The organism is Arthrobacter alpinus, from assembly GCF_900105965.1.
GTDB lineage: Bacteria > Actinomycetota > Actinomycetes > Actinomycetales > Micrococcaceae > Specibacter > Specibacter alpinus.
In genome coordinates, this window is sequence record NZ_FNTV01000001.1 from 1608469 (window position 1) to 1722280 (window position 113812).

The window sequence follows — 113812 nt, forward strand, 5'->3', positions numbered from 1 at the left end:
AGGTTCAAGATTGCAGCAAGGGCGACGGCCGTCTTGGGCTTGATCGCCCCCGTGGCGATGGGCGTTGCCATCGCATTGGCTGTGTCGTGAAAGCCATTCGTAAAGTCAAAGAAGAGGGCCAGCGCTATAACAAGCACGACCATAAAGGTGAGATCCACCCGCGATCCATTTCTATTGGGGGGCAAAAGCAAGACTGCGACAAGGTCCAGTTGGATCCGAGGACCTGCTGATGGCTGCGCACGTTAAACGTGGCACGCCGACGAAAACCAACCGCTACGATCCTACGACGATTTCGCGCCTGCTGTTTGCCTAAAATTTCCTTTCTCGTAACCAATTCTCAACAGAAGGTGAATCTCAGGGTGAAAGGATGTGCACCTTCAGGGTGAGTGCCGCCCCAACACCGTCCAGCTAGCATGAAACAAGCAGCATATTTATCTCCGCCGAGCCTCACAGGTGACGCCCAGAAGAGGAATGAACTCCATGAGCAACGTTGAAGACAGCCCGCAGGAACTCTTCTGCCCCAGCAACCCGGCCGCCTCAGAAGATGGAGCAGAAGTCCTTGAACCCCGCCTCGTGCCCCTCGGCGGCCCGCGGGCCATGACAGTGCGGCGAACTTTACCTCAGCGCAGCCGCTCCTTGATCGGCGCCTGGTGCTTCATTGACCACTACGGACCCGAAGACGTGAGCACCGCGGCGGGCATGGCCGTACCTCCGCATCCACACACCGGGCTGCAGACCATTAGCTGGCTCTTCACCGGCGAAATTAAGCACGCGGACAGTGCCGGAAATCACGCCATGGTTCTCCCCGGCCAGCTCAATCTCATGACAGCCGGGCGCGGCATCAGCCACTCCGAGTACTCCACGGCCGCCACGAGCATCCTTCACGGTGTCCAGCTATGGGCCGCACTGCCGGACCACGTCCGCTTCACGGACCCCGGTTTTGAGCATTACACTCCTACGCCCGTCCAACTCGCGGGCGCCACGGCGAGTGTGTTTATGGGGACTGTTGCCGGCGAAAGCTCCCCCGTCACGACATTTACATCCATGGTGGGCGCCGAGATCACGCTCGACGCCGAAACAAGGCTGACCTTGGACCTCTCCCCCGGTTTTGAACATGGATTCCTCGTGGATTCTGGCTCCCTGAAGGTGGCCGGCACGCCCGTGGCTGCTACGGAACTTGCGTACCTTGGCACGGGCCGCGCCCAGGTTGAGTTGCAAGCCGGAGCGGAACCCGTGCGCCTGCTGTTGATTGGCGGAGAGCCGCTCAACGAGTCCATAGTCATGTGGTGGAATTTTGTGGGGCGCAGCCACGAGGAGATTGTCTCCTTCCGCGCCGCATGGCAAAGCGCCATTGGCCTTGAAGGAGCAACACTCCAGGAAGACAATCCGTTCAGCCTCCCAAAGGATCAAGTGGACGCGCCCCTGCCCGCGCCAGCATTGCCCACTGTCACCTTGCGGCCGCGGACTAGTCCTTCGCGAGGTTAGCCCGTACCCGTGGCGCCACCTCCGTGGCATAAAGCTCAATGCTCTTCATCATGGCTTCATGCGGCAGCGTGCCATGGCTGAACTTCAGATCAAAGCGGGAAAGGCCCAACGCCTTCGCCACGGTGGTGATCTTGTTGGCGACGGTCTCCGGAGAGCCAACCATCAGCGCACCGCGGGGACCTGCAGTCACGTCGTACTCGGCACGCGTCAACGGCGGCCAACCGCGGTCTCGGCCAATGCGGCCGTGCATGGCTGCATAGTGGGGCCACAGCTCATCCTGGGCCTGTTGGTCCGTCTCGGCAATGTGCCCTGGCGAGTGGACGCCGATGGGCTGTTCAGATTGTCCGAATTCCTTCAACGCGCGATGGTACAGCTCGGCAAAGGGAGCAAATTGCAATGGCTCGCCGCCAATGATGGCAAGCATCAGCGGCAGCCCGTAGTGGGCCGCCCGTACTACGGATTGGGGACTGCCGCCCACAGCCACCCAGGACTTCAAGGTTCCGGATTCCGTGTGCGGGTACACCATTTGTTGTGTGAGTGCCGGGCGAGTGTTCCCGCTCCAGTTGACGGGCTGCTGCTTGAGAAGTTCAGCGAAAAGCTCCAGCTTTTCCTCAAAGAGCTCTTCGTAGTCGGCCATGTCGAAGCCAAAGAGTGGGAACGACTCCGTGAAGGAGCCACGTCCCAGGGTGACCTCCGCGCGTCCGGAAGAGACGGCGTCGAGCGTTGAAAAGCGCTGGAAGACACGGATGGGGTCATCCGAGCTCAGGACAGTGACGGCCGAACCCAGACGAATGCGCTCAGTCTTGGCCGCGATCGCGGAAAGCACCATGTCCGGCGCAGATACGGCAAAATCGTCGCGGTGATGTTCACCGACGCCGAAGTAGTCGAGTCCCAGCTTGTCTGCCAGCACTGCCTGTTCCACGACGTCGCGAATCACCTGAGCTGCGGATTTAGGTTCTCCGTTTGCGTCAAGGGTGACGTCGCCGAAGGTGTCCAGGCCAAGTTCAAAGTTGCCAATTGCCACAGGGTTCCATCCTTTTCAAAAGAATATGCGTTTGCATCTACCTGGTGAACCGTGGGGCCACGGAAACTATTCCCGCCCGGCTATTGCCGCGTACGGGCCGCCGATGACCACTTGCTTCGGTAGACCGCCAAGAAGGAGGAAATACGCCTGACGGCCTCCTCAATGTCGCCAATGGACGGCAAGATCACAAACCGAAAGTGATCAGGAGTGGGCCAGTGGAAGGCTGTTCCGTGGGAGACCAAAATCTTCTGATCCTGCAACAGGTCAATGACAAACTTCTCATCGGACACAATGGGGTAGATGGCAGGGTCAAGCCTGACGAACAGGTACATGGCACCCGCCGCCGGAACGCAGGACACCCCAGGCAGGGCGTTGAGCAGTTCCGAGGCCCGGTCGCGTTGTTCGCGCAACCGCCCACCTGGCTTGGTCAAATCGTTAATGCTCTGGTATCCCCCCAGGGATGTCTGAATCGCATGCTGCGCAGGCACGTTCGAACACAGCCGCAAGGAGGCCAGCAGTTCCAAGGATTCTTTGAACTCGGCCATGGCCGCACGCGGACCGGACAGGGCAACCCAGCCAGCCCGGTAACCAGGCATCCGGTACGCCTTGGACAGACCGCTGAAGGTCAGAACGCAGACATCCTCGGCCAAGGAAGCCATGTGAATGTGGGTGTTTCCGTCGTAAAGAATCTTCTCGTAGATCTCATCGGCAAAAAGCACCAGATCGTGCTTGCGCGCCAACTCCACGAACTGTTCGAGAATTTCGCGCGGGTACACGGCACCGGTGGGATTGTTCGGATTGATGATGACTATGGCACGCGTTTGAGGCGTGATCTTTGCCTCGACGTCGGCCATGTCTGGCCACCACTGCTTGTCCTCGTCGCAGAGGTAGTGAACGGGAACGCCGCCTGTCAGGGTCACCGAAGCCGTCCAGAGGGGGTAGTCCGGGGCCGGGATCAAGACCTCGTCACCATTTTCCAAAAATGCCTGCAGAGTCATGGAAATGAGCTCACTGACACCGTTGCCAACAAAGATGTCGTCAACACCGATCTTCATCAGACCCTTGGTCTGGTAGTACTGGGAGATGGCGGTCCGGGCCGAAAAAATGCCCTTGGAATCGCTGTACCCTTGTGCGCCGCGAAGGTGGTGGATCATGTCCACCACGATCGACTCCGGCGCTTCAAGACCAAAGGGCGCCGTGTCGCCAAGATTCATGCGCAAGATCCGGTGCCCTTCGGCCTCCATTTTTTGCGCTGCGTGGAGGATTGGTCCGCGAAGTTCGTACCGTACATTGGCTAATTTGCTTGAGTGTTGCATGGGGCGCATAACGTCCATTTTCACACAGACACCACTACAAACGGCCGCACGGTCCATATTCCGGCCGGAGGCGTGGCTTGCTACTCCTGAATCACGCTGAGTACATTTCCTGACGGGTCCTTGAACCAGGCGATCAATGGGCCCCCTTGGCGGAAAATACCCTTAGTGTCCGTCTCCATGGGTGTCCCCGCATAGTGTTCAAGTTCGACGCCGGACGCCACCAACGCCTCAACCGCAACTTCAATGTCCGGTACAGGAAAGTTCAGGACGGTGAAAGTGGCTGGTTCGTGGCTGGCGTCCTTGGGGTAAACAAGCACGGTTCCGCCACCACCTAAGTGCAGCGTCAACATACCGTCCTGTTCGGTCACCGCCAACCCCAGCGTGTCTTGATAGAAGTCGCGGGCTGCTGCTACATCCGATACTGAGAAACTGCTAAATGCCAAACTATTGGCCAACATGGTCGGTGCTTCCCTTCTTGACTGCCGCATCTCTAGCCCAGCATAGGCCTTGACGGAAGTGGCGAACAGGGCCCGATGGGCGTGAAGGTTCCCAACGGCGTTCTTAGAGCAGGGGCAGCAACTGATCCTTGACTTGCTTGCGTAGGATCTTGCCCAACATGGATCGTGGCATATCCTCAATCTCGATAATTCGCACGGGCACCTTGTACCGGGCCATGAGTTCCTTGCAGTGTGCCCGCAAGTCCGCCTCGTTGAGCACGGTGCCGGGCTCCATCTGGACGGCGGCCACCACCATCTCTCCCCCGCGTTCCAGCGGCTTGCCGAACACTGCCGCGTCAATCACGTTGACATGCTGACGGAGAACTCCCTCGACTTCCGAGGGCGAAACATTAAAGCCTCCCGTGATAACTAGTTCCTTGGCCCGGTCCACGATCTTCGTGAAGCCTTCCGGGCTGAGCGTGACAATGTCGCCAGTGCGCAACCAGCCATCCTCGGTCAGTGACTTGGCTGTTTCTCCTGGGTTGTTCCAGTACCCCTTGAACACCTGGGGGCCTTTGATGAGCAGTTCTCCTGGCTCGCCTTGCGCCACCTCCTGGGTGGGATCATCGACGTCGACCACTTTCATGAGCGTGGACGGGAACGGCACGCCGATGGTGCCGGGCTGCCGGCTGGGGTGGAACGGGTTACCCAAGGCCACGGGTGACGATTCGGTCATACCGTACCCCTCAACCAGAAGTCCCCCGGCAACAGACTCCCAGAGCTCAACTACGTGATCGGGAAGGTTCATGGCTCCGGAAATACAGAATTTGCACGAACGCAGGGAGATGCCCTTGTCCATGGCAGCGAGGGCCGTTCGCTCGTAAATAGGCGGCACGGCACAGTAAACAGTGGCTGGTGTCTTCTTCATGGCAGCGAGGACCAGGTCCGTGTCGAACTTCGGAAAGAGCACCAGCAAGCCCTGCTTCCGGACGCCGAAGGTGAGATAGAGCGTCATGCCGAAGGCGTGGAACATCGGCAAGACGGCGTAGAGAACCTCCTTGCGGGTCTGTGCCCCATGCATCCATGCCTCACCCTGCAGCGCGTTGGAGTACAGATTGAAATGAGTCAACATGGCACCCTTGGGGCGGCCCGTGGTGCCGGAGGTGTAGCCGATAACGGCCAGGTCTTGAACGTTTGGGCGCGGGTGGGCCGGATCGAGGGTGCCGCTTTTCAGCAGGTCCTTCCAAGCCAGGGTTCCAGGTGCCGGGGCACTCAGTGCAGCACGAGTCTCGCGCAACTTTTTCACGGGGAGTTTCAGGGCCAGACGTTTGAGCGCCGGGAACTCCGCCAAGAGGTTCACGGAAACGATCCGGTCGATGGCAATATCGGCCGGAAATTCCTTGATGTTCTCCACGACCTTGTCCCAGGCAATCACCACGCGGGCCTGATGGTCCTCAAATTGGTGCCGCAACTCCCGCGAGGTGTAAAGCGGGTTGTGTTCCACCACCACTGCTCCGAGGCGAAGCACGGCATAGAAAGCCACAACATGTTGGGGACAATTGGGCAGGATGAGCGCAACACGATCCCCCGCCCTCACGCCAAGAAGGCGGAGGCCCTCGGCAGCGCTGCTGACTTGCTCCCCGAGCTCGCGGTAGGTGGTGCGGCGTCCAAAGAATTCCATCGCCGGAGCATCACCAGCTTCGTGAACCGAGCGTTCGAACATGGCAACGAGCGATTCGGTGGGCAGCTCTATCTCGGCGGGAACACCCGGCTGATAGTTTTTCACCCACGGCTGCTGGACGCCGTCGTGCTTGGTTTCCGCAGGCGAGAGGCGTGACGGCGTGGTGATGGAGGGCTCAATGTTCGGCATGCGTTCCATCTTGCCGCCAAGGTACGGGCGGTGTCGAATGATCCCCACGCAGCCAACCCCAACGCCATCTCAACGATTAGAACAAGAATTCCATGAGGGGTAGACCTTCGGACCATGCAGCGCTAGCGTGGAGGCACTGGCTGCTCAAACAACTTTCTAGAGAGCCGGCTGCCAGAGGAAACAGCACTTTCAGTCATTAGGAGGAGCAATGGGTTTCATCGGATGGATTATCCTGGGCCTCGTCGTGGGGGTCATCGTCAAGGCGATCATGCCCGGCCGCGTCGGCGGCGGTTGGGTCACGAGCCTGGTCCTTGGAGTCGTCGGAGCCATCGTTGGCGGCTGGATCGGAGATCTCTTGTTCAACAAGGGTGACATGCGGTTCTTCAGTATCGGCTCGTGGCTGCTCGCCATTGTTGGCGGGCTGGTCGTTGCCGGGGTTTACGGCGCCATCACGGGCAGAAACAAGAGCTCGGCCTAGTCACCGCACCTTTAGGGACCGCAGCTTAGGGGCAGGAAGCGCAGCCGAGACGGCCGGCGCTTCCTGCCCCCTTTTTTTGACCTCATTCCTTGCCGCCATGATGTTCCCCCACCCGGTTCTGAACCCACTGCGGCCCTGTTGCACTAGGGTTATGTTCGGCCAGCGGCATCCTCAATTCGATCCGCTGGGCGTCCCTGCATGACAAAGGAATCAGCTTTGGTAACAGCAACCACCGGATCCCGTCCGACCCCTCTCGAACTGCAATCTGTACGGGGCGCACTGCGATCCCCTCGGCGACTCAAAACAGAGGTGCTGGGTGGGCTTGTTGTTGCCTTGGCCCTGATCCCCGAGGCCCTGGCGTTTTCCATCATTGCCGGCGTCGATCCGAGGGTTGGCCTCTTCGCAGCGTTCACGATGGCCGTCACAATCTCCTTTGTGGGCGGGCGGCCAGCCATGATCTCTGCCGCCACAGGCGCCGTCGCCTTGGTCATTGCACCCTTGGTGAAAAGTCACGGCTTGGACTATCTCATCGCGGCCGTTATCTTGGCTGGCGTTTTCCAGATGCTGCTGGGACTTGGCGGAGTGGCGAAATTGATGCGCTTCATACCGCGATCGGTCATGGTGGGATTCGTCAATGCTCTTTCCATTCTCATAGTCATCGCACAGGTTCCTGAGCTGCTCGGCGTGCCATGGATGGTGTACCCCCTCGCTGCCTGCGCGTTGCTAATAATGGTTGTCTTGCCGAAGGTAACCAAAGCAGTGCCCGCACCTTTGGTGGCGATAGTGGTCCTGACGCTGTTCACGGTGCTCGCCTCCGTGGTGGTTCCCACCGTGGGAGACAAGGGCGAATTGCCGCACAGTTTGCCCTCGCTCTTGATGCCCGCCGTGCCCTTCACGTTGGAAACTTTTAAGATCATCGCCCCATTTTCGCTAGCCATGGCGTTCGTTGGCCTGCTGGAATCACTCATGACAGCGAAGTTGGTCGATGACATTACCGACACCCGCTCGTCCAAAACCCGTGAGGCCTTGGGCCAGGGTGTCGCCAACATTGTCACGGGCTTCTTCGGTGGCATGGGTGGTTGCGCCATGATTGGCCAGACCATGATCAATGTGAGGTCCTCGGGCGCCCGCACGCGGATTTCCACTTTCCTTGCGGGTGTTTTTCTTGTGGTCTTTGTTGTTGCGCTCGGCGATGTGGTGGCCTTGATCCCCATGGCAGCGCTCGTGGCTGTCATGCTGTTTGTTTCTGCCACCACCTTTGACTGGCACAGCATTCGTCCCGCCACACTGAAGATGATGCCCAAGAGTGAAACCTTCGTCATGGTGGCGACCGTGGCGGTGGTGGTTGCCACCCACAACCTGGCCATCGGAGTTGGCGTGGGTGTCCTTGTGGCCATGGCGTTGTTTGCCCGCAGGGTGGCGCATCTGGTCACTGTGAAACGCACCGTGAGCGAGGTGGCCGGAACGAAAACGGCCACCTACGTTGTGGACGGCGAATTGTTCTTCGCCTCATCGAATGATCTCTACACGCAATTTGAGTACGCGATTGATCCGGAGAACATTGTGATCGACATGCGCAATTCCCACCTGTGGGATGCCTCAACCATTGCCGCCCTCGATGCTGTCCAGGAAAAGTACCGGCGCCACGGAAAAACCGTCACAATTACAGGTCTGAACGAAGCCAGCGAGGCCATGCATCTTCGTCTCGCAGGAAAGCTCGGCGGATAGTTCAACGCCCCGTTTTGCCCTGTTGCATTTCTCACAATCAAATCTTTCAGCATCCCCTTAGCACACGCGCAGCAGACCCCAAGACCGGGGAAAATTGCTAAGCTAGAAAGCTGGGCATTCCCCTTCGCCGGGAACCTGCCAAACCCACACTTATCCCCTCTAAGGAGCATTAACCCTCAATGACATCCGTGGCCACTGAATCACTGCGTGACCAGCTTTGGAATCGCCGTTACGACGAGAACATTGCTCCTATCACCGAGTTGTGCGACACCCTGGCGGAAGCCCGGCCCGAGCAGCAGGTGGCCTACGTGGACCCGGTTCACGATGTTGATGAGTGCAAGATCATCAGCTTGTTTTCAAACGTTGGCGAAATTGATCCTTCGGGCTTCATCACCGCCGGTGACGACCAAGCCGCAACCCGCCTGCTGGGCATCCATTGGCAGATCGGGCTGCGCCCGAGTCTTGTCATGCCGTGGAACGTGCACCCGTGGTTCACTCCGGGCCAGCCCAACGGCCGCCTCACAGCACCGCAGATCGAGCAGGGCCTGCGCCCGCTCGTGAAGTTCGTGAACGCTGTACCCCGCGCCTCGGCCCTGGTTGCCCACGGCACCGAGGCCCACCGCCTGGCCGACCAGCTCCTGAAGGCTCAGGGCCCCATGCTCTATAAGCGCGGTTTCGGTATCTACAAGGTCCGCTCGCTTTCCGGCCGCAGCTTTGCCGGCTCCCCCGAGCGCCAGGAACAGTGGCTGCTGGAATCGGCCAAGGCCTACGCCGAGTCGATGACCCGCAACGGCATCCCCGTTAAGGGCCGCTAACTCTTTTTGCAACTGACCCGCAGTAGCGGTCGAAAAGGCGTGTTCTTCGCCATTTTTCAGCCACTGCTGCGGGTCAGTTTGGGTTAAGGCTCGACGGCGGGACCCGCCTTGGATTGCACGTTTGCCTTCCGCGCGGCCGCCCCTGCGCGTAGCATTTAATGCGTCGCCAACCTGTGACAGTATTGCCATGGCCCAGGGTGGAGCTTGTCCAAAGGAGTGCACCATGAGTGCAACAAGCGAGCAACGCAGCGTTCCCGCACCACGCCAGGCTGGGCCCGGGGATGGCAACCGTGCAGCACTGCGGGCAGGCGGCATTGCGGTCATGATCGCCGGGCTCGCGGGCGTCACGTGGTTTGCCTTGGAACTCATGCCCCCGGTCCTCGGCTTCGACGACACCGACAACCCCGCAGTGAGCCTCGATTATCTGCGCCAATATCCGCGGATTTACGCGTTCGCCGGGATCACACTAGTGATCATGGCAATGGCTCTTGTTGTAGCGAGTTTCGCAGTCTCCGACGTGCTTGCACCGCGGACAAACAGCATCACGCGCCGGAGCCTGAGCGCGCTGGGGCTTTTCTCGGCAGCGTTTATCTTCATGCACGGGGTATTGCGCGAGTCGGTGGGGCCGTTGCTCCATATTGACGGATCCAATGGCGGATGGGGCGAGTCCGCCTATCTCACCCTTCAGATGGTGGGGATCCACGGTTTCGCCCAGGCAGGCATAATAACGCTCTCCCTCTGGGCTGTGGGCATTTGTGCCGCCGGGGCCATCTCCCGCACACTTCCTCTGTGGTTGTGCGTCTTGGGTGTGTTCCCCGGTCTCCGCGTCATGATGCTCCTGGCAGGTCCCTTCATGGTGGGCACAACAAGCGATGCGAACCCGGGCGCCCCAGCCAACGGCATGGGCGAGATTCTATGGCTCGGATCCATTGCACTGATCCCTTTGGGAATGCTTTGGTGGCTTGGCCTCGGTGTGGTGCTGTTGCTCAAGTCCCACCACAACCGCCAGCGTGGACCCGTCGATCAGGCCCAGTGAGAACCGCCGGGCGTTCTGTGCGCCCAACACATACTGGAACGAGAACTTGCCCCTGGGGTAGGCTCGGCGCATGAGTCACTGCGCAACGCAGATCGGCGCACGGAGCCGTCCAACGAGAACTTGGTTCATACTGGCTGCCGCTTGTTTCACGACGGCGTTGTCAATGGCCGCCTGCACGCCAGTCCCCCCTGCCCCTGGACAAAGTGGACCGGCGCAGGGTACGTCAGCAGCTACAGCAGGCATCACAAGCGACGTTGCGACAGGACTCGACGCTCCGTGGTCCATGGTTGCGCTCGGCGACGGGCACCTGCTCGTCAGTGAACGCGACTCGGGGCAGATCCTGGACGTCGCCCCCGACGGCGCCAAGCTAGTTGTTGGCACCGTTCCCGGCGTGGTGCATCAGGGCGAGGGCGGCCTGCTGGGCTTGGCTGTGCGGCTGGGTGGCTGTGACGGAAATCCGGAGCCGAACCCGGACACGGGATGCCTGGATGTGTATGCCTACTTCACTTCGGGCAGCGACAACAGGATTGTACGCATGCCACTGCTGGGCGGGGCCGGCCGCCGGAGCCTGGGTGCGCCTACGGTCATTCTTTCCGGCATTGCCAAGGCGGGCAATCACAATGGCGGCCGGCTTGCTTTCGGACCGGACGGCATGCTTTACATATCGTCGGGCGATGCTGGGAACTCCGCCGCAGCCCAGGATCGATCGTCCATGTCGGGAAAGATTCTTCGGCTAACGCCCGACGGCTCAATCCCCGCCGATAATCCGTTCCCCAACAGCCCGGTATGGAGCCTTGGCCACCGGAACGTCCAAGGCATTGCGTGGGACGGTCAGGGCCGCATGTGGGCTTCCGAGTTCGGCCAGAACACCTGGGATGAGCTCAACGAGGTCAAGGCCGGTGCAAACTACGGCTGGCCCGTCGTCGAGGGTATCGGCCCAGATCCCAGCTTCACAAACCCCGTGCTCCAGTGGACCACCGACGAGGCAAGCCCCAGCGGCATCGCGATCTCCGGCACCACGCTCTACATGGCAGCCTTGCGCGGAGAAAGGCTCTGGGTCATCGATCTGGCGGGAACTCCCAGAGCAACCTCAACCCTGGTGGGTGCACTCGGCAGGCTCCGCGACGTGGCTTTAACCGGCGACGGCCGCCTGTACGTTCTCACGAACAATACAGACGGCCGCGGCAACCCGAACGACGGCGACGACAGGATCGTGGCAGTGCCGAAGTAGCCCTGCCGGCGGTGGACCGCCATTTTCCGGCGACTATCCGACGCGCCGGCCGCGGGCGGCCTTTGGCGTCTCCTCTACGTCGCCTACCAAAAATGTCGGACCCGCCGCCGATGTTGCAGCTACACGTTGACGGCTGCCGGCTAGGCGCTGGCCAGTGCCAGGTGCGGAGCCACCAATTCGGCGTAGCGGGCCTTGACGGTGTCGATGACCTCGGTGGACGGCAGTCCCCAGATGTCCTCGTTGAAGATCTCCACCTCAACTACGCCGTTGTAGCCGGCCTCGGCAACCCAGGTGCCGATCGAGGCGAAGTCGATTACGCCGTCGCCCATGAAGCCGCGGGACAGCAGGGCGTCTGCGGCAATGGGCAGGTTGAAGTCGCACACCTGGTAGGAGGCGATGCGGCCCTCGGCACCGGCGCGGGCGATCTGCTCGCGCAAGGAGGGATCCCACCACACATGGAAGGTGTCCACCACAACGCCCACGGCCTCAACGGGGTGAGGCGCGGCGAGGTCCAGGGCCTGGCCCAGGGTGGAGAGCACGGCGCGGTCGGCCGCGTACATGGGGTGCAGAGGTTCCAGTACCAGGCGGACGCCGTGTTCCAGGGCGAAGGGCACCAGCTCGGCGAGGCGGTCGGCCACGCGCTGGCGGGCCAGCACAATGTCCTTGCCACCCACGACGGCGGTTGCGGAGCCGCCGCCGTCAACGGCTCCTGGTGCAACGCTGAAGTCGGGGAGCCCGCCCACCACCATGATGATCTCGGTGGTGCCCAGGGCCTTGGCCTCCAGGATGGCTGCCTTGTTGTCCTCAAGCGCGGCTGCCTGGCCGGCAGGGTCGGCGGCGGTCAGAAAACCGCCGCGGCAAAGGCTGGAAACCTGCAAGCCGGATGCCTTGACCATCCCAACCGCAGTTTCCAGCCCCACTTCGGCAACCTTGTCGCGCCACAGGCCAATGTGCGAAAGCCCCGCGGCAACACTGAGATTCAGGGCTTCGGCAAGCGAGGCCTTCTTGATGGTTGCGGTGTTGATGGACAGCTTGTCGAAGTTGCTCATGCGTCGGCCCCTTCCAGTATTTCCGAGGCGACGCCGGAGGTGTTCAGGAAGCCTGACATGCGTGTCGCGGCAAGCTCCGGGGCAAGCAGGAGACCAGCTGTGTTGGCCAGGCGGAACAGCTTGACCAGGTGGTTGAGGTCGCGTCCGGCGTGCAGCCCGCCGATCATCTGGAAGCCAGGCTGGAAACCGTTGAGCCACGCCAGGAAAGCAATCCCCGTCTTGTAGTAGTACGTGGGCGCCTCGAAGATGTGCAACCCCAAATCCCGGGTGGCATCCAGGATGGCGCGAGCTTCAGCGGGGCGGCCGGCGTCGTACTTCTGCAACGCCGTGGAGGCCGCGGGTGCGATGGCGGCGAAGATGCCCAGCAGTGCGTCGGAGTAGTGCGAACCGTCGCCGTCGATGAGCTCGGGGTAGTTGAAGTCATCCCCCGTGTACAGGCGCACGCCCTCGGGAAGGGACGCGCGCAGCGCAACTTCGTGTCCGGCGTCGAGCAGGGAAACCTTCACACCGTCAACCTTCGTGGCATGCGTCTGAATGAGCTGCTGGAACGTGGCGGTCGCGGCGGCAATGTCGTTGCTGCCCCAGTAGCCTGCCAGGGTGGGATCAAACATGGTGCCCAGCCAGTGCAGGACTACCGGTTCCTTTGCCTCGGAGAGCAGGGTGCCGTAGAGGGCGAGGTAGTCGGCCGGGCCGGATGCAACCTTGGCCAGTGCGCGCGAGGCCATGATGATGACCTTGGCGCCGGAGGCCTCCACGACGGCGATCTGCTCGCGGTAGGCGGCCAGCACGGCCGCAAGGCCTGCTTCTCCGGGCTCCACAGCGGCCGGGTCGAGCTGGTCAGTGCCGGCACCGCAGGCGAGCAGGTCCCGCACCGTGCGTTCCGGCGTCGCGATGAGCGCTGCCTCGGCGGCACTGCGGTTGATGAGCTGCCGGGTGGCGGCCCAATCCAGGCCCATGCCACGCTGCGCCGTGTCCATGGCGTCGGCAATACCCACGCCCCAGCTCCACAGTTCGCGGCGGAACGCCAACGTGGCGTCCCAGTCAATGTCCGCCGGGGCGCCTGGCACGTTGGTGCCCAAGACCTTTGGAGTGACGTGAGCTGCCGCGTAGACCTTGCGGGAGGTGATTAGGGCCGTGGGCTTGCGCCAGGGGCCGGTTTCATTCAAGGTGAGTGCTTCCAACTCGCCGTTCGGGAGTGGAAGGGTCAGCGAGATGCTCATGCTTACAACTCAATTTCGGGGATGTCGAGGGTGCGGCGCTCGGCCGAGGACTGCAGGCCCAGCTCAGCCAGCTGAACGCCGCGTGCTGCGGAGGTCAGGCCAAAGCGGTGTTCGCGGCCGGCAACGGCGTCGCGCAGGAATTCTTCCCACTGCAGCTTGAAGCCGTTGTCCAGGTCGGCGTTGGCGGGAACTTCGGCCCACTGCGCGCGGAAGGATTCGGTGACGGGCAGGTCCGGGTTCCAGACGGGCTTGGGCGTGTGGGCACGCTGCTGGGCCACGCACTTGTTCAAACCGGCGACAGCGGAGCCGTGGGTGCCGTCGATCTGGAATTCCACCAGCTCGTCACGGTACACGCGCACCGCCCAGGAAGAGTTGATCTGTCCAATGACCTGATCTCCGGAGGGGGTTTCGAGCTCGAAGATGCCGTAGGCGGCGTCGTCGGCAGTGGCCGCATATTCCTTGCCCTGCTCGTCCCAACGCGCCGGAATGTGAGTGGCGGTCTTGGCGTTGACGCTCTTGACCTTGCCGATGATGCCTTCAAGCACGTAGTTCCAGTGGCAGAACATGTCGGTGGTCATGCCGCCGCCATCTTCCTTGCGGTAGTTCCAGGAGGGGCGCTGGGCGGCCTGGTGCTCACCTTCGAAGACCCAGTAGCCAAACTCGCCGCGGATGGAGAGGATGCGGCCGAAGAAGCCTTCGTCAACCAGCCGGCGCAGCTTGACCAGGCCGGGCAGGTACAGCTTGTCATGCACAACACCCGCGGTGATGCCGGCTTCCTGGCCGATGCGGGCCAGCTCGATGGCCTCTTCCAGGGTCTCGGCCGTGGGCTTCTCGGTGAAGATGTGCTTGCCGTTGGCCATGGCCTTCTTCAAGGTGGCGGCGCGCAGGCTCGTCATGGAGGCGTCGAACACCACGTCAACTGTGGGGTCGGCTATGACGGCGTCAAGGTCGGTGGACCAGTGCTCAACATTGTGCAGTTCGGCCAGCTCGCGCACCTTGGCCTCGTTGCGACCAATAAGAATCGGCTCAATGGCAACCTTGGTGCCATCTTCCAGGATCAACCCGGAATCTCGCAGCGGCAGGATGGAGCGCAACAGATGCTGGCGGTAGCCCATACGCCCCGTGATGCCATTCATGGCGATTCGAACAACGCGCTTGCCGCTCGCCTGGTTGACGGCTGCGTTGACGGCTGGAGCGGCTTCTGCGGTGGTTGCAGCGGCCTGCTCATTGGTGGCTGTAAGAGTCACTGATATCTCCCGAAAGTTGTAGTAAGCGCTTACCGGACGTACCGGCGTGGCCTGGAATTGGAAAGCGCTTTCCAATATATGCTGAAGTTATCACCGGGTCAAGAGCAAAATGTCACCCCGGACACATTTCGAAAGAGGAACCCTCCGTGCCAGTCAAACTCACCGAAGTTGCCAGGCAAGCCGGCGTGTCGCTGGCGACAGCATCCCGCGTGCTGAACGGTTCAAGCCGTACGCCGGCTGCAGCCATCGCAGACCGCGTCAGGGCAGCGGCGGAGGAACTTGGTTACGTGGCCAACGCTCAGGCGCAAGCCTTGGCAAGGTCTACAACGGGGCTCGTGGGACTCGTTGTTCACGATATTGGTGATCCATATTTTTCGGCCATTGCCCACGGCGTCCAACAGGCAGCCTTGGAATCAAGACATCAGGTTCTTCTGGCCGGAACCGACATCGACGACGGCTCGAACTCCCCGGCGACGCTGAATTGGCTGCCGTCAACGCTTTCATTTCCTACCGCACCGACGCCATCATTCTGGCTGCCTCCCGCCTCATAACTGAAGATCCCCGCCTCACCAAGGCACTGACCCAATACATCAACAACGGTGGCCGAGTCGTGACGCTGGGCCCTTCCGCCATTCCAGAGGCACGGGTGGTCACTATCGCCAACCATGACGGCGCCGCCGAACTTGTTGGCACGCTCTTGGGGCAGGGTGTTCGACGTTTTGTCGTCCTCGCCGGCCCGCATGAGCGCAATACGGCACGGGTCCGCGTTGAAGGTTTCCTGGAGCGTCTGCACCAAGAGGGGCTGGAGCCGGTGGCCGTGGTGCATGGTTCCTTCAACAGCCAGGGCGGCTTCGACTCCACCATGGAATTCTTGAACTCACTGAACTCCCCCGATGCTCAGACCGCAGCATCGCTGACGTCCGACGGCGATTCGCCCCTGTGCTTCCTTGCCGCCAACGACGTCATGGCACTGGGGGCCATGACGGCATTGCGTTCCCGTGGGCTGCGCATCCCCGAGGATGCCCAGGTTGCCGGCTTTGACGATATCCCGACCCTGCGGGACCATTTCCCCGGCCTCACCACCTACCGGCTTCCACTGGAGGAGATCGGTCTGATGGCCGCTCAATTGGCCTTGGCTCCATCGGCTAAACAAGCCTCGGGCGTCACTGGATCGGTGGTTCTGAGGGAAAGCGCCGGCAACCCGGGCACCCTCCCTCGCTAGGGCGTTCAGGCCGCTTCCCCTTCGGGATGGGTGCGGCAGTATTCCTCAATTTCTCGGTTCCGCCGCTCAACAAACTCTTTGTCGTTCATGAGTTCACGCTCTTCTTCAGCGAGGTAGGCCGGTTCGATGGTTTCTGCCGTTCGTTCACTCAAGTCCTCGAGGGATTCGACGATGCTGTCCTTGAGCCATTCGGGATAAACGGGAGGCTGAGTATCTCGAGGCCCGGGCGGGTAGTAGATGCCGGTGGGCGAGGTCCACGCTATGCCAGACTCTGTGGAAAAGGGCGTCCAGCCCCGCAACCGCACCTGCTGCCGGTCAGGGCTTTGGTCCGTTCGATACTCACCATTTCTGGTTCTATCGTCCTTGAGGTGTTTGAGCTGATGGTGACGTTTACAAAGATGCTCAAGATTGTCGTAGACACTTTGGCCGCCTGAGCCAAAGGCCCGAATGTGGTACACCTCGGAGCTTGCGGCCTTGTCCATGCAGCCCGGAAATTCACAGTTTTCATCTCGGATGCGCAGCATGAGCCGCATGGCTGAGGTGATTCGATACGTTTCCGGAGTCAGGTCCAGCGGCACATTGGAGATGGGGTCCGTCAAAACTCGGTAAAAGCTCGACACTCCCGCCGTGAGCCGTTTGGCAACTTCCATGCTGATGGGCCCGGTACCTTCCAGCCAGGCCGGTTCATCTGTTGCTCCGAGAAACGACAGGGCCGGGATCAACAAGACTGGGGTCACCTTTGGCAAAGGGGGCCACACCGGTGCCATGTACGCCGGTGGCTCTCCGCCAACTGCGGAACTCCCCGCCGTGGCAGGGAGGAGGGCCGGAGGCATGGCCTCTGGCCGCCAGCCTGGTTCACCCCAGGGGTCCGGTGCCCTGAACGATGGATCGAAATAATCCGCTTCCTCGCGGCGCGACTGTAGCCAAGAAGGGTAGGTATTCCCAGGGGATTCAGGCTCAGGCTCAGACCAGAACGCTGGCTCACGTTCGCCGAATTCGACGGCTCCATCACCAACCGCAGCAGCTTCAGCATCCATTTCATGGGCGGGAGCAGCACCATCCTCGGGCGGAAGGCCATGAAGCTCCTCCGCCATGACGGCGGGTGCGAAGATCTGGTTCCCTGCCATGCCTTGGTTCAGCAAGAGCGCCGCGGCAACGTCGGCACGCAGTTGCGTCAGCGTGCGTTCCTCGTGAGGGCCTTGGGCTGCCTGGGCGGTTGAGGTGCGTTGATCCCAGATGCTTTCAAGCGTGGGTGCCGGGGCGTACAGGCTCAGCCACGACATACCGTCCTGCCTGCGATTCACCCGCAGGCATCGATCCTCATTGGCTTTTCGGGTCCGGGCCGGAATGGTCTCCGGATGTTGCCGCTCCCGCAGGCGGCGAGCCTTCTCCCTGAAGCTTGGCAACGAGGAACCTTCGGCCTTGGCTGGAAGAGCCGGCTCAAAGGCGTCGATGGTTTCATCTGCAAAGCCCGCTTCACGGAGTAGCTTGGTCTCCTAGGCAATGATGACCGCGCATTCCCAGCCCAGCTCGCCGCTGCTCATATGGCCCAGGGTATTGGGCAGGAGTCGCACGATACTCGTGGCATGCTCAATTAATCGGCTGGCGGCAGACTCGGGGATCAAGAGAATGTTGGCGATTTCTGCGCGGATCGATCTCAACGTCAGCTCGCGCTGCCACCGATCAAAAGCAAGAATGTTGCCTTCGAGCTGCGCAGCCGATTCAAATCGTTCAATCACGACGGCGGCCAGTGCGGCACAGCTGTTTTGGTGTTTCGAGAGCAGGGCTGGCGACTCACCACAGTCGTTTAGGTTCTGCCTTGCAGCATCCAACTGGCTCTCCGGGGCGTGTGGTTCCGAGCTAGTGACGGGAACGCCCGGCAGAGGCAGTGCGGGCAAATGCGACATCGCCACAATGTCAGTGGCGAGTGGTTCGATGGCGGGAAGAGCCAGTTCGGCCAGCAGTTCCGCCTCGGTTGGTGTGGTGGATGAATGGCCCCGTTGCGACAGGAAATTCGCTGAACTGCCCGCATATATTTTCTAGTCAAGCGGGGCAAAGCACAGCCAGGTGCCGCCGTCGACTTTCCAAAAAAGGGAAGGCGACGGCGGCACCTGGCGGGCCAACAGCAACGAGCTGACAGGTGCTCGGAAAATTACCAGCGGTGAGCCACATCGATGACAAAGCGTGTGGTGGTCCCCGGCCCAGCTAAGGTCAAGACGCGGAACGGCAGGCGTGCCCTAACGCCGAGGCCAATCGTGGTGCTGCCTTCAAAACTGCCAGCCATCGCCACCTGTCTGAAGGTTGCATAGCCAGCCGTGTTGACGAGCTCGTTCCGGTTGGCGGGATTGTATGTGGAACTGCCCGTGTAGGAGTTGTAAGCCGGATCATGCACTACCACCACGATGACCGCACCTCCCCGCAGCGGGACAATGTCACCCTTGCCAGGGCTATGGACGGCGTTGACGTATTCCACGTTGTATCCGCTGGCACCTCCGTTGACGTCTACCACCATGCGGTCGAAGCAGTCGTGCCGGCCGGCCCGAACATTGGTGATAGGGGCAATTGAGCCTGTGCCCGCGGACTTGGCCATCGATCCCCAGGTGATGCCGCAGAACGGGGCGGCCTGGGCAGGCGCCGGAGCAACCATGATAAATGCGGCCAGCAACCCCACAATGGCGAGCCACGTCTTAACGATTTTCACGAGAAAGCACCTTCTTTTGGAGATGAAAGAATGCATGGATTTATGGGTATCTCAACCGTAGGACTCGCGGGTTCTGAACGAAATGCTCTGAACAAAACGTGAGCTGAACTGTTACACCTGTTCGCATGGTGTTGTCAACCGTTATGCAGATCTCATTAATTGGCTCGCAGCTACTGTTCGTGACCTTGAATTGGCCGGAGACATGCTCTTGACCCGAACCACTTTTGGGCCTGCAATGGAGATAGGCCCACATTCGCGGGCCCGCACACGCGTCCGGACCGTGCCGCCCGAACGCCGAGCCGGGAGGTGCCGCCATGGTTTTCCTTGTTCTTGCAGTACTTGTTGTACTGACAACGGCGACAACGATGTGGCTCCTCCACGTCCGCGCGCCCCGTGAGAACGATCCCGATTCCATCTTCTGGTATGCCTTCGCGGGATTATGCGTGCTCGCACCCCTGATCCTGATCCCGGTTCAGCACAACAAGCCATCCTCGCTGGCGTTGCTCGGCATTTCGGCCGTAACCGCCACGGCGAGCCACACCCTGCTGCGTCGATACCGGGCTGCGGGCATAGCAAGCATGGTCCGGCAACGCGCCCGCGCAGCCCATGCCACTGTTGCGGCCCAGCACGATTACCTGATCGAACGATGGTGCCGGTATGAGCTTGATCCGGCTCTGGCTATCGATTTCCCGGCCATGTCGGATGTCCGTATTCCCGAAACCGCACGGCTCATCCGCTCGGTTACCGCGGCGGCCCGGCTTCGAACTGCTTTGCCTGATACGTTCGACGCCGTTGACAGCTATCAGCAGGCCGTCGCCGGGCTGCGGCTGGCCTTGGAGACGGCCGAAGAAAATGCTCGCGCCGGAACCCGTGCCGCCTAGCCACCGAAGATCCTCTTAAGGCTTGTTGCTTGGCTCAGGCTTAGTGTTGGGCAGCGTTGCTTCAGGGGTGGGTTGCGGCGCTTCGGTGGTGGCCGGAGCCGTGGGCTCAGCAGTTGCACCTTGCGTGGGTTGTTGCGGCGTTGTCTCCTGCGGCTCAGTTGGGGTAGTTTTCTGCGGTTCAGCCACCACGGGGGCGTCGCCGGGCTTGGGATCGTTGAATCCTGCAACAAGTGCTGCCGTGGGTTGAAGCATGGACGCCGGGGGCTGTGTGAAGGGCGTTGCCACGTAGTTGGGGTTGCTCGCCGCGGCATTCATGACGGCGGCCCACTGGCCGCCTGCCAGATCGGCACCGTCAACGCCGGCGTAATACTTGCCGTTAACGGTGATGTCCTGGTTCACCCACTCGGGTCCGTTGCCCTTGTAGCTACCAAACCATGAGGCGGTGGCAATGCCGCTGGTTGCTCCGACGGTCCAGGTGTCAATGTTCCCGTCGGTTGTACCGGTTTTCGCAAACGCATTGGTTTTGTCGGTCAGGCCAATGTTCCAGCCGGAGCCACGGGTCAGCACGCTCTGGAGGGCGTGGGTGACGCCGGCGGCCACGTCTTCGCTGATGGTGCGTTGGCAGTCTGCCCCGGGAACGGGGTACTTGGTGCCTGCAGCATCGACGACTGAAGAGATGGCGATCGGGTTGCAGCGAATGCCGCCGCTCGCGAAGGTCGCAAAAGCTGTTGCCATATCGATGGGGGCAACGTTTTGGGTACCGATCAAGTTTGCAATATTGGAAAGGTCATAGGGTTTGTTCGTCAGGCCGTCCTTGACGCCGGCTGCGGTAGCCATCTTTTGAATGTTGCAGAAATCCAACGTGGTGGCGGTTTGGAACGTCACGGTGTTAATGGAGTTGTACAGGCCCTCATAGGCGCTCATGGGGTAGTAGTGGTCCGGATCATCGTTGGGCAACAGGAATGAGCCGGCAACAGCCGGATCGTATTCACCCGTGATGTTGCCGCAGCTGTTTTGCCAGTCATAGCCGCTGGGATAGCGGCGGACCGAACCGTCAATGGTTGTCATCATTGAGTGCCCGCTGTTGAGCCATTCGGCAAATATGAATGGCTTGAAGGTTGAACCCGCTTGGAAGCCCCCTGCGCCATGGAGGGTTTCTCCGTTGGCGTCATTGACCGGAAGGGCAAAGTTGCCCATGTAGTTTCCAGGCGCGGCGGCCGGGTCATACACGGTGTTTTGGGCCATTGTCAGAACCTTGCCGGTCCCTGGCTCAACACTCACGATCGAGGCACCTCGCTGGAGTGGATCAGTGGCGCTCATGGTGGCGGCAGCTTGTTCCTGGGCAACCTTTTGCAGGGCCGGGTCAAGCGTTGTTTGGATGGTCAGCCCACCCTGGTAAAGGATTTTTGTCCGCTCCTCGACCGTAGCCCCGAAGGCGGAGTCATTGAGAATAAGTTGCTGGACGTAATCGCAAAAGTACGGTGCATTGGCGGCCGCCGCACAGCCTTGGGCGGACTCGGTGATGTGGAGGTCTAGCGGTGTCTTGATAGCGGCGTCGTACTCGGCTTGACTGATTTTTGTTTGCGAGACCATCTTGGACAGAACGTCGTTGCGGCGGTTAACCACATTCTCAGGCTGGGTGATTGGATCGTAGTACGCGGGCCTGTTCACCACACCGGCAAGGGCCGCCGCCTGCGGCAGGGTGAGGTCCTTGGCGCTCGTGTTGAAGTAGAGCTTTGCTGCGGCTTCAATACCGTATGCACCGTTTCCAAAGTAGATCAGGTTGAGGTATCCGGAGAGGATGTCATCCTTGCTCATTTGTTTCTCGAGCCCAATGGCCAGCTGGATTTCCTTGACCTTGTCGGCCATGGTTTTCTCGACACCGAGCTTGGCTTCATCGCTCTTGCCGTCGGCTACAAGTTCTTCAATGAGAACGTTGTTGACGTATTGCTGGGTGATGGTTGAGGCTCCTTGACGGCTCCCATTCAAGGTCGCCACCAGGGCGCGCATGATGCCGGTCAGGTCAACGCCGCCGTGTTCGTAGAATCTGGAGTCTTCAATGGCCACCACGCCGTCGCGAATGAACGGCGACATATTGTCCAGATCAACAACTTTTCGATCCTGCGCGTAAAGCGTGGCCAGCGTTGTGCCGTCGGATGCCAGGAGCGTAGTTGCCTGCGCCGGCGGTTGTACATCCAGCCCCTTCGGGACCTCTGAAAGAAAGTCGTCCGCGCTCCCCACGGCACCGGTGGCCAGAACTCCGGCAGGAATGAGCAAGGCGGCAACAATGACTCCCACAACACCGCAGACAAGGAACAGGCGGCCCAGTTGTGAAAGGGTGGAGCCGTTTGCTGCGGCACCACCCCGAGCCGAGCGCCCGGCTAAACCGGACCTTTTTGCAGATCGTGTGGCCATGTTACGAATACTCCTCAATACCTTTTCCCGCTGATTTTGTACGTTGTGCGGCAGCTCCTGCCTGATGGCACAAAAATTCCTTTCCAGAATCCTCCTCCAAGATGGGAGTTCTCTGACAGAGCGCCGGAAGATACCTAGGCGCCGAGCAATTCACACGGTCTGGGGCCACGCCCTGGACCCTCAGCTCGCGGCGCACCATGGGCGCAACTGAGGAGCGTAAATGGAACAAATACATGCCGGGTAAATAGCTGCCGCAAACGCGTCGGGGTCGTATGCTCGGGACATGGCTAAATTCTTTGACATCCACCCCGACGATCCGCAGCCCCGCATGGTTAGCCAGGTCGTTGAAACCCTGAAATCTGGCGGACTGATCGCCTACCCTACGGATTCTTGCTACGCACTCGGTGCGCAATTGGGCAACCGCGAGGCCCTGGACCGGATCCGCACCATCCGTCGGCTCGACAAGAAGCACCATTTCACCTTGGTCTGTAAGGATTTTGCCCAGCTGGGCCAATTTGTGATGGTCGACAACGATATTTTTCGAAGCATCAAATCGGTTACACCCGGCCCGTACACCTTCATTCTTCCGGCCACGCAGGAGGTGCCCAAGCGTCTGGCACACCCCAAGAAGAAGACCGTGGGCGTGCGCATCCCCGACAGTAAATTGATTCATGCCATCCTCGAAGAATTGGGCGAGCCCATGCTCTCGAGCACACTCCTGCTGCCCGACGAAGAAGAGCCGCTGACTCAAGGTTGGGAGATCAAGGAAGCACTGGACCACGTAGTTGAAGCGGTCATCGATTCCGGAGATGTGGGCGCCGAGCCCACCACCGTGGTGGATTTCTCCAGCGGATACGCCGAAGTGGTTCGCCGTGGCATGGGTGACACGAGCCGCTTCGAGTAAAAACAGTCCACGTAACCCCAAGAACCAATCGTGGTGACCTCTGGCACTTCGGAGTTCTTGTCGCTACCGTGGGAGCAGGCCGGGACTTTGGGGTCCTGAGTGAAAACCATCGTTGTGTCAGTCGTGAAGGAGTTTCCATGGTCGTCAAGAGAACAGCCCGTGCAGGTTTCACCGTTCCCGGAATGTCCCTGCAGGATGGACATAAGCTTGCGGGGCTGCTGCAGGCCCGACTTCACGCACTCAATGACCTAGCCCTGACTCTCAAGCACGCCCATTGGAATGTTGTGGGCCGTGATTTCATCAGTGTCCACGAGATGCTGGACCCACAGATTGACCTTGTCCGGGCCATGGTCGATGAGACTGCCGAACGCATTGCCACCTTGGGAATCTCCCCGAACGGCCTGCCTGGTGCGCTCGTGGCGGCCCGGCCTTGGGACGACTACTCCATTGGCCGCGCTCACACGTCCGCCCACTTGGCAGCCCTCGATCTGGTCTACAGCGGCTTCCTTAAGAGCCACCGCAAGACCCTGGCCGAAGTTGGTGAACTCGATCCCATTACAGAGGACATGATCATCAATCAGTGCGCCCAGTTGGAGTTGTTCCAATGGTTTATGCGGGCTCACCTAGAGGACGACGCCGGAGACCTCGCCAATGCCGGGAGCAAGACGGAACGGGCCGCTGCCAGCAAGACCAAGCCCTAGCCCTAGCCCGGAGACTGGGACGTCCACGCGCTACATCCGTTTCTTGACCTTGGCTGTGGCGGGCGCTGTCCACGGATCCTCGGGCCAGGGGTGCCTGGGATACCTTCCACGCATCTCTGAACGAACCTGAGCATACGGACCGCTCCAGAACGACGCGAGATCGTCGGTCACCGCAAGTGGCTGGCGCGCGGGTGACAGCAGGTGAAACAATACCTTCACGCGCCCCTTGACCAGCGTGGGTGTTTCGGCCAGGCCAAAACATTCTTGCAGCTTGACCGCAACAATGGGAGGCCCGTCGTCGGACACTGCGGGATAGCCAATGCGGATGTGCGAACCGCTGGGAACTGCCAGCGTTTCCGGAGCGAGCTCCCCCAACTTCGAAGCCTCGGGCCAGGGCAGCAGGCGGCGCAGGGGTTCGATGAGCGCAAGTCCTGACATTGGGCGCCCGGAGGCAACCGCCTCGAGCTCCGGGCCGAGCCAATCGGGCAGGTGTTCCAGAAGTGCCGCATCGCTGACGTCAGGCCATGGCGCACCAAGTTCACGGTGAAGCAGGGCCAGCCGAAGCCGCAGCTCATGGGCCGCGCCGCTCCACGAGAGCACGCCAAGCCCGTCCTTGGCCAGCACCGCCGCCACCGCCTCGCGGCCTTGTGCGGCCGTGGCTTTGACAGGTGTTGAGGCCAAAACAATGGCTCCCAAGCTGCGAACTCTGCGTGCGGACAGCTTTCCATTCTTAAACGTCGCTTCCACCGAGTCGTGGAGCATATGGGCGCCAACATGCTCGGCCAGGTCCAGACTCAGCGGAGCTGCCGCCCGGATAATGGCACCGGTCCCGGCAGCATCGCGCCCCTGCGCCCTGGATGCATCCGCTACGGCGAGCCATTCGTGCCCAGAGAGCGAGCTTCCTGCCGGCAGACCGGCACGGGTTCCCGAGGAGAGCAGATACTGCTGTCCAACAGCGCCCTGGACCCGCCGGGCAATTCGGTCGGGGAACGCGAGTCCGACGACGAATCCCACCACCTCGCCCGCCGAAACCTCGGGAGTGGCTGTCGGGGCAAGAGTGGAACGTTGCGGACGCGAAGCGCGGTTGTCCTTGCCAACAAGCCCCGCAAGACGGCGCACCTCTTGTTGCCAACGCCGGGCACCGGGATCGCGTCCGGAACGCAGTGCTGAAAGCAGTGCCGTCAGATCCGCTCCCTGAGCCCGCCCGTCACCGGCGACCACGGCCACAATCTCTGCTGCTGTTTTTCTATCAAGCACCGCCGCACCGTCAAGAAGCGCGCGGGCCAGCCGGGGATCTGCCGGAATCTCCGCCAAGGTACGACCCAGGGCTGTCGCGTGTCCCCGGTCGTCGATGGCACCCAATTCGGACAGGACGGTGACGGCGGCGGCCATGGCCGGCGCAGGTGGCGGTTCCGGCAATCGCAGGCCCTCCCCGCCCGGAGCTCCCCAGCAGGCGAGCATGAGGGCACCGGCGCTGAGATCGGCAACTGCAATTTCTGGCATGGGGTGGGCGGGGGCAGCGGCAAAGGTCTTTTGCTCGTAGCACCGCACAACTGTCCCCGGGCCGAGGCGCGCGGCACGGCCGGCGCGCTGATCGGACGAGGCCCGGGATGTGGAAACCGTCACCAGGCCGGTCATGCCGCGGGCGCCGTCGCGGCGAGGTTCGCGGGAAAGTCCGGAATCAATCACCAGCCGGACGCCTGGCACCGTGAGCGAGGATTCGGCAAGGGAGGTGGAGACGATGATGCGCGGGAGGCCGCCGGGTTCACGGGCGGACACGGCGCGGTCTTGTTCCAGTGCGGAGACTTGGCCGTGCAGCTCAAGAATTTCCGTGCCCGATCCCCCGAACGCAAGCGCGAGGCAATGTGCCCCACTTCCCACGCACCCGGGGCAAACACGAGGGCGTCGACGTCGGGGTTATCCATAAGTGCCGCCGCGTGGGCTGCGGCTGCGGTATCTGCCACGTGGTTTAGGAAGGCCCGGGAGATGCCGCGTTCATCCATGCGCGGCTGGGCCGACGGCGCCCATCTCACCTCAAGGGGGAAGAGCGCGGACGGGCAGTCGATCACGGGAGCGTCATTCTCACCGTCGTCCATGGACAGCAGGTGTGCAAAGCGGGCGGCGTCCAGAGTTGCGGACATGGCCAGCAGCGTCAGGTCGCCACGCAGTTGCTGGACCTCGGCAAGCATGCCGAGCAGGAGATCGGTGTCGAGGCCACGTTCGTGCACCTCGTCCAACACGACGGCGGACACGCCTTCCAGTCCGGGGTCTCGCAAGAGGCGGCGCAGCAGGATTCCTGGCGTGAGGAACTCGACGATGGTTTCTGGACTGCTGTGGCTTTCACCTCGAACGATGTAGCCAACTTTGGTGCCCAAGGCCGAGCCATCGAGCATGGCCAGACGGCGCGCAGCGGAGCGGACGGCAACCCGCCGGGGTTGGGTCACAAGGACTTTGCGGCTGGCGCTGCCAGTGGGATTGAGGATATTCGCCACGAGGGGCGGCACGAGCGTTGTTTTGCCTGTGCCGGGGGGAGCCTGGACAACGGCCGCCGAGCCTGCAGTGGAGCTGAGCAACCCTGCCAGCTCGGGCAGGGACTGAGCAAAAACCAGTCCCTGCCCGAGAACGGCAAGGTCAAAGGGACCGCGCGGATGTTTCACCACGGCGGTTGCTTGCACGGAAATTAGCCGATCTGCAATTCGCCCATGCTGTCCCAGTCGCTGCCGTCAACCTTGCGGGAGACAATCTTCGGCGTTGAAACGAGAGCCGGGCGCATGGAATCCATCCCCGCCGCAAAGTGTGCGCTTGAGACGTGGGTGCCTGCCGCGTCATCGTCCAGGAATGCCTCTACAAGGACGAACTCGTTGAGGTTTTCCACGCTGCGTGACCAGTCGAACCAGAGGTTGCCGGGTTCGGCGCGGGTTGCCTCGGTGAAGGGCTTAACCAGCTCCATGAAAGTTTCGGAGGCATCGGGCTTGACTTGAAATTTAACAACAATGAAATACATGTTCCCAGTTTACCGTCCATCTTGTTCCGATTTGCTTGGTCCTTACCAGCCGCGTTCGCGCCACTCGGGAAGGGACGGGCGTTCCGCGCCAAGGGTTGTTGCATCACCGTGACCGGGCAGGACGATTGCCTCATCCCCATATGCTGCGAACAGGCGCTCCTGGACGTCGTCGAGCAGTTGGGTAAAACGTTTCGGGTCCTTGTCCGTGTTGCCTACACCGCCGGGGAAGAGGGAGTCTCCGCTGAAGATCAGAGTCTTGCCGTTCCCGGCCTCCTGAACCGTGTCTTCACGCAAGACATAGGCCATGGAACCAGGGGTGTGCCCACGCAGGTGAGTGGTTGCCAGTTTAATGCCCGGGACCTCCAAGGTGCCAGCATTGTGCAAAGCATGGCCGATCAGCACACCGGCTTCGGCATCGATCCCGGCAATGTCATCGGCTCCGGCGGCCGTGGGTGCTCCGGACTGGCCTGCGAGGGCGGCCAAGGCACGTACGTGGTCCCAATGCTGGTGGGTTGTGGCGATCATGGCCAATTTGGTGGGAACGATCGCGTCGCCGGCCGCATCCGCCAGCAAGACATTGATGGCAGGAAGGTCATCCGCTGCGTCAATGAGGATCTGGGCACCTGTGGTCTTTGAAGTGATCAAATACACGTTGTTGTACATGGCGGAGACAACCAAACGGCGGACCGTGTGCGCGGACAGGTCATGGATCAGCGAGGATTGAACAGTCATTGGTACAGCCTAGCGCTGTGCCCACCTTCCGAGTTCAAGGACAATGCCTCATGATCACCCTCGCTGATGTAGAGCTGGCCGCGGCCCGTATTGCCGGGCAAGTGCGCCGCACCCCGGTGATGAAACTAGATTCGGCCCACTCCCCCGGCCAGGTATGGCTTAAGTGCGAATTTTTACAAAAGACGGGCACGTTTAAGGTTCGCGGCGCCTTCAACCGAGTGCTGAGCGCCCAGGAACGTGGCGAGATTGACCCCAGCGTTGGTATTGCCGTGGCCTCGGGAGGCAACGCTGGCTTGGCCAACGCGTATGCGGCCGCTGAGCTGGGAGTTCCCGCAACCGTCTTTGTGCCGTTGTCCTCCCCCGCTGTGAAGGTGGCCAAGCTCCGTGCTGCCGGAGCCACCGTGGTGCAGGACGGCGCCCAATATGCCGATGCGTTTGAGTTGGCCATGGCGTTCGTGGCCGAGACCGGTGCGCTCTACTGTCACGCCTACGATCAGATCGAGATCGCGTCCGGGGCAGGCACCATTGGAATTGAACTCTTGGAACAGCTGGGCGCGGTGGACACTGTGCTGGTTGCCGTGGGCGGCGGTGGCCTCATGGCCGGTGTTGCCGCCGCATTGGAGGGACGCGCCCAGACTGTTGCCGTGGAACCCAGCAATGCGCCGAGCCTGCACGCCGCCATTGCCGCGGGTAAGCCCGTGGACGTGGAGGTATCAGGCATCGCCGCCGATTCCCTGGGCGCGCGCAAGATCGGTGCCATTGGTTTTGATGTTGCCGTGCGCACGGGCGTTCGTAGCCTGCTGGTGAATGACGAGCAGATTATCGCGGCCAGGACGTTCCTTTGGGAGAACTACCGGATCGCGTTGGAACATGGCGCGGCGGCGGCCTTTGCTGCCCTCCATGCCGGGGTGTACGTGCCTGCCGTGGATGAGCGTGTTGCCGTGATCCTGTGCGGGGCCAATACCGATCCTGCAGGGCTGTAAGCCCACAACAAAGGCCGACGGCGGCGCACCCCTGGAGAACGAGGGGTGCGCCGCCGTCGGCCTTTCAAATACCAGGGCTACTCGGCTGGCTCGAGTTCCTCGGGAGCCACGGCGGGCGCCGGATCCGCCGCCTTGGAACCGCCCACAACGCCCTGCAACAGGGCAATGATGTCCAGACCGGTCTGGTCCTTGATCAGCTGGGTGGTTTGCTGAACGCCATTGGAGACGTTCTTGCTCAACTGGCTTGCGCCGTCGTTGGAGATGACTGTCATGTCCTTGATGGCGGCCATGGGGGCGGCCACCTCGCGAGCCATGGCCGGGAGCACTTCCAGGACCTTGCTCAGGATGGCCGCCTCGTTGAACTTCTCGTAGGCTTCGGCCTGGGCCGCGATACCGGCAGCCTCCGCCAATCCCTTGGCCTGTGTGGAGTCGGCCTCGGCTTGTCCACGAGTCTTGATGACGGACGCGTCAGCGTTGCCTCGGGCAGTGTTGGCCGCGGCGTCGGCCTCAGCAGCAACCCTGTCGCCCTCGGCCGTGAGCTTGCGCTTGGCGAGTTCCACGGTGGCTTCGATCTCCGCGGCCTCGGAGGCTCGGCGTCGTTCCTCAAGCTTTGCATCAGCCTGCTGAATCAAGCGGTACTTCTCGGCGTCCGCGGGCTTGCGAACCTCGGTGTCGAGCTCGCGTTCACGCAGCTCGGCGCGGCGCAGGGCCACCTGCTGGTCGCGGATGATGACCTGCTCGTTTTGTTCCGCTGCGGCCAGCGGGCCGGCAGCATCTGCGCGGGCCTGGCGGGCGTCCGCTTCTTCCTTGAGTTCGGCGCGCTTGATGATCAGCTGCTGCTGGGCCAGCGCCACCTGCTCGTCGGCGAGGGCCTTGGCCTGCTCCGCCTCCTGGAGGAACTGGGCCTCGGCAATCTTCGCGTTCTTCTCCGCCAAGGCAGCCTCAGGGCGGCCCAAGTTGATGAGGTAGCCGGAGTCATCATCCACGGACTGAATCTGGAAGGTGTCGATCTCCAGACCCTGGTTGTGCATGGAGTGCTCGGCTTCTTCCTTGACGCTCTTGGCGAAGGTGGCACGGTCCTTGATGATGGATTCCACGGTCAGTGTTCCCACGATGGACCGCAGCGAACCGGACAGGGTCTCCTGCGTGTAGTGATCGATCGCGTCTTGCTGGTTGAGGAAACGCTGGGCGGCCTTGCGAACCGAATCGGCGTCGCCACCAACCTTGACCTGCGCCACGCCCGTGAGGTGCAGCTTGATGCCGTTTTGCGAGATGGCCTCAATCTTCAAGGCCACCTGGCGCGAAGCGAGCGAGAGCGGGTACGCCCGCTGCGTGAAGGGATTGATAAAAATTCGGCCAAATACAACCCGCTGGCTGTTCGGATCCGGCTGGGACTTGTTGTCCTTGGAGGAGATCACCAGGGCCTGGTCGGGGCTGGCAATATGCAGGGCCATGCGGGAGATGACGGCGCCGATGACGACGATCACCAACAGCACCGCTGCACCAATGATCACGGGAATCAGTGACAGTAACATGAGACCTTTCGGGTTTCACGGCGGCCTCTTCGGGATTGCAAGCCCGCCTGGTTACCTTAGAGCCTACGGAATCTGAGCGAAATATCCATATGATGGCGTAATAGTTGGTACAAAGTCGGCACAAACGCCGGGGTTTTCACCCCGGACTGCGTTGCGCTGCTAGGGTGCCATGCCGGCGTGAACGGGGACCACGTCTACGCCATTTCGCCGGTGAATTCTTGGGTCGTTGCGCTTGAATCCCTTGGCATCCAAATTGTTCCCGAGGCGGAATGCGGCCAGGGACTCGTCGTAGATCTCATTCATGCGCCGGCCCGTGTATTCGCCCACGGTTCCGTCGGTGAAGGTGATGGAGATGAGGGTCTTGGCCGGGAAGTGCCGGCTCATGCGCACGAACCCATCGTTGTCTTGCTTCAGTTCAATCATGGAGCTTCCGCCTCGCTTGGCGCACGTCTCATGGCAATGGACATGCTGTTGTGTGGCCCCGAATCGTCAGCGGGGTGAAACCCAAGGTTCTCACAAAGAGTGCCAGCAAGCGCATTCTCCAACGCGATGCCTGATCCACCATGACCAACCCAGTACAAATTTCGGATGCTCGGCTTTTCGCAAGCCGCGTTTTGGTCGAACCCCAAACAACCGGACCGACACAAAGACCCGCCTTCAGGCACCGTTGAGGGGTCCTTGAATGCGGGTCCCTGCGCGGCCCAGATTTCACAAAGGTCTCCGCCAGGCATCCTGCAATCTACTGCAGGCGCTTGCGCACCATTTCCGAAACTGCCTTGCCATCAAAGCGGCCGGCGATTTCAGCCGTAATGGGCTTCATGGCCAAGCCCATTTGCTTCATGGACAACTTCCCCTGGTCCGCCTCAAGCGCGGTGATGATGGAATCCACAATGCCTTCAGCTTCTTCTGCGTTCAAGGGCTTGGGCAGGTAGGCCTCGATGACCTCGGCTTCGGCGATTTCAGCGACGGCTCGCTCTGCCTCCCCGGCCTCGGTGTAGATGCCGGCCGTGTCACGGCGCTTGGCGGCCTCTTTTTGCAGGAGCGTGATGACCTGCGCGTCATCGAAGTCAACAGGAGTCTTGCCGCCCTTTTCACGCGTCTCGATTTCACCCAAGACATTTCGGACAGTTGTCAGGGCAATCTTGTTGCCTGCCTTCATGTGCGCGACGACGTCCGTCTTGAGCTGCTGCTTTAGCGTGGACATGTATTCCCCTAAATCTGGTAAATGCTTCAGCCTTGTGGCCATTGCCGCCAATTATCCTCCTATTCGCCGCTCCCCCGGTCCGGACGACGTCGACAGCAGACCCGCCCCTTGCCGGCGAGCGCATGTTCTCGTGTCTTCAGGACGGTGCGCTGTTGTGGTGAACACTCCGCGCAAAGTTAGAACATATATTCGAACTGGCTGCCTGCGAGCGCGGATCAAGCCGTGTCTGCCCTACTCCATAGGCCGTTGTCCAGCGCATATAGCGTGGCAGCGACGCGATTGGTGGCCCCGATCTTGAGATAGATGTGTTCTATGTGGTTCCTTGCCGTCTTAGGGGCAATGAGCAGCTCTTCGCCTATCTGCTTGTTGTTCATACCCCTGCAGATCAGTGTGAGTACCTCCATCTCCCGCTCGGTGAGCGGGGAAGGTGAGGTGCGTCGTCGCCCTTCCCTGTGCCCCGCAGCAACCAAGACGGCCTCGGCAGCGGCGCCGTCTATGCGCCCTGCCGCCACTTCGGCGTTTAGCCGTCTCCCGGCTGCTTGAGGTGTCAGGGCCTTCCTGTGCGGACGCGGCTCGAGTGAGGTCTGAAAGGAGCAGGCCGCGGCGAGCATGCGTTGGCAGACATCGAGATCTCCCCCCGCCAGGCCTCGCGGATAGCCGGAACCGTCCAGCCGTTCACGGTGTGCCCCAGCAATGGCTGCCACGCGCCTCATGCCCGGTATCCTGCCGAGGATCCGTTCAGTGAGGTATGGGTACATCTCCAGGCGTTCGCGCTCCAAGGTGGCTAGAGGCTGGCGTTTGTCCCAGATCCCGTTGCTCACACCCATGCGCCCAAGGTCGTGGACCCAGGAGGCGCGGCGGAGAAGTTCGACGTCGGCCGGCTTGAGTCCGCGCTCCCGGGCAGCCGCGGCGGCCAACGCCTCAAGGGATCTCGAGTGCCCTGCCGTCCATGGTGACTTCAGATCGGCGAAGTCGCCCATGGCCCCTAGTACCCGGTTCAGCTCTTCACCACTTAGCTCGGCCGCTTCAGGTGCTGCGGCAATCGCGGCCGGCCATGGGTCTGCGGTAAACAGTCCTGCGGTCAGGTCTGCGGCATGGGCACAGAACAAGTCCACCAGCCCGGGATCGAACTGCGTGCCGCGTCTCGCTCTCATCGTGGCGAGCGCAGCGTCAACACCTCCTGTGCGGATGAACACCTCAGCCATGTCCGCTACCTGGGCAATGCGCATCTCCAGAGGGATTTCAAAACCAGCCTTCCCTTCCGGAAGGCCGAGACCATCCCATCGTTCAAAGGTATGACGCAAAACCTCTGGAATCCCTGTTTCCAAGCCGACCCTGCTTGCCAGTTGACCGGCCGAGGTGCAGTGCGAGCTGATGAGTTCGCGCATTACGGTGTTTGCTGTCGCCGTGAACAGGGTTTGTTGAGCTGTTCGCCGCAAGCGTGGCATGCCGGTCCCCGTGTGATGCAGCATCATCGAGAGCATGGGGAGTCCGTGGGTATCGATCTGGTAATAGTCGGAACGGAAAGATATGTCGTCCCCAAAAAGCGCCGCCAGCTCAAAGGAGTCGGCATGGCAGCCAATCCAGGCCAACAGATTCACGTAGTAGAGGCGCTCGCGGGAAGCCAGGCCAATATCCAGGAGATTGGCAATGCGCATACCTAGCAAGGTGGCTCGGAGCATATGGTCCATGGGTTGACCCAAGCCCAGATCGATGGCTAGTGACAAGGCTGCGAGAAGTTCTGGCCGGGTGGGTCCAGGCACACGATCCCGCGCCTTTGCTCCCCCGGGCCCAAGACTCGGAGAAGGCGGCTTGGCGATGAACGAACCATGGTCATTCACCTTCTCATTCTACGTCTGTGGGCGTTCCCGTAGCGGGTTCTTGCGCAGCGAGGGTCTCATTCACCGCCAACAACATTGCCGGGCTCAACCCGGGCGGCACATCCACCTCGACCGCAAGTGCCTGCAGCGCCTTGCTGAAGTAATTGCGGGCAGCCGCCGCCAGCGTTACGTCCACTATCTCCGTGTCGCTGAAGCCCGCGCGTCGCAGGGACACGGAATCGGCGTCGTCCATGGCAGCAGCGTTCCTGCTCAGCTTGGCGGCAAAGTCCATCATGGCCACCTCGGAAGCGCTCAAGCCGGCGTCGCGATAGTTGCGCATAAGCCTGACAAGCTGCTCCTCACCCATGAATCCCAGCGACTTGTTGACATGGGCCAGCAGGCAAGCTCGGGAGCCCAGTGCCTGTGCCGCCGCCAATGTGACCAGTTCATACCGGCGCTGGCCTAGCGACCCAGCAATGGCCTGTTGCAGGGCCCTCCATGCGGCGTAGGCTTCCGGACGCAGCCCCATGACCAGCGAGTGGCTGGGGACATAACCCAGTGCGTGTGCATCGCTCCCGTAGATGTCCGCGAGCAAACCAGTGGCAAGCTCTGGCGGGACGGTGTCTACGATGCTCATGACTGCCGCCCATGGGCCTGCACGGCTCCCGGCATCGGGGATACCGCCGTTGAGGGGAAGCGCAGGCTCAGCTCGGACACAAACAATCCACGTTGCGGAAGCCAGAAATCGGCGAGCTGTTCCTGCTCGGGCAGCGGCCTCGGCGTGCCGGCGTCGAATCCATCAATGCTGGCGCGACTTCCCGTCACCGCCCAGATGCGCTGAGGCTTGGCCTGGAACGACTGGCCGTTGGGGACCACACCGGCCATGCTCATCCTGCCCGCGCTCAACATCGGACCCATCAAGGTTCCCATGGCGCCCAAGAGCCGATCGTTGCGCCACCAGGCCGCGGGCATGCGCTGGGCCATGCCGGTGGCCAGGCTCGTGACCCACGACGTGCCGAGATCAATCTCCCACCGGACGACGCCGGGCACACTCACCATGAGCTGCCACGGGCTGCTCCAGTCACCGGAAACACCAGCCACGTGAGTGTGCGCCACGGCCGCACCAAAGTACCGGGCGCAGCTAACCTCCCATGGGGCATCCGCGTAGATGCTCCACCTGCCCTGCGGAGTGCGCAGCCACACGGCGTGATATCCGGGACCAATGGAACTGGCCGGGAACCGGCGAAAAGCGAGGTAGTGGCCTGAGCTGAATGGCATGCCCATGAGTGCGTAGCCGGCAAAATGCTCAGCCGGATCCTTTTCCAAGGCGGTGCGGCGTTCGGCCTGGGCTGCGGATTCTTGAGGGGTTGGGGTAAACATGGCGGGCTCCTTCACATCATGTGAAGAGCCTAGAACCGTCTCCCAGGTTAGGCATGGGGCAGATGACCCATGGAGCGCCTATTTGTGCAGGGATTTTGCACGGCACGACTCACGTGGCTTAGCCGTCGTAGGCTGATTGCAACGCAGCGATGTCAAGTTTTTGCATACCCATCATGGCCTGCATGGCACGCGCCGCACCTTCCGGATCCGGGCCGCCCAAGACACTCGTGAGCATTGCCGGAATGAGCTGCCATGACACTCCGAATTTGTCCTTGAGCCAGCCGCACTGACTCTCCTGGCCGCCGTCGGCCGTCAGCGCTTCCCACTTCTCATCCAGCTCGGCTTGCGTGTCAAAGAACAGCTCAAAGGAAACTGCCTCGTTAAATTTGAACTGTGGCCCGCCGTTGAGACCGCGGAAGCCACGCCCACCCAGTTCAAAGGAAATAGTCAGGACCGTTCCCGGAACCCCCGGGCCGTCATCGCCCCATCGCGAGGCGTCCAGAATGCGCGAGTTGGGGAAGAGCCCCACATAGAAATTCGCTGCTTCTTCTGCCTGTCCGTCAAACCACAGGCACGTGCCAATTCCAGCCATGTCCACCACATCCTTGAGCCCAGAGGGCGATTGTTTACGGTATGAGCCAAAGCCTATGGCTCAAGGCAGGGGGCAACAATAGTTACTGGCCAGTAGATTGATTCGCGGGAGCCGGACATTGGCGGCCAATGGATTGGGACTAAACTCCCATACGTGACGCAATCAAAAACAACGCCCAGACCACCACATGTCTTATACGCAGCCGCAGCGGATCTAGTCCTCGTGCTTATTTTCGCCGCATCTGGCCGCAGCTCTCACAGTGAAGCCCTGACGGCCGGTGGCGTCTTCCTCACCGCTTGGCCCTTCCTCGTTGCCCTTGCCCTGGGTTGGCTCGTGTGCCGCACATGGAAAGCACCACTGACCATCTGGCCGCAGGGAGTTTGCCTGTGGCTCATCACGGTCGCTGGCGGGATGGCCCTGCGCATCGTGTCCGGCCGAACAGCCGAACTGCCCTTTGTCATCGTCGCAACCGTTGTTGTTGGTCTGTTCCTGCTGGGCCACCGAGCCGTTGGACAACTCATCGTCAAGCGCTCGTCCCGCGCCTAAACCCGCCATGGCGTGGGATACGATCGAGTCCAGCATTACCGAGCACCACACCACAAGATGCTTCACCAGAAGATAAGGACCCCTGCCGTGATCACCGCTTTTGTCTTAATCAAAACTGATGCAACCCGGATTCCCGAGTCCGCCCAAGAGATTTCCGAACTTGCCGGCATCAGCGAGGTTTACTCCGTGACGGGCGAATGGGACCTGATCGCCATTGCGCGCGTTCCAAAGCACGAGGATCTGGCCGACGTCATCGCCGACAAGCTCTCCAAGGTCAAGTCAGTGGTTTCCACCACGACGCAGATTTCTTTCCGCGCCTACTCTCAGCACGACCTCGACGCCGCGTTTTCCCTCGGCATCGACAGCTAGCTCCCCCTACAGCGGCAGTTGCCGCAGCGGTGGCCGCCCCGACTAAACTGGGCGGCTGCTAAGTTCCACCCAGGACTTGAGCACATTGGCAGCCGCGCCACCATCGATGGACGCCTCGGCGCGGGCCAAGGCAAACTTCATGCGTTCGAGCAGGGGCCCTGATGCTGTTCTGTCATAAGCCACGAGTCCGGCTGCAGCGTTCAAAAGGACAGCGTCTCGGATCGGGGACCGTTCACCGTCGAGGATCCTGCGAACCACCTCAGCGTTGTACTGCGCGTTTTTTCCGCGGAGGTCTTCGATCGTTGCGCGCGCAATTCCCAAATCCAGGGGGTCGAAATGACTCTCGGCAACCTGACCATCACGCACTTCCCACACAGTGGAGGGGCCCGTGGTGGTCAGCTCATCGAGGCCATCGCTCCCACGGAAGACCAGTGCGCGAATGTTTCTGGCGGCCAAGACACCGGCGATCAGCGGAGCCATGCGGGGATCGGCCACACCAATCGCCGAGGCCACAACATGAGCCGGATTGGTAAGAGGACCCAGAAAGTTAAAGGCAGTTGGAACGCCGATTTCCTTCCGAGCCACTGCCGCGTAACGCATGGACGGGTGGAAGAAGTTTGCAAAGCAAAAAGTGATTCCAACATCGGTAGCGGATTGAGCCACCAGCTCCAAAGACATGTCCAGGCGGACTCCGAGGCTTTCGAGGACATCGGCAGAACCTGCGGCCGAGGACGATGCCCGGTTGCCGTGCTTGACAATGGTGGCGCCGGCACCGGCACAGACCAAAGCCGCCATGGTGGAAATGTTGACAGTGTTGAGCCTGTCGCCACCGGTGCCAACAATGTCCAAGGCCTCGGAGTTCACGTTCAGTGGGCGGGCATTGGACAACATGGCCTCAACCAGGCCCGTCACCTCCGCAACCGTTTCACCCTTGGCGCGCAATGCCACCAAGAAGCCGGCAATCTGCACATCGGTGGCATTCCCGGCCATGATCGTATTCATGGCCCACGCCGTATCCTCTTGGCTGAGGTTCTCCCTAGCGATCAAGGCAGCGATCAAATTCGGCCATGTGGGTGTCTCGGATGGGGCGTTGGGAAGTTGATTCACTTTCCAAATGTTAGTCCAAAGTACAACCCCCTCAGCATTTGTGACCATTGACACAAGACGCGCCCTTGTGCATAGCCAGCTGGATCCAAGCTGTGAATACACCGGAATTTCGCAAGTTTGTAGAAAAAGATCCGTGAATCGGAGTTTTGCATTGGGAACTCTGGCGTTTTATAGACATAATGTCTATGTGACAACTGCGACCCATGCCCCCAGTACCCCGGCGCATCCGACGCTGAATCGACCGAACTTGGTTTCTGTAGGAACCGTAGTTTGGCTGTCCAGTGAGCTGATGTTCTTCGCCGGCCTTTTTGCCATGTACTTCACGCTGCGTTCCACCACGGGTGGAATGTGGGCTGAAGAAACGGCCAAGCTGAACTTCCCGTTCGCTTTGGTCAACACTCTTATTCTGGTTTCCAGCTCATTCAGCTGCCAGATGGGCGTGTTTGCCGCTGAGAACCTTCGGCCTCGCCGCACCGGAAGTCGCTTCGCGTTCTCCAAGTGGGGAATGACGGAGTGGTTCCTGTTGACCTTCGTCCTCGGTGCCATTTTCGTAGCCGGTCAGGCGACCGAATACGCGATGCTGACCTCCGAGCACGTAACCCTGAATTCCAACCCGTATGGCTCTGCCTTCTACATGACCACAGGCTTCCACGGCCTGCACGTCCTCGGCGGACTCATCGCATTCCTCCTCATCATCGGACGCGCCTACGCTGCCAAGAAGTTTGGACACTTCGAAGCCACCAGCGCGATCGTGACTTCTTACTACTGGCACTTTGTGGATGTCGTGTGGATTGGCCTGTTCTTGGTCATCTACGTCTTGAAGTAAGCCGCACCACTAGCTTTCTTCTCTCACGGTAAGAATTAGCATTTGCGGCCCTCTCCCGGGGCTGCTGGATATAGATCAAAGGAACCACCAAGTGAAGGCACTTTCGCAGAAGCGACGTCATCCGCTGGCCGCACTAGCGCTGCTAGTTTTGGGGCTCATGTTGACAGGTGGGCTATACGCCGTTGTCACAACAGTGAATGAAGCCAAGGCCGATACCACCACCTACTCGGCGCAGCAGGTAGAAGAGGGCGAGAAGCTCTTCGTTGCCAACTGCGCCACCTGTCACGGCATTGGCGCCAGCGGCACGGACGCAGGACCGTCCTTGGCTGGCGTAGGCGCTGCGGCTGTTGACTTCCAGGTCGGCACGGGCCGTATGCCCATGCAGATGCAGGGACCCCAGGCATTGAAGAAGCCCGCCCAGTTCACCACTGAGCAGACTCGTGAGCTGTCGGCTTACGTCGCCACATTGGGCGATGGACCGGCACTGCCGGCCGAGGAATACCTCGACGGTGAAGGCGACGCTGCCCTTGGTGGCGAGCTGTTCCGCGTGAACTGTGCCATGTGCCACAACGCTGCCGCAGCCGGTGGCGCCCTGACCCGCGGCAAGTTTGCACCGTCGCTCGAAGGCGTCTCAAACAGCCACATCTACAGCGCCATGGTCACCGGCCCGCAGAACATGCCGGTCTTCAACGATGCCAACATCAGCCCTGATGGCAAGCGCGACATCATCACCTTCTTGAACACCATCGAGAACCAGGGCAACCCCGGCGGCGCCAAGCTTGGCTCACTGGGCCCGGTCTCTGAAGGCCTGTTCATCTGGACTGCTGTTCTGGGTGTCATCATCGGCTTCACCATCTGGCTGACGTCACGGACCTCCTAGCAACAACTAGCTAGATAATTTTTTGGCTGCAGTAGCAGCCGCCAGAAACATACATTACGACCCCGGTATCACCGGGATAAGAGAAGGATGAGGGGATTATGGGCAACCATAGTGACGGCACGCCGACAAGCTCGGACGCCGTAGCTAAGGCTGGTCACAAAGAGGTGGATAGGTTCCAAGATCCGGGACTGCCTCCACATCGTTTGCGACTAGCTGATACGAACCCCAAGGCAGCAAAGCGCGCCGAGCGCCAGGTGGCATGGCTGTTCATTATTTCCATCGTGGGCACGCTGCTGTTCTTCGTTGGCTACTTTGGCGTTCGCCTCGATGACACCATCGCGACCTTGCGCATCCAGAACACGTTCCTGGGCTTGGGCGTGGCTTTTGCCATGCTGGGCATTGGAACGGGCATTGTTCACTGGGCACGCGCCCTCATGCCTGACCACGAAGTGGCCGAGGAACGTCATGAGATTCGCAGCGAAGAGGACCGTTTGGCCGCTGTCAAGATTGTCGATGACATCATCGACGAGACCGGCATCAAGCGCCGCCCGTTGATCCGCAACACCCTCATCGGCGCCGTCGCACTGGCTCCGTTGCCGGCAATTGCAATCTTCCGCGACCTTGGTCCGCTGCCCGGAGATACCTTGCGACACACCCTCTGGAAGGAAGGCGAGCGTCTTGCTCGCGATCCCGACGGTACCCCCATCAAGGCCTCCGATGTCACCATCGGCTCCGCGTTCCACGTGATTCCCGAATCCTTGAACGAAATGCATGAAGGCAAGCTCAACGCCAAGGCCAAGGCTGTGGTGTTGTTGATGCGTCTCAAGCCCGAGGACCTTAACCCGTCCGAAGGTCGCGAAGACTGGGGCTACAACGGAATCGTTGCCTACTCCAAAATTTGCACCCACGTTGGTTGCCCTGTTGCCCTGTACGAGCAGCAGACGCACCACCTGTTGTGCCCCTGCCACCAGTCGACCTTCGACCTGACGCAGGAATGCAAGGTCATCTTTGGCCCTGCCGTCCGCCCGTTGCCCCAGCTGCCGATCACGGTCGATGCTGACGGCTACCTGGTCGCTCAGAGCGACTTCCACGAACCTGTTGGACCGAGCTTTTGGGAGCGTGGCTAAACATGTCTGCAGCAACTCAAACTCCGTTCGAACCCAAGACCTCCACAGGCCGCATCACCAACTTTGTTGATGAGCGCGTTGGCGGTTCAGGGATTCTGCGCGAATTCGGCCGCAAGGTCTTCCCGGACCACTGGTCCTTCATGTTTGGTGAAGTGGCACTCTACGCCTTCGTCATCTTGCTTCTCTCAGGTACCTTCCTGACGTTCTTCTTTGATCCGTCCATGGCTGAAACCCACTACGACGGCGTCTACGTGCCCCTCAAGGGCGTTGAAATGTCTGTGGCGTACAGCTCCTCTTTGGACATCTCTTTTGAAATTCGTGGCGGCTTGTTCATGCGCCAGGTTCACCACTGGTCAGCACTTCTTTTCGTCGCTGCCGTCTCCGTGCACATGCTGCGCGTCTTCTTCACGGGCGCCTTCCGCAAGCCGCGCGAACTGAACTGGGTTGTGGGCGGTGTCCTGCTGATCCTGTCACTGGCTGCTGGTTTCACCGGCTACTCACTCCCCGATGACCTGCTTTCCGGCAACGGTTTGCGCATTATTGATGGTGTGGTCAAGTCGATCCCGATCGTCGGAACGTACATCTCGTTCTTCCTCTTCGGTGGAGAATTCCCGGGAACGGCTATCATCAGCCGTCTGTACATGATGCATATCATGCTGGTTCCGGCCATGATCCTGTTGATGATTGCCATCCACTTGTTCATGGTTGTTGTCCACAAGCACACGCAGTACCCCGGCCCGGGACGCAACGACCGCAACGTCGTCGGCTACCCCCTTGGCCCGGTATACGCTGCAAAGGCTGGCGGTTTCTTCTTTATCGTCTTCGGCATCATTGCCTTGATCGCAGGCTTCTTCCAGATCAACCCGATCTGGAACTACGGCCCGTATGACCCCTCCCCCGTTTCCGCAGGCACCCAGCCTGACTGGTACATCGGCTGGGTTGATGGTGCCCTTCGTCTGATGCCCGGTTGGTTGTTCAACATTCCAATGGAATGGAACATCCCGTTGCCGTGGGGCACCAACACGCTGACCTTCAACGTTCTTGGCCCGGCCTTGATCCCTGCAGGCATCGTCTTCACCTTGCTGTTCATGTACCCGTGGATTGAGCGTTGGGTAACCCGCGACAACCGTGAACACCACGTTCTGGACCGCCCGCGCAACGCCCCGACCCGTACGGCGATCGGTGTTGCAGGTTTCATCTTCTACTGCGTCATGTGGGCAGCAGCAAGCTCTGACTTGATTGCAACTCACTTCCACGTTGCGTTGAACGATGTAACTTACTGGTTGCGTGCCCTGTTCTTCATCGGCCCGGTACTTGGCTTCATCGTTACCAAGCGCGTAGCCCTGGCGCTCCAGCGTAAGGATCGCGAGATCGCCCTGCACGGCCGTGAGACCGGACGCATTGTGCGCCTGCCGCACGGTGAATTCCAGGAAATCCATGCACAGCTCGATGACTACAAGCGCTACAAGCTGGTTGGTTATGAGTCTCCCGTTCCTGAAGAAGGCATCCCGAACGAAAACGGGATCGTCACCAAGAAGGAAAACCTGCGAGCCAAGCTCAGCAGCTTCTTCTTCGAGGATCGCGTAGCACCTGCTACACCTTCAGAGCTGGAAGCCGGTCACCACCACGAGGCCATCGAGGCCAGCGGTGATGACGAGAAGGCTGTAACGCACTAAGGGCATCACACTAAAAGGCTGTGGCCCGGCTCCCGCAAGGGAACCGGGCCACAGCCTTTTTCATGTGAACCAGCCTTTCGAAGTCCCGGCGTATTCCTGGCCCTTGGAACTTCATGCCACAGGGCACTGGCGGGCTGCAACTGGCCCTTCTGGGCCCACCTGGGCCACGGCCTAGTACATGCGTCGAGCCCGGACACCGGGCCGTTGAAGGGGCACACGCAGCTTGTAGCGGTCGGCACGATAAAAGGACACTGAGTAATCCACGGTGGAACGCGCTACGAAGGCGTGGCGTTCGGTGCGCAGCACAGGAGCCCCCATTTCCACTTTCAGCAGTCGGGCGATGGACGGTGTGGCCGCGTTGGCCTCGATGATGTCCTCGCCCCACTCGATCACGAGACCGTACCGCTCCCCCAAAACGTTGTAGAGGGACGACGGCGCACCGGCGTCGAGAATGCCGGGCACCCGCCAGGCCGGGATGAAATTCTCATCCACGCTCATGGGCTCATCGTCGGCCAGCAGCAGGCGGCGCAGGCGGATGACGTGCTGGCCTTCGTCAATCTGCAGCTCTCTGGCCAGACGGGCAGTGGCTGGAATCTGCTCAAAGGCAAGTGTCCTTGCCGATGGCCGCATGCCGCGCCGCGCCATCTCTTCTGAATAGGAGGTGAGCTTCAAGGTCACGTCCAGCTTGGTCCTGGCCACAAAGGTGCCAATACCCACCACGCGCTCTAGCAGCCCCTCCTCAACGAGGGCCTCCACGGCATGACGCAGCGTCATGCGGGCCACACCAAAGCGAACGGCCATGTCGCGCTCGGAGGGCAGCTGGTTTCCGGCCTTGCTGTGGTTTTGAATGTAGCTGCGCAACAACTCACGCAATTGAATATGAACGGACACTTGCGTGTTCCGGTCCAGCTCCCCCGGGATATCTTCCGCCGGCGGCACCAAAAAGCCCATGAAACTCCTCTGTTTACCGGTACCAGCCTAAAACACGACTACTCTCTATACAGAACATCTACGTCTCAAGGAGTCAACCATGTACACCCGGAAAGCCACAGTGGCGGCCAGCGTCGGTCTGCACGCCCGCCCTGCCGCTGTGTTTGTTCGTGCCGTTAACCGAACCGGCCTTCCCATCACGTTGGCCAAGGAAGGCATGTCCGCGATCGATGCACGGTCTCTCCTTGCGGTCATGAGCGCGGATTTCGAATTCGGCTCCGAACTAGTCATCAGCGTCAGCTCCTGTGACGCCGATGCGGCGTCCATAGAGGCCGCTGTGGACAGCTTGGCGGCCCTGCTGGACACCGATCTGTCCGACCCGGCTTAGGGCTGCAGAAGGGCGCTCAGCGGACCGTCTTGTTTAACGCAAAAAAGGATGGTCCCTCACCTTAGGTGAGGGACCATCCTTTTTGCTTATCTATTCAACTCTAGTGAGCGTGGTCTCCACGGCTGTACTCGTAGACCCAGCCAACCAGTGCGATGACCGCAAGGCCAGCTCCGATCAGGAAGATCCACCAGCCAACTGCAACGCCCAGGAAGCTCGTTGCGGCGGACAGGCCGAGAACCAGCGGCCACCAGCTCCAGGGACTGAAGTGACCCTGTTCGCCGGAGCCTTCGTGAACCTCGGCGTCCAGGCGATCCTCGGGACGAGGACCAACCCGGTTACCGGTGTACCAGACGTAGATGCCAATCATCAGACACAGGCCAGCTACGAGGTAGATGGCGAGGTATCCAACGTGTTCGGTCCAATTGACCATGAAACCGTAAACGGTTGCGACCGGAAGGAAGAAGATGCCGAGCAGCAAGAACAACCATGCTTCGATTTTCACTACTTGGCTCCCTTCGAGGATGCAATCGTAGCTGCAGGTACGTAGTGCGGTGCCAGCTCAGGATGGTGAAGATCCAGGGCCGGACGTTCCGAACGGATACGGGGCAGCGAGGTGAAGTTGTGACGCGGCGGCGGGCAAGAGGTAGCCCACTCAAGTGAGGCACCAAAGCCCCAAGGATCGTCAACTTCAACCTTCTTGCCACTACGCCAGGTGATGTAAACATTCCAGAACCACGGAATCATCGAGGCGCCCAAGACGAACGAGGAAATCGTGGAGAACTGGTTCATCCAGGTGAAGTTGTCTTCAACCATGTAGTCGGCGTAACGTCGCGGCATACCCAAGACACCCAGCCAATGCTGGATCAGGAAGGTGCCGTGGAAGCCAAGGAACAAAAGCCAGAAGTGGATCTTGCCCAGGCGCTCGTTGAGCATCCTGCCGGTGAACTTGGGCCACCAGAAGTAGAAACCGGCGAACATGGCGAACACCACGGTTCCGAAGACCACATAGTGGAAGTGCGCAACCACGAAGTAGGTGTCCGAGACGTGGAAGTCCAGCGGGGGTGAGGCCAGGATAATACCGGTCAAACCACCGAACAGGAAGGTAATCAAGAAGCCGATGCTCCAGAGCATGGGCGTCTCAAATGTCAGCGAACCTCGCCACATGGTGCCGATCCAGTTGAAGAACTTCACACCAGTCGGAACTGCGATCAGCATCGTCATGAAGGAGAAGAACGGCAGCATGACCTGGCCGGTCACGTACATGTGGTGAGCCCACACTGTGACGGACAGGGCAGCGATGGCAATGGTTGCAAAGACAAGACCCTTGTAACCAAAGATCGGCTTGCGGCTAAAGACCGGGAAGATCTCAGAGACAATACCGAAGAACGGCAAGGCAATGATGTAAACCTCCGGGTGGCCGAAGAACCAGAACAAGTGCTGCCACAACATGGCTCCACCAAATTCGGCATCAAAGATGTGAGCACCGAAGCGGCGGTCAGCACCAAGCGCGAACAGGGCAGCTGCCAACGGCGGGAAAGCCATGAGGACCAAGATACCGGTCACCAGGGTGTTCCAGGTGAAGATCGGCATACGCCACATGGTCATGCCGGGGGCACGCATGCAAATGATGGTGGTGATGAAGTTGACGGAACCAAGGATGGTTCCGAAACCTGACAGTGCAAGTCCGAAGACCCACAAGTCACCGCCAACGCCGGGACTGAAGGTGGTGTTGGACAGCGGCGCGTAGGCAAACCAGCCGAAGGCTGCAGCGCCCTGAGGGGTGATGAAACCAGCAACGGCAATGGTGCTGCCAAAGAGGAAGAACCAGAAAGCCAGGGCGTTCAGACGCGGGAAGGCAACGTCGGGAGCACCAATTTGCAACGGCATGATGACGTTGGCAAAGCCTGCGAACAGCGGCGTTGCAAACATGAGCAGCATGATGGTGCCGTGCATGGTGAACAGCTGGTTGTACTGGTCTTTGGTCTGCAGGATCTGCATACCGGGTTCAAACAGTTCCGCCCTGATGACAAGCGCCATGACGCCGCCGAGGCAGAAGAAAATAAATGATGCAATCAGGTACATGTAGCCGATTGTCTTGTGGTCTGTTGAGGTGATCCAGTTGACGACAATGCGTCCCTTGGATACCGGAACAACCCTAGGTGCTGCCGAATTTACTTCGGTCGCCGAGTACTCGAGCGTAGACACTTTCCTCTCCCCCCTACTTCGTTGCGTTCAGGTTAGGATTACGGTCGTACTCTTCGCCGATGTTTCCGGTCTGGCCCTTGGCCTTGAGCTCTGCGAGGTGCGCATCGAACTCGGCCTGCGTGACAACCTTGACATTGAAGAGCATTTCAGAGTGGTACTCGCCGCAGAGTTCAGCGCACTTACCGTCGAACGTACCCAGCGCCGTCGGCGTCAGGGTCATGTAGTTCGTCTTGCCGGGAAGCATGTCCTTCTTGTCAAGGAACGCCGGGACCCAGAAGGAGTGAATCACTTCGCGGGAGTTCAGCTGAAGCTCTACTGATCGGTTGATCGGCAGGTACAAGGTGGGAAGCTTCGACTTGTCGATCGGCTTGCCGTCCAAGGTCGCCTGGACACCAGCTGAGTACACAGCGTCCTTGACGTCATTTCCTTGCACATAGTTGAAATCAAAAGACCACTGCTTGGCCCGGACGTCGATAGTGACATCAGGGTTGTCAACGCGTGCGTTGATCGATTCCTGCTCAACGTTGGTGAAGTGGAAGAACACCAGCACCATGAAGAGGGGAATCAGTGTGTAAAAAATCTCCAACGGGAGGTTGTAGCTGGTCTGGCGCGGGTAGCCGGTGGCGCCCTTGCGTCGACGGTAGGCAATGATGCACCAGATGATCAAGGCCCAGGTGATCAGGCCGATAATCAAGACTGTGATCCAGGAATTGACCCAGAGGTCAATGATTCCTGCTGTGTGATTGGTGTTATCACGTTCGGCTGGCAACCAGCCGTTCTTACTCTCTGCCGTGCATCCTGACAAAGCTAACGCTCCGGCAATAGCCAACCCAGCGATGGGGATGACTTTTGCGCGTCGGCTGCCGGTTCGGTCCTGCGAACTCACAGACGGCCCTTCCTCTTGTTACTGCGCTCAGCGGCGGCCTCTGGGGCCACTGGAGCTAAATGGGTTTTACTACTCGATGTAGAGCTTACCGCTATGGCGCGCAAAATGCGCACCAAACCCTCCGTGCGTCGGATGTCCATCGGGAAACTTTTCCGCGCAGCTCTACATCGAGTAGAAGTCTTTACTTAGTGGAATGAATCTCCGCAGGCGCAAGAGCCGCCGGCGTTCGGGTTGTCAATGGTGAAGCCCTGCTTTGAAATGGTGTCCTCAAAGTCGATGCTGGCACCATCAAGGTAGGGCACGCTCATCTTGTCGATGACGACTTCAACGCCGTCGAAGTCACGTACGGCGTCGCCGTCAAGCACGCGCTCGTCAAAGTACAGCTGGTAGATCAGGCCCGAGCAGCCACCGGGCTGGACAGCCACGCGCAAGCGCAGGTCCGTGCGGCCTTCTTGTTCCAGAAGGCTGCGTACCTTACCCGCAGCAACATCGGTGATCAGAACACCGTGGGTGGGCAATTCAGCCTCTGCCGCGGCGGAGGTTGAGGTTTCTTCGTGGACATTTGCAGTCATGGCATTTCCTAACGTGGGGGTACTACTACAATGCTACGTCGAGCCCGGCACGGGCGCTAACTAGTGACAACAGCGCCGGGAGCGCTTGTGTTCCCGGGGGCTACCCCAAGGCGCCTTCGTTAATAGCGGCCAGGAGCATTGCCTGTGCCACGATGGCCTTCTCAAAGTCGCCAAGGTGCAGGGATTCATTGGCGCTGTGGGCCCTTGAATCAGGATCTTCGACGCCCGTCACGAGAATTTGCGCTTCCGGGTATGTTTCCTTCAAATCGGCGATGAACGGGATTGATCCGCCCATTCCGGTTTCGACGGCGGCGACCCCCCACGACTCCCCCAAGGCCCAGAGTGCGGCCTGGGCCGCGGGTGCATGGGTATCGGTTGCGAAGGGCTGTCCCGCCTCACCGGCAGTAAATGTTGCCTGCGCACCGAACGGGGCATGCGCCACCACGTGCGCCTCCAAGGCCGCCAGTGCAGCGGCCGGGTCCTGGCCAGGTGCCACACGAAGGCTGATCTTGGCTCGCGCCGAGGACAGCAGCGTGTTTGAACTCATGTCCACGGACGGGATGTCCATGCCAATGACCGAAAGTGCCGGCTGGGTCCACAGTCGGGAGGTGATGCTGCCCTGCCCGGCCAGCTGGACGCCGTCGAGCACGCCAGCATCGGCACGGAAGCTGTCCTCCGGGTAGTCCACAACGGTTTCCCCGCCCTGGTGGAGACCCTGAATGGCAACCGAACCGTGCTCGTCATGGAAGGTGGCAATGAGGCGGGCCAGCAAGGTTGGCGCGTCAAGGATGGGTCCACCAAACATGCCCGAGTGCACGGCATGGTCGGTTACCCGCACCTCGACGGTGCCGTCTACGAGGCCGCGCAGGCTGGTGGTCAGCGCGGGAATGCCAACCTGCCAGTTCGCCGAATCGGCCACAATGATGACATCGCCGGCAAGCAGCTCCCGGTGCGTTTCGAGGAATCGGGCGAACGTGGGCGAGCCAGCCTCCTCTTCACCCTCAATAAAGAAGGTGACGCCGACGCCGAACGCGTCACCGAGGATCTCTGTCATGGCACGGAAGGAGGCGATGTGGGCCATGATGCCGGCCTTGTCATCGGCTGCCCCGCGCCCATACAGCCGGCCATTGCGTTCGACGGCGGTGAACGGCTCGGAATCCCAGAGGCCGTTGTCGCCTGGCGGCTGGACGTCGTGATGGGCGTAGAGAACCACGGTTGGCTTGCCCGGCGCCGCAGCTTTCCGGGCAACAACAGCCGGCCCACCCTGGCCGCCGTCGTCGTTGGGAACTCGGAGGATCTGGACGTCGTCCAGGCCGGTGGAACGGATGAGGGCCGCGACTGCCTCGGCGCTGCGTTCCAACTGCTTTTCATCGAATGCTTCCCAAGCAATGCCCGGAATGGCGACGAGGTCAATGAGTTCGCCAACAGTTGCAGCAAAGTTGGCGGCAACACTTTGGCGCAACTCAGAGGTGGGGAGCTGCGCGGTGATGTTTGTCAGTTCTACGCCATGCGTGGTGGCGGATGAATCGTGAAGGGTCATGTTTTCCAGCGTACCTCCACGGAAAAGTGACGGCGGTCAAGATGGCGGCCCCACACAGGGTATTCTGTACGGGTGTTTGGACGTAAGAAAGATCAAGCCCCTGACCCGCAGGTAATGCCTGCCTCCGACGAGCAGATTGCCCGGTCCAAGGACCCGCAGTCGGCCAAGGGCGTTCCCACGCCGTCGCGCAAGGCCCAGGAAGAGGCACGTAAGCGCCCCCTGGTCCCCAACGACCGTGCAGCAGCCAAGGTCGCCGCACGCGACGCTCGTCGCGAAGAGCAAGCCCGCATGCGGCGCGCCCTCGATACCGGCGAGGAACGATTCCTTCCCATCCGTGACAAGGGACCCCAGAAGCGCTACGCCCGCGATTTCGTCGATGCGCGCTTTAGCCTCGGTGAATTTGTCATGTTCGCCGCTCTGGCCATTGTGCTGTTGACCGTCCTGATCCCCACCCGCAATGCTGATGGCACCGCCAACGACTCCCAGCTGATCATCTTTGGCCTGTTCTGGGTCATGGTGGCGTTCGTGGCCATCGACACCTGGCTCATGTCCCGCAAGCTCAAGCGCAAGATCGCTGACAAGTTTGGCACCGTTGACTCAGGCGTTGTTTGGTACGGCAGCATGCGGTCCATGCAGTTCCGCCGCCTGCGCCTGCCCAAGCCCATGGTCAAGCGCGGGGAATGGCCTTCCTAATCCCCACGCCCTCCCAAGCCTGAACCAAATGCACAACACGCCGGTCGCTTCCAAGGGAAGCGGCCGGCGTCGCACTTTAAGTGTGGCCTCCCCACCACTCGCTTCGCTTGTGCGGGGCCCCTCGGCCGCTAGGCTGAAACCATGGAATACCGCTACCTGGGCCGGTCAGGCCTCAAAATCACCGAAATCACCTACGGCAACTGGCTCACCCACGGATCGCAGGTGGAGAACGACGTCGCCACCGCCTGTGTTCGTGCCGCGCTCGACGCCGGCATCACCACCTTTGACACGGCCGACGTGTACGCCAACGGGGCAGCCGAGGAGGTACTGGGAGCAGCTCTCACCTCCGAACGCCGTGAATCGCTGGAAGTCTTCACGAAGGTTTACTGGCCCGTAGGACCCAAGGGGCCCAACGACACCGGGCTATCGCGCAAGCACATCATGGAGGGAATCAACAACTCCCTGCGCCGCCTCAACATGGACTACGTTGACCTCTACCAGGCACACCGTTACGACTACGAAACGCCTTTGGAAGAGACCATCCACGCTTTTGCTGACGTGGTTCGCTCAGGAAAGGCCCTGTACATTGGCGTGTCCGAATGGAACGCCAAGCAACTGAGGGCTGGGCAGGAGTTGGCTCGAGAAGCGGGCTTCTCCCTCGTCTCCAACCAGCCGCAGTACTCGGCCCTCTGGCGCGTCATTGAATCCGAGGTCATTCCCGCGTCCGTTGAATTGGGCATGTCCCAAGTGGTTTGGTCTCCCATGGCTCAGGGCGTACTGAGTGGAAAGTATCTGCCAGGGGCGCCGTTGCCGGCCGGATCACGCGCCACCGACGAGCAAGGCGGCAAGAACACCATTGCGGCGTTCCTCGACGATGACATCTTGACGAATGTGCAGAAGCTGCGCCCCATCGCCGACGAACTGGGGCTGAGCATGCCGCAGCTCGCGATCGCCTGGGTGTTGCAAAATCCAAACGTGGCCACGGCTCTCGTTGGTGCCTCCCGGCCCGAGCAGGTTGCCGAGAACGTGAAGGCCGCCGGCGTGAAGATCCCGGTGGAGCTCATGACAGCCATGGATGCTGCCCTGGCCCCGTCCGTAGTGAACGATCCAGCCAAGACGCAGAGCCCGCCAACGCGCGTGGTGTAGCGGATTGACCGCGGCGCAGGAGCCGGCATTTTTTGTAGGCGACGCACAGGAGACGCCAAAGGCCGCCCGCGGCCGACGCGTCGGATAGTCGCCGGAAAAACGGCGGTCCTGCGCCGGGCCCACTGACGGCCCGTGGTCGCGTGCATTGCTACTTGCGTAGGGCGGCCAGTTCCTTGTTGATGCGGGCCGCCCAGAAGGGGCCCTCATAGAGGAAGGCTGTGTAGCCCTGGACCAGGCTGGCGCCGGCGTCGAGGCGTTCCTGGACCTCTGCACCGGTTTCCACACCGCCCACGGAAATGAGCGTGAGGTTGTCCCCCACGATGGACTTGAGCTGTTTCAGGACCGCCAGTGACCGGGCCTTGAGGGGCGCGCCGGAGAGTCCGCCGGCACCCTTTTCCTCCACCAAGTCGGCCGGGCTGGCCAGACCCTCGCGGCTGATGGTGGTGTTGGTGCAGATGATGCCGTCGAGCTTGAGTTCCAGCGCCAGGGCGGCGACGTCGGCAACGTCCTCATCGGCCAGGTCGGGGGCGATCTTTACCAGCAGCGGCACGTGGCGCCCGGCGGCGGCATCGGCGGCTTCGCGCACACCACTCAGCAGGGGGCGCAGTGTTGCCACGTCCTGGAGCAACCGCAGGCCGGGGGTATTGGGCGAGCTGACATTGACCACCATGTAGTCGGCAGAGGGCGCCAGTGTGCGGGCGCTGACGAGGTAGTCCTCGAGCGCGTCCTCCAGCTCCACCACCTTGGTTTTGCCAATGTTGACGCCCACCACTGGGCGCACACCGGGGTACGTCTTGCCCAGCTCAGCCAGCGCGTCCTTAAGGCGCGGTGCGACGGCGGCGGCACCGTCGTTGTTGAAGCCCATGCGGTTGATCACGGCACGGTCCTCGACCAGGCGGAACAGGCGCGGCTGCGGGTTGCCGGGCTGGGACTGGCCCGTAATGGTGCCTACCTCAACGTGGCCGAAGCCCAGGTTGGCAAGGGCACCGATGCCCTTGCCCTCCTTGTCGAAGCCCGCCGCAAGGCCGAAGGGGGTGGGGAATCTCAGGCCAAGCGCTTCGGTCTGCAGTGACGCCGGCGGCGTGAACATGCGGCGCAGGACAGCACCGGCACCCACGGCATGGATCGCCTTGATCATGGAGAAACCGATCTTGTGCGCCCGTTCGGCGTCCATCCAGGAAAAACAGAGCCGGAAAACTGTGGGGTAAATTCGCATACCCCTAGTTTTCCGGTTCCGCACCCCATCTGCAAAACGCCGCCCATGAAATGCAGGCGCTGTCACACTCGAAAAGCGGGTTAGCATGACCACATGGAAAGCAATGACGGTGGATTGTGGCAGGACGCGGACGTTGTGGTGGTGGGTGCTGGCCTTTCGGGACTGGTCAGCGCAGCGGAGGCTTACAACGCTGGCCGCAAGGTACTCATCCTTGATCAAGAACCTGAGGCGTCCCTGGGCGGTCAGGCACATTGGTCCTTTGGCGGCATTTTCCTGGTCGATTCGCCGGAGCAGCGGCACCTGGGAGTGAAGGACTCGCCGGAGCTGGCCCTGGGCGACTGGCTGGGCTCTGCCGCTTTTGACCGCCCGGAGGACCTGTGGCCGCGTCGCTGGGCGCGGGCTTATGTTGAATTTGCCGCCGGTGAGAAACGTGCCTGGCTGCATGCTCTCGGAGTGAGATTCTTCCCGTTGGTGCAGTGGGCCGAACGCGGCGGTTACGACGCTGAGGGTCACGGCAATTCGGTCCCCCGCTTCCACGTTGTGTGGGGCACCGGTCCCGGTATTCTGGCGCCGTTCTTGTCCAAACTCCAGGCAGGCGTGGCGGCAGGCAGGGTGCGTTTTGCCTTCAGGCACCGGGCCACCGAGTTAATGTTCGACGCCGGAACTGTCACCGGGGTGCGGGGCCAGCGCCTGGTGGCATCCGTTGCTGCGCGCGGTGAGGAAAGCAGCCGAGAAGTAGCCGGCGAGTTCAGCGTTAGCGCCGGCGCCGTCGTCGTGACAACTGGCGGAATTGGCGGCAACCATCCCATGGTCAGGGATCAGTGGCCCGGTGGGACGGGCCCCAGGACCATGCTCACCGGTGTTCCCGCCTCGGTGGACGGCGAGTTCCAACAAGCAGTGGGCGCGGCCGGTGGCGCCTTGATCAATACGGACCGCATGTGGCACTACCCCGAAGGCATCCACAACCCGGATCCGGTATGGCCCAATCATGGCATCCGCATTCTTTCCGGACCTTCTCCCCTATGGTTGGACGCCACGGGGCACAGGCTTCCCGTCCCTCTCTTTCCCGGTTTTGATTCACTGGGCACCCTGCGGCATCTGGAAACCACTGGCCACGACCACTCATGGTTTGTGTTGAACAAAACCATCATCAGTAAGGAATTTGCCCTCTCCGGCTCGGAACAGAATCCCGATCTCACCGGAAAAGACGTGAAACTGCTCGCCAAACGCGCACTACCGGGCGCCACAGGCCCGGTTCAAAAGTTCCTCGACGCGGGCATTGATTTTATTCAGGCCGACACGGCAGAGGAACTTGCCGTGAAAATGAATGAGCTCGTCAACTCCGAACTCATCAATCCCGCCGCTTTGCATGAGACCCTCGCGTCCCGCGATATGCAGGTGGCGAGCGGTTTGGGCAAGGACACCCAGCTCAATGCAATCCGTGAGGCTCGCCGTTTTGCAACAGACAAGCTGATGCGGGTTGTTCCCCCACACGCCATGTTGGCCGCCGAGCACGGCCCCCTGATCGCCGTACGGCTGACAACCCTGACACGCAAAAGCCTCGGGGGTCTGCTCACGGATTTGAACTCCCGAGTGTTGGGGGCTGACGGGGCTCCCATCCCGGGGCTGTATGCAGCAGGCGAGGCGGCCGGCTTTGGCGGGGGCGGCATGCACGGTTACCGGTCACTGGAAGGAACCTTCCTTGGCGGCTGTTTGTTCTCTGGCCGTGCGGCGGGGCGCCATGCGGCGGAGGCCACGGGTTCATGAACCATGAGGGGGCACAGTCTGCTGATGCCGTGGAATGGGTTCCGGATATCTTGGGCCCCGATTACCAGGCAACAACGCTAGCGTTGCCACTGGGAGCAAACGCGGTTGGCGGCGGTGAGGATCCCGCTGCAGCCACCTATCAGGCCACTTTGATCAGGCACCGACCACGCGTTTCTAGCACATCCGTGCCACGTGAGCGAGGTTCTGGCAACAAGCCGCCGGTGCTGTTTATCCACGGCTGGAGCGACTACTTTTACAACACGGGATTGGCTGAATTCTTCACCAACCGGGGGTACCCGTTCTACGCGGTGGATTTGCACAACCACGGCCGCAGCCTGGGTTCACCGGAATTGGGCGGCTACGTCGCAGATTTGTCGGACTACGACGCCGAACTTTTGGCTGCCCACACAATCATTGCCCAGGAGTCCGGCGGCCCGGGAGCCACAGGCACCGATCACCCCGTCATCTTGATGGGGCACTCAACCGGGGGATTGACTGCCACACTGTGGGCGCACCATCATCCGGGACTCGTAAGCCATCTGCTCCTCAACAGTCCGTGGCTGGAGATCCAGGGCGGACCTGCCATTCGGCGAGCCGCCACGCCCCTGGTGCAGCTTGCCGATCTGCGGCCGCTGATGCGCATGCGCGTCCCGGAAAGATCCTTTTACTGGCGCGGCATCAGCTCCGACGCCTATGGGGAATGGCCCGTCGATAAGAAGTTGCGTCCACCGCGGGCTTTTCCCGTCAGGGCAGGTTGGATGAAGGCCATTTTGGCTGCACAGCAGGAAGTTGCGGCCGGACTCAAGCTGCCCATGCCCGTTCTTGTCTTGCTCTCCTCAAAGAGCATGCTGGGCCCTGTGTGGAGCGATGGCATGTTGCACGCCGATGTGGTGCTCGATGTGCGATCCCTCGCACTCCGGACGCTCTCCCTTGGGAACAGCGTGACCCTGGAACGCATTGACGGTGCCCTGCACGAGGTGTTCCTCTCCAACGCCGCGGTCCGCACCCACGCGTATGAACGGCTGGAGCGTTGGCTCCGCGGCTATGTGGACTAGCTAGGCCTGTGTGGCCGCATCCACCGCCCCGCCATAGCGGCGGTCACGGCGGGCGTACTCGTCAACAGCTGCCCACAAGGTCCTCCGGTCCACGTCTGGCCAGAGCGTGTCCATGAAGACAAACTCGGCGTAGGCAGATTGCCAGAGCAGGAAGTTGGAGAGTCGCTGTTCGCCGCTGGAGCGCAAGAACAAGTCAACGTCGGGCATATCTGGGACGTACAGGTACTTCTGGACGGTCTTTTCGTTGACCGATTTCGGGTTCAGCCGCCCGGAGGCAACATCGGCGGCCAACGCGGCGACGGCATCGCCGAGTTCGGCCCTGCCCCCGTAGTTAACACACATGGTCAACGTGATGACGTCATTGTCTTTGGTGTATTCCTGCGCAGCTTCCAGTTCCTTGATGACCGAGCCCCACAGCTTGGGCCGGCGGCCCGCCCAACGAATGCGAACACCCCACGCATCCAGCTGATCTCGCTGACGTCTTAGTACGTCCTTGTTAAAACCCATGAGGAAGCGAACTTCTTCGGGTGAGCGCTTCCAGTTCTCAGTTGAAAATGCATAGACACTCACATGCTTGATGCCCATTTCAATGGCACCTGCCATGACGTCCAGCAGCGCCGGTTCACCTGCTTTGTGGCCCTCAATGCGCGGCAATCCACGCTGATTGGCCCAGCGGCCATTGCCATCCATGACGATCGCGACGTGGTGAGGAATGAGCTCGGCCGGGATGGCCGGAACCACGGCCCCCGTGGGGTGCGACCACGGGGCCACGACCGGGGCCTTGGCTTTGCTCCGAGTGGTGTTCCTGTTACTGCTCCTGCGCTGCACTGCCATTTTCCTACACACGCTCCACAAGTTTGAGGGAACGCACCGTGCGTTCCAAATGCCATTGCACGTATCCAGCCACCAGTCCGGCGGCTTCACGTCGGTGAATATTTTGTGAGGCATCCGCCCCGGCCCAGTCGCCGCTTAAGAGGTGACCTAGCAAATTCATGGTTTCCGCGGCAGGTGCCGCCGAGCCGGGCGGCCGGCAGTCATGGCAAACCGCCCCACCCAGTGCGGCGTTAAACGCACCATGTGGACCTGGTTCACCGCAACGTGCACAGTCGGAAAAGCTGGGCGCCCATCCAGCAATCGAGACGGCCCGCAATAGGTATGAATCAAGGATCAGCTCGGGTGAATGTGCGCCGCGGCTCAACGAGGCCAGCGCTCCCACCAGCAGCAGATAGTGAGCCGTGGAGGTTTCTCCATCGACGTCCGTGAGCCGCTCTGCTGTTTCCGTCATGGCCGCAGCCACCACGTAGCGATCGTAATTGGCCGCGATGGCGTCGCCGTAACTAGCCTTCGCCACGGCCTGGGTCACGATGTCCAAGGTACGGCCCTTGACCAGTTGCAAGTCCGCCACCATGAACGGTTCCAGGCGAGCACCAAACTTGCTGTTGGTGCGCCTGACACCCTTGGCCACCGCGCGGAGCTGGCCATGCCGGTGGGTCAACAAGGTGATGATCCGATCCGCCTCACCCAGCTTGTGGGTACGCAGCACCACGGCGTCATCACGGTAGGTGCGAGCAGCGAAAGATTGATTGGACACTCCCCTATTCTCCCACCTTTAGGCTCCTGCGCAGGCGGAGGACGCACCGTGGGCCTTAAACGCCTTCGCCGTGGCAGCCAGCTCACACTGGTTGCCACGGCGAAGAAGGGCGGAGCAGGAGGGGCCTAGTCCGTCTGGATGTCCCGGATAGCACGGTTGACTGCGGAAATAACAGCCTTCAATGAGGAAGTGGCAGTGTTGGCGTCAATACCAACACCCCACAGCACTCGTTCGCCAACGGCACACTCGACGAAGGCCGCGGCACGGGCGTCGCCACCCTCGGACAAGGCATGCTCGGTGTAATCCAGGACGCGGACATCCATACCATCCTCGGACAGGATGGCCAGCAGTGCTGCGATAGGACCGTTGCCGGTTCCCGTACGACTCTGCACGACCCCGGCGATCGAGATCTTGGCGGTCAGGGTCACCTCCCCGTCGTCGTCTGTGGAGGTTGTGAACGGGCCAATGCGGTAATGGCCCCACTGCTCATCAGCGCTCTCCCCGGGCAGGTACTCATCCTTGAAGATGGTCCACAGCTCCGCGGCGCTGACCTCGCCACCGACGGTATCGGTGCGCTTCTGAATGACGCCGGAGAACTCGATCTGTGCACGGCGCGGCAGGTCAAGGCTGTGCTCGTTCTTGAGCAGGTAAGCCACACCGCCCTTGCCGGACTGGGAGTTGACGCGGATGACAGCTTCGTAGCTGCGCCCCAGATCCTTCGGGTCAATAGGCAGGTACGGTACGGCCCAGGTGTGCTGGTCAACATCGACGCCGGCAGCCTGCGCGTCAGCGGCCATGGCATCGAAACCCTTCTTGATGGCGTCCTGGTGCGAACCCGAGAAGGCAGTGAACACCAGATCGCCACCGTAGGGGGATCGTTCCGGAACGGGCAGCTGGTTGCAGTACTCAACCGTGCGGCGAATCTCATCAATGTTGGAGAAGTCCAGCATGGGATCGACACCCTGGGTGAACATGTTCAGGCCCAACGTCACCAGGTCCACATTTCCTGTGCGTTCGCCGTTGCCAAACAGGCAGCCCTCAATCCGGTCAGCGCCGGCCAGGTAACCCAGCTCAGCGGCGGCAACGCCGGTGCCGCGGTCATTGTGCGGGTGAAGGGAAAGAATGATGCCTTCCCGCGGGTGCAGATTGCGACTCATCCACTCGATGGAATCGGCGTAGACGTTGGGGCTGGCCATTTCGACCGTGGCCGGCAGGTTCATGATGACCTGGTTGTCAGCCGAGGCCTCGAAAATGTCGGCGATTGCGTTGCACACGCGCAGCGCATACTCCGGTTCCGTGCCGGTGAAGGACTCGGGCGAGTACTCGTACGTGATCACCGTGTCGGTCAGTGTCTCTTCGTACTTCTTGCACAAGCGGGCACCCTGCAAGGCAATGTCCAAGATCCCGTCTTCATCTTGGTTGAAGACAACGCGGCGCTGCAGAACCGAGGTGGAGTTGTACAGGTGAACGATGGCCGTCTTAGCACCCACGAGGGACTCGTAGGTCCGCTCGATCAAGTGTTCGCGGGCCTGGGTCAGAACCTGGATCGTGACGTCGTCCGGGATGTGCCCGCCCTCGATCAGCTGGCGAACAAAGTCAAAGTCTGTTTGTGATGCGGAGGGAAACCCAACTTCGATTTCCTTAAAGCCCATCTTGACCAGCAGCTGGAACATCTTCAGCTTGCGGCCGGGGCTCATGGGGTCAATGAGGGCCTGGTTGCCATCGCGCAAGTCCACGGCGCACCAGCGCGGGGCCTTCGTAATGACCTTGTCGGGCCAGGTGCGGTCGGGCAGATTTACCGAAATCTGATCCTGGAACGGGATGTACCGGTGGACGGGCATTCCAGAGGTTTTTTGCGCATTTCGCATTGGAGGTGACCTTCAATCTTGTTCAACGAGTGGGCCGGCCGGGCAACACAAACACCGCAGCGAGGGTGGCCATCTTCCACGTTGATCAATTCAACGGGTTCGAGGCCTCGCCGCGGCAGCTAAGAAGAAGCATTCCAGTGCGCACATTTTTAGATTAGCACGGCACGTAGGATGATAGTGAACCAACTCACCTCTGTGCTTTCATCCACCCGTGTGTAGCCGGCATGATGATCGATCACAGCCAACCCACCGAAGGGGAATCGATCCATTTGAGACATTCCGGTATCAATTTGCGCAATATTGACCCGAGCGTACGGCCCCAGGATGACTTGTTCAATCACGTCAACGGCGCCTGGCTGGAGTCGGAGGTAATCCCTGAGGACCGGGCTCTCACGGGTTCATTCATCACCCTCCGAGACGATTCGGAGGCCGCGGTCAAGGCCATCATTGAGCACGCAGGCCGCGAGCATGCCAATCCGGATGCCGCCAACCCGGAGCTCTCCGCGAAGATCGGTGCGCTTTACTCCGACTTCATGGATGAAGCGGCCATCGAAGCCGCTGGAGCGTCACCGCTCACCGAGAAGCTGGCTGCGATCGACGCGGCCGACTCCATTGATGCCTTGGTGCGCCTCATGGGCGATCTGGACCGCACAGGTGGCAGCACCCTCTTTGGCGCCTATGTAAGCAACGACGCCGGAAATCCCGAACGCGCGCTCCTTCACCTTTTCCAGGCGGGCCTTGGCCTGCCGGACGAGTCCTATTACCGGGACGAGAAGTTCGAGTCCGTTCGCACCGCTTACGTGAGCCACGTACAAAGAATGCTGGAACTGGCCGGTGTTGCCGACGCAGCAGCCAAAGCCCCGCGCATCATGGCATTGGAAACCGAGATTGCCGCAACACATCTGGACAAGGTGTCCCTGCGCGACCCGCAGAAGACCTACAACCTCATGAGCCATGGCGAAGTCCTGGCCCTGCTGCCGGACCTGGAAGCCTGGTTGGATGCCCTGGGCATCACGGCCGAGCAAAGCCACGAAATGGTGGTAGCCACCCCGGCGTTTTTCTTGGGTCAGCAGGCACTGCTCATGCAAGATCGCTTGGCGGATTGGCAAGCGTGGCTGGCCATGCGGACCATCGCAAGCCTGGCACCGTACCTCTCCAAGGACTTTGTTGACACCAACTTTGCGTTCCATGGAACAACGCTCAGTGGCACGCCATCCATCCGGGAACGCTGGAAGCGCGGTGTTGGATTGGTTGAGGGTGTTTTGGGCGAGGCCGTGGGCCAGCTGTATGTGGCTGAGCACTTCCCCGAAACGCACAAGACGCACATGGAAAAGCTCGTTGCCAACCTCATTGAGGCTTACCGCATCAGCATTGTCGAGCTGAGCTGGATGGGTGAAGAAACCAAGGGCCGGGCGCTGGAAAAGCTTGCCGCGTTCACACCCAAGATCGGGTACCCGAGCAAATGGCGGGATTACTCCAGCTTGAGAATTGTTGCTGGTGATCTGCTGGGCAATATTGAACGCAGCAATGCTTTTGAACTGGCCCGCCAACTGGCCAAGATTGGCGCCCCCATTGACCGTGACGAATGGTTGATGACTCCGCAAACCGTCAACGCCTATTACAACCCGACCATGAATGAGGTGGTCTTCCCAGCAGCCATACTGCAGCCGCCGTTCTTTGACGCCGACGCCGACGACGCCGCCAACTACGGCGGGATTGGCGCCGTCATTGGCCACGAGATTGGGCACGGATTTGACGATCAGGGCTCACAATTTGATGGCACTGGCGCGCTGCGCAACTGGTGGAGCGATGCGGATCGCGAGGCTTTTGTGAAGCTGACGGCCAAGCTGGTGGACCAGTACAACGTACTATCCCCCACAGCTGCGCCGGGTGAATTTGTCAACGGAGAACTCACCCTGGGCGAAAACATTGGTGACCTCGGCGGACTCGCGATCGGTTTCAAGGCGTACCAGCTCAGCCTTGGCGGACAGGACTCCCCCGTCATTGACTCGCTCTCGGGAGCGCAACGCTTCTTCTTCTCCTGGGCAGAGTGCTGGCGTGCGAAGATTCGCCCGGAAGAGGCTATCCGGCGTCTGACGATCGACCCCCATTCCCCCTCCGAGCTTCGTTGCAACGCTGTAGCCAGCAACCTCGATGCCTTCCATGAAGCGTTCGAGACGGCCTCCGGAGACGACATGTGGCGCGATCCTGCAGACCGTGTGAGCATCTGGTAACAGAGTGTAAAAGCAAGGGCGGGGTTGGACGGGAGAAAACCCGGCCAACCCCGCCCTCGCTTAGTGACGAAAGTTATTGAACAAACGGAGTCGGATAGTACTTGAGCGGGTTGACCGTGAGGCAGCCTGCGCTGTCGTCTGCCGTGCTGGCAACAATGTCCGGCGGGACCACCACAGCACCAAACGCAGTTCCTGATGCCCAATCGGTTCCCACCACAACACTGACGCCCGTGATCGTTGGATCGGACTTGACGGCGGTGGCCGGGATCTTGAACAATGCAGCAACATCGGCTGCAACATCGCCCATGTCGGCCCCGTAGAGAACCTGAGTTTCATTCACAGATGGCACATCTCCGGCCTGCCACGCCCCCGTGAACCCGGCGGTCGAGAGCGCCTGCAGCAACTCGATCGAGCGTCCTACGACGGCGGAGGCATTAGTGACGCTGACCTGCTGGATGGCTTTGTCGTAGACGGGTGCCTCGGTCGTGGGTGCCACTGTTGCCGTGTCCGACGGCGTGCCAGAGGCTGCCGCAGCGCTGGGGCTGGCTGTTGCGGGGGCACCCGTCAAGGATGTTCCCTGGCGTAGGGCGGCAAAGTACTGTCCGGCTTCCGGTTCCTTCAACTGGACACGGGCGTTATCTGCCACATAAGCCTCGTAGGGCACTGTAACAAAGGCAACGTTTGCCAAGTCAATCTTCGCCAAACGGTTGGCGATGCTGATCATGGAGGGAATGTTGGCCAAGCCCTCATCGATGGTGAGGTTTTTCGTGACCACATCGGCCAGGTTGTACAGCTTGGGCAAGTTGGTCAAAGTACCCTCGCTCTTGACCTTGCGAACCATGGAGCCCAGGAAGTACTGCTGAGCCTTGATGCGGGCAAGGTCGCTCGAATCGCCAAATGCGTGGCGGGTACGGACGAAGGCCAAGGCTTGTTCGCCCTGGACCAGGCTCTTTCCGGCGGGAAGCTTAAGCCAGGATCCGTCGTCGTCGTACATGGCGTGGTCAACGCACACTTCAACGCCGCCCAGGGCGTTGGAGAGCTCCTTCACGGCCGTAAAATCGGCCAGCATGAAGTGGTCGATTGTCAGGCCGGTCATGTCATTGATGGCCGCAACGGTACACCCTGGGCCAACCCGAAGGGCCGCATTGAGCTGTCCTGCAGGTGTCCCCGCAACGGGGTCTCCTCCGGCGGCCGGCTTGCAATCTGGGATCGGTACGATCAAATCCCGGGGAAAGCTGGTGACCGAAACGTGACTGTTGTCGGCGGAGATGTCCATAAGGAGCATGACATCTGAGTTGCCTTCACCCGTGGAGTCTTCTTCGCTTCCGTATTGGCTGTTGGCGCCGTCGCGGGTGTCGGTGCCCAGGATCAGAATCTGCAACGCGCCGGTGTCTGCATTTTCAGGCTGCCCGGAATCGCCATTCTTAACCCCAGCGTTCAGCGGAGCCGTGGTGACATTGTTTTGCAGCTTGAAGACCAACGCTCCCGCGGCACCGACGCCAAGGACCAACACGGCAGTAACAGCGATCGTCGTAATGCGAAGCCACAGGGGTGCCTTGGCACGGGGCCGAAAGTGCCTCCCCACGGGCTCGTTTTCGCGATGCGCTTTCCTGCGAGGGGTGCTGACAGCTTCCGCTGCCCCCGTTTCGGCACGGCGTCGCCCCATGTTCCAACCTTTCACTGCGAATAATAACTCTCAAGAGTTTAGTCGTGAAGACTGGGAACAACCCCCAAGCCACACGGCAACGATGAAGTCCCTTGAAGTTGCCGCAACAGCGCGCACTCACCGCGGACACAAAATGGCGGCCCAAGGGCCGCCATTTCATGTGGATCCGAGCCTACCTAGAAGCGAGTCAAAAGCGACTTAGAAGCCGAGCTTGACCAGCTGCTTCGGGTCCCGCTGCCAGTCCTTGGCGACCTTCACATGCAGATCAAGGTAGATCTTGGTGCCCAGGAGCGCCTCGATGCCCTTGCGTGCATTCGTGCCAACTTCACGGAGCCGGACACCGCCCTTGCCGATGATGATGGCCTTCTGCGAAGGGCGTTCCACGTAGAGGTTGACCCGCACATCCAGCAATGGGTTGTCCTCCGTGCGGCCTTCACGAGGCAGAATTTCCTCCACCACAACAGCCAGTGAGTGCGGCAACTCGTCGCGAACACCCTCAAGGGCAGCCTCGCGGATCAATTCGGCCACCATCACGGCTTCGGGCTCGTCAGTCAGCTCGCCGTCCGGGTACAGCGCCGGTGAAATTGGCAGAAATTCTGAGAACACCTTGCCCAAGGTCTCCACCTGAAAATCTTCCACGGCAGAAACGGGAATGACGGCGGCAAATCCGCGTTCTCCGATAACCTCGCGACCCAGCTTTTCAACCGCGATCAGCTGGTCGGTGACTGCTTGGCGGTCCACCGTGTCGGTTTTGGTCACGATGGCCACGACCGGCTTGTTGCCAACCTGGCCCAGCTGCGTGGCAATGTACCTGTCGCCGGGGCCGATCTTTTCATTGGCCGGCAAGCAAAAACCAATCACGTCAACTTCTGAAAGCGTGTCCGCCACCAGATCGTTCAAGCGCTTTCCCAGCAGGGTGCGGGGGCGGTGCAACCCGGGCGTGTCCACGAGGACCAGCTGGTAGTCGTCCTTGTGGACAATGCCCCGAATGGTGTGACGTGTGGTCTGCGGCTTGGCCGAGGTGATGGCTACTTTTTGACCCACCAAAGCATTGGTCAGTGTTGACTTACCGGCGTTGGGGCGTCCGGCAAGTACAGCAAAGCCGGCGCGGAACCCCTCACCCTTGGCCGTAATGAGGCCTGACTTGCCCTTTGACTTACTCATGATCGCTCCTGTGGTGCTGTTCGGTGGGGGGTGGTGCCTTCAGTACTGCCGTTCCCGGACATACTGTCATTCTCGACTGCTTCTGTGGTGCTGGCAATGACGTGGCTGACTCGGTTGCGGGATGCTTCCATCCGCTCGGCCACCAGCAAGATGCCATTGATCTCAACGCTGCTGCCTACTGACGGAATCTTGCCCAGATGCTTGGCCAGGAAGCCGCCCACGGTGTCAACCTCGTCGTCGTCCAGGTCCCTGCCGAAGAGTTCACCCAGTTCATCCACGGCCATGCGTGCCCGAATCCGGTATCGACCGTCTCCCAGGCTATGGACATCGGGGGAAACCGAGTCATATTCGTCGGAGATTTCTCCGACGATCTCCTCAATCAGGTCCTCCAAGGTGACGAGCCCGGCCGTGCCGCCATACTCATCGACGACAATGGCCACATGTGTGGACTCAAGCTGCAGTTCCTTCAACAAGTCATCGACTGGCTTGGACTCCGGAACGTAGCGCACGCTTCGGGCCAGATGCTCCACCTTCGGGCTGGATTCGCCGTCGGACAGGTGATGCAGGGTAGCCACAACGTCCTTGAGGTACAGGATGCCGAGAATGTGATCTGCGCTCTCCCCCATGACAGGAATACGCGAGTATCCAGAATTGAGGAAGACTTCGAGAGCCTCTTCAAGGGTCTTTTCGTGGTCGATGCCAACAATGTCGGTGCGGGGAACCATGACGGCACGCACCATGGTTTCACCCAGGTCAAACACGCTTTGGATGAGTTCGGCCTCGTTGTCCTCGATCATCTCTGATTCGCTGGCCCGGTCCACAAACTCACGGAATTCTTCTTCCGTGACAAAGTCGTCGTCACGGCTGGGAATGTCTTTGGTCAACGAGGCACCGAAACGGTTGAGCCACTCAGGGACCGGCCCCAGGACGCGGCGCAGCAGGTGAATGATCCAGGCGCAGCGGCCCACGAGCGCCCCCGAATACATCCGGCCCAGGCGACGCGGTGATACACCGACCATCATGAAGCCAAGGACGGCCATGACAACCGTGGCAATGAGTCCGGCAATCCATTCGTTGCCCAGGAGGCCAACCAGGAAAATGGCAATGGCCACAGCTGCGGCCATTTCAGACCAAACACGCCAAAAGCGCACCGCATTCAGGTGAGCCAAGGGCTCGGCCAGAACCTTTTCCAAGGACGGGCCCCGCCCGTGCGTGGCGAGCGTTTCAGGATCGTGGCGGGGAAAGAAGTTTAGTGCTGATTCAACGGCGGCGAGGAAGGCCGCTATGGCCGTGAAGAGTATCCCCAAGACCGGTAAGGCGACAAGCGTCACTTCATTGTCTCCCGGGGGGCTTCCCTACCGAGGAAGCTGGAGAGGAGCTCTCGCTGGATCCCGAACATCTCTTCTTTTTCTTCGGGTTCGCGGTGGTCATAACCCATGAGGTGAAGCATTCCGTGAGTTGAGAGCAGGAGAAGTTCCTCTTCCATGGAATGGCCGGCGGCAACAGCTTGTTCCTGTGCCACGACGGGACACAAAACGATGTCGCCCAGCAGACCCACAGGGGTGGGCATGGCTGCGGTCCCGGGACGCAACTCATCCATGGGGAAGGACAGGACGTCGGTGGGACCTGGCTCGTCCATCCACTCGATGTGGAGCTTCTCCATGGTTTCCAGGTCAGCCAAAATGACCGACACCTCGGTCTGGGGGTGCAGGTGCATGGCCTTGAGAACGTGCTTGATGAGCCGAACGAGCTCTTCCTGACGCACCTCCACGCCTGATTCATTGTTTATTTCGATGCTCATCGCGAGGTGCTTTCCTTGGGAGTTGTGGAATTGGGGTGCGCATCATCCCAATTGTTGTAGGCGCTGACGATGGCCCCCACCAAACGGTGCCGGACCACATCCGTGGCGTCTAGAAGGGCGAAATGGATGTCATCAACGTTTTCCAGAATTTCTCGGACAACCCTCAGCCCGGACTTGGTTCCGGTCGGCAGGTCGATTTGAGTGACATCGCCGGTGACAACGATCTTGGAACCAAAGCCCAAGCGGGTCAGGAACATTTTCATCTGCTCCGGCGTGGTGTTCTGGGCCTCGTCAAGGATGATGAACGCATCGTTGAGGGTGCGGCCACGCATGTAGGCCAGTGGCGCAACTTCAATGGTTCCGGCCGCCATGAGCCGCGGAATTGTCTCCGGATCCATCATGTCGTGCAAGGCATCGTAGAGCGGGCGCAGGTACGGATCGATCTTGTCGTTCAGCGTGCCGGGGAGGAAGCCGAGGCGCTCCCCTGCCTCGACGGCTGGGCGGGTCAGAATAATCCGGCTCACTTCTTTGCGTTGAAGCGCCTGAACCGCTTTAGCCATGGCCAGATAGGTCTTGCCCGTTCCGGCCGGGCCAATGCCAAACACCACGGTGTTGCGGTCAATGGAATCGACGTAGTCCTTTTGATTCGCCGTCTTGGGGCGAATGGTCCGGCCGCGGCTGGAGAGAATGTCGTAGCTGAGGATGTCAACGACAGAGGTTTCAGGACGGGTGTGAAGCATGGCTACAAGTTGCTCCCACACACTGGCACTCATGGGGTTGTTCCGTGCCACCATGCCGCGGGCTTCCTCTATGAGGTGCATGATGCGTGGAACCACGGCCACCGGTCCCGAAATGGTCAGGACGTTTCCTCGAGCCAGGAAGCTCACATCGGGGTAGAGGCTTTCAATGATTCGAAGGCCTTCGTCTTCGGCTCCAAGTGCCGCGACCATTTGTTCGGTGGAGAGGAAGTGCACCACCTCGGTGCGTATTCCTTCCACTGAATACGGAAAGTGCTGCCCGGGTCCTTGAGCAGGAAATTGATCATGGCGGTTCCCTGTTGTCTCTGCCATAGCTTCGGCCGTGCCGGCCTGAAATCTCTCCTTGGGTATACCAGTGAGTTCCACCGGCTTTTGATTCATCTTCCTTAGTTGTCAATTCTAATGCACAGCATCGCAGCAAGGTTCAACTATCGGTTATGCCGTGAGCGCATCTTTTGGTCACATCGAGGCAGAAGTGTTTCGATACGGTTTCAGTTCTTTGCAGGTCACCCATTTGGGCGTCATGGACATGGCGTTCTATGCCAAGCTGATTGAGTTCAAAGTCTTGTGGGGATGCTTGGGACCAAAGCCACAACACGGCGTCGGTTTGTTCCGGTTGCCGTCCACCACCCAAGATTAGCGAGTAGCCTCACTCATGTTTGCCAAGAATCCCGCACCAGCACGACGCCTCGGCGCCTCTGTTGATGCGTTGTCGCGGCAAGATCGTGTGCTCTCTCGGATGCGTCTGGTGGATAAATTTGCGATTCTCGGATTGTCGGCCTCCCTGGCTCTCATTGGCTGCACCTCACAGGGGCTGAATCAACAGAGCACATCGATGCCCACGAGTAATTCTTCGATGGCCCAGGGCATGGTGACCAACGCCCCTTTGGAAACTGCCACCGCGTCACAGACTGTTCCGGTCTATTGGTTGGGGTCCAGCAATGATGACGTTTTTCTTTACCGGGAATTTTTTCCTGCCCAAACCTCCGATGACCCCATCGTGGCTGCACTTCGCGTCATGATGGGAGGCGATTCGCTCGATCCGGATTACTTTTCCATCTGGAACAATCCCACGAGGCTCGGCGCTTCCATCTCAGCCAAAAACGTGATCACTGTCGACATCTCCGCCGACGCCTTTGGCGGAAAGGTGGATCAAGGGATCGCCGAACGGTCCATCTCCCAGTTGGTTTATACGGCTACGGCCGCGGCTGCCATGGCGGGGCTCGTGGACACCACGTCCTCGATCCAGGTCTCGGTGCTGGTGGACGGGCACACAGGCTACAACGCCTTCAGCCATGTAGTTCTTGACAAGCCCCTAACCCGTGACGCGGATTTTATTGCTCCCGTGTGGATTATTGACCCCGCCAACGGCAGCCGCTTCAATAGTCTTCCGCTCAAGGTGGCCGGCCAGGCAATTTCACCCACCGGGAATCTAGCCTGGTCTCTGGCCCATGTTGTTGGCGACACGGTGGGCGAGCAGTATCTCAGCGGTACTGTGACCATCCCGCAAGGTCCCCGGGAATTGGGCGAATTTAGTTTCAATCTGGTCCCGCCGCCGGGCGAGTATCAACTCTCTGTCTACATTCAGGACACGGGGGCCCCGGGCGGCAAGATTGGACTCGACACAAAGCTCGTGACGATCGCCGAGCCCAGCGCCAAGTAAGTCCTTAAAATAGCTAGCCCGCAGTGATCGATCACTGCGGGCTGGCTATTTAAATCTTATGACCAGCGGCCAAGTTCTTGGCTCAGAAGCACCACGGCTGCCGGCCCTGCCGTTGAGGAGCGGAGTACATGATGACCCAAAAGGGCCGTGCGCGCACCTGCGGCCACGAAGGCCTCAACTTCGGCGGAACTCATGCCACCCTCGGGGCCAACGATCATCAGGACACCCTGCTGCTGTGCCGGCTCCCCTGCCGTGCTGGCCAACCATTGCCGAGCAACCGTGGCCACCGAATCCACAGCATCCTCATGCAGGATCAAAGCCAACCCTGCCTCCTTGATCAGTTCGCAGACAGCCGAAGTTCCCGCCAACGATCCAACCACAGGCACTGCCGACCGTCTGGCTTGCTTAGCAGCCGCGGCCACCACCTGCCGCCACTTTTCCGAACCTTTGAGCGCCTTGTCCATCTTCCATCGAACAATGGAGCGCTCCGCCTGCCACGGCACAACAGTGTCAATGCCGAGTTCGGTGGCCATCTCAATGGCCAACTCGTCGCGGTCCCCCTTCGCCAGTGCCTGAACCAGGGTGAAGCCCAGGGCCGGCCTGCCTTCGGCGACCACGTTTTCCACCAGAACAGTCAGTGTGCTTTTGTCTGCGTTGGTGACTGTGCAAACCAGACGCAACCCGGCGCCGTCGCACACATCAACGGGTTCCCCCGTGCTCAGGCGTTTGACGGTCGCGGCATGGCGCCCCTCGGCGCCGTCCAAGACGAAATGTGCGCCGGGAAGCAAACCAGCCAATTGTTCAGGGGTGGCGTAAAAGACAGGGTTGCTCATGGTCGTTAGAAGTTGCCGAGCTTGTCGCGCAGCTTGGCAAACATGCCGCCGCTGGTGACGAGCTTGCCTTCTGTGTAGCTTTCACCGCGCAGGGCGGCTAGTTGCTTGAGGAGTTCTTCCTGCGCCGCGTCCGGCTTGGTGGGCGTTTCAACGTGGATGTGCACCTTCAAATCGCCACGGCCGAATCCGCGCAGATGCGTCACACCGAGGTTCCGCAAGTTAAGGGTTTCCCCGGCCTGAGTTCCTGGCTTGATGCTGATGGGCTGCTCGCCGTCGAAGGTTTCAAAGGTGAGCTCCGTGCCCAGGGCCGCGGCCGTCATGGGAACGCTGAGCGTGGCGTGCAGGTCATCACCCTCGCGCAGGAAGGCAGGATCGTTGTTGACCTTCATCTCCACGTACAGATCTCCTGCAGGGCCACCGGCGGGGCCAACCTCGCCCTGGCCGCCGAGCTGGATGCGGGTGCCGGTGCTGACGCCGGCGGGAACCTTGATGGTGAAGCTGCGGCGGTTGCGTACACGACCGTCCCCCATGCATTCGTTGCAGGGGTCAATGATCATGGTGCCAAAGCCCTGGCAGGAATTGCAGGTAGCAACAGTCATGACGTTGCCCAAGATGGAGCGCATGGGACGCTGAATCTGGCCACTGCCGTGGCAGATGTCGCAGGTGGTGGGTGAGGTTCCCGGGCGGCAGCAGCTGCCATCACAGGTGGGGCAAATAACCGCTGTATCGATTTCAAGCTTTTTGTTGACACCGAAGACAGCCTCACGCAGTTCTACACGAACCGTGATGAGCGCGTCCTGGCCGCGACGGGTGCGCGATGCCGGACCACGTCCACCACCGCCACCGCCGCCACCAAAGAAGGTCTCGAAGATGTCCTGGAAAGCGAAACCGTCGCCTCCCCCGTAGTTGCTACCACCGTTGTCGTTGCCGTTTTCGTTTCCCGTGGTGTCATAGACGCGACGCTTTTGGGGATCCGAGAGAACTTCGTACGCGTGCGTGACAGTCTTGAAGCGGTCCTGCGCATCCGGGGCGTCGTTGACGTCCGGGTGCAGCTTACGTGCCAGCTTGCGGTAAGCCTTCTTGATTTCCTCGGCAGTTGCGTCGCGGGTGACGCCCAATGCGTCGTAGTGATTGCTCAAAATATTGCTCTCTTTACGTGGAAACGGTGGCCGTCTAGCCGGCCAAAATTCTAGAAAGGTACTGCGCTACCGCGCGGACACTGGACATGGTGTTGGGGTAATCCATCCGGGTTGGCCCCACGACGCCCAGTTTGGCGATTTCCCCTGGCCCATAGCCGGCCGCCACAACCGATGCCTCGGCCAGTGAAACGTGGGGGTTTTCCCGGCCAATCACCACAGCCATTCCCAAGGAGTCCTGAGCCATCGCTTCAAGGAGGCGCAGGAGCACAACCTGTTCCTCCAGGGCATCCAGGACGGGTCCAATGCTCAGAGGGAAATCACTGTTGGATCGGGCCAGATTGGCCGTCCCCGCCATGACGATCCGGTCTTCGCGGGCGTTGCGGGCCAACAAAGCCAATCCCTGGGCCAACCGGGCGGCTGGGCCCTGTTCAGACGGTGGCACCGTCAGGGGGATGCTCGCAACAGCATCGGGGAGCATGGCAACGGCCAACCCGCTCAAATTCGAGAGGAACAGCTGACGGAGACCGGCCAGGGCCACGTCATCAAGCGCCGTACCAACGTCAATGACGTTCTGCTCAACTTTGCCCGACGCCAGGATCAAAACAATCAAGACCTGACGGGCCGACAAGGACACAAATTCAATATGCCGCACGGTGGCTGCGGCAGAGCGCGGATATTGCACCACGGCCACCTGATTGGTCAGGTGGGCCAAGGCCCGCACTGTCCGTTCGAGGACGTCATCGAGGTCGGTGGATCCCTCCAGCAACGTCGAAATAGCTCGGCGCTCGGCGGCCGATAATGGCTTGACGGAGGAAATCTGATCGACAAAAATTCGGTAACCCTTGTCGGTGGGGATGCGTCCGGAGCTGGTATGCGGGGCGGTGATCAACCCCTCTTCTTCCAAGGCGGCCATGTCGTTGCGAATGGTGGCGCTTGAAACACCTAAGTGGTGCCGTTCAACCAAGGCCTTGGAGCCGACGGGCTCACGTGTGTGTACATAGTCTTCAACGATGGCCCGAAGGACTTCTAACTTCCGCGGTTCACTCATGCCCGTCACCTCCTGTCAATGGCCTCTAGCACTCTACCCAATCAAGTGCTAAGTCTAATACTTTTTCCAGCACCCTTCCGTGGGTGCGAGCCGCGCCAATGCACCGGACTTGGCCCTTTGACCAGTTAGCATGGGTTTTCACCCGGCAGTGTTCGCCATGAGCGTTGCCACGAATGACGATAGCTAAGGTTTTTTCGTGCACTACGAACAATGGGGACCCCAAGATCTCACTGCCCCGGCACAGCGCGCCCTGCGTAAAGTTGAGGCCCGCGGCGGGCTGGTTCTTGAAGACGTCCAGACCGGCTGGGTGGGTGCCGTGGTGCGCCTGGAGAAGTCCGGCGGCATGCATATTGTGGAGTTGGCGGATCGCAGAAACAAGGTCCGAGCGTTTCCGCTTGGCTTTGGTTTCCTGCTTGAAGGCGAGCCGGTTGAACTCATCGCCCCCGTCAAGACGGCGCCCAAGCAGACGGTCCGCACTGCGTCCGGCTCGGTCAAAGTTGCCGATACCCGTGCCAAGGTGGCCAAGGCCAGCCGGATCTGGGTTGAGGGCAAGCACGACGCCGAGCTCGTCGAGAAGGTTTGGGGAGACGACCTCCGGGTGGAGGGCATCGTGGTGGAGCCGCTGCGAGGGATTGATGACCTAGCTTCCGCGGTGGCTGATTTCTCTCCCGGCCCCACCCGCAGGCTGGGAATTTTGGTGGACCATTTGGTGCCTGGATCCAAGGAAACACGCATTGTGGCCAATCTCATGAACACGCCCGGGCTGCGAAAAAATGTCCTGGTGGTTGGGCACCCCTATGTTGATGTTTGGCAGGCCATCAAACCCACTTCCTTGGGCATCCCGGCATGGCCGGTTGTGCCCAGATCCATGGAGTGGAAGCTAGGAATCCTGAAGGCTTTCGGATGGCCGCACACCACGGCGGAGGACATTGGAATCGGCTGGCAACGGCTGCTTTCAAGGGTCAGTTCGTACTCCGATCTGGAGCCTTCGCTGCTGGGCCGGGTTGAAGAGGTCATAGACTTCCTCACCGCACCCGTATCCTAGAGAGAGGGGCCGGTTATGTTCCCGCCCGCAGTTTTCGCTTGTTGAAAGGCCAGTCATTGTGAGTCATCCGGTTAACCGAATCAGTGGTGCACCCCAACAGCCCCTCACACCCTCAGAGGATCGGCAGTGGGCATTTATTGCCCATTGCGGCGGAATCCTTGGCTGCGTTCCGTCCCTTTTGATCTACAAGCTGATTGGCCCCAGGGGCCGATTCACAGCCCAGGAATCCCTGGAAGCTCTCAATTTCACATTGCCGCCCACGATTCTTGCCATCTTCCTTAACGTGCTGGCCCTCATCTTCTCATTCTTCATCCCGGCCGTTGGCTCCATGTTCGCCATGGTTGCACTGTTCGTCTGGATTCTCCTGACGGTGTTCTCAGTCATCGCAGCCATTCGCGTCAACCGCGGCCAGCCGTACCGTTACGCCTGGAACCTGCGCTACTTCAAGTAACACCCAAGCCGACGGCGGCCCACCCACGGATGGCGGGCCGCCGTGGGCCAATGTTTTTTCTTCTAGTCCAGCAGTGCCCTGGTTACGGCGTCGCCCAGCAGCCGGCCCTTGAGGGTCAGGACCAGGGTTCCGGCGAATGCTTTGAGCGGGTCCACGAGTTCTTGTGCAATAAGTCCGGCCACGGCCTTGCGGGCCGTGGGACTGAGCGTAGCAATGGCCAGTCCTTCGGCGAGGCGTGAGAGAAGCATGATGCGTTCCATCTCCCGCGTCTGCCCGTCGAGGGTTTCACGTCCGGCGGCCGGCGATTCACCCTTCTCAAGACGGTTTGCGTACGCGGTGGGGTGTTTGACGTTCCACCAGCGCACGCCGCCAATGTGGGAGTGAGAGCCTGGGCCAATCCCCCACCAGTCGTCCCCACGCCAGTAAGCCAGGTTGTGCTGGCAGGCATCCTCGGGTGTGCGCGACCAGTTGCTGACCTCGTACCAGGACAGCCCAGCCTCTTGGAAGAGTGCGTCGGCAAGCTCGTACTTGACGGCGTGATCGTCGTCGTCGATGTTGGGCACCTGTCCGCGGCGGATTTGAGCCGCCAGCTTGGTGCCGTCTTCGACAATGAGCGAGTACGCCGAAATGTGGTCCGGCTCGTAGCTCAAGGCTGTCCGCACGGAGGTTTCCCAATCCGCGAGGGACTCCCCGGGCGTGCCATAGATGAGGTCGACGCTCACATTGAGCCCAACTTCACGGGCCCAGGCCACAGCCTGTGGCACCCTTTCCGGCCGGTGCGTGCGGTCCAAAACCTTCAGGACGTGAGGCACAGCCGACTGCATCCCGAACGACACCCGGGTGAATCCGCCGTCGAACAATTCCTGCAGCGATTCTTTCGTGACCGAGTCGGGATTGGCTTCCGTGGTGACCTCGGCACCATCCTCCAGGCCCCAGTTTCGCACGGCGGAGCCGAGAATGCTGGTGAGATCGCTGGCCGGCAGAAGTGTTGGCGTTCCGCCGCCGAAGAACACGGTGCTCAGCTTTCGCTGCGGCAGGCCTGAATCAATCATGGCCCGGGCAGCAAAGTCCACCTCGCGCACTGCGGTGGCCGCATAGGCGTCTTGGGACGCGCCGCCACCCAGCTCGGTGGCAGTGTAGGTGTTGAAATCGCAGTAGCCGCAGCGAACAGCACAGAAGGGTATGTGCGCGTACAGGCTGAACTTGCGGGCGTCCGCACCGACGGCAGCCTGCGCGGGCAGGATGCCGTCGGCCGGGGCCGGGTCGCCGAGGGGCAAAACGCTCGGTGTCACTTCTTTGACTTGTCCTTGGGCGCTTCGGCAGTTGTCAGCGCGGCGATAAAGGCTTCCTGAGGGACCTCGACTCGGCCCACCATCTTCATGCGCTTCTTGCCTTCCTTCTGCTTCTCCAACAACTTGCGCTTACGGGAGATATCGCCACCGTAGCACTTGGCCAAAACGTCCTTGCGGATGGCGCGAATGCTTTCACGGGCGATGATGCGGGCACCGATGGCGGCCTGGATGGGCACCTCGAACTGCTGACGCGGGATGAGTTCGCGCAGCTTGCCGGTCATCATGACACCGTAGGCGTAAGCCTTGTCACGGTGGGTGATGGCAGAGAAAGCGTCAACCTGCTCGCCCTGGAGCAGGATGTCGACCTTGACCAGGTCGGCGACCTGGTCGCCGTCGGCCTTCCAGTCCAGGGAACCGTAGCCACGGGTCTTGGACTTCAAGATGTCAAAGAAGTCAAAGACAATCTCGGCCAGGGGCAGACGGTAGCGGATTTCCACCCGGTCCTCGGAGAGGTAGTCCATGCCGCCAAGGATGCCTCGGCGGGTCTGGCACAGTTCCATGATGGCGCCAACGAATTCCGTCGGTGCCAGGATGGTGGCGGCGACCATGGGCTCGCGAACTTCGGCGATCTTGCCCGAGGGGTACTCGCTGGGGTTCGTTACGTGGACAACCTTCTTGTCCTCGAGGGTGACCTCGTATTCCACGTTGGGTGCTGTGGAGATCAGGTCCAGGTTGTGCTCGCGTTCGAGGCGTTCCCGGGTGATTTCAAGGTGCAGCAGGCCAAGGAAGCCTACGCGGAAGCCGAAGCCGAGGGCGGCGGAAGTTTCCGGCTCGTAGACCAGGGCGGCGTCGTTGAGCATGAGCTTCTCGAGTGCATCACGCAGCACCGGATAGTCGGTGCCGTCCATGGGGTACAGACCCGAGAAAACCATGGGCTTGGCATCGTGGTAGCCGGCAAGCGCCTCGGTGGCGGGCTTGTTGAAGGTGGTGACGGTATCGCCAACCTTTGAAAGGCGCACATCCTTCACGCCCGTGATCAAGTAACCAACCTCGCCGACGCCCAGACCCTTGGAAGGCTTGGGCTCCGGGGAGCTGACACCGATTTCCAAGAGTTCGTGCGTGGCGCGCGTGGACATCATCTGAATCTTCTCGCGCGGGCTCAGGCTGCCGTCGATGACACGGACGTAGGTGACCACGCCGCGGTAGGTGTCGTAGACGGAGTCGAAGATCATGGCGCGGGCAGGGGCGTTGGGGTCTCCAACGGGTGCCGGCAGATCGCGCACGATCTGGTCCAGGAGTTCCTCGACGCCGGCGCCGGTCTTGCCCGAAACCATGAGGACGTCTTCGGGCTTGCCACCGATGAGGTTGGCAAGTTCCGCGGCGTACTTTTCAGGCTGCGCTGCGGGCAAGTCGATCTTGTTCAACACCGGAATGATGGTGAGGTTGTTTTCCATGGCCAGGTAGAGGTTGGCCAGGGTCTGGGCCTCGATACCCTGCGCTGCGTCGACGAGGAGAATGGCACCTTCGCAGGCGGCGAGGGAACGGGAGACTTCGTAGGTAAAGTCAACGTGGCCCGGGGTGTCGATCATGTTCAGGCAGTACGAGGTGCCGTCAAGTTCCCACGGAATACGCACGGCCTGGGACTTGATGGTGATGCCGCGTTCGCGCTCAATGTCCATGCGGTCAAGGTATTGCGCCTTCATATCACGCTGCTGAACCACTCCGGTAAGTTGGAGCATCCGATCGGCCAGGGTTGATTTACCGTGGTCAATGTGCGCGATGATGCAGAAGTTCCTGATGATCGCCGGATCAGTCGCGGCGGGCACCGGGGCAGTGCGGGCCATGGGTGACACTAGGGTTCCTTACTGTTGCATGGACGCAGGGATAGCGGTTGATTCACCGAACCGTGCAGGGGTTGTGTATGTACGCTGCGCGCACCGACACCAATTGCCTTCAAGTCTCCCATGAATAGGGGCCCGGCACAGAACCGGCAGACCCGATTCACGGCACTCTTCGCTAGTCTGGGAAGCATGTCTTCCACTTCCGACCGCATATTCAAGCTTCTTCGCTCCCTGGTCGGGGCACTGCTGGCCCCGGGCAAGACCACTGAACCCAAGGGAAGCCCACCAAAAACGAGGCCGTCCGGTTCGCGCCCGGGACCTGTTTCCACAGGCCTCAGCACCCCCTACCCGGGCGATTTTTCCGGCACCTCAACGGTTGTCTATTCACCCAAGCCCGACGGTGCAGCCGACCCAGGTGAAATCGTCTGGACCTGGGTGCCGTACGAAGAAGACCACAGCCAAGGCAAGGACCGGCCGGTGCTGATCGTGGGCCGTTCGGGGAAGCGACTGCTTGCCCTCATGCTCACGAGCAAGGACCACAGCACCGATCACCGTGGCGACAACGATTACGTCGACATCGGCACGGGCCCCTGGGACCGGCAGGGGCGACCCAGTGAGGTCAAACTCGACAGGATCCTGCAGGTCTCCCCCGCTGATATGCGCCGCGAAGGCGCAATACTGGATGCCAAGCGGTTCGGGTTCGTTGCCAAAGGGTTGCGGAGCCGGCACGGCTGGAAATAGGCAGGCTCGTCGAAGATTCGTTTCTGATAGACTCGTGAATAGTGTGTATCCGTGCAGGTCGGCGGATGCAGCAGCTTGACCTGACGTTCACCATAATTCGAGCATCCCCACGCCGCTGTCAACGGTCAAGCTACGCCCTCTACGACCGAATTTACGTATCAAAAGAGAGTTATACATCGTGGCTAATATCAAGTCTCAGAAGAAGCGCATCCTCACCAACGAGAAGTCGCGTCAGCGCAACCTCGCCGTTCGTTCAGGCGTCAAGACTGCTGTCCGTGCAGTAAACGTGGCAGTAGTTGCAGGCGACAAGGATGCAGCAGCAGCCGCATTGGTGAATGCCGGCCGCAAGCTGGACAAGGCTGTCAGCAAGGGCGTCTTGCACGCCAACAACGCTGCCAACCGCAAGTCAGGTCTCGCCGCGAAGGTTAACGCCCTCTAGGAGAAGCCGACCCGCTTCGCAACTCAACGTTGGGCCCCCACTTCTTAGTGGGGGCCCAACGTCTTTAAGAAGCTAGCGCCGGGCCGCGGTGGCTATGACAGTGACGGCGTGTTCCACCGCATAGACGGGGTCCTTCGCCTCGCCCTTCACCTGGGCATCTGTTTCGGCCAACACTTTGATGGCGGTTACCAATGCGGGGCCGCTCCAGTGACCGGCGTCGCGCCGGGCCGCGTCCACCTGCCAGGGCGACATGCCCAGATCCCTGGCCAATTGGGCCGAGCTTCCTCGCGCCGAGAACACTTTCGCTACCTGGCGCACTTTCATGGCGAGGGCCGCCACGAGGGGAACGGGATCAACCCCGGTGGCGAGTGCGTGCCTGAGCGTGGACAAAGCCACGGGCGCATTCCCCGCCAAGGCCGCATCGGCCACACGGAACGCGGTCGCTTCAACGCGGCCGCCGTAGTACTTATCGACGTTATCGGAGCTGACCATGCCAGTGGTGTCAGCGATGAGCTGCGAACAAGCGGCAGCAAGCTCGGAGAGACTGGCTCCCACGGCCGCAACGAGTGCACGAACAGCTTGAGCGTCGATCCTGCGTTTGGCAATGGAAAACTCCGCGCTGACGAACTGGGACTTTTCCGCGTCCTTTTTCAGTGGTTGGCACTCGACCCGCGGGACTCCAAGAGCCTTCAACGCATCAAGAAGCTTCTTCCCACGCACCCCTCCCCCGTGAACCAGCAGCAGCGTTACATCTGGCGCGGGATCCTTGATGTAAGCCAAGGCATCCTGCAGGAAATCGTCGCTCATGGTGGCCAAGGCCGACGCTTCAATAAGTTTTGGTTCGCTAAAGAGCGAGGGGCTGGTCACCATGCCGAGCTGGCCGGCTGTGTAGTGGGCAGCATCGAGAGAGGTCAGTTCCAGCTCCGGATTCTGTGCCCTGAGTTTCTTCCGCACATCATCGACGGCTCGGCTGGCAATAAAATCTTCGGGGCCGAACACCAAGATCACGGGTGCGAGTGGAACATCACGCCAGTCGATAGAGCCGGGTGCCCGCTGGGAAGTTCTCGCTGCGCTCACTGATGCGTTCCTGTCTTTGTGCTCTCACAGCTGGGTACTCTTACAGCTGGCATTATTCTCGGTCTCTACTGTGCCACCACGGCGCGGCGATTCCCAACCGGGAGGAATGGAGGCTCCTCACAATTTCACCACTGCTGCGGTCCACCACATCGCGACTGCTGTTGCCGCCAGGACGATTGTGCCAAAGCCGCAGCTGCGCCGCCACCGCGCCGGCACATGGGCCAACAGGGCCGCGATGGCCGCTTTGGTCTTCTGCCGCTCCACGAGGGCCACCAAGGATCCGAGTGCCACGACATTGAACACGGCCATCAGGAGCATCCCTTGGAAGCCCTCTGGCCATGGCAGGCTCGCAGCTGGCAGCCCACTCATGAATCCCGCAACGGCCTGCACCCACCATGCGCCCGCGCCACTGACGGCGGCACAAAGACTCGCCAGCAGTGGAGCAAGAGCTGCAACCACCATGCCAATCGTGCCGACAGTGGTGACGATGGCGATAACAGGCGCCACCAGCATGTTGGCTGGAATCGTATAGATCGTCAATCTTGCTTGCAGGAGTACGATCACGGGGGAACAAAATAGCTGGGCTGCCAGCGGGATGGCTACCGCCTGGGCCAGCCACACGGGCAAAAAGGCATGAAGCCACCTCACACAGCGCTGGCCCACCAGGTGCAGCCCAAGGGTGGCCAGCACCGAAAGAATGAACGCATAGTCTCTGGCAAGCCACGGATCCGCCAGGAGCAAGACCAAGATGGCGACCGACAGCAGGGTCCCAATACGCTTTGGCCGCCCGCCGAGTATCGCCATGGCACCGATGCTGCCCATGACGGCGGCGCGCATGACGCTGGGGTCGGGCCCAACCACCAGCACGAAGCCGGCCAAACCGAGTAGTGACATGCCAACAGCCAAGAGCCTTGGGGCCTTCACCGTCCGCAAGGCCACCATGAGTGTGGCCAGAACGAGGGTGCAATTGGCGCCACTGACGGCGGTGAGATGTGTCAGGCCTACGGTCTTCATGGCCTCATCAAGGGATTTGTCCATACCGTTGCGATCACCCATGACCATACCCGGAAGCAATCCGGCAGTGTCCGGCGACACCACGCCCCACACACGGTTCACCGCAGCCGCCCAGGATGTCCTGATCGTGACAACAACGCGGTTACTCCCGGCAGCTTGCACCTCCATGGGATCGGTGCTGGGACGCAAAAGCCCCGCAGCCTTGGTTCCTGAAGCGGCCGGCACAATCTTGCCAGCCGTGACGGCCCTGTCTCCCTGACGCAGCTCACTCCACGCCGGCTTCGCAAAGACCACGATGCTCATTCGCCCGGTCAAGAGGTGTTGTTGGGCCGTGGCCTGAAGTACGACGGCGTCAAAGATCACCTGCGGCGGCCCGTGGCCGGAGTCCACAAGTCGCGGATTGTTGGCGACTTCCAGTGTGAGTGCCAAGTCTTCTCCTTGTGCGGCCGCTATGGCGATGGGTGAGGTCGCCGCGGTATGAAGCTGAAGGGCAACGCCCACCAGGACTGCCAGAACGCATGCCGCAGCCAGGGCGAGAGTTGGCCCGGACGCCAGGACCGCCCGGCTCCGCCCATAGCGATGCCGCCACGTCCACCACATTCCGAGTATCGCCAGGGTCAGTCCCAAGGCGGCAGCGGCGGCAACAAGCTGGCTCAGGGGCAGTGATGTGGCAATCGCTGCAACCGCCCACGCCGCCCCGACGGCCGGCAGCAGTCTGATGTCGGCGCGGGGCCGCACCGCCTCATCAAGTTGCTCCGCGGAGACCACTCGTTCACGGACCGCCGCGGACCGGCGCTGTAGCCACTGACGGAATCGGCCAACCGCCGGTTCGCTCGGATTTAGACCAGGCGTCCCGACGGCGGCCCGCGTGTACCGAGCCCAGCGAGGGCTGTTGGAATTCATGACACGGTCACCAGCTCCTGCAATCCGGCAAGCAGCTTGGGTCCGATCCCGGTCACGGCATTGAGCCCTTCCACCGACGTAAACGGTCCGTGGTCCGTGCGCCATGCGACAATTCGTTCGGCGAGGACTGGCCCAACGCCCGGCAACGTTTCAATCTGCGCTGCGGTGGCAGTATTGAGATTGACTAATCCCTGCGGGGCCGGACCAGTGTCCGCCGGTCCCGCAGGATTCAACGGATTCACAGGGGACGCCTGCCCCTGGACTGGCACAAGAATCTGAGTCCCGTCACTCAGGGTCGCTGCCAAATTCAGGGCCGATAAGTTGGCCTCCGGCAGGGCTCCCCCGGCGGCATCGATGGCTTGAAACACCCGACTGCCGGGCATTAAGGTAAATACGCCAGGGTTCTTTACGGCGCCGGCAACATGAACCACCAAGCCTGCCGCCTGGGCAGCCGCCGTTCCGATCGGTTGGATGGGCGCCTCCCCTGCCGCTGACGCCTCCCCAACCTGGGGATCCTTCCCCACAGGTGGAATGGTGACCTTACCCGGAGCATCACTCGATAGTTGCGCCGAGGCCCCTTGGACACCTGCGGCCTCGATCCACAACACGCCCAGTGCGGCCGCAATGACGGCTAGCACCACAACAAGGGCCCGGAAAGTTACCACCCATCGCGGCCCCTGCATACAGCCCCGCGGGTGAGAGGCCTCGGCCAAGCTGCGCGGCGTCCACTCGCCACCATCACCGTCCATGGGGCAACGGTAATGCGTTCACAGACCCCGGGTACCCTGCCTCTACTCGAATGTGCAGAAGCAGATCCGCCACTGGCGCTGTGGAGGAACCTTAGGCTCTCGCGGGCCGAACGCGCTGCAACAGGCCTAGCTCCAAGGCGTCAGCGACAACAATTACTACCACGCCGAGCCCTGCGTGAGCTGCCAGAACCGCCGGAAGCCTCGTCAACGTTGAGCTGGCTAAGTCCGGGAAAGCCCCCTCCAGCGATTCAACGACAGTTCGCCCTTGAGCTTCATTGCCGAAATGATGCACGCTTACCTGAGTGCCGGACGCTCCGCGCGAGGTGATCTCGGCTACTGCCAGGGCCTCCAGCCTGGCCACGGCTTTGGCGGCAAACCGCACCTTTTCCAATGGCACCACGGCACCGTCCCTGATCCCCAGGATTGGCTTGATGTCCAGGACGGTGCCCAACCAGGAGGACGCCATGCTGATGCGGCCACCACGCCGAAGTTGCTCCAGGCTCGGCACATAGAAATACACGGATGTGCTGCCAACAGCCGCGGTAGCCGCTTTTAGTACGTCCTCGGCCGTCCCGCCGTTCAACGCCACCGCAACAGCTGCTTGGACACCCACGCCTTGGCCCATGCCCACGGTTCCCGTGTCAAACACTTCAACAGGGATCGGCGACCGCTCAGCGGCCAACCGGGCTGCTTCCCAGGTTCCTGAAAGTTTTCCGGAGATATGCAAGGAGAGAACGGCGGAGAAGCCTGCGTCCGCGGCCCTTGCATAGGCTCGCTCGAACTGGCCAGGTGATGGTCTGGAGGTCTTGACTGACTTCCCGGCTGCCAAGGCGAGGGAAATGTGCGCCTCGAGTTCGGCGTCGTCATCGGAGTAGACATCCTGGCCGATGATCACCGGCATGGGCACAACCGTTAGCAATCCTTGGGCTGCCGCCCTCGCCGCCCAAACAGGTGGCAGGGCCGCAGCCGAGTCAGTCACAACGGCAATCCTCGGCTTGGGTCCTGCGGTAGCGGGGCGCAGGCGGTGAACCTGTTGGCGCAGCCATTGCCGTGCCGCAGCGCGTTCTGTCATGACCAGCCTCCTCCCACCTGCCCCGTCGGCCAACAAAAGTGCCCTCCCTGCCAGGAGCAAGGAAGGCACTTGAGTGACTGTGACTTTTCTTTCCTAGGCAGGAACGATATTCACCAGTTTAGGTGCACGAACGATCACGGTGCGGATGCCGCGGCCATCAAGCGCCTTTTGGACCACAGCCGAGGCCAGTGCCAATTCGCGCAGCTCGTCCTCGGAGATGTCCGGTGAGACCTCCAGACGGTCCTTGACCTTGCCCTGGACCTGCACAACGGCAGTGACGCTCTGCTCCACCAGGAGCGCCTCATCCACTGCGGGGAAGCCCGCATTGGCTACTGAAGCCGGGTGGCCCAACGTGTCCCACATGTCTTCGGCCGTGTAAGGCGCAAAGAGACTCAGCACGATGGCTACAGCCTCGACGGCTTCACGCACGGCGGGATCCTTGGCACCGGCACCGGAATCGATGACCTTGCGGGTGGCGTTGACCAACTCCATGAGCTTGGCCACCACAACGTTGAACTTGTGCCCTTCCAGCAAGGCCTTGGCCTCGTGGACTGTGCGGTGGGTCAGTGAACGCAGGGCGGCGTCGCCGGTGGCCGGGTCAGTGCCCGGCTCGCTGTCAACATCGCGGCCCAAACGCCAGGCACGGGCCAGGAACTTTGCCGAGCCCGACGGCGAGACATCCGCCCAGTCGACGTCGTCCTCGGGAGGGCCGGCGAAGACCATGGTGAGGCGGACGGCGTCTACCCCGTACTTATCCAATTGCTGCCCCAGGTCAACACCGTTGCCCAAAGACTTGCTCATGGCCTTGCCACCGTTGAGCACCTGGCCCTGGTTCAGAAGCGCACTGAAGGGTTCGGTGGCCTCGAGCATGCCCATGTCGTGGATGACCTTGGTGAAGAAGCGCGCATAGAGCAGGTGCAAAATTGCGTGCTCTACACCGCCCACGTACTGACCAACGGGCATCCAGTCGTTGACCTTGGCCGGGTCGAACGGGCCCTCGGTGTAGTCAGGTGAGACAAAGCGCAGGAAGTACCAAGACGAGTCAACGAACGTGTCCATGGTGTCGGTGTCGCGCTTGGCGCCCTTGCCACAGCTCGGGCAGTCAACGTTGACCCAATCAGCGACCGCGGCCAGCGGTGAGGTGCCCTTCGGGGACAGGTCCTCGCCGCGCAGATTGTCCGGCAAGCGAACGGGCAGCTGATCATCCGGGACGGCGACCTCGCCGCAATCGGCGCAGTGGATGATGGGGATGGGCGCACCCCAGAAGCGCTGGCGGGAGAGCAGCCAGTCGCGCAGGCGGAAGTTCACAAACTTCTCACCGGTGCCCAGCTTCTCCAGGATCTCAATTGCGGCCGGAATACCCTCGGACTTGGAGAGACCATTGAGTTCGCCGGAGTTAATCAGCGTGCCCTCACCGGTCGAGGCAACTCCTGTTTCGGCCGGATCCTCCATTCCGGTGTCCAATACTGCGCGGACGGGCAGGTCGAAGGCCTTGGCGAAGTCAAGGTCGCGCTGGTCGTGGGCAGGAACGGCCATGATGGCGCCCGTTCCGTAATCGGCCAAGACGTAGTCGGCGGCCCAGACGGGCAGCTTCTCAGACGTCAGCGGGTTGATGGCGTACCGGCCGGTGAACACACCGGTCTTGGGGCGGTCCGTTGCCTGACGTTCGATGTCGCTGAGCGCCTTGACCTGCTCGCGGTATTCGCTCAACGCTTCGGCATGCTCGGCCGTGACCAAGTCCAGTGCCAACGGAGCATCTGCGGCCACGACGAAGAACGTGGCCCCGTACAGCGTGTCCGGGCGCGTGGTGAAGACTGTCAGTTCCTGCTGCGGCTTCTCGTGTCCTGCTGCCTCAATGACGAACGTGACGTGTGCGCCCTCGGAGCGGCCGATCCAGTTCTTTTGCATGGCCAGCACGCGGTCCGGCCAGTGGCCCTTGAGCGCGTCCATGTCATCGAGCAGGCGGTCAGCGTAGTCGGTGATCTTGAAGTACCACTGGTTCAGGGACTTCTTGGTCACGATAGTGCCGCAACGCTCGCAGGCGCCGTTGACGACCTGCTCGTTGGCGAGCACCGTCTGGTCCGTTGGGCACCAGTTGACGGGTGAATTCTTGCGGTAGGCCAGGCCACGCTCGTGGAAACGCTTGAAGAGCCACTGGGTCCACCGGTAGTACTCGGGATCGGAGGTCTGCAGGCGGCGCGACCAGTCAACCGAGATGGCGTAGCGCTTAAACGACTCCGCCTGGGTGTCGATGTTCGCGTAGGTCCACTCGCTGGGGTGGGTGTTTCGCTTGATGGCCGCATTTTCGGCGGGCAGCCCGAAGGAGTCCCAACCGATCGGGTGCAGCACGTCATAGCCGAGCTGGCGCCAGTAGCGCGAAACCACGTCTCCCATGGCAAATGCCTCGGCGTGGCCCATGTGAAGGTCGCCTGAGGGGTAGGGGAACATGTCAAGGACGTAGCGGCGTTCCTTGGACCCGTCGTCAAGGGGCGTGAAGACCTTCAATTCATCCCAGATGGCCGGCCATTTGGCTTCCATCGAGGCGAAACTGTAGACGCCCTCTTCGCTGTTCTCTTCAGTCTGCGACTGCACGCTCACGTACCCTGCCTTTTCATTCATCAATGGCTTCTTGCACCTTCGTACCCTTTACACACAAAAGCCCCTCGACATAGCAAGGGGCGGCCGCAAAAGTAGTTGCGGCTATGTAAGGAAAAGATTTGTATGCATACCCTTTACTTTAGCGTATCCACAAACTTGGCCTTCAACTGGTCTGCACCGTACGACGGCGGGGGCTTGCCTTATGCGCTGGACTCACCCCGTGTGTGGCGCACGGTGGTTGCTGGCGCCACACTGGCCGCGGGTTGCGCGCATACCGAAACAAAAATTCCCCTATGCGCAAGACTGAACGCCAGTATTGCGCATAGGGGAAGTTTCGCCGGGCAGCGGAGCCTTAGAGCACGTCCTCGTCAACCCAGTCCATGGACTTGGTGACGGCCTTCTTCCAGAGACGCATCTGGCGGTCACGCTCGGCGGGTTCCATGTTCGGTTCCCAGCGCTTGTCCTCAGACCAGTTGGAGGACAGCTCGCCGAGGTCCTTCCAGAAGCCAACAGCCAAGCCTGCTGCGTAGGCAGCACCCAAAGCCGTGGTTTCGGTGACCTTGGGCCGGATGACAGGCACGCCGAGGATGTCGGCCTGGAACTGCATGAGGGCATCGTTGGCGACCATGCCGCCGTCGACCTTCAGCTCAGTCAGGTCCACGCCCGAGTCAGCGTTGACAGCGTCGAGCACCTCGCGGGTCTGGAAAGCCGTGGCCTCCAGGGCCGCACGGGCAATGTGGTTCTTGTTGACGAAGCGAGTCAGGCCCACAATGGCGCCACGGGCGTCTGCACGCCAGTACGGTGCGAACAGACCGGAGAACGCGGGAACAATGTAGACGCCACCGTTGTCCTCCACGGCAGCGGCGAGCTCCTCCACCTCAGGGGCGGACTTGATCATCCCGATGTTGTCTCGCAGCCACTGGATCAGGGATCCGGTCACGGCGATGGAGCCTTCCAACGCATAATGCGGTGCGGCGTCACCAAGCTTGTAGCCAAGTGTGGTGAGCAGCCCGTTCTTCGAGTGGACAATTTCCTCGCCCGTGTTGAAGATCAGGAAGCAGCCGGTGCCGTAGGTGTTCTTGGCCTCGCCCTGCTTGAACGCAGCCTGGCCAAACGTTGCGGCCTGCTGGTCACCCAAAATGCCGGCTACGGGAACTTCGCGCAGCAACTGGCTGCCGTGCACGTGACCGTAGACCTCGGAGGAGGACTTGATTTCCGGCATCATGGACTTGGGAACACCGAAGACGGCGAGGATTTCTTCATCCCACTGCAGCGTTTCCAGGTCCATGAACAAGGTTCGGGACGCGTTGGTGACATCGGTGATGTGAACGCCGCCATCGGCTCCACCGGTCAGGTTCCAGGTGACCCAGCTGTCCGTGTTGCCGAAGAGCAGGTCACCGGCTTCTGCCTTTTCACGGGCACCCTCAACGTTGTCAAGGATCCACTTGATCTTGGTGCCGGAGAAGTACGTTGCCAGCGGCAAGCCAACCGTGTGCTTGAAACGCTCCACGCCACCATCGGCGGCCAGCTCGTCAACGATGGCCTGTGTGCGGGTGTCCTGCCATACGATGGCGTTGTAAACGGGCACACCGGTGTTCTTGTCCCAAACAACAGCAGTCTCGCGCTGGTTGGTGATGCCAACACCGACAATGTCGTGCCGCGTCAGGTTAGCCTGCGCAAGCGCGGTGCCAATGACCTCACGGGTGTTGTTCCAAATCTCGGCGGCGTCATGCTCAACCCAGCCGGCTTTCGGGAAAATCTGCTCGTGCTCCAGCTGCCCGGTGGAAACAATATTCCCATCGTGGTCAAAAACTATGGCCCTGCTGCTGGTGGTGCCCTGATCAATGGCGATTACATATTGAGACATCCTTGTTTCCTTTTCTTAAGTAATGCGTTTGCTGGCAGGAATTTAAGCTACGGCCGCAAGCAGGTCAGGCATCCACTGGGTCATCAAACCAGCCAATGCACCACCGACGAGGGGGCCAACAACAGGCACCCAGGCGTAGCTCCAGTCGCTGGAACCCTTGCCCTTAATGGGCAACAGTGCATGGGCGATGCGCGGGCCAAGGTCACGTGCCGGGTTGATGGCGTAACCGGTGGGTCCACCGAGCGAGGCACCAATACCTACAACGAGCAGTGCAACAGGCAACGGGCCAAGTCCAGCAACTCCGCCACCGAAGTGGAGGATCACGAAGACCAGGACGAACGTGCCGATAATTTCGGTGACCGTGTTCCAGCCGTAGCTGCGGATGGCCGGACCCGTGGAGAATACGCCCAACTTGTTGGCGGCAACCGGCTCAGCATCGAAGTGCTGCTTGTAGGCCAACCAGCACACCACGGCACCGATGAAGGCACCGAGCATTTCCGCACCAAAGTACGTCATGGTCGAGGCAAACGTCACGGCAACATCGGGCGCGTATTCATCGGCACCACTGGAGAGAAGGCCAACGGTCACTGCCGGGTTGAGGTGCGCACCTGACTTGGCAGCGACGAAGACACCGGCCATGACGGCCAGGCCCCAGCCCCAGTTGACCAGGAGGAATCCGCCGGCATTGCCTTTGGTTCCCTTCAAGGCAACATTTGCTACGACACCGCAACCCAGCAGGGTCAGCATCATGGTTCCCATCACTTCTGAGAGGAACACTATTCCAAGAGACATCTTTGACTCCTTGTTGTTTATTTATTTATTTGTTTACTAAAGGCACACCTGTGGGTGCGACCTCTTGAGCCCCCTTTGCCCCAGGGGCTGATTAGGCAATCAAGCTTTGTACCTGGACGCCGTGGAAACGGTCCAGAATATCGATGGCGTGGCTGATTTCTTCAGCCACCTTCGCCTCGCTCCAACCCAGCGGAATGGCCAAGGCGGTGGCGGTTTCGGCCAGCAATTCGCTCGTGACCAGGCCACGGAAAGCCAGGGAGGTGCGGCGAATCATGACGTCGATGAGGTGGCCGATTTGTTCGTTCTCGACCATGAAGGCAACCTCTCGGTCGCTGAGTTCTGCCGTGGAATCAAAGACCGTGTCGGTCCCCTCGGCCAAGTAGTTCAGCACAACCTCGGCGCGTGTTCCGTAACGGGTCAAGAGGACTCCGGCGCGGGCGGCATCAACAGAATCGCTCGTGTGAGAGGCGATCCATGCTTCGATGCCGGCACTGGTGGCCGGGAAGTTCACGCCGCCACCAATGGGCAGCTTTGCCGTGGAGGTCTTGCGCGGTGCACCGAGGATGGCCAGGACATCGTTCGTCATGTGTTCGGACAGTGCGCGGAATGTTGTCCACTTTCCGCCAACGAGACTCAGGACGGGAACCTGAGCGCCGGCGATGGTGCGGTCTGCACGCTCGATCCGGTAGTCGCGTGAAACGAAACCGGGGGCGGTTTCGTCGTGGCGTGGCAGAGGGCGAACACCGGCGAAGCTGTAGACGATTTCTTCGCGGGTGACCAGGATATTCGGGAAGACGTGCCCAACGAGGTCGAAGAAGTAGTCGATTTCCTCGTCGGTGCAGACGGCGTCCTGGGTCATGTCGGCGTTGACATCGGTGGTGCCCACCAGGACGCGGTCACCCATGGGGTAGATCAAGACGATGCGGCCATCGGTGTGTTCGAAGAAGATTTCGCGACCCTTGCAGGCAGCCAACAGTTCCGGGTGATCCAGCACAATGTGGGAACCCTTTGTGCCACCCATGAAGCTGGTGCCGGCACCCATGGCGGTATTGGTCATATCAACCCACGCACCAGTGGTGTTGACGATGACATCGGCCTTGAAAGTAAAGGTTTCGCCCGTCAGCTGGTCGGTGAGCTCAACGCCGTCGTCCTTCACTGCCGTCATGGCCAGGTAATTGGTGGCGCGAGCCTTGGCGTCGGCGGCCGTTGATGCGCCCTGGAGGCCGGCCTTCTCACCATCTTGGAGTACGTCAAGGGTGAGGCGCTCCGGGTTGTGCACGGACGCGTCGTAGTAGGTGGCGGCGTACTTCAGGTTTGCGGGCAGCTGGGGCAATTCAGCCAAAGCCTTCTTGCGGCCCTTGAATTCGTGGCGGGGTACCGTGCCACCGTCGCGGGAGAAGGCATCGTAGAGGGTCAGGCCGATCTTGATCAAGAACGCACCGCGCTCCTGGGCTTTGCCCTGCTTGTGCGTAAGGAAACGCATGGGGGCGCTGAGGATGCCAGAGAAGGTGCTGAAGATGGGGATCGTGGTCTGCAGCGGCTTGACGTAGTGGGGTGCAATCTTCAGCAGCCCATTGCGCTCAACAACAGATTCCTTCACCAGTCTGAACTCGCCATTTTCCAAGTAGCGAATGCCACCGTGGATCATGTGCGAGGAGGCGCCCGAGGCGCCCTGGCAGTAGTCGCCGCGCTCAACGAGAGCTACATCGATGCCTTGCAGTGCAAGGTCACGGAAGGTGCCCACACCGTTGATTCCGCCGCCGACGATCAAGACTTTGGCGTTGGGACGCGCCTTAAGCGCCTCCACCTGCGCACGTACAAGCTGCTGTACGTCCTTGGAATCTTGATTCTTGCCAGCGTTACCTAGGATTCTCACTTCGACCTCATTCGAGTCCCGTTGATTTGCGCATTACACGCCTGTTCCCACTATTCTTTGAATAATTGGAAAATATAGTCAACATGGCTGCACAAATGTGCAGAAAGGGTCTGGATCACATGCCGTCCAAGCGAACAAAACAGCAGGATGCGCTCAGGGCTGCACAAATGTACTACTTACAGGACCAGACCATGGACGCCATTGCGCGGGAGCTAAGAACCTCTCGATCAACCGTTTCCAGGCTGCTCTCCACGGCCCGGGAAACCGGCCTGGTGCAGATTCAGATCAAGACGCCATCCGACAGGGCGCCCGAGCTGGAACGCGTCATCCGAAGACGCTACAAAGTGGAAGTCCATGTTGTCCCCATCTCCGACACGCTCACCGAGATCGAGGTACTTGAAAGAGTCAGCATGCAGGCGGCCCGCACGATCGGCCCCTTGGTTGACTCCAACGCGGTGATCGGCGTTGCCTGGGGATCCACGGTCAGTACGGTCAGCCGCCACCTGACACGCAAGATCACCCACGGCACCACGATCGTCCAACTCAACGGTGCCGGCAACACACAAACCTCCGGCATTACCTATGCCTCGGAAATCGTCCGCCGCTTTGGCACGGCCTATGGGGCAAAGGTGGAACAGTTCCCCGTGCCTGCTTTCTTTGACCATGCCGAAACAAAAGCCATGATGTGGCAGGAACGCAGTGTGCGGCGCATCCTTGATCTCCAGGAACGCATGACCATCGCCATCTTCGGCGTGGGATCCATGGACGCCGAAATTCCCAGCCACGTCTACTCCGGGGGCTACCTTGATTCAACGGATCTGGATGCACTCGAGGCCAGCGGCGTGGCTGGCGACGTAGCGACAGTCTTCTTCAGGTCCGACGGAAGCGACGACGGCATTGTGCTCAACTCACGCTCAAGCGGACCCAGCCTGGATAACCTGCGCAAGGTCCGGCGTCGTATTTGTGTTGTCTCAGGGAGGAAGAAGATTACCGGACTTCGCGGTGCGCTAGCAGCAGGGCTGGTCACGGATCTGATCCTGGATGAGACAACGGCGCGTGAACTGGTTGAGCAGGACAGCCATGCATCGGATCCCATATTTGGCTTCCTTAATAGCCTCGATGGCATCTAAAGCACCGGCTGGCCGCGCGGCAATACCCTGTAGCCATGACAGCTAGGTAAAGTCTTGGGTATGCATCGCTCCCCCAAACACTTTCTAAATAATGGCGCCAGCATTGACGTGCTCGGCTACGGCGTCTACAAGGTCCCGGCCGAGGACTGCGCGGACCTGGTCTCCACGGCGCTGGACACCGGCTACCGAACCGTGGATACCGCCGCATTGTATGGCAATGAGGAAGGGGTTGGGGCGGCCGTGGCCCGAGCGGTTGCCAGTGGGACCCCGCGTGAAGACATTTTCATTACGTCCAAGGTTTGGAACACGGACCATGGCTACGATGCCACGCTCGCCGCCTTTGACTCAAGCATGGACAAACTGGGGCTTGAATACCTGGACATGTACCTGATTCATTGGCCGTGCCCCGAACAGGAACTTTTCATCCCCACCTACAAGGCGCTCGAGAAGCTTTACCACGAGGGCAGAGTTCGAGCCATTGGTGTTAGCAACTTCGAAGAGCCGCACCTGCGCCAGCTCCTGGATGCTTGCGATGTGATTCCAGCCGTGAATCAAGTTGAGCTTCATCCCTGGTTTTCCCAGACCTCGCTCCGTGCCCTGCATGCGGAACTGGGCATCGCCACACAGGCGTGGAGCCCATTGGCTCGCGGTGGTCTCCTCAGCGATCCCGTGCTGATGGAACTTGCCGCCCACCATGACCGGTCTGTTGCCCAAATTACCCTTCGCTGGCACGTCCAGTCCGGTCATCTGGTGATTCCGAAGGCGAGCTCTGCCTTGCGCATCGCAGAAAACCTTGCTCTCTTCGACTTCGCACTGACTGAGGCCGAGATGGCCAGGATCGACTCCCTGAACAGGGGCCAGAGATCCGGCTCCAACCCCAACAAGGTCAACTAGCCATGGCCGTGAAATTCCCTCTCCCCCGCAAGGCTTCCATTCCGGGGCCGACGGCGGCCGACTCGCCTCTCGCTGTCAAACTGGCGAACCGGGAAAGTGCCCACGTTCTCACTGTTGTTGGCGACACCGTGCACTACTGGGAGTACGCAGCAGTCTCTGCGCCGCCAACACGAACTCTCGTGATGGTGCATGGCTTCCGAGGCGACCACCACGGCCTTGAACGTGTCGTTGAGCTCCTGCCCGACTACCGCATCATCATGGCAGACCTGCCCGGGTTTGGGGCCTCCCCTGCTTTTGCCACGATGAAACATGACATTGCTGGTTATGGAGCGTTTCTCGGCGCTTTCCTCGACGCATTGGAGCTGGGACCGGACACCGTCTTGTTGGGCCATTCCTTCGGTTCAATAGTTGTGAGTCATTTTGTGGCTTCGCATCCGCATCGCGTGTTCCCGCTCATTCTGGTCAACCCCATTGCCGCTCCGGCCCTGGAGGGTCCCAAGGGCATCATGACCAAGCTTGCGGTGTTCTACTACTGGGCTTCGGCCAAACTACCCGCAAAGCCGGGCAATGCCCTGCTGCGCAGCAAACTCATTGTCCAAATCATGAGCGTGACGATGGCCAAGACGCGGAACAAGGAGTTGCTCGGTTTCATTCACGGCCAACACCACGCATATTTCAGCGGCTTCGCAAATCGCGACATGCTGTTGGAATCCTTCCAAGCTTCGGTCAGTGGCACAGTGCGTGAAGTTGCCAGCCGGTTAAAATTGCCTACGCTGCTTATCGCTGGCGCGGAGGACGAAATCGCCACGCTACCCAACCAGCACAAGTTGCTTGACCTGCTGCCTGACGGGCAACTCGAAGTGATTCAGAATGTGGGCCACCTGATCCACTATGAAACGCCGGAGCCGGCCGCAGCCGCAATTATCAATTTCCTTGAAAGGCACCCTGCACCTTGAGCACAACAGAATCCATGAGCGGTGCGACGCCGACTGACCGGCCCAAGATTGTCATGGATGCCCGCTTCACCCGGATGGACCACCATGACGGCATCAGCCGCTATGGTGCGAGTCTCATGGCCGCGGTGGCACCGCATGCCGATGTCACGATGTTGATTCATGACGAGCGACAGTTGGCCCTCTTGCCTAATCTTCCGTGGGTGAAAATCAACTCACCGCTGTCGCCCCTGGAACTGTTCGTGGCCAGAAAAGTCAACAAGCTGGGCGCCGATCTAGTGTTTTGTCCCATGCAAACCATGGGAAGCTGGGGCCGGAACTATCCCTTGGTGCTGACGCTGCACGATCTCATCTACTACGAGCACCCGGCACCTCCTGGATTCCTGCCCGCCCCGGTCCGGGTTCTTTGGCGGCTCTACCACAAGGCTTACTGGCCGCAGCGGGTGCTGCTCAACCGCGCCAACGCCGTAGCCACCATCAGCCACACCACCCTGTCGCTTATGCGCAAGCACAAGCTCACCAAGCGGCCCATCAGAATTATTGGGAACGCGCCCCAGGGTGAACGCACGCCCAGGGATCCAGCCGGACAGCCTGAAAAGTCGCTCACTTATATGGGGTCGTTCATGCCCTACAAGAACGTCGAGACACTGATCCTCGGCATGGCTGATCTTCCCGATTTCACACTCAACTTGCTCAGCCGAATCACTCCTGAACGCCGGGCTGAGCTTGTTTCTATTGTGCCAACCGGCGCCACCGTGGTTTTCCACAACGGCGTCACGGACGCACAGTACGACGAGCTCCTCCTGCGCACGACGGCCCTGGTCACCCTGTCCAAGGCCGAGGGGTACGGGCTGCCACTCGTTGAAGCGATGGCCCTGGGCACCCCGGTGGTGGTGGCCGACACCGCTATATTCCGCGAAGTGGGTGGGGCTGCCGCGCACTATGTGCCAGCCGATTCGCCGTCGGACTTTGCTGCCGCCGTGCGAACCCTTGCCGCCCCTGCCGCGTGGACTGAAAGTTCGACGGCGTCCGTGGCCCAGGCAGCCACGTTCAGCTGGGATGCCTCCGCCCGTGAGCTACTGGCGATTGCGCAGGAGCTGCGCGGCTAACGACGGAACCCCGGACGCTGCCACAACTTTTGGACGCACCTAGTCGCTGTCTTGGTTCCCGTGGTTCTGGAGATTGGTGGTGATGCGGCGTTCCATGGGACTGATGAGATCGGCTCGGTCAAGGTGGCGGATGGCGTCAGTTCTGGCAAGGGCCTTGACCAGGCGCTTCGTCAACCACTTCGGGCAGGCCGGGCGCTGGGGCTCGATGCAGTCGGGCGCCCGGTCCGCCACGGCTCCGCCCAGCGGCGCAGATTGCCCTTGCGGTCCTTGTCATCCTTGAAGTGTTTGATCCGATGATGCTTGCGGCAACTGGGGAGCAGATTCTCCATGGTGCTTTTCCCGCCGGAGTCGAAACTTTGCACGCGGTCCAGCTCCGTATCCAGGACAGGGTTCGTGCAGTTTGGACAGTAGCATCCACCGGCTCAGGCCTGCAGCACCGACCGTTCCGCATCCCGCAGCGTGTACCTCTCGGGCTCCAGCGGCAGCGCCGCCCCTGTCACGGGAACAGTCAACACTCGCAAGAACGTGCTGGAGGCCGCCAATAGCCTTCTGGCGATCCCCAACGGCACCGGCCCGGCCGTCATGCCATCAAGCTCCGCTGGTTCATCCGTGATACCCAGCAACCCCAGGAACTGCACCTTCAGCAATACCAGCGCCTTGGGCATCGGTGGATCCACCAGCACTGGATGCCCACCCAATCTGGTGGGCTGTTTGAAGTATGCTTCCTGCTCTTCGTCCTCACGCCGTGAATTCTCGTCAATCCCATCGACCACATGATCGATGTACCCGCTGCCGTCGCCAACCAGCAGCCCTTCCACCGGAACATCACCACTACCGGCCGCACCTGCCGTGGGATCTACCGTGACAGCTGCGGCCGGGCAGTTGCCGTCCCAGCTGGCGGGCTGCGCAGCTTCCTTGTTCAATTTCGGGTTCTGCCGGGGGGCGGTGTGTCGAGCATCTTCGGGTAATTCCTGGCCCATCAACAATATGGCGGCAATATCGGCACGGAGCTGATCCAGCGTCCGATGATCAGAGCAGTCCTCGCCGGAGCCGGACGCCACGGCCTGACGTTGGCGTTGAAGGGCGTCGGCCTTTACGGCCCGGGCCGCCCGGGTGCAATGGTCCATGATCGCGTTCGCAGCAATCGTGAGGATGTGCAGTCCCAGCCAGCTCAACCCGCCCTTGCCGGGCTCATTGGCGATCCTCCTGCCGCGGAAGGCTTCCTTCACCCGGGTATCCAACGATTCCGGGAACAACGATTCCCGCACCTTTCGAGCTATGTTGGCGAACCGCAACGCCGTGCACCCCTGCGCGAACAACAACAACTTTGCCTCAAAGCAGGCCGCCTCCGGAGCCGAGATACCGGGGGTGCCCCTATGTCTTCTGTCAAGCAACTTTGAGTTCCGGGATGTCGTAAAGTGTCCCGTCTCGGAGCATGGCGAATATGACGGTGAGTCGGCGGTGGGCTAGTGCGATCAAGGCTTGGTTGTGGCGTTTGCCTTGGGCTCGTTTCCGGTCGTAGTAGGCGCGGCTGGTGGGGTCGAATCTGATCGATGCGAACGCCGAGAGGAAGAGTGCTCGTTTCAGGCGTTTGTTCCCTGAATGACTGACACGTTCGGACTTGATCGAGGTGCCTGACTGGCGGGTGGTCGGCGCTAGTCCTGCGTATGAGGCTAACGCTGCGGCGCTGGTAAAGGTTTTGCCGGAGATCTCGGCGATGATGATCGCTGCGGTCCTGACGGCGACCCCGGGCATGGATGTCAGGACCGGGTAAAGAGGGTGGGCCTCCACCATTTTCTCTAGATGGGCGGCCACATCAACGCGTTGGGCATGCAGCGAGATGAGTTGTTTGGCCAGGTGTGGGATGACCAGTCCGGCGGCGTCAGTGCCAATCACGGTGACTGTTTGTGCCCCCAATGCGTCGATGATGGTGCCGGCCCGTGCGGTGTGCCGGCGGGCTCCGTGCTTCTTGAGCTTCGCATCGATTCTGGCTTTGCCTGCGTGTTTGAGCAGGGCTGGTGTGGGCCAGGTCGTGAGGACCTCGAGGACGGCGTCGTGCTCCAGCCACGGACCCAGAACTCGTTCTAGTGGTGGGTGAATCTGGGTAAAGAGCCCTCGGATCCGGTTACTGGTCTGGGTGATCTGGCGCGCCAAGTCCAGATCAAAACCGGTGAGCATTCCGAGCGTGGCTTCGTCCTCGTCAGCAACCTCGATGCTTCGTAAGGTGTGGGGCATGGTGCGCGCCGCGTCCGAGATGATGAACGCATCCTTCTCATCAGTTTTGGCCGTACCCGGGTACATGTCCGCGATCCGTCTCATCGACAACCCTGGCAGGTAGGCCACCGGGATTCCAAGGTGTTGAGCGACCGCGATCGCTAATGCGCCGATGGTAGCGGGCTGGTCCACGACGACAAGGACCGTTCCTTTGGTGTGCAGCTCCTCGTATACTTCGGTGAGCCTGGCTTCGTCATTGGGCAGGGTCCTGTTACAGACTTTCGTCCCGTCCCTGGTGACGGCGCAGGCCCAGTGGTCAGTTTTTCCAACGTCCAGGCCGAGGAAGATGTCGATGTCGCTGGTGATCATGTTTAGTACCGCCTTTGAACTCGTAGCTATTCAAAAGTCGGCCAACCCATTGGCAGCAAAGTCTTACATCCACGTTATGACAGGCGTCCCGAATGGCTGGCGCCGCGCCCCTAATCAGCAATCACCCCGCTGCCGTCCCAGCCTCGGTGACAACAACCCCCCGGATCATTGGTTAGACAGGGGCAAGACACCATGCCGAGGCTGGTCGGCCAACAGTCCCCATGATCCTCTTTTTAGGGACTATCAAAAAGATAACGGGTCTCAGCCAGGGTGCCCAGCGCCTGAAGGATCGTGACCGCATGCCGCCACGACAACACTCCCAACCCCAGGGCCACGCGCGTCTTGGGATGACCCTGAATGCCAACGGAGTACGAGGCAAGGGTGGCCGCAACGCCTCCACGCACCCACGCCGTCGGCAATCACCGACCTGGCTACAGAGGCCCGTGCGGGAGGTTTGGGAACCCGTAGCGGGTACGGCAGGAACTCAGGAAGCCCAATAAGCGCAACATTGTCAGACCCGAAGCGTTCAGTGGAAGGAAGAATAGTCCCAGCAATGAGCCCAGCCAGATCCATTGTGGCTGCATCACCCCGGTCCCCGGGGACAAGCTCCCGACTACCCATACAACGACAACCCTAAATCCACTGAGATCGCATTGCAATAGTTACGGGAATACATATTCTATAATATTCATGCGAAATACGGTCCAAAACCGGGTTTCGGCGAGCTCGACCAGCGAACGGCAGCGTCAACTACCGGCCGCGGCCAATCCACTGTGGCAATACCCCTTAGTGCCAGAGGGTTTGCCGAACCGCGCCTGCGGCACGCATGACTGATCCGGCGGCACCCAGGACCGCATTGCGCCCCTGAAAACCATGCGGCATCATGGCTGTCTGCCCCATGATTCTCGACATCGAAATAAGGCGTTGCGTCTTTGCCCGGCGCGCGCTGTCGTAGGCAGCCAAACCGTCCTCCACCGAGGTCGCCTCGCCAAGGCACCGGCCCAGCGTCACGCCGTCGATCAGGGCCTCGCATGCACCCCGCCCCAAGAACGGGCCCATAGAATGTGCCGCATCCCCCACCAAGGCCACACGCCCGTTGAAGTAAGACGGAATCTTCGGCATATCAAAGAGTTCATGATGCAAGATCTCACTTTCCTCGACCAGTCGCAACACCTCGGCCGGCCCCGTGCGCCAGGAGCCAAAGAGATCTCTCAAATGCTGCAGATGGGGCGGCTCAAAACGGCCGCCGGCCTTGAGGCAGGCGTACCAGTTCGTGGCATCCGGTCCGGCTGGGGTCAGCCCAAACATTGCTCCGGGCGCCCAGGTTTCACCATGACTGCTCACGGCACCTGTTGCTGTTCCGCGCCACGCAACGACGCCGAGGGATCTGGGTCCGGAAGAGGCCCCAAACATGGACGTGCGAGTCTTGCTGAACGTTCCGTCGGCCCCAATAATGGCATCTGCATCCGAGAAGCCCTCAGTGGCAGTTGCCTCAGAGTCAAAGGTGACATTGACGCCGTCGGCCAGGATCTCCAAGAGGCGGGGACGGGAGACCATCACGAGATTTTTGCCGCCAGGAACTGAGAGGAGAGTTCGCCCGGCAGGTGTTCGCAGCCCGGTATCAGCTGACGCCCCTAGGCTTGAGCCGCTCTGACGAACCTGCTCCCCGACGTCAATGGCATCGAGCGCCTTCAGGGCCTCCGGCCACATCCCAAGGAACGTGCCAGTCTTAGGCAGCCCCGGAGCACTCTCACACACCTCGACGTCCCAGCCGCGCAACGCCAATGCCCGGGCAGCAGCAAGGCCCGCAATGCCAGCCCCGATAATCGCAGCCTTTCCTCTCATGCTTGAGAGCCTACGCTTGCACAGGCACGGCGCGAAAGGCTCAATTCAGGGGCCCTTGGCTGGTGCGCAAATCGCCCCGCTAAGGTTGAGCCATGACACGTCTTGAAACTTCCGCTGAGGTAGGCATTCACCAGTTCACAGTCAGCGCCATCCTGTTCGATTTGGACGGCACGCTGATTGATTCGACGCCAGCCACCGAGAGAGCGTGGCGCACCTGGGGCGAACTCATGGGACTGGCGGATTTCAGCTACGGCACCCATGGCGTTCCGGCCCAAGCCCTGGTGGAACAAACCATTGAACCGGCACGTCAGGCCGAGGCGTTTGAATTGATCAAAGCCCTGGAAACGGGCGACACCGGGGGTGTTGTTGCCAAGGATGGCGCCGCGGAACTGTTGGGGTCGTTGCCGGATGGCTCATGGACCATCGTCACCTCCTGCACTCGCGGATTGGCTGAGGCGCGAATGGCCGCCGCTGGGATCTCCGGGCCCCACCACATGGTCACGGCCGATCAGGTGAACTTTGGAAAACCCCACCCCGAACCATTCCTTCTCGGCGCACACCGCGTCAACGCCGACATTCACAGTTGCCTGGTGGTGGAGGACGCCCCGGCGGGCCTGACGTCAGGCCGGGCAGCCGGGGCAGTGACGCTCGCGGTGGTTGGCACGACGGCGGCCGCCGAGCTCGACGCCGATTACATTGTCAGCACTCTCGACGACGTACGTGCAGAAGTGTTCCCGGACGGCAGGATTCGCGTCACCGTGCGGACGGCTTAAGCTTTGGTTGGCTGGCCTGAACAAGCTCGACGACCGAAGAGTGCGGGCATGTCTTTGGGCAACAAAATGTCGCGATTGCGACTCAAGCCGAGCGTGTGGCCTACCCCAACGGAGTAGTGTCTATTGGTTTCGATGACAACTGGATTTCCCAATCCATGCTGGCAATCCCATGCATGGAAACTAAGCGAATGCGTCCAACGGCTTGTTCAAATGTTGAACTTGCTGGAACAGCCAACCGGCAAAGCATCAAGGAACTGAAGCGCAATAAAGAATATTGGGGTGGCGAAATCGCGGCGCACTCATGGTCTAGCGCAACTCACACTGTAGCCTTCACCGCAGTCACACCCGAGCTCCTCGATACCGAGCTGCGACTCATGAAGGAATGGTTGATCGACAACGGATTCCAGGGCCGCGACCTGGTGGCCCACCCTCTCGGCAAGTTCAACGGCGCCGTCATGAATATTGCATCCAAGCAATACAAATTCGCTCGCACCGTGAACATTCGACAGCAGGAAACCCAGCCACCCGGCAACCCTTTCACCTGCCGTGCGCAGTCCTCCACCAACACGGTCACCCTCGCGCAGATCACCGCGCAAGTTGACGCTGCCTACGCCAACGGCACGCGGCTAAACCTGCCATACCATGACATCGTCCCCACCCCCGGCACTGCAGGTCACGCAAGCGAACTTTGAGGGCGCCCTGGACTGCATCGCCGCCAAGGGGATTCCGGTTCGCAAGGTCTCGCAGGTACTCAAAGCCACCGCGCCATAAGGCTACCAAAGACCGGCTAAAGCCCGAGACCTTCAGGCTCCCATCTTCCATGAGAGATGAGGTCCTCCCGGTCAAGGAGGGACAGCTCGGGACCCGGATCGTATGCCACAATGTGTTTCGCTACAAACCCGCGGATTGCTTCACGTAGTCGTTTCATGCTCAGACACTAGGACTGGCTGCTGCTCGTCGACAGAGTAGCCAACACCCGTTGTTGCTCCCAAGGGCACCCGCGCCTACTTGCTCAGAGCCACAAAGGCGACAAGGGCGGCGACGCATGCCAGTGCGATTAGCGCCCCGTACTGAAGGTAGGGCCACCACGGCCGCGTGTGGATCGGGACTTCATGACTGCTGTATTTTCCCATCCACTAGCTATACACGGCTCACCTGATGGTTCCCTATGCGCACCCAAACACGGGGCTACGTAAGACCAGTTAAGTTCCCATGTGCGGATAGGCCACACCTTCTCCATTGAGGGTGTCTCCGTTCCGGCGTAAGCCGGGAGATTCCTACTTGAAATTGATGGCGGCTCCGCCAGAGTTCGATTTCTAACAGGGCCAATGCTGCCACCGTAGAACTGAAAAGCACATATGGAGACGACATGGAACCCACTATCCCTATCGACCTGCCCACCACACTGGCCATTACGACGGCTGATCTCGCCGCGGCAGGGTTCTTGGCACGGTACTTGGAGGACGAGCGCAAGAATTCACCGGCTACACACATCCGCATGCCCAAGGTCTACCGCGATGAATCCCGCACACTCGGTCTGGATCGTCTCGAACTCAGTGCCCTGATCCAGACAGCCATGGCCTCTCACGTCATGGACGGTGGCCTGATCACTTTGTTGGGGATGCTCGGCCTCCGGGTATCAGAGGCGTGCGCCGTACGGATCGAGGACTTTCAGGACACCGAGCGCGGCCACCGTGTGCTGCGCCTGGTGGGCAAGGGCGGGAGGCCTGCTACGATCCCGCTGCCCGTCGCCGTGCTGCGTGCCTTGGATGCGGCAGCCAGGGAGCGACACTCCGGCCCCTTGCTCCTACGGCGCACCAGCACGATGCCAATGAACCGAAAGGCTGCGACGCTGGCCGTTGCTAGGCTAAGTAAGAAGGCGGGGATCACCAAGCACATCTCGCCACACAGCCTCCGGCACTCGTTCGTCACCGCCTGCTTGGATGCGGGTGTTTCGCTGCGTGATGCACAGATAGCCGCACGGCACGCAGACCCCCGCACCACAAGCCGCTACGACAGGGCTCGCCACAACCTTGACCGCCATGCAAACCACACAGTCGCAGCGTTCCTTTCAGGTTCTGCGTAGCCACAGAAGTAAAGCCCCCACCAAACGGTAGCGGCTTTGCTTTTGCCTGAGTCTGGGTGTTCCCACTTGCCGAAAACCTCCTTGGCGGCGTCTTTGACGTGTTAGCCAGCCCCCTTGCCCTCAACCGCAGCCTGATCGCCGACACCCTCAGCTTGGAGTTTTTCGTTGTTGGGCGCATCACCCAGTCTCCCTATAGCCTTCCCGGCTACTTCTTGAGCGTTGTTGCTGATTTTATCTCCGAGTCCCATGAGGACCTCCTTCAATTCGAATCCAACAAGAACACTATCCACCTCAGAAAGGAGTCAGAGAATTTCATGAGTGCCACCGGTCGGGTCGCACAATTACCACCACGCGGTGTCCACGGAGAACCAGGCGGAGGTCGTCAACGACTAACCGTCATTGACTCTCACACTTGTCCCCGGCTGCTGCATCACGGTGATGATCGCGTATGCCGTGGCGGCGTTGAGGTCGTCAATTTCAATTTCATGGCCGTAGAAGCTGTCGCAGTGCATACATGTGTAGTCAACATCCCACACCCCTGCACCATTTCGTCTGCGACGGCGGGCCCTCTCAAGCAACACATACCGATCGGTGTGGCATTCATCGCACCAGATCCGATCGGATGCGTCAGCCTCGATAGTCGCCAGGATGTGCGGGTCTGGTTTGGTTGGGGCTTGTCTGAGCATCACTTCTCACCCTTTCGAAACAAGGTTCTGAGACCAGAGGGAAACTGTGTGGCAACCATTTTAGACAAGACGGAGTTCTTCCGTCCAACATCACGCTGCAAGTCCCTAGTACTGCACGCGAAGGCTTACAACCCGTGCACACTTCAGGATTTCTCATTGGAGTCGCTCGATGCCCTGCCCATAGTCCAGGATAGGACTAGCCACGAGTGCCTCCCAGACTGCAACGACATCCATGGACCAGTTACCCCAGCCGGTCTGGTTTTGCCTGAGCAGGCTCTCGACCCTGAGCGCTGGCTCAGCCCGCCACAGCAACGTTGGCAGCAAGCCCCCAGCGAAGTTGGGTAATTGCCAAACCCGCAAAAGGGCAACAAAAAACCGCTCAAACTCTGGAAAGTTCCCAGTGTTTGAGCGGTTTTTGTTCGGTCGGGCTGACAGGATTTGAACCTGCGACCCCTTGACCCCCAGTCAAGTGCGCTACCAAGCTGCGCTACAGCCCGAAATGTTCAACCTTTGGAATGTATCTCCCGTGGCTGAACCACCTGAAAAAGTTTACATCATAAAAAACGTGACCTTTACCAATTCAGGTGTGAGCCGCATTACTTCTTGCGGCTCCGCTTTTCACGCACGCGCATGCTGACCTCGATGGGTGTTCCTTCGAAGCCAAACGTCTCGCGGAGGCGGCGTGTGATGAAGCGACGGTACCCAGGATCCAGGAAGCCTGTGGTGAACAAGACGAACTTCGGCGGTCGGCTGGAAGCCTGTGTGCCGAACAGAATGCGGGGCTGCTTGCCGCCACGGACGGGGTGGGGGTGCTCTGACACCAATTCGCCAAGGAACGCGTTGAGGCGGCCCGTGGGGATGCGGCGGTCCCAGTTCTCAAGAGCCAGGTCCAGGGCAGGAACAAGCTTGTCCTTGTGCCAGCCGGTCTTGGCGGAGATGTTCACGCGCGGAGCCCAGTTGACGTGGGCCAGATCGGTCTCGATTTCGCGTTCCAGGTACTTGCGGCGCTCATCGTCCATCAAGTCCCACTTGTTGAACGCGAGCACCAAGGCGCGACCCGATTCGATGGCCAGCTGCAGGATGCGAACATCCTGCTCGCTCAGGATCTCGTCAACGGCCAATAGGACAACGGCAACTTCAGCTTTTTCCAAGGCGGACTGCGTACGCAGTGAGGCGTAGAAGTCTGCACCCTGCGCCATGTGGACGCGGCGGCGAATACCAGCCGTGTCAACGAAGCGCCAGGTACGGTCGCCCAATTCGATGAGCTCATCGACAGGGTCACGCGTGGTGCCGGCAACGTTGTCAACGACAACGCGCTCGGAGCCGGCCAGCTTGTTCAGCAGCGAGGACTTGCCCACGTTGGGACGTCCCAACAGTGCAATGCGGCGCGGGCCGCCGGTGCGCTCGATGCCTTCGACGGCGGAGAACTCCGGCAGAACATCCATGACTCGGTCAAGCATGTCAGCAACGCCACGGCCGTGGACAGCCGAAACGGGGTACGGCTCGCCGAGGCCAAGGCCCCAGAGGGTGGCGGCGTCGGCTTCCTGGACCAGGTCATCGATCTTGTTGCCGACCAGGATGACCGGCTTCTTGGCCTTGCGCAGCATGCGCACAATGGCCTCATCGGAGGCGGTGATGCCCACGATGGCGTCCACTACGAGCAGTACGGCGTCAGCCATTTCAACGGCGACCTCAGCCTGTTCGGCCACGCGCAGGTCGAGTCCGCGGGCATCGCGCTCCCAGCCACCGGTGTCAACCAGGGTGAAGTTGCGTCCGTTCCAGTCTGCTGTGTACTGGACACGGTCACGGGTTACCCCCGGGGTGTCCTCAACGACGGCCTCGCGGCGGCCAAGGATACGGTTCACCAGGGTGGACTTGCCCACGTTGGGGCGTCCCACAATGGCAAGTACGGGGTCCTGGCGGAGGGCATCAAAGTTGGAGCCGTCGTCGAACCCGCCTGAAAGCAGCGCGGCGTCCTCGTCGTCGAGCTCGTAGTTGGCTAGGCCAGCAAGCAGGCCGGCCGCGCGCGCATCGGCGTCCTCGTCGGAGATGGCCGCCAACTTCTCGGCGATCTGGTCGGTACCCGTGGGTACGTATTCCGGGTGACCAAACTCACCGTCACCGGAGGGTGCGGTTGACTTGGGGTCGCTCATGGTTGCTGTCCTTTATGCTTTGAAGATAGGTGATCATCCGCAGGCAAATCCTGCCCTGTAGCGGCTTGCGATGCGGCAATGTGTGCCGCCAGCCGCAGGCGGATTTGTTCGGTTGCTCTGTCCATTGAAACACGGCCGGAAACTCCCGGTTCACGTGTGATTCTCATTGGTTCCCCAAACACTACGTGCAGTTTGCGCCGTGGTGTTGGAATTTTATCGCGATGTTCCCCGCCGCGCCTTGTTCCCAGGACGGCAACAGGTACGACGGCGGCGGCTGAGTTGAGTGCCAGCCACGCCACTCCGCTGTTCATGGTGGCGGCGTCCCCGGTCCCCCGGGTGCCTTCCGGAAGGATGCCTACACAGTCTCCGCGGTCAAGAACGGCCTTGGCGTACTTCAACGCTGCCCGGTCGCCTTCCCGGTTGACGGGAATTTGCCCTGATGCGTGCAAAACCCGGCCAAGGAAACCCTTGAACATGTCGTGGCGGACCATGACATGCATGTACCTGCTGCTGGCACCAACCATCACGGGTCCGTCAAGGTAGCTCAGGTGGTTTGCAGCAAATACCACGGGGCCATCGGCGGGGATGTTTTCACGACCCAGAACAGTGGTTTTGTACACCACATGATCCAGGAAGCGGCCCAGCGGACGGCTCCACAGGGTTTTCCACCGCGGCGGAGGCGCCGTCAGCACCCGCAGCGGCTTTTCGCCACCACTCATGCAGCCGGACCTGCGTTGACTGCCTGGCGAACAACGGCGATGACGGCGTCAATGGTTTCTTCGAAGTCCAGGTCCGAGGAGTCAACGGTGTAGACGCCGTCGGCTGCGCGCTGGAAATCAACCACGGTCGCGTCCTTTGCGTCACGAGCCAACACCTGTTCGGCCAGCTGCTCAGCTGTTTGGGTGCCACCGAGCTGGAGACCCCTGCGGCGCAGGCGGGCTTGCTCACTGGCAGTCAGGATGAGACGAGCCTCAGCATCAGGGGCAACAACGGTGGTGATGTCCCGGCCTTCAACCACGATGCGGTGACCGTGTTCGGCGATGAGCGCCTTTTGGCGGCGCACCAATTCGGCCCGCGCCCCGAGATTGGTGGCCACGGCACTGACGGCTGCGGAAATCTTGGGTTCCCGGATGGCGTCCGTGACGTTGATGCCGTTGACCTTGAAGAACTCAGTCTCCGGAACCATGCTTTGTTCCAGCTTGATGGTGCGCGCAGCAGCCTCGACGGCGCCGGCATTCTCCAAGGGGATCAAGGCGTTCAGGCAGTGCCAGGCCACGCTGCGGTACATGGCGCCCGTGTCCAGGAATGCCAGACCCAGGCGCTGCGCAACGGCCTTGCTCACGCTTGACTTGCCCGATCCCGAGGGACCGTCGACGGCAATCACCAAGGACTTGCCTTGGCGAATCTGCTGCACTGTTACTTCTGTGTTGCTCACTGAACTACCTTCCAACCACGCGCCGTCAATTCATCCACCAACAGCACGCGCCGAGACGGCAGTACCGAAAGTTCAACCATGCCAACCTGCAGGCCGGCCGAGTGGTCCAGCCGCAGGTCTTCAAGGTTTACGCCAATCTCACCGATCTCGGTCAGCAGGTGTGCAATCTGGCCCGGCTTGTCATCGACAAGCACCGTGAGCCATGAGTACTGCTGTGCCGGACCACCGTGTTTGCCGGGAATCCGGCTCTGCCCTGCGTTGCCCTCAGCCATGAGCTGGGCCAGGTCCAGGCGTGCGCCGGGGGCCGTGGGGGCACTAAGCGTGTTGATCAACCGGTCAAGGTCGGTCCGCACACCCTTCATGATCTCCAACAAGGCTGGCGCATTGGCACCAAGAATCTGCACCCACAACGAGGGGTCACTGGCGGCAATCCGGGTCACATCACGCAGTCCGTTACCGGACAGCGAGAGTGAATGCGCAGGCGTTTCCTGAAGGCGGCTGGCCACCAGGGACGACATGACCTGCGGCAGGTGCGAGACCAGAGCCACGGCGCCGTCGTGCTCATCCGGGGTAAACCGGAACACCACGGCGTCGAGGTCAATCGCCAAGGAATGGGCAACCTTGATTGCATGGGCGGAACTGAACTCCGACGGGCACAGGACCCATGGCATGGAGTTGAACAGTTCGCCACGGGCAGCCACGGGCCCCGAGCGTTCCCGCCCGGCCATGGGGTGCGTGCCAACGTATCGGGACAAGACCAACGCATCCATGCCGTCCAGCTGCGTCAGTTCGGCAAGAACCGAACCCTTGACGCTGGCAATATCAACCACGACGGCGGACGGGTACCGGCGGAGGGCACCGGCAAGTACCTGCGCGGTGACATCCGGCGGCGCGGCCACGACAACCAGCTCCGGAGCCAGGTTTTCGGCAGGGTCAAAGGCACGCCCGGCGCCAATGTCCACGGCCACGGCCTGGGCAGAGGGCGAGGGGTCGCTCAGAACCACGTCGATGCCGCGGTGACGCAGGCCCAGCCCAATGCTCGCCCCCAGCAGACCGCTGCCAAGAACCAGCACCGGACCTAACAGGTGCGAAGGATTCATGCGTTGCTTACATCCCTACGTCTGCGAGCAGGTAACCAACCTCGTGGCGACCCAGAAGGCGGACACTGCCCTGGCGCTGGTCGCCCAGGGCGATGGGGCCGAACTTCACGCGAACGAGGCGCTCAACCGGGTAGCCGACTGCGTCGAACATACGGCGAACAATGCGGTTCTTGCCGGAGTGCAAAACAACTTCGGCCAGAACGTGGCCCGGAGTCGAGTCAACGAGGCGGAAGGAGTCAACCTTCTGCCAACCGTCCTCAAGCTCCACGCCGTCCTTGAGTTGGGCGCCAACGCCGTGGGCCATCGGGCCGCGGACCTGGACCAGGTAGGTCTTGGGGATCTCGTACTTGGGGTGGCTCAAGCGGTTGGCGAGCTCGCCGTCGTTCGTCAAGATCAACAAGCCCTCGGTGCCCGTGTCCAAACGGCCAACGTGGAACAGGCGCTCACTGGTTTGGCGCTTCTTCAGGAAGTCGCTGATGCACGGGCGACCTTCGGGGTCATCCATGGTTGAAACAACACCCTTGGGCTTGTTGAACACCATGTACACCATTTGATCGTTCGTCTGGATGGTCATGCCATCAACCACGATCTCAACGTTTTCCGGGTCAACACGCAGACCCAGCTGGTTCACGGTGACGCCGTCAACCTGAACGCGACCTTCAAGGATCATGTCCTCGCACAGACGGCGTGAAGCAACGCCGGCCATGGCCATGACCTTCTGCAGGCGCACGCCCTCGGCGTTGTGAATGTCAATGTCGTCAGTGGTGCGCGACGGGCGGCGGTTCTGCTCCGTGGGGCGGTTCTTCGACGGGCCGACGGTGCGGCCGTACTGCTCGTTCTTGAACGGGCGGGCGCCGGTCTGGCTTGGCTTGCGGGCACCGGGCTTGCTGGTGGCAGCCTTGGGGCCGCCCAGCTTGGGCGCACCGGACTTGTAACCTTCGGCGCTGGCCGCTTTGGCCCTGTCGGCGTTGTAACCTGCGGCGCGCAAAGCGCCCGGCTTGAGGCCGTCATCGCCCTGGCTCTTCCGAGGCCCGCCTGACTTGGGCCCGCCTGACTTGAAGCCACCGGACTTGGGGGCACCGGATTTGAAGCCGCCGGACTTGAAGCCACCTGATTTGGGTGCGCCGGAGCGGGGATTGCCGCCACGCGGCTGGTTCTGCCCGGAAGAACTTCCGGAGCGGGGCGACGGTGTCATGAGTTTGTCCTTAAAGTGCTAAATATTGTGGTCATGCTAAAAGTGTGAATCGTCAAAATCTTGGAGGTTTTCAAGACCGGGCAGGTGCGGTGCAATTTGCGGCAACTCGTCCACGCTGCCCATTCCCAACCGTTCCAAAAAGTACGCCGTGGTCCGGTACAGGAATGCCCCGGACACCGGATCGGTGCCCACTTCCTCAATCAGTCCGCGCTGCGCAAGCGTCCTCACCACCGAGTCCACGTTCACACCACGGATGGCGGAAACCCGGGCTCGTGTTACCGGCTGGCGATATGCAATCACCGCCAGGGTCTCCAAGGCCGCTTGCGTGAGCCGGGCCGTCTGGCCGTCCACAACAAATGCTGACACTATCTCGGAGTAGGCTGCGCGTGAATAAACACGCCATCCTCCAGCTAGTTGCCGGAGTTCAAAGCCGCGGACCGGTACAGTGCCACCTTCCCTAGTATAGCCGTCGTACTCCCTCGCCAGTTCGTGCAATAGCTCACGTACCGTGGATGTGGGCAAGCCCACCACAATGGCAAGCTGTTCCTCCGCTACGGGTTCATCAACCACCATCAGGACCGCCTCAAGAGCGGCCTTGACACTGTCTCGTGATTCGAGCAGGTCCTCAGTTGGGTTCGGTGCGTCTCTTTCGTCATTGCTCATGGGCGCTCCCGATCTCTTCATCGAAGTCACTGTCGGTTGCTGGCGCGTGGTCCACGCCGGAGCTCCACCGCACCAACAGTTCGCCCAACGGGTGTTCTTGATCGAAGGCAACCAATTGGTCGCGGAAGAGTTCAAGCAGGGCCAGGAACCTGGCAATGACCACCATGGAAGATTCCGCGTCGGCGGTCAACGCGGCGAATGTGAGCGGCTGGGCAGCCCAGGCGGCTGCCGCGGGATCATCCTGCCCCGGCATTCCCTGGGTGAGCATGGCCATGATGATGCCGGCCTGATCCCTGACACTGACGGGCTGAACGTGGAGATGCGCCAAGCCAACTTCTGTCCGAGGAGCTTCTTTGGGTTCCATGGCCCGTGCCGCCAGCTCGGCAAGCTGCTGGGGAGTGTGGCGCCAGAGAAGTTCAGGCAACAGTGCTGCAAAGTGCGGTTCGAGTCCCGCCTCACGGGGAAATCGTCTCGCTTCGCGCTCCAACTCACCACCCATGAGGGTGGCAACTTCCTTGAAGGCCTTGTATTGCAGAAGCCGGGCGAACAAGAGGTCACGGGCCTCCAGAAGGGCCAGGTCGTCGTCGTTCTCCACCTCGCCTTCGGGAAGAAGCCTGGCGGCCTTGAGATCCAAGAGCGTTGCTGCCAGGACCAAGAATTCGCTGGCCTCATCCAAGGCCCATTCCTGCCCCAGATCCGCCAATGCCTTCAAATAACTGATGAACTCGTCCGTCACAGTGGCGATGGCAACGTCCGTGATGTCCATCTCGTGCTTGGAAATCAAGCCAAGAAGCAGGTCGAAGGGGCCGGTGAAATTATCCAGCCGCACCTCGAAGCGTGCCTTGCCTGAAGTCCCGGTGCCGCTGGCCTCCGGGCTTTCAAGGGGTGTTCCTGCCGCGATCCCCGCGACCAAAGTTGGTGAATTCAAGTTAGGGCGAGCCGCCTCGGGCGATCAGTTCCTTGGCCAGGCGGCGGTAGGAATCGGCACCCGGATGGTTGGCCGCGTAGGACGTGATGGGCTCTGCAGCCACCGAGGCGTCAGCGAACTTGATGGTGCGCTTGATGACCGTTTCGAAGACCTTGTCCCCGAAGGCCTCTACCAGGCGGGCCAAAACTTCGCGGCCGTGGAGGGTGCGGGCGTCGTACATGGTGGCCAACACGCCGTCGACCTGCAGGCCCGGGTTCAGCCGGTCCTGAACCTTGTCGATGGTTTCCACCAGCAGAGCCACGGCGCGCAAGGCAAAGAATTCGCAGATCAGCGGGATGATGACACCGTGGGCGGCGGTCAGCGCGTTGACGGTCAACAGTCCAAGGGACGGTTGGCAGTCAATCAAGACAACGTCGTACTCGTCTTCAACCTTGCGCAGGGCGCTGGCCAAAACCTGTTCGCGTGCAACCTCGTTGACGAGCTGAACCTCGGCGGCCGACAGGTCAATGTTGGCCGGGAGAATATCAATGTTCTCGACGTCCGTGTGAATGATGGCGTCGCGGATGTCCACCTTGCGGTCCATCAGCACGTTATATACCGTGATGTCGAGTTCATGGGGGTTAGTGCCCAGACCGGCAGAGAGTGCCCCCTGCGGATCGAAGTCGACCAACAGAACCTTGCGCCCGGCTTCCGCCAAGGCCGCTCCGAGGTTGATGGTGGAGGTGGTCTTGCCCACACCGCCCTTTTGATTAACCATCGCGATGACCCTGGCCGGGCCATGGGAGGTGAGAACCGGGGGTTCAGGGAAGTCCGTCAGGGGACGCCCCGTAGGGCCCATTACGTCTTCGCCGGCAAGTGCCGTTGCACCCTGCTCGTTGCTCACCTGTCAGTCCACACTTTCGCTGCTTAATAATTCTGCGCTACCAGTGACTAGGTTACCGGTTGGGCGGCGCATGTTTTGAACATTTACCGCCGATGGGTTTTGAGCCTTGACCCTCAAGTTGAAGCTGAACGTTGGCGCCAGCCCTGCGGAAACCCCTCAAAAGAGCCTTCATGTCTCGCTCTTCGAGGGTTAGATGAACGCCCCGCGAGCCTATACTTCGTTAGTGATGAGCAAAGCTACCAGCACCCCCGGCAATCCCCCACGCAGTTCAGCAGGACCACGCAAGGATGTGGTGCGTGCCGAGAAGCTGCAGGCAGGCTATTCCGGCGAGGCCGTCTGCGGTGTGGTCAGTTTCAGTCTTCATGCCGCGCAGGCCCTTGCACTCGTAGGCCCCAACGGAGCGGGCAAGTCAACTGTGGTCAAGACGCTAGTGGGCCAGCTTGAACCCGTGTCCGGCACCACCCTGATCAACGGTTCGGCAGTGGATGACAGGACCCTGGATTTCCGCCGCGAGGTGGCAGTTGTTTTTGATGATGACGCATTCTTCCCGTCACTGACGGTCGAGGAACACTTGGCGATCGTCGCGGCAGGACACGGCGTTGACGACGTCGAAGAGGTCATCTCCTCCGAACTGGAGTTCTTTGGCCTCACCGAGCAGGCCAAGTCACGGCCCTACAACCTCTCCTCGGGGCAGCGACGGCGCATGTTGCTGGCTTCAGCGTTTGTGCGCCCCCGTTCCTTGTTGGTGTTGGATGAGCCGGAGCAACGCCTGGACACCTCCATGCGGCACAGGCTGGCCACCCGGCTCAGTGCCGAGGTCGACGCCGGGCTGGCACTTTTGGTGGTCACGCACGATCCTGACTTCCTCTCCACCGTGGCCACCAAGGCGATCTTCGTCTCAGACACGATTCACGCGATGACACCCACGCAGGCCGCGGTGGCCATCGCCTCCGAGAACCCGCACGCGGACTAGCCCATGAGCACACAGACCAAAGAGCGCTTCAGCGCCAAGGAAATCCGCCAGTACACCTTCCGGGCCGGCCTTAGCCGCACCGAGGGCGGCCTTATGGACCTCGTTTCGGAGGTCTACACCTCCCTCCTCGGTGGGTTAACCCTGCTGACCATGGCCGGGGCACTCATCGTGGCATTGCGCCACAGCCTAGGCGTCGGGGACGAATCTGCACTCGTGGCATCCGCCGTGGCACCTGGATTCCACTCCGTGACGCTGTTGCAAGCCGCAGCAACGGTGCTTCTCACCCTCGCCGCAGCCCTGTTGTCCGTTGAGATGACCATGGGGCCCATCGCCATGACGCTTCCGCAAACGGCGTGGTGGCTGGGATTGCCCGTGCGCCGCCGGGGATTCATCCAACCAGGGTTCCTGAAATCACTGTTGTGGCCAACCATTGCCGCGATCATCGTGGTGCTGCCGCTATCTCTGGGCATGGCCGAAAACCCCACGCCGGGCCGGACTGCCCTGGCCGCGCTGTGCGGGGCCGGCCTTGCGTGGTTGCTGTACGGCATCGCATCCTGGTGCCAGATCACGGGCCAAGGCGCCTGGCTTAAGAAGGTCATGGGCGCCATCACGCTCGTGGCGCCGCTGACTCTTGTTGCTACAGCCCTCTACAACAACGTGGCGGGCAGTCAGGCAATCACGGCTGCACAGACGGCCTGGATGGAGTACCTGCCCACCAGCTGGCCCCTCCTGGTGGCCGACGGCGCCACCTGGCCGTTGCTGGTCGTGGCCCTCGCCCTGGGGTTGCTCACGCTGGTGTACGCCAACCTTGAACGCATCACCACAGCACAGCTGAAGGCAAGTGCCGCGGCTGGGGCCTATGCGGCAAGTTCCTTGCTCTCCATGGACGCCACGGAGCTTTCCCGGTCTTTGAGCACGGGACCTTCACTGGGGAAGAGCAAAATCCGTTTGAAGCTCATCTTCAAGGGCGGCACGGCTCACGCGCGGAGCATCAAGACGCTCATCAGCACGCATGCCACGATGGCCCTGCGCTCCCCCGCCACCTTGTTGCGGGTACTTGTTCTGGCCGCGATACCTGCCTCGCTGGCCTCCGTGGAGTTCCTTGGCAACGCCGTGTTGATCGCTGTGGCTTTGTACTTGTGCGCCAGCTTTGCCTCGTCGGCACTTGGCGCCACGGCACGGTTCTCTGCAGGCAATCCCGCGGTCGACATGCTCATGCCGCTTCCAGCAAAGACAGTACGTCTGGTGCACTACGCCATTCCCGCCGTGGCCATGACGCTTTGGGCACCCATTTGCTTGGGGCTTCTGCTGGCTCTGGGCGTTGGCTCTCCACAGCTTCTGATTTTGGCACTCCTGGCCGGGCCGGGTCTTGGGGCGGCCACCTTGCGCGCGGCCTTCAAACCGGCCCCGGACTGGAACATGCCCGCGGTTGCTGCACCTACAGGACCGATTCCCACCGGAGCCATCAAGTCCTTCTTGATTGGCCCGGACCTGACACTCATTGTGTTGCTGCCCGTGCTGATTTGCTTGATTTCAGGCGGTGTCCCGGCGGTCGCGTTCCCGGCGCAGCTGACGCTGACCTGGCTCGCCTTCCTCTGGGGAACACATTTGCGGAAACCGAAGTCCGAGAAGGACGGAGGCATCTTCGGCATGCCACCGGCGGCCGCGGCGAAGTAGCCTCCTCCATGGACGCATAACGGACGTGGTACACAGAAGAAGCGGGTGGCCGTCCTCTTGGAGGACGGCCACCCGCTTCTCGTTTGAGTAACTAGACGGCGACCGGGACGCGCTGCGCCGCGGCAGCTCCGCCGTCGCCACCCTTGGAGCCGGAAACAGGCTCGGAACCGTGGTCGTCGTCATTGACAGACAACTCGTCAAAGGGGTCGCGGCCGGCAAGAACTTCGCGGGCCTTCTCGATATCGAGCTCCTTGGTCCACTTGCCAATCAGCAGCGTGGCGACCGCGTTGCCGGTGAAGTTGGTGAGGGCGCGGCATTCCGACATGAACTTGTCGATGCCCACGATGACGCCCATGCCATCGAGCAGCACCGGCTTGTGAGCGGCCAATCCGGCGGCCAGCGTGGCCAGGCCGGCGCCAGTGACTCCGGCGGCACCCTTGGAGGCGACGATCATGAAGACCAGCAGGCCGATCTGCTCACCGAGGTTCATGGGCAGGCCCATAGCGGTAGAGATGAACAGAGCACTCATGGTCAGGTAGATGGCGGTTCCATCAAGGTTGAAGGAGTAACCGGTGGGGACGGTGATGCCAACCACTGGCTTGGAGACGCCTGCATGTTCCATCTTGGCCATGAGGCGTGGCAAGGCAGATTCGGAGGAGGAGGTGGCGAAGATCAACAGGTACTCACGGCCCAGGTAGCGCATGAGGGTGAAGATGTTCAGGCCGGTGACCAGGCGCAGGATTGAACCGAGGATAACTACGATGAACAGTGCGCAGGTCAGGTAGAACGCGCCCATCAAGATGGCCATGGAACCGATTGCGGCCCAGCCGGTTGCACCCACGACGGCGGCGATGGCACCAAAGGCGCCGACCGGGGCCAGCCACATGATCATGGTCATGAGCTTGAAGACCACTTTTTGGATGTGCTTGACACCGTTGAGCACCGGTTCACCGGACTTGCCCAAGGACTGCACAGCAAAGCCGACCATGAGCGCCAGCACCAAGGTGGGCAGCACGGGGATGTCGCCCGGAATCATTTCCATCAGGAACTTCACGGTGGAATTTTCCTCCGCGCCGCCGCCAGCCTTGTAGGGCTCCAGATGCAGGCCGGCGCCGGGGTGGATGATGTTGCCCACCAGCAGGCCGATGCCCAAAGCAATCGTGGACATCGTCATGAAGTAGACCAGTGCCAAGCCGCCAACCTTGCCGACGGTGGCCGCCTTGGCGATGGAACCGACGCCGATCACCAGGGTGCAGAAGATGATGGGCGCAATGACCATCTTGATCAAGGCAATGAACATGGTCCCCAAGGGCTTGAGGGACTTGCCTACTTCAGGAGCCATCAAGCCAATCGCCGCGCCCAAAACTACGGCGGCAATGACGGCAATGTACAGCCAGTGGGTCTTATCCAGCCTGCGTCGCGGCGCCTTCGCAGCGCTGACGGTCCCTCGTCCTTGAGAGCTCATGGTGACTCCTTGTGATACTGGTGATTAGCATTGGTAGTTGGGGCGTGCGATCCGCCTCACACAAGATTGCCCGCAAAAGTGATTTATCTCACCGTTGTGTTCATATTGGTCGCACGAAAGGTGAGACATGTTTTGGCGCGGCTGGAGCATTGCCCGCAGGTTGCTGGTTGCCAACCTGATATTTGTGGTGCTCTTGACGGCCGGGCTGGCCGCCATCATGGTTTCCGACGCCGGTTCCCGCACGTATGAGCAAACCCACCAGCGCATGCTGTCGGTTGCCACGTCCATAGCGGATTCGCCCATGGTGATTGCGGCAGCAACACAACCCAACGCCTCCGCGGCCCTGCAGCCCTACGCCGAGGCGGTTATGCGCGATGCCCATGTCGACTTCATCACCATCATGGACCCGCAGGGCATCCGCTGGACCCACCCGAACCCGGCGGAAATTGGCAAACCCTATGTTGGGTCAATTGCTCAGGCGCAGGCGGGGAACACCTTTTTTGAGACCACGGCTGGAACGCTGGGCCCCTCTGTGCGTGTCATTGTGCCGATCAAGAACACGGCCGGGACCGTCACGGGCATGGTGGCCACCGGCATGACTGTCAGCAATGTTCAGATCCTCGTGGCCGCCCGGATCCCGGCGGTCCTTGGGCTGGCCGCGGCGCTCCTTGTGGCAGGATCGCTGGCCGCGTGGGCCCTGGGCCGGTACCTCAAGCGCGTGACCTTTGGCTGGGGCCCGGAGGAACTGGGCCAGCTCTTTGCCTACTACGAATCTGTTCTGCACTCCGTGCGTGAGGGCTTGATCTTGGTGGATACGCGCGGCTCAATTGTTCTCCACAACGATCACGCCGCCCTTTTGCTGGGTATTGACAGGCCAGATTCGGGGCTGGATACGCTCAAGCTGCCCGATTCCCTGAGGGAGCTTTTGACCAGTGGGCGGACGGCCACCGACGAGGTTCACTTGGCGGGCGAGCGTTTGTTGGTGGTGAGCCAACGGCCGGCCACGCTACCTGGAAAGCACAGCCCGGCAGGTACCGTGGCTACGCTGCGCGATCACACCGAGTTGACCGCTTTGGCCGGCAACCTCAGCAGCACCCAGACTCTCGTGGAAGCGCTACGTTCCCAGACGCACGAGCATGCGAATCGCCTGCACGCCATCATTTCCCTGATCGAGCTGGACCGTCCTCGCGAAGCCTTGGCGTTTGCCACCTCCGACCATGCGGCGAACGTGCGCCTTGGCGGAGAGTTTGTTGACACCCTGGATGAGCCGTTCCTTGCGGCGCTACTGCTGGGCAAACGCGCCCAGGCCGATGAACGCGGCGTGACACTGGCGCTCACCGCATCCGGGACGCTGCCACCGAAGACCCTGGACACTCGAGAGCTTGTCACCCTGCTCGGCAATCTCGTGGACAACGCCATCGAGGCTGCGGCAGGCCAATCCCAAGATCCCACCGTCTGGGTGGATTTGCTCGTCGCAGATGGCGCCCTGACCCTTACCGTGGCAGACAACGGCCCCGGTTTGCCCACCACAGACCTTGATGTCCTGGGCAGGATCGGAACAACTGGGAAAACCTCCGTTGCCCCAGGCGGCCGGGGCTATGGCATTGCCCTGATCCGCCGTGCCACGGCTGCCCTCGGCGGCACCATCACAGGCGAGAACGACGGCGGTGCCGTCATGACCGCCGTCGTGCCTCTTGGCCCTGACCTTGAGACAACCACTGAGATTCGTCCAGAAAATAGAGGAAATCAATGACCGGCCCCTCCCCGATCCGTGTGCTTGTGGTGGACGACGAACCGATCGCACTGGCCGCGCACGCAGA

Annotated in this window: 106 protein-coding genes, 1 tRNA gene and 2 pseudogenes (2 of these 109 running past the window's edge); 40 read left to right on the forward strand and 69 right to left on the reverse strand. The window is 60.8% G+C overall.

Annotated elements, in window-relative coordinates:
* Positions 1–158, reverse strand: partial view of an inorganic phosphate transporter gene (locus BLV41_RS07565; RefSeq protein ID WP_083360649.1) — the 5' portion only. Its footprint begins 1303 nt before the window's first position; 158 of the gene's 1461 nt are visible here — the first part of the coding sequence; its start codon is at positions 156–158; its stop codon lies beyond the left edge, outside the window.
* A gap of 322 nt (positions 159–480) precedes the next feature.
* Here BLV41_RS07565 and BLV41_RS07570 point away from each other — a divergent pair, with 322 nt between their 5' ends.
* Positions 481–1485: a pirin family protein gene (locus BLV41_RS07570; protein ID WP_074711223.1), complete on the forward strand. Its 1005-nt coding sequence runs from the start codon at positions 481–483 to the stop codon at positions 1483–1485.
* Here BLV41_RS07570 and BLV41_RS07575 read toward each other — a convergent pair.
* From BLV41_RS07575 to BLV41_RS07590, 4 genes are all read right to left on the reverse strand, one after another.
* Positions 1466–2509, reverse strand: a complete 1044-nt coding sequence (locus BLV41_RS07575) for an LLM class flavin-dependent oxidoreductase (protein ID WP_244516786.1) — start codon at positions 2507–2509, stop codon at positions 1466–1468. The two genes, BLV41_RS07570 and BLV41_RS07575, sit on opposite strands and share 20 nt — an antisense overlap.
* A gap of 80 nt (positions 2510–2589) precedes the next feature.
* Complete coding sequence (locus BLV41_RS07580) at positions 2590–3834, reverse strand: pyridoxal phosphate-dependent aminotransferase (RefSeq protein WP_074713178.1); 1245 nt, start codon at positions 3832–3834, stop codon at positions 2590–2592.
* A 71-nt stretch (positions 3835–3905) separates the two neighbouring features.
* Entirely contained in the window at positions 3906–4283 is a 378-nt protein-coding gene (locus BLV41_RS07585; protein ID WP_074711224.1) for a VOC family protein, read from the reverse strand.
* A 103-nt stretch (positions 4284–4386) separates the two neighbouring features.
* A complete protein-coding gene (locus tag BLV41_RS07590) occupies positions 4387–6141 on the reverse strand; it encodes a long-chain-fatty-acid--CoA ligase (RefSeq protein WP_425284290.1) in 1755 nt (584 codons plus the stop codon).
* A gap of 199 nt (positions 6142–6340) precedes the next feature.
* Between BLV41_RS07590 and BLV41_RS07595 the strand changes: the two genes are divergently transcribed.
* The 5 genes from BLV41_RS07595 (at position 6341) to BLV41_RS07615 (ending at position 11420) form a co-directional block, all read left to right on the forward strand.
* Positions 6341–6610 carry a GlsB/YeaQ/YmgE family stress response membrane protein gene (locus tag BLV41_RS07595; RefSeq protein ID WP_044572077.1) on the forward strand — a complete coding sequence of 90 codons (270 nt, stop codon included), beginning with the start codon at positions 6341–6343 and terminating at the stop codon, positions 6608–6610.
* A gap of 198 nt (positions 6611–6808) precedes the next feature.
* Positions 6809–8338 carry a SulP family inorganic anion transporter gene (locus BLV41_RS07600; protein WP_074711225.1) on the forward strand — a complete coding sequence of 510 codons (1530 nt, stop codon included), beginning with the start codon at positions 6809–6811 and terminating at the stop codon, positions 8336–8338.
* Positions 8339–8517: 179 nt separating this feature from the next.
* On the forward strand, positions 8518–9153 hold the full coding sequence (locus tag BLV41_RS07605) for a uracil-DNA glycosylase family protein (protein WP_044572073.1): 636 nt from the start codon (positions 8518–8520) through the stop codon (positions 9151–9153).
* Positions 9154–9376: 223 nt separating this feature from the next.
* Positions 9377–10189, forward strand: coding sequence for a hypothetical protein (locus tag BLV41_RS07610; protein WP_074711226.1), 813 nt, complete (start codon positions 9377–9379; stop codon positions 10187–10189).
* A gap of 163 nt (positions 10190–10352) precedes the next feature.
* The gene (locus tag BLV41_RS07615; protein ID WP_280138643.1) at positions 10353–11420 is read left to right on the forward strand and encodes a PQQ-dependent sugar dehydrogenase; all 1068 of its coding nucleotides are present in this window, start codon (positions 10353–10355) and stop codon (positions 11418–11420) included.
* 140 nt (positions 11421–11560) lie between these two features.
* Here the strand turns inward: BLV41_RS07615 and BLV41_RS07620 are convergent, their stop codons facing one another.
* Genes BLV41_RS07620 through BLV41_RS07630 form a run of 3 tightly spaced genes read right to left on the reverse strand, consistent with a single transcriptional unit; the run spans position 11561 to position 14825 of the window.
* The gene (locus tag BLV41_RS07620; protein WP_074711228.1) at positions 11561–12469 is read right to left on the reverse strand and encodes a sugar phosphate isomerase/epimerase family protein; all 909 of its coding nucleotides are present in this window, start codon (positions 12467–12469) and stop codon (positions 11561–11563) included.
* Positions 12466–13689 (reverse strand): dihydrodipicolinate synthase family protein, encoded by a 1224-nt coding sequence (locus tag BLV41_RS07625; protein WP_083360651.1) that lies wholly within the window; start codon positions 13687–13689, stop codon positions 12466–12468. Before BLV41_RS07625 ends, BLV41_RS07620 begins: the two co-directional genes overlap by 4 nt.
* Positions 13690–13691: 2 nt before the next feature.
* The gene (locus BLV41_RS07630) at positions 13692–14825 is read right to left on the reverse strand and encodes a Gfo/Idh/MocA family protein (RefSeq protein WP_074713181.1); all 1134 of its coding nucleotides are present in this window, start codon (positions 14823–14825) and stop codon (positions 13692–13694) included.
* A gap of 257 nt (positions 14826–15082) precedes the next feature.
* On the opposite strand from BLV41_RS07630, the gene BLV41_RS22285 reads away from it, so the two are divergent.
* Together BLV41_RS22285 and BLV41_RS07635 are read left to right on the forward strand one after the other, a co-directional pair.
* A complete protein-coding gene (locus BLV41_RS22285) occupies positions 15083–15487 on the forward strand; it encodes a LacI family DNA-binding transcriptional regulator (RefSeq protein WP_211481612.1) in 405 nt (134 codons plus the stop codon).
* Positions 15418–16158, forward strand: a complete 741-nt coding sequence (locus BLV41_RS07635) for a LacI family DNA-binding transcriptional regulator (protein WP_211481613.1) — start codon at positions 15418–15420, stop codon at positions 16156–16158. The genes BLV41_RS22285 and BLV41_RS07635 overlap by 70 nt, the downstream gene beginning before the upstream one ends.
* Before the next feature lie 5 nt (positions 16159–16163).
* On the opposite strand, the gene BLV41_RS07640 is transcribed toward BLV41_RS07635, so the two are convergent.
* The 3 genes from BLV41_RS07640 to BLV41_RS07650 form a co-directional block, all read right to left on the reverse strand.
* Positions 16164–17564 (reverse strand): HNH endonuclease signature motif containing protein, encoded by a 1401-nt coding sequence (locus BLV41_RS07640; RefSeq protein WP_139244243.1) that lies wholly within the window; start codon positions 17562–17564, stop codon positions 16164–16166.
* A 90-nt stretch (positions 17565–17654) separates the two neighbouring features.
* A complete protein-coding gene (locus tag BLV41_RS07645; RefSeq protein WP_074711230.1) occupies positions 17655–18065 on the reverse strand; it encodes a hypothetical protein in 411 nt (136 codons plus the stop codon).
* 245 nt (positions 18066–18310) lie between these two features.
* Positions 18311–18859, reverse strand: coding sequence for an AMIN-like domain-containing (lipo)protein (locus tag BLV41_RS07650; protein ID WP_074711231.1), 549 nt, complete (start codon positions 18857–18859; stop codon positions 18311–18313).
* 314 nt (positions 18860–19173) lie between these two features.
* On the opposite strand from BLV41_RS07650, the gene BLV41_RS07655 reads away from it, so the two are divergent.
* The gene (locus BLV41_RS07655; protein ID WP_074711232.1) at positions 19174–19740 is read left to right on the forward strand and encodes a hypothetical protein; all 567 of its coding nucleotides are present in this window, start codon (positions 19174–19176) and stop codon (positions 19738–19740) included.
* Positions 19741–19755: 15 nt separating this feature from the next.
* Here the strand turns inward: BLV41_RS07655 and BLV41_RS07660 are convergent, their stop codons facing one another.
* On the reverse strand, positions 19756–22155 hold the full coding sequence (locus BLV41_RS07660) for a transglycosylase domain-containing protein (protein ID WP_083360652.1): 2400 nt from the start codon (positions 22153–22155) through the stop codon (positions 19756–19758).
* A gap of 283 nt (positions 22156–22438) precedes the next feature.
* Between BLV41_RS07660 and BLV41_RS07665 the strand changes: the two genes are divergently transcribed.
* The gene (locus BLV41_RS07665; protein WP_074711233.1) at positions 22439–23059 is read left to right on the forward strand and encodes an L-threonylcarbamoyladenylate synthase; all 621 of its coding nucleotides are present in this window, start codon (positions 22439–22441) and stop codon (positions 23057–23059) included.
* A gap of 137 nt (positions 23060–23196) precedes the next feature.
* Positions 23197–23760: a Dps family protein gene (locus BLV41_RS07670; protein ID WP_044572057.1), complete on the forward strand. Its 564-nt coding sequence runs from the start codon at positions 23197–23199 to the stop codon at positions 23758–23760.
* A gap of 30 nt (positions 23761–23790) precedes the next feature.
* Here BLV41_RS07670 and hrpB read toward each other — a convergent pair.
* The 3 genes and pseudogenes from hrpB to BLV41_RS07685 all read right to left on the reverse strand — a co-directional run bounded on the left by hrpB (position 23791) and on the right by BLV41_RS07685 (position 27496).
* Positions 23791–26435: pseudogene (gene hrpB, locus BLV41_RS07675) on the reverse strand (ATP-dependent helicase HrpB).
* Positions 26436–26440: 5 nt separating this feature from the next.
* Positions 26441–26764 (reverse strand): putative quinol monooxygenase, encoded by a 324-nt coding sequence (locus BLV41_RS07680; protein ID WP_074711234.1) that lies wholly within the window; start codon positions 26762–26764, stop codon positions 26441–26443.
* 42 nt (positions 26765–26806) lie between these two features.
* Positions 26807–27496: an MBL fold metallo-hydrolase gene (locus BLV41_RS07685; protein ID WP_074711235.1), complete on the reverse strand. Its 690-nt coding sequence runs from the start codon at positions 27494–27496 to the stop codon at positions 26807–26809.
* 50 nt (positions 27497–27546) lie between these two features.
* Here BLV41_RS07685 and BLV41_RS07690 point away from each other — a divergent pair, with 50 nt between their 5' ends.
* Positions 27547–28479: a threonine/serine dehydratase gene (locus tag BLV41_RS07690; protein ID WP_074711236.1), complete on the forward strand. Its 933-nt coding sequence runs from the start codon at positions 27547–27549 to the stop codon at positions 28477–28479.
* A gap of 77 nt (positions 28480–28556) precedes the next feature.
* Here BLV41_RS07690 and BLV41_RS07695 read toward each other — a convergent pair whose 3' ends face one another.
* The 7 genes from BLV41_RS07695 to BLV41_RS07725 all read right to left on the reverse strand — a co-directional run bounded on the left by BLV41_RS07695 (position 28557) and on the right by BLV41_RS07725 (position 35010).
* Positions 28557–30014, reverse strand: coding sequence for a flotillin family protein (locus tag BLV41_RS07695; protein WP_074711237.1), 1458 nt, complete (start codon positions 30012–30014; stop codon positions 28557–28559).
* 159 nt (positions 30015–30173) lie between these two features.
* Positions 30174–30437: a hypothetical protein gene (locus tag BLV41_RS07700; protein WP_044572047.1), complete on the reverse strand. Its 264-nt coding sequence runs from the start codon at positions 30435–30437 to the stop codon at positions 30174–30176.
* Between the two features lie 316 nt (positions 30438–30753).
* Positions 30754–31218 carry a GatB/YqeY domain-containing protein gene (locus BLV41_RS07705; RefSeq protein WP_074711238.1) on the reverse strand — a complete coding sequence of 155 codons (465 nt, stop codon included), beginning with the start codon at positions 31216–31218 and terminating at the stop codon, positions 30754–30756.
* A gap of 215 nt (positions 31219–31433) precedes the next feature.
* Entirely contained in the window at positions 31434–32981 is a 1548-nt protein-coding gene (locus BLV41_RS07710) for an HD domain-containing phosphohydrolase (protein WP_074713183.1), read from the reverse strand.
* A gap of 82 nt (positions 32982–33063) precedes the next feature.
* Positions 33064–33675 carry a carboxymuconolactone decarboxylase family protein gene (locus BLV41_RS07715; protein WP_074711239.1) on the reverse strand — a complete coding sequence of 204 codons (612 nt, stop codon included), beginning with the start codon at positions 33673–33675 and terminating at the stop codon, positions 33064–33066.
* Positions 33672–34418, reverse strand: coding sequence for a hypothetical protein (locus tag BLV41_RS07720; RefSeq protein WP_074711240.1), 747 nt, complete (start codon positions 34416–34418; stop codon positions 33672–33674). The genes BLV41_RS07715 and BLV41_RS07720 overlap by 4 nt, the downstream gene beginning before the upstream one ends.
* Before the next feature lie 118 nt (positions 34419–34536).
* Positions 34537–35010 carry a VOC family protein gene (locus BLV41_RS07725; RefSeq protein ID WP_074711241.1) on the reverse strand — a complete coding sequence of 158 codons (474 nt, stop codon included), beginning with the start codon at positions 35008–35010 and terminating at the stop codon, positions 34537–34539.
* Positions 35011–35163: 153 nt separating this feature from the next.
* On the opposite strand from BLV41_RS07725, the gene BLV41_RS07730 reads away from it, so the two are divergent.
* Positions 35164–35556 (forward strand): DUF3054 domain-containing protein, encoded by a 393-nt coding sequence (locus tag BLV41_RS07730; protein WP_074711242.1) that lies wholly within the window; start codon positions 35164–35166, stop codon positions 35554–35556.
* Between the two features lie 87 nt (positions 35557–35643).
* A complete protein-coding gene (locus tag BLV41_RS07735; RefSeq protein WP_044572035.1) occupies positions 35644–35925 on the forward strand; it encodes an Lrp/AsnC family transcriptional regulator in 282 nt (93 codons plus the stop codon).
* Positions 35926–35967: 42 nt separating this feature from the next.
* On the opposite strand, the gene trpD is transcribed toward BLV41_RS07735, so the two are convergent.
* Positions 35968–37032, reverse strand: a complete 1065-nt coding sequence (gene trpD / locus BLV41_RS07740; RefSeq protein ID WP_074711243.1) for an anthranilate phosphoribosyltransferase — start codon at positions 37030–37032, stop codon at positions 35968–35970.
* A 187-nt stretch (positions 37033–37219) separates the two neighbouring features.
* On the opposite strand from trpD, the gene ctaE reads away from it, so the two are divergent.
* The 4 genes from ctaE (at position 37220) to qcrB (ending at position 41541) form a co-directional block, all read left to right on the forward strand.
* Positions 37220–37858 carry an aa3-type cytochrome oxidase subunit III gene (gene ctaE / locus BLV41_RS07745; protein WP_083360655.1) on the forward strand — a complete coding sequence of 213 codons (639 nt, stop codon included), beginning with the start codon at positions 37220–37222 and terminating at the stop codon, positions 37856–37858.
* Positions 37859–37949: 91 nt separating this feature from the next.
* Entirely contained in the window at positions 37950–38738 is a 789-nt protein-coding gene (qcrC, locus tag BLV41_RS07750) for a cytochrome bc1 complex diheme cytochrome c subunit (protein ID WP_044572028.1), read from the forward strand.
* Between the two features lie 98 nt (positions 38739–38836).
* Positions 38837–39865, forward strand: coding sequence for a cytochrome bc1 complex Rieske iron-sulfur subunit (gene qcrA / locus BLV41_RS07755; protein ID WP_074711244.1), 1029 nt, complete (start codon positions 38837–38839; stop codon positions 39863–39865).
* A 2-nt stretch (positions 39866–39867) separates the two neighbouring features.
* Positions 39868–41541 (forward strand): cytochrome bc1 complex cytochrome b subunit, encoded by a 1674-nt coding sequence (qcrB, locus tag BLV41_RS07760; protein ID WP_074711245.1) that lies wholly within the window; start codon positions 39868–39870, stop codon positions 41539–41541.
* A gap of 171 nt (positions 41542–41712) precedes the next feature.
* Here qcrB and BLV41_RS07765 read toward each other — a convergent pair whose 3' ends face one another.
* Entirely contained in the window at positions 41713–42492 is a 780-nt protein-coding gene (locus tag BLV41_RS07765; protein ID WP_170835438.1) for a GntR family transcriptional regulator, read from the reverse strand.
* Between the two features lie 79 nt (positions 42493–42571).
* Here BLV41_RS07765 and BLV41_RS07770 point away from each other — a divergent pair, with 79 nt between their 5' ends.
* The gene (locus BLV41_RS07770) at positions 42572–42859 is read left to right on the forward strand and encodes an HPr family phosphocarrier protein (protein ID WP_074711246.1); all 288 of its coding nucleotides are present in this window, start codon (positions 42572–42574) and stop codon (positions 42857–42859) included.
* A 100-nt stretch (positions 42860–42959) separates the two neighbouring features.
* On the opposite strand, the gene BLV41_RS07775 is transcribed toward BLV41_RS07770, so the two are convergent.
* The 5 genes from BLV41_RS07775 to BLV41_RS07795 all read right to left on the reverse strand — a co-directional run bounded on the left by BLV41_RS07775 (position 42960) and on the right by BLV41_RS07795 (position 48062).
* Entirely contained in the window at positions 42960–43361 is a 402-nt protein-coding gene (locus BLV41_RS07775) for a cytochrome c oxidase subunit 4 (RefSeq protein ID WP_044572020.1), read from the reverse strand.
* Positions 43361–45064, reverse strand: coding sequence for an aa3-type cytochrome oxidase subunit I (gene ctaD / locus BLV41_RS07780; protein WP_074711247.1), 1704 nt, complete (start codon positions 45062–45064; stop codon positions 43361–43363). Before ctaD ends, BLV41_RS07775 begins: the two co-directional genes overlap by 1 nt.
* Before the next feature lie 13 nt (positions 45065–45077).
* Entirely contained in the window at positions 45078–45950 is an 873-nt protein-coding gene (gene ctaC / locus BLV41_RS07785; protein ID WP_044572017.1) for an aa3-type cytochrome oxidase subunit II, read from the reverse strand.
* Between the two features lie 185 nt (positions 45951–46135).
* A complete protein-coding gene (locus tag BLV41_RS07790) occupies positions 46136–46522 on the reverse strand; it encodes a HesB/IscA family protein (protein ID WP_044572015.1) in 387 nt (128 codons plus the stop codon).
* A 100-nt stretch (positions 46523–46622) separates the two neighbouring features.
* Positions 46623–48062 carry a dipeptidase gene (locus BLV41_RS07795; RefSeq protein ID WP_083360656.1) on the reverse strand — a complete coding sequence of 480 codons (1440 nt, stop codon included), beginning with the start codon at positions 48060–48062 and terminating at the stop codon, positions 46623–46625.
* Between the two features lie 72 nt (positions 48063–48134).
* On the opposite strand from BLV41_RS07795, the gene BLV41_RS07800 reads away from it, so the two are divergent.
* Positions 48135–48755 carry a DUF3043 domain-containing protein gene (locus BLV41_RS07800; protein WP_074711248.1) on the forward strand — a complete coding sequence of 207 codons (621 nt, stop codon included), beginning with the start codon at positions 48135–48137 and terminating at the stop codon, positions 48753–48755.
* 141 nt (positions 48756–48896) lie between these two features.
* Positions 48897–49901, forward strand: coding sequence for an aldo/keto reductase family protein (locus tag BLV41_RS07805; protein WP_074711249.1), 1005 nt, complete (start codon positions 48897–48899; stop codon positions 49899–49901).
* A 148-nt stretch (positions 49902–50049) separates the two neighbouring features.
* Here the strand turns inward: BLV41_RS07805 and BLV41_RS07810 are convergent, their stop codons facing one another.
* On the reverse strand, positions 50050–51117 hold the full coding sequence (locus BLV41_RS07810) for a quinone-dependent dihydroorotate dehydrogenase (RefSeq protein ID WP_074711250.1): 1068 nt from the start codon (positions 51115–51117) through the stop codon (positions 50050–50052).
* A 93-nt stretch (positions 51118–51210) separates the two neighbouring features.
* On the opposite strand from BLV41_RS07810, the gene BLV41_RS07815 reads away from it, so the two are divergent.
* Together BLV41_RS07815 and BLV41_RS07820 are read left to right on the forward strand one after the other, a co-directional pair.
* Complete coding sequence (locus tag BLV41_RS07815) at positions 51211–52884, forward strand: FAD-binding dehydrogenase (RefSeq protein ID WP_074711251.1); 1674 nt, start codon at positions 51211–51213, stop codon at positions 52882–52884.
* Positions 52881–53939 carry an alpha/beta hydrolase gene (locus tag BLV41_RS07820; RefSeq protein ID WP_244516792.1) on the forward strand — a complete coding sequence of 353 codons (1059 nt, stop codon included), beginning with the start codon at positions 52881–52883 and terminating at the stop codon, positions 53937–53939. Before BLV41_RS07815 ends, BLV41_RS07820 begins: the two co-directional genes overlap by 4 nt.
* Here BLV41_RS07820 and BLV41_RS07825 read toward each other — a convergent pair whose 3' ends face one another.
* From BLV41_RS07825 to leuA, 3 genes are all read right to left on the reverse strand, one after another.
* Positions 53940–54773: an isoprenyl transferase gene (locus BLV41_RS07825; RefSeq protein WP_074711252.1), complete on the reverse strand. Its 834-nt coding sequence runs from the start codon at positions 54771–54773 to the stop codon at positions 53940–53942.
* Between the two features lie 4 nt (positions 54774–54777).
* Complete coding sequence (gene recO, locus BLV41_RS07830; protein WP_074711253.1) at positions 54778–55530, reverse strand: DNA repair protein RecO; 753 nt, start codon at positions 55528–55530, stop codon at positions 54778–54780.
* A gap of 125 nt (positions 55531–55655) precedes the next feature.
* Positions 55656–57398, reverse strand: coding sequence for a 2-isopropylmalate synthase (leuA, locus tag BLV41_RS07835; protein WP_074711254.1), 1743 nt, complete (start codon positions 57396–57398; stop codon positions 55656–55658).
* 227 nt (positions 57399–57625) lie between these two features.
* Between leuA and BLV41_RS07840 the strand changes: the two genes are divergently transcribed.
* On the forward strand, positions 57626–59632 hold the full coding sequence (locus tag BLV41_RS07840) for a M13 family metallopeptidase (RefSeq protein WP_170835514.1): 2007 nt from the start codon (positions 57626–57628) through the stop codon (positions 59630–59632).
* A 73-nt stretch (positions 59633–59705) separates the two neighbouring features.
* Here the strand turns inward: BLV41_RS07840 and BLV41_RS07845 are convergent, their stop codons facing one another.
* The 5 genes from BLV41_RS07845 to BLV41_RS07865 all read right to left on the reverse strand — a co-directional run bounded on the left by BLV41_RS07845 (position 59706) and on the right by BLV41_RS07865 (position 65333).
* Positions 59706–61298 carry an LCP family protein gene (locus tag BLV41_RS07845; RefSeq protein ID WP_044571994.1) on the reverse strand — a complete coding sequence of 531 codons (1593 nt, stop codon included), beginning with the start codon at positions 61296–61298 and terminating at the stop codon, positions 59706–59708.
* A gap of 198 nt (positions 61299–61496) precedes the next feature.
* A complete protein-coding gene (gene era / locus BLV41_RS07850) occupies positions 61497–62462 on the reverse strand; it encodes a GTPase Era (protein WP_044571992.1) in 966 nt (321 codons plus the stop codon).
* Positions 62459–63793, reverse strand: coding sequence for a hemolysin family protein (locus tag BLV41_RS07855; protein WP_074711256.1), 1335 nt, complete (start codon positions 63791–63793; stop codon positions 62459–62461). The genes era and BLV41_RS07855 overlap by 4 nt, the downstream gene beginning before the upstream one ends.
* Complete coding sequence (gene ybeY, locus BLV41_RS07860) at positions 63790–64263, reverse strand: rRNA maturation RNase YbeY (RefSeq protein WP_074711257.1); 474 nt, start codon at positions 64261–64263, stop codon at positions 63790–63792. The genes BLV41_RS07855 and ybeY overlap by 4 nt, the downstream gene beginning before the upstream one ends.
* Positions 64260–65333 carry a PhoH family protein gene (locus BLV41_RS07865; protein WP_044572258.1) on the reverse strand — a complete coding sequence of 358 codons (1074 nt, stop codon included), beginning with the start codon at positions 65331–65333 and terminating at the stop codon, positions 64260–64262. The genes ybeY and BLV41_RS07865 overlap by 4 nt, the downstream gene beginning before the upstream one ends.
* A gap of 343 nt (positions 65334–65676) precedes the next feature.
* On the opposite strand from BLV41_RS07865, the gene BLV41_RS07875 reads away from it, so the two are divergent.
* Entirely contained in the window at positions 65677–66684 is a 1008-nt protein-coding gene (locus tag BLV41_RS07875; protein ID WP_083360658.1) for a GerMN domain-containing protein, read from the forward strand.
* 56 nt (positions 66685–66740) lie between these two features.
* Here BLV41_RS07875 and BLV41_RS07880 read toward each other — a convergent pair whose 3' ends face one another.
* From BLV41_RS07880 to hrcA, 3 genes are read right to left on the reverse strand one after another with little or no spacing between them, the layout of a single operon-like run.
* A complete protein-coding gene (locus BLV41_RS07880; protein ID WP_074711258.1) occupies positions 66741–67517 on the reverse strand; it encodes a 16S rRNA (uracil(1498)-N(3))-methyltransferase in 777 nt (258 codons plus the stop codon).
* Between the two features lie 5 nt (positions 67518–67522).
* Positions 67523–68656, reverse strand: coding sequence for a molecular chaperone DnaJ (gene dnaJ / locus BLV41_RS07885; RefSeq protein ID WP_044571983.1), 1134 nt, complete (start codon positions 68654–68656; stop codon positions 67523–67525).
* 34 nt (positions 68657–68690) lie between these two features.
* Positions 68691–69704: a heat-inducible transcriptional repressor HrcA gene (gene hrcA / locus BLV41_RS07890; protein ID WP_074711259.1), complete on the reverse strand. Its 1014-nt coding sequence runs from the start codon at positions 69702–69704 to the stop codon at positions 68691–68693.
* Positions 69705–69900: 196 nt separating this feature from the next.
* On the opposite strand from hrcA, the gene BLV41_RS07895 reads away from it, so the two are divergent.
* The gene (locus BLV41_RS07895; protein WP_074711260.1) at positions 69901–70749 is read left to right on the forward strand and encodes a DUF3097 domain-containing protein; all 849 of its coding nucleotides are present in this window, start codon (positions 69901–69903) and stop codon (positions 70747–70749) included.
* 58 nt (positions 70750–70807) lie between these two features.
* Positions 70808–71200: a DUF4870 domain-containing protein gene (locus BLV41_RS07900; RefSeq protein ID WP_244516794.1), complete on the forward strand. Its 393-nt coding sequence runs from the start codon at positions 70808–70810 to the stop codon at positions 71198–71200.
* 62 nt (positions 71201–71262) lie between these two features.
* Here the strand turns inward: BLV41_RS07900 and hemW are convergent, their stop codons facing one another.
* Both hemW and lepA read right to left on the reverse strand, forming a co-directional pair.
* A complete protein-coding gene (hemW, locus tag BLV41_RS07905) occupies positions 71263–72492 on the reverse strand; it encodes a radical SAM family heme chaperone HemW (protein ID WP_074711262.1) in 1230 nt (409 codons plus the stop codon).
* Positions 72489–74345 carry a translation elongation factor 4 gene (lepA, locus tag BLV41_RS07910; protein ID WP_170835439.1) on the reverse strand — a complete coding sequence of 619 codons (1857 nt, stop codon included), beginning with the start codon at positions 74343–74345 and terminating at the stop codon, positions 72489–72491. The genes hemW and lepA overlap by 4 nt, the downstream gene beginning before the upstream one ends.
* Positions 74346–74522: 177 nt before the next feature.
* Between lepA and BLV41_RS07915 the strand changes: the two genes are divergently transcribed.
* Both BLV41_RS07915 and rpsT read left to right on the forward strand, forming a co-directional pair.
* Positions 74523–75074, forward strand: coding sequence for a type II toxin-antitoxin system PemK/MazF family toxin (locus BLV41_RS07915; protein ID WP_074711263.1), 552 nt, complete (start codon positions 74523–74525; stop codon positions 75072–75074).
* Between the two features lie 178 nt (positions 75075–75252).
* Positions 75253–75513 (forward strand): 30S ribosomal protein S20, encoded by a 261-nt coding sequence (gene rpsT, locus BLV41_RS07920; protein WP_044571975.1) that lies wholly within the window; start codon positions 75253–75255, stop codon positions 75511–75513.
* A 72-nt stretch (positions 75514–75585) separates the two neighbouring features.
* On the opposite strand, the gene holA is transcribed toward rpsT, so the two are convergent.
* The 8 genes from holA to BLV41_RS07960 all read right to left on the reverse strand — a co-directional run bounded on the left by holA (position 75586) and on the right by BLV41_RS07960 (position 87455).
* The gene (holA, locus tag BLV41_RS07925; protein ID WP_083360659.1) at positions 75586–76590 is read right to left on the reverse strand and encodes a DNA polymerase III subunit delta; all 1005 of its coding nucleotides are present in this window, start codon (positions 76588–76590) and stop codon (positions 75586–75588) included.
* Between the two features lie 117 nt (positions 76591–76707).
* Positions 76708–78507 carry a ComEC/Rec2 family competence protein gene (locus BLV41_RS07930; RefSeq protein WP_074711264.1) on the reverse strand — a complete coding sequence of 600 codons (1800 nt, stop codon included), beginning with the start codon at positions 78505–78507 and terminating at the stop codon, positions 76708–76710.
* The gene (locus BLV41_RS07935; protein WP_083360661.1) at positions 78504–79256 is read right to left on the reverse strand and encodes a ComEA family DNA-binding protein; all 753 of its coding nucleotides are present in this window, start codon (positions 79254–79256) and stop codon (positions 78504–78506) included. The genes BLV41_RS07930 and BLV41_RS07935 overlap by 4 nt, the downstream gene beginning before the upstream one ends.
* Positions 79257–79347: 91 nt before the next feature.
* Positions 79348–80328 (reverse strand): DegV family protein, encoded by a 981-nt coding sequence (locus BLV41_RS07940; RefSeq protein ID WP_074711266.1) that lies wholly within the window; start codon positions 80326–80328, stop codon positions 79348–79350.
* A gap of 93 nt (positions 80329–80421) precedes the next feature.
* Complete coding sequence (leuS, locus tag BLV41_RS07945) at positions 80422–82926, reverse strand: leucine--tRNA ligase (RefSeq protein WP_425284291.1); 2505 nt, start codon at positions 82924–82926, stop codon at positions 80422–80424.
* 352 nt (positions 82927–83278) lie between these two features.
* Positions 83279–84793, reverse strand: a complete 1515-nt coding sequence (gene glpK / locus BLV41_RS07950) for a glycerol kinase GlpK (RefSeq protein WP_058945574.1) — start codon at positions 84791–84793, stop codon at positions 83279–83281.
* A gap of 42 nt (positions 84794–84835) precedes the next feature.
* The gene (locus tag BLV41_RS07955; RefSeq protein ID WP_044571968.1) at positions 84836–85585 is read right to left on the reverse strand and encodes an MIP/aquaporin family protein; all 750 of its coding nucleotides are present in this window, start codon (positions 85583–85585) and stop codon (positions 84836–84838) included.
* A gap of 91 nt (positions 85586–85676) precedes the next feature.
* Positions 85677–87455 (reverse strand): glycerol-3-phosphate dehydrogenase/oxidase, encoded by a 1779-nt coding sequence (locus BLV41_RS07960; RefSeq protein ID WP_083360928.1) that lies wholly within the window; start codon positions 87453–87455, stop codon positions 85677–85679.
* A 173-nt stretch (positions 87456–87628) separates the two neighbouring features.
* Here BLV41_RS07960 and BLV41_RS07965 point away from each other — a divergent pair, with 173 nt between their 5' ends.
* The 4 genes from BLV41_RS07965 to BLV41_RS07980 are packed head-to-tail and all read left to right on the forward strand — an operon-like array spanning position 87629 to position 91547.
* Positions 87629–88591 carry a sugar-binding transcriptional regulator gene (locus BLV41_RS07965; RefSeq protein WP_425284264.1) on the forward strand — a complete coding sequence of 321 codons (963 nt, stop codon included), beginning with the start codon at positions 87629–87631 and terminating at the stop codon, positions 88589–88591.
* 60 nt (positions 88592–88651) lie between these two features.
* A complete protein-coding gene (locus tag BLV41_RS07970) occupies positions 88652–89485 on the forward strand; it encodes an aldo/keto reductase (protein ID WP_074711268.1) in 834 nt (277 codons plus the stop codon).
* Between the two features lie 2 nt (positions 89486–89487).
* Positions 89488–90441 carry an alpha/beta fold hydrolase gene (locus BLV41_RS07975; RefSeq protein ID WP_074711269.1) on the forward strand — a complete coding sequence of 318 codons (954 nt, stop codon included), beginning with the start codon at positions 89488–89490 and terminating at the stop codon, positions 90439–90441.
* 14 nt (positions 90442–90455) lie between these two features.
* Positions 90456–91547, forward strand: coding sequence for a glycosyltransferase family 4 protein (locus tag BLV41_RS07980; RefSeq protein ID WP_074711270.1), 1092 nt, complete (start codon positions 90456–90458; stop codon positions 91545–91547).
* A 39-nt stretch (positions 91548–91586) separates the two neighbouring features.
* On the opposite strand, the gene BLV41_RS07985 is transcribed toward BLV41_RS07980, so the two are convergent.
* From BLV41_RS07985 to BLV41_RS08000, 5 genes and pseudogenes are all read right to left on the reverse strand, one after another.
* Positions 91587–91778: a hypothetical protein gene (locus BLV41_RS07985; protein ID WP_074711271.1), complete on the reverse strand. Its 192-nt coding sequence runs from the start codon at positions 91776–91778 to the stop codon at positions 91587–91589.
* Positions 91718–91942, reverse strand: a pseudogene (locus BLV41_RS23025) (HNH endonuclease signature motif containing protein); the annotation flags it as partial. The gene BLV41_RS07985 and the pseudogene BLV41_RS23025, both read right to left, overlap by 61 nt.
* Positions 91943–91969: 27 nt before the next feature.
* The gene (locus BLV41_RS07990) at positions 91970–92869 is read right to left on the reverse strand and encodes a hypothetical protein (protein WP_139244246.1); all 900 of its coding nucleotides are present in this window, start codon (positions 92867–92869) and stop codon (positions 91970–91972) included.
* A gap of 64 nt (positions 92870–92933) precedes the next feature.
* A complete protein-coding gene (locus BLV41_RS07995; protein ID WP_074711273.1) occupies positions 92934–94130 on the reverse strand; it encodes an IS110 family RNA-guided transposase in 1197 nt (398 codons plus the stop codon).
* 786 nt (positions 94131–94916) lie between these two features.
* Positions 94917–95975: an FAD-dependent oxidoreductase gene (locus BLV41_RS08000; protein WP_074711274.1), complete on the reverse strand. Its 1059-nt coding sequence runs from the start codon at positions 95973–95975 to the stop codon at positions 94917–94919.
* Between the two features lie 92 nt (positions 95976–96067).
* On the opposite strand from BLV41_RS08000, the gene BLV41_RS08005 reads away from it, so the two are divergent.
* Positions 96068–96748: an HAD-IA family hydrolase gene (locus BLV41_RS08005; RefSeq protein ID WP_074711275.1), complete on the forward strand. Its 681-nt coding sequence runs from the start codon at positions 96068–96070 to the stop codon at positions 96746–96748.
* Between the two features lie 173 nt (positions 96749–96921).
* Positions 96922–97440: a polysaccharide deacetylase family protein gene (locus tag BLV41_RS08010; protein ID WP_139244248.1), complete on the forward strand. Its 519-nt coding sequence runs from the start codon at positions 96922–96924 to the stop codon at positions 97438–97440.
* A gap of 95 nt (positions 97441–97535) precedes the next feature.
* Here BLV41_RS08010 and BLV41_RS22040 read toward each other — a convergent pair whose 3' ends face one another.
* Entirely contained in the window at positions 97536–97676 is a 141-nt protein-coding gene (locus tag BLV41_RS22040; protein WP_170835440.1) for a hypothetical protein, read from the reverse strand.
* Between the two features lie 441 nt (positions 97677–98117).
* Here BLV41_RS22040 and BLV41_RS08015 point away from each other — a divergent pair, with 441 nt between their 5' ends.
* Entirely contained in the window at positions 98118–98834 is a 717-nt protein-coding gene (locus BLV41_RS08015) for a tyrosine-type recombinase/integrase (RefSeq protein WP_074711277.1), read from the forward strand.
* A 101-nt stretch (positions 98835–98935) separates the two neighbouring features.
* Here the strand turns inward: BLV41_RS08015 and BLV41_RS08020 are convergent, their stop codons facing one another.
* The 11 genes from BLV41_RS08020 to BLV41_RS08075 all read right to left on the reverse strand — a co-directional run bounded on the left by BLV41_RS08020 (position 98936) and on the right by BLV41_RS08075 (position 107877).
* Positions 98936–99082: a CsbD family protein gene (locus tag BLV41_RS08020; RefSeq protein WP_074713190.1), complete on the reverse strand. Its 147-nt coding sequence runs from the start codon at positions 99080–99082 to the stop codon at positions 98936–98938.
* Between the two features lie 141 nt (positions 99083–99223).
* The gene (locus BLV41_RS08025) at positions 99224–99523 is read right to left on the reverse strand and encodes a hypothetical protein (RefSeq protein WP_139244250.1); all 300 of its coding nucleotides are present in this window, start codon (positions 99521–99523) and stop codon (positions 99224–99226) included.
* Positions 99524–99943: 420 nt separating this feature from the next.
* A tRNA-Pro gene (locus tag BLV41_RS08035) sits at positions 99944–100017 on the reverse strand.
* 99 nt (positions 100018–100116) lie between these two features.
* Positions 100117–101673: a ribosome biogenesis GTPase Der gene (gene der / locus BLV41_RS08040; RefSeq protein ID WP_074711280.1), complete on the reverse strand. Its 1557-nt coding sequence runs from the start codon at positions 101671–101673 to the stop codon at positions 100117–100119.
* On the reverse strand, positions 101670–102392 hold the full coding sequence (locus tag BLV41_RS08045) for a lysophospholipid acyltransferase family protein (protein ID WP_083360662.1): 723 nt from the start codon (positions 102390–102392) through the stop codon (positions 101670–101672). The genes der and BLV41_RS08045 overlap by 4 nt, the downstream gene beginning before the upstream one ends.
* Positions 102389–103108 (reverse strand): (d)CMP kinase, encoded by a 720-nt coding sequence (cmk, locus tag BLV41_RS08050; protein WP_074711281.1) that lies wholly within the window; start codon positions 103106–103108, stop codon positions 102389–102391. The genes BLV41_RS08045 and cmk overlap by 4 nt, the downstream gene beginning before the upstream one ends.
* On the reverse strand, positions 103105–104208 hold the full coding sequence (locus BLV41_RS08055; RefSeq protein ID WP_074711282.1) for a prephenate dehydrogenase: 1104 nt from the start codon (positions 104206–104208) through the stop codon (positions 103105–103107). The genes cmk and BLV41_RS08055 overlap by 4 nt, the downstream gene beginning before the upstream one ends.
* Positions 104209–104215: 7 nt before the next feature.
* Positions 104216–105403, reverse strand: coding sequence for a pseudouridine synthase (locus BLV41_RS08060; RefSeq protein ID WP_044571945.1), 1188 nt, complete (start codon positions 105401–105403; stop codon positions 104216–104218).
* A gap of 36 nt (positions 105404–105439) precedes the next feature.
* Positions 105440–106066: an SMC-Scp complex subunit ScpB gene (gene scpB / locus BLV41_RS08065; RefSeq protein WP_074711283.1), complete on the reverse strand. Its 627-nt coding sequence runs from the start codon at positions 106064–106066 to the stop codon at positions 105440–105442.
* Complete coding sequence (locus BLV41_RS08070; RefSeq protein WP_425284292.1) at positions 106056–106967, reverse strand: segregation and condensation protein A; 912 nt, start codon at positions 106965–106967, stop codon at positions 106056–106058. The genes scpB and BLV41_RS08070 overlap by 11 nt, the downstream gene beginning before the upstream one ends.
* A 28-nt stretch (positions 106968–106995) precedes the next feature.
* Positions 106996–107877 (reverse strand): ParA family protein, encoded by an 882-nt coding sequence (locus BLV41_RS08075; RefSeq protein WP_044571941.1) that lies wholly within the window; start codon positions 107875–107877, stop codon positions 106996–106998.
* A gap of 226 nt (positions 107878–108103) precedes the next feature.
* Here BLV41_RS08075 and BLV41_RS08080 point away from each other — a divergent pair, with 226 nt between their 5' ends.
* Both BLV41_RS08080 and BLV41_RS08085 read left to right on the forward strand, forming a co-directional pair.
* Positions 108104–108850, forward strand: coding sequence for an ABC transporter ATP-binding protein (locus BLV41_RS08080; protein ID WP_074711284.1), 747 nt, complete (start codon positions 108104–108106; stop codon positions 108848–108850).
* A 3-nt stretch (positions 108851–108853) separates the two neighbouring features.
* Positions 108854–110527 (forward strand): DUF6297 family protein, encoded by a 1674-nt coding sequence (locus BLV41_RS08085; RefSeq protein WP_074711285.1) that lies wholly within the window; start codon positions 108854–108856, stop codon positions 110525–110527.
* 91 nt (positions 110528–110618) lie between these two features.
* Here BLV41_RS08085 and BLV41_RS08090 read toward each other — a convergent pair whose 3' ends face one another.
* Positions 110619–111992 (reverse strand): cation:dicarboxylate symporter family transporter, encoded by a 1374-nt coding sequence (locus tag BLV41_RS08090; protein ID WP_074711286.1) that lies wholly within the window; start codon positions 111990–111992, stop codon positions 110619–110621.
* Between the two features lie 127 nt (positions 111993–112119).
* On the opposite strand from BLV41_RS08090, the gene BLV41_RS08095 reads away from it, so the two are divergent.
* Together BLV41_RS08095 and BLV41_RS08100 are read left to right on the forward strand one after the other, a co-directional pair.
* Entirely contained in the window at positions 112120–113745 is a 1626-nt protein-coding gene (locus tag BLV41_RS08095; protein WP_074711287.1) for a sensor histidine kinase, read from the forward strand.
* Positions 113742–113812, forward strand: the start of a protein-coding gene (locus BLV41_RS08100) for a response regulator (protein ID WP_074711288.1). It continues 625 nt past the right edge of the window; only the first 71 of its 696 coding nucleotides appear in the window; it begins with the start codon at positions 113742–113744; its stop codon lies off the right edge, out of view. The genes BLV41_RS08095 and BLV41_RS08100 overlap by 4 nt, the downstream gene beginning before the upstream one ends.

Excerpts from the sequence above, each read along its gene's own strand:
- BLV41_RS07570 (WP_074711223.1), top strand. The coding sequence starts at position 481 with ATGAGCAACGTTGAAGACAGCCCGCAGGAACTCTTCTGCCCCAGCAAC.
- BLV41_RS07580 (WP_074713178.1), bottom strand. The coding sequence starts at position 3,834 with ATGCGCCCCATGCAACACTCAAGCAAATTAGCCAATGTACGGTACGAA.
- BLV41_RS07585 (WP_074711224.1), bottom strand. The coding sequence starts at position 4,283 with ATGTTGGCCAATAGTTTGGCATTTAGCAGTTTCTCAGTATCGGATGTA.
- BLV41_RS07590 (WP_425284290.1), bottom strand. The coding sequence starts at position 6,141 with ATGGAACGCATGCCGAACATTGAGCCCTCCATCACCACGCCGTCACGC.
- BLV41_RS07595 (WP_044572077.1), top strand. The coding sequence starts at position 6,341 with ATGGGTTTCATCGGATGGATTATCCTGGGCCTCGTCGTGGGGGTCATC.
- BLV41_RS07600 (WP_074711225.1), top strand. The coding sequence starts at position 6,809 with ATGACAAAGGAATCAGCTTTGGTAACAGCAACCACCGGATCCCGTCCG.
- BLV41_RS07605 (WP_044572073.1), top strand. The coding sequence starts at position 8,518 with ATGACATCCGTGGCCACTGAATCACTGCGTGACCAGCTTTGGAATCGC.
- BLV41_RS07610 (WP_074711226.1), top strand. The coding sequence starts at position 9,377 with ATGAGTGCAACAAGCGAGCAACGCAGCGTTCCCGCACCACGCCAGGCT.
- BLV41_RS07615 (WP_280138643.1), top strand. The coding sequence starts at position 10,353 with ATGGCCGCCTGCACGCCAGTCCCCCCTGCCCCTGGACAAAGTGGACCG.
- BLV41_RS07620 (WP_074711228.1), bottom strand. The coding sequence starts at position 12,469 with ATGAGCAACTTCGACAAGCTGTCCATCAACACCGCAACCATCAAGAAG.
- BLV41_RS07625 (WP_083360651.1), bottom strand. The coding sequence starts at position 13,689 with ATGAGCATCTCGCTGACCCTTCCACTCCCGAACGGCGAGTTGGAAGCA.
- BLV41_RS07630 (WP_074713181.1), bottom strand. The coding sequence starts at position 14,825 with ATGAATGGCATCACGGGGCGTATGGGCTACCGCCAGCATCTGTTGCGC.
- BLV41_RS07645 (WP_074711230.1), bottom strand. The coding sequence starts at position 18,065 with ATGTCGCATTTGCCCGCACTGCCTCTGCCGGGCGTTCCCGTCACTAGC.
- BLV41_RS07655 (WP_074711232.1), top strand. The coding sequence starts at position 19,174 with ATGGTTTTCCTTGTTCTTGCAGTACTTGTTGTACTGACAACGGCGACA.
- BLV41_RS07660 (WP_083360652.1), bottom strand. The coding sequence starts at position 22,155 with ATGGCCACACGATCTGCAAAAAGGTCCGGTTTAGCCGGGCGCTCGGCT.
- BLV41_RS07665 (WP_074711233.1), top strand. The coding sequence starts at position 22,439 with ATGGCTAAATTCTTTGACATCCACCCCGACGATCCGCAGCCCCGCATG.
- BLV41_RS07670 (WP_044572057.1), top strand. The coding sequence starts at position 23,197 with ATGGTCGTCAAGAGAACAGCCCGTGCAGGTTTCACCGTTCCCGGAATG.
- BLV41_RS07680 (WP_074711234.1), bottom strand. The coding sequence starts at position 26,764 with ATGTATTTCATTGTTGTTAAATTTCAAGTCAAGCCCGATGCCTCCGAA.
- BLV41_RS07685 (WP_074711235.1), bottom strand. The coding sequence starts at position 27,496 with ATGACTGTTCAATCCTCGCTGATCCATGACCTGTCCGCGCACACGGTC.
- BLV41_RS07690 (WP_074711236.1), top strand. The coding sequence starts at position 27,547 with ATGATCACCCTCGCTGATGTAGAGCTGGCCGCGGCCCGTATTGCCGGG.
- BLV41_RS07695 (WP_074711237.1), bottom strand. The coding sequence starts at position 30,014 with ATGTTACTGTCACTGATTCCCGTGATCATTGGTGCAGCGGTGCTGTTG.
- BLV41_RS07700 (WP_044572047.1), bottom strand. The coding sequence starts at position 30,437 with ATGATTGAACTGAAGCAAGACAACGATGGGTTCGTGCGCATGAGCCGG.
- BLV41_RS07705 (WP_074711238.1), bottom strand. The coding sequence starts at position 31,218 with ATGTCCACGCTAAAGCAGCAGCTCAAGACGGACGTCGTCGCGCACATG.
- BLV41_RS07715 (WP_074711239.1), bottom strand. The coding sequence starts at position 33,675 with ATGAGCATCGTAGACACCGTCCCGCCAGAGCTTGCCACTGGTTTGCTC.
- BLV41_RS07720 (WP_074711240.1), bottom strand. The coding sequence starts at position 34,418 with ATGTTTACCCCAACCCCTCAAGAATCCGCAGCCCAGGCCGAACGCCGC.
- BLV41_RS07725 (WP_074711241.1), bottom strand. The coding sequence starts at position 35,010 with ATGGCTGGAATTGGCACGTGCCTGTGGTTTGACGGACAGGCAGAAGAA.
- qcrA (WP_074711244.1), top strand. The coding sequence starts at position 38,837 with ATGGGCAACCATAGTGACGGCACGCCGACAAGCTCGGACGCCGTAGCT.
- qcrB (WP_074711245.1), top strand. The coding sequence starts at position 39,868 with ATGTCTGCAGCAACTCAAACTCCGTTCGAACCCAAGACCTCCACAGGC.
- BLV41_RS07765 (WP_170835438.1), bottom strand. The coding sequence starts at position 42,492 with ATGGGCTTTTTGGTGCCGCCGGCGGAAGATATCCCGGGGGAGCTGGAC.
- BLV41_RS07770 (WP_074711246.1), top strand. The coding sequence starts at position 42,572 with ATGTACACCCGGAAAGCCACAGTGGCGGCCAGCGTCGGTCTGCACGCC.
- BLV41_RS07790 (WP_044572015.1), bottom strand. The coding sequence starts at position 46,522 with ATGACTGCAAATGTCCACGAAGAAACCTCAACCTCCGCCGCGGCAGAG.
- BLV41_RS07795 (WP_083360656.1), bottom strand. The coding sequence starts at position 48,062 with ATGACCCTTCACGATTCATCCGCCACCACGCATGGCGTAGAACTGACA.
- BLV41_RS07805 (WP_074711249.1), top strand. The coding sequence starts at position 48,897 with ATGGAATACCGCTACCTGGGCCGGTCAGGCCTCAAAATCACCGAAATC.
- BLV41_RS07810 (WP_074711250.1), bottom strand. The coding sequence starts at position 51,117 with ATGCGAATTTACCCCACAGTTTTCCGGCTCTGTTTTTCCTGGATGGAC.
- BLV41_RS07815 (WP_074711251.1), top strand. The coding sequence starts at position 51,211 with ATGGAAAGCAATGACGGTGGATTGTGGCAGGACGCGGACGTTGTGGTG.
- BLV41_RS07820 (WP_244516792.1), top strand. The coding sequence starts at position 52,881 with ATGAACCATGAGGGGGCACAGTCTGCTGATGCCGTGGAATGGGTTCCG.
- BLV41_RS07825 (WP_074711252.1), bottom strand. The coding sequence starts at position 54,773 with ATGGCAGTGCAGCGCAGGAGCAGTAACAGGAACACCACTCGGAGCAAA.
- leuA (WP_074711254.1), bottom strand. The coding sequence starts at position 57,398 with ATGCGAAATGCGCAAAAAACCTCTGGAATGCCCGTCCACCGGTACATC.
- BLV41_RS07840 (WP_170835514.1), top strand. The coding sequence starts at position 57,626 with ATGATCGATCACAGCCAACCCACCGAAGGGGAATCGATCCATTTGAGA.
- BLV41_RS07845 (WP_044571994.1), bottom strand. The coding sequence starts at position 61,298 with ATGGGGCGACGCCGTGCCGAAACGGGGGCAGCGGAAGCTGTCAGCACC.
- era (WP_044571992.1), bottom strand. The coding sequence starts at position 62,462 with ATGAGTAAGTCAAAGGGCAAGTCAGGCCTCATTACGGCCAAGGGTGAG.
- ybeY (WP_074711257.1), bottom strand. The coding sequence starts at position 64,263 with ATGAGCATCGAAATAAACAATGAATCAGGCGTGGAGGTGCGTCAGGAA.
- BLV41_RS07865 (WP_044572258.1), bottom strand. The coding sequence starts at position 65,333 with ATGGCAGAGACAACAGGGAACCGCCATGATCAATTTCCTGCTCAAGGA.
- BLV41_RS07875 (WP_083360658.1), top strand. The coding sequence starts at position 65,677 with ATGTTTGCCAAGAATCCCGCACCAGCACGACGCCTCGGCGCCTCTGTT.
- BLV41_RS07880 (WP_074711258.1), bottom strand. The coding sequence starts at position 67,517 with ATGAGCAACCCTGTCTTTTACGCCACCCCTGAACAATTGGCTGGTTTG.
- hrcA (WP_074711259.1), bottom strand. The coding sequence starts at position 69,704 with ATGAGTGAACCGCGGAAGTTAGAAGTCCTTCGGGCCATCGTTGAAGAC.
- BLV41_RS07915 (WP_074711263.1), top strand. The coding sequence starts at position 74,523 with ATGTCTTCCACTTCCGACCGCATATTCAAGCTTCTTCGCTCCCTGGTC.
- BLV41_RS07930 (WP_074711264.1), bottom strand. The coding sequence starts at position 78,507 with ATGAATTCCAACAGCCCTCGCTGGGCTCGGTACACGCGGGCCGCCGTC.
- BLV41_RS07935 (WP_083360661.1), bottom strand. The coding sequence starts at position 79,256 with ATGGACGGTGATGGTGGCGAGTGGACGCCGCGCAGCTTGGCCGAGGCC.
- BLV41_RS07940 (WP_074711266.1), bottom strand. The coding sequence starts at position 80,328 with ATGACAGAACGCGCTGCGGCACGGCAATGGCTGCGCCAACAGGTTCAC.
- glpK (WP_058945574.1), bottom strand. The coding sequence starts at position 84,793 with ATGTCTCAATATGTAATCGCCATTGATCAGGGCACCACCAGCAGCAGG.
- BLV41_RS07955 (WP_044571968.1), bottom strand. The coding sequence starts at position 85,585 with ATGTCTCTTGGAATAGTGTTCCTCTCAGAAGTGATGGGAACCATGATG.
- BLV41_RS07965 (WP_425284264.1), top strand. The coding sequence starts at position 87,629 with ATGTACTACTTACAGGACCAGACCATGGACGCCATTGCGCGGGAGCTA.
- BLV41_RS07970 (WP_074711268.1), top strand. The coding sequence starts at position 88,652 with ATGCATCGCTCCCCCAAACACTTTCTAAATAATGGCGCCAGCATTGAC.
- BLV41_RS07975 (WP_074711269.1), top strand. The coding sequence starts at position 89,488 with ATGGCCGTGAAATTCCCTCTCCCCCGCAAGGCTTCCATTCCGGGGCCG.
- BLV41_RS07980 (WP_074711270.1), top strand. The coding sequence starts at position 90,456 with ATGAGCGGTGCGACGCCGACTGACCGGCCCAAGATTGTCATGGATGCC.
- BLV41_RS07995 (WP_074711273.1), bottom strand. The coding sequence starts at position 94,130 with ATGATCACCAGCGACATCGACATCTTCCTCGGCCTGGACGTTGGAAAA.
- BLV41_RS08000 (WP_074711274.1), bottom strand. The coding sequence starts at position 95,975 with ATGAGAGGAAAGGCTGCGATTATCGGGGCTGGCATTGCGGGCCTTGCT.
- BLV41_RS08005 (WP_074711275.1), top strand. The coding sequence starts at position 96,068 with ATGACACGTCTTGAAACTTCCGCTGAGGTAGGCATTCACCAGTTCACA.
- BLV41_RS08010 (WP_139244248.1), top strand. The coding sequence starts at position 96,922 with ATGGAAACTAAGCGAATGCGTCCAACGGCTTGTTCAAATGTTGAACTT.
- BLV41_RS22040 (WP_170835440.1), bottom strand. The coding sequence starts at position 97,676 with ATGAAACGACTACGTGAAGCAATCCGCGGGTTTGTAGCGAAACACATT.
- BLV41_RS08015 (WP_074711277.1), top strand. The coding sequence starts at position 98,118 with ATGGAACCCACTATCCCTATCGACCTGCCCACCACACTGGCCATTACG.
- BLV41_RS08020 (WP_074713190.1), bottom strand. The coding sequence starts at position 99,082 with ATGGGACTCGGAGATAAAATCAGCAACAACGCTCAAGAAGTAGCCGGG.
- der (WP_074711280.1), bottom strand. The coding sequence starts at position 101,673 with ATGAGCGACCCCAAGTCAACCGCACCCTCCGGTGACGGTGAGTTTGGT.
- BLV41_RS08045 (WP_083360662.1), bottom strand. The coding sequence starts at position 102,392 with ATGAGTGGTGGCGAAAAGCCGCTGCGGGTGCTGACGGCGCCTCCGCCG.
- BLV41_RS08055 (WP_074711282.1), bottom strand. The coding sequence starts at position 104,208 with ATGAATCCTTCGCACCTGTTAGGTCCGGTGCTGGTTCTTGGCAGCGGT.
- BLV41_RS08060 (WP_044571945.1), bottom strand. The coding sequence starts at position 105,403 with ATGACACCGTCGCCCCGCTCCGGAAGTTCTTCCGGGCAGAACCAGCCG.
- scpB (WP_074711283.1), bottom strand. The coding sequence starts at position 106,066 with ATGAGCAATGACGAAAGAGACGCACCGAACCCAACTGAGGACCTGCTC.
- BLV41_RS08080 (WP_074711284.1), top strand. The coding sequence starts at position 108,104 with ATGAGCAAAGCTACCAGCACCCCCGGCAATCCCCCACGCAGTTCAGCA.
- BLV41_RS08085 (WP_074711285.1), top strand. The coding sequence starts at position 108,854 with ATGAGCACACAGACCAAAGAGCGCTTCAGCGCCAAGGAAATCCGCCAG.
- BLV41_RS08090 (WP_074711286.1), bottom strand. The coding sequence starts at position 111,992 with ATGAGCTCTCAAGGACGAGGGACCGTCAGCGCTGCGAAGGCGCCGCGA.
- BLV41_RS08095 (WP_074711287.1), top strand. The coding sequence starts at position 112,120 with ATGTTTTGGCGCGGCTGGAGCATTGCCCGCAGGTTGCTGGTTGCCAAC.